The sequence below is a fragment of the Frankia sp. CpI1-P genome, from assembly GCF_001421075.1.
GTDB classification, from domain to species: Bacteria; Actinomycetota; Actinomycetes; order Frankiales; family Frankiaceae; genus Frankia; species Frankia torreyi.
Genome location: NZ_LJJX01000008.1, coordinates 57,672 through 171,260, shown reverse-complemented (window position 1 = coordinate 171,260; position 113,589 = coordinate 57,672). Strand labels below are relative to the sequence as shown.

The following is a 113,589-nucleotide window of genomic DNA, read 5'->3' as shown; positions in this document are numbered from 1 at the left end:
CGCCGATTTCTCCGGCCACGCCGATCGGCCCGACTCCGCCGGCGGAACCGGTGCCCCCGGCGGACCCGCCGGGCGTGCCGCCGGTGGCGTCGGGGGCGACCGTGGGCGCGGGGACACGGCCACCGCCCGTGGCGTCGCCGTCGACCTCGTCCCACGACGACAGCACCACGACGGGCACCAGCAGCGCGGCCAGCAGCATCAGTACCAGCGAGATGCCGTCGGCCCCGACCGAGTAGGAGATGCCGAACGTGGAGATCCAGTCGTAGGACTGGCCGAACTGGAAACCGGCCTTGTCGGGGTCGTAGGCGAAGGTCGCGAGCACGGCGAGCACCAGGACCGCGAGCGTGATGNCGAGAGTGAGCTGCTTGGCGAGCGTGGCGTGGCGCCGCGGCAGGGCAGCGACGACCACCGCTCCCGCGGCCGGGACGATGAGCAGGATCGTCAACCAGGGGACTGTGTTCACGTCAGCCCGCCCTCACCAGCAGCAGTGCGCCGACCACGAGGACGGCACCTCCCAACATCGACAGAGCGTAGGACCGAACGAAGCCGGTCTGCAGGCGGCGCATCCGCCCGGACAGCCCGCCGATGGCGGCGGCGCTGCCCCGCACGAGCCCGTCGATGCCGACGAGGTCCAGCCAGACCAGGAAGCGGGTCAGGTACTGGCCGGGACGCATGGCGACGGTCTCGTTGAACGTGTTCGCGAACAGGTCGTGCCGGGCGGCGAAGGTGACCAGGGTGACCTCGGTGTCCGGACGGGCCACGGACTCGACCGGCCGCATCTGGTAGCGCAGGTAGGCGCCGGCGAAACCGCCCGCGGTCACCACCAGGGTGAGCAGGGTGAGCACGACCGGAGAGAACGTGTGCACGCCCTCGACGCCCGTCCCGGCGACCGGTTCGAGCCAGTCCTGCAACGAGTGGCCGAGGACGAACAGGCCGCCGGCGAACACCGAGCCGACCGCCAGCACGATCATCGGCCCGGTCATCGACACCGGCGACTCGTGCGGGTGCTTGGCGGCCGGCCCCTCCGCCGACCAGCGCGGCTTGCCGTGGAAGGTCATCAGGAACAGCCGGGTCATGTAGAACGCGGTGATGCCCGCGCCCAGCAGCGCGATCGAGCCGAGCAGGTAGCCGGACGTGCCGCCCTTGTCGAACGCCGTCTCGATGATGCGGTCCTTGGTGAAGAACCCGGACAGCCCCGGAAAGCCGATGATCGCCAGGTAGCCGAGGCCGAAGGTCACCCAGGTGATCGGCATGTACCGCCACAGCCCGCCGTAGTGGCGCAGGTCCTGGTCGTCGTCCATCCCGTGGATCACCGACCCGGCGCCGAGGAACAGGCCGGCCTTGAAGAAGCCGTGGGCCAGCAGGTGCATGATGCCCAGCGCGTAGCCCGCGGGCCCCAGGCCCACGGCGAGGAACATGTAGCCGATCTGGCTGACCGTCGAGTAGGCCAGCACCTTCTTGATGTCGTCGTAGGCGCAGCCGATGACGCAGCCGATGAGGATCGTCGCGGCGCCGATGATGACGACGACGGTGCGCGCCGCCTGCGTCCCGTCGAAGATCGGCCCGGCCCGCACGATGAGGTACACCCCGGCGGTGACCATCGTCGCCGCGTGGATGAGCGCGGAGATCGGGGTGGGGCCCTCCATGGCGTCCGGCAGCCATGCCTGCAGCGGGAACTGGCCGGACTTGCCGCACGCGCCGAGCAGGAGCAGCAGCGCGATCGCGGTCAGGGTGCCGTAGCCGATGACGCCCGCGGCGGCGGCGCCGAACACGTCCGCGTAGCTGGTCGAACCCACGGTGGCGAACATGAACATGATCGCCAGGGCGAGGCCGACGTCGCCGACCCGGTTCATGTAGAAGGCCTTGTTCGCCGCGGTGGCCGCGGCCGGTCGGTCCTCCCAGAACTTGATGAGCAGGTACGACGACAGGCCGACCAGCTCCCAGCCGGCGTAGAGCGACAGGAAGTTGTTGCCCAGGACGAGCAGCAGCATCGACGCCAGGAACAGGTTCATGTAGGCGAAGAACTTCCGCCTGTTCGGGTCGTGCGCCATGTAGCCGATCGAGTAGATGTGGATCAGTGTGCCGACGCCGGTGATCAGCAGTACGAACACGATCGAGAGCTGGTCGACGAGCAGGCCGACGTCCACCCGGAAGCCGTTCACCGGGATCCAGGAGTACAGATGCTGCGACAGCGCCCGGTCGTCGCCGTCCCGGCCGAGCAGCGCGGCGAACAACACCAGGCCGAGCACGAAGCTCGCCGCCGCCGCGAGCGTGCCGATGATGTGGCCGACCCGGTCGGTGCGCCGCCCGCCGAGCAGCAGCACCGCGGCGCCGGCCAGCGGCAGCACGATGAGCAGCCAGGACAGCGAGAACACCCCGGAGGCGGCGGCGTAGTGGATCGGCTGGCCGCCGGGTTCGGTAGCGGCGAGCAGAGCCGGGGCGACCCTCATCGCGACCCCGCCACGGCGCGTCGTTGGCGATAAAGCGTCACTGCAGTCTCGTCCGTTCTTCCATGACCGCCGGGGGCGCCGCGGCCGCTGGGTCGCAGGTCAGTACTTCAGCAGGTTCACGTCGTCCACCGACGCCGAGCGACGGGTGCGGAAGATGCTGAGGATGATGGCCAGGCCGATGACGACCTCGGCGGCGGCGACGACCATGACGAAGAACGCCATGATCTGGCCGTCGAGGGTGCCGTTGATCCGGGAGAACGTGACCAGGGTCAGGTTCACGGCGTTGAGCATGAGCTCGATCGACATGAACACGACGATCGCGTTACGCCGGACGAGGACCCCGACGGTGCCGATGGTGAACAGCAGCGCCGAGAGGATCAGGTAGTTCGCGGGATTCACCGCTCGTCTCCCTTACCGGCGCCCGCCAGCGCCGAGCCGTTCACGTCGACCGGATCCGTTCCGCCCGCGGCGCCGTCCGCCGCGGCGCCGTCCGTCGGCGCCGGGGGTGTCGGCGCGCCCGGCGTGGAGCCGCCGCCCGCGCCCGGTCCGCCCGGCCGGCCCGGTCCTGCCGGCCCGCCGGATCCCCGCGGGCCGCCGGGACCCGCCGACCCCGGGCCATCGGACACTCCGGGGGCGCCTGGGGAACCCGGGGTGTCCGGGGCGTCCGCCGCCTCCCGGCCGTCGGGGAGGTCCGCGGCGCCCGGTTCGTCGGCGCCCCCGGGGATGCCGGGGATGCCGCCGATCCCGGAGGCGCGGCCGCCGCCGGGCAGCAGGCCGAGGGTGTCGGCCGAGTCGTGCCGGGCGAAGACGCCGGGTCCGGGCAGCGGGGTGACCTGGCGGCCGGGTTCGGCGAACCGGCGGCGCATCCGCTCCCGCTGGTCGACCCGGCCGCCCTCGCGCTCGCGGTGGCCGAGCACCATCGTCCCGATCGCGGCGACGACGAGCAGCGCCGAGACCGCCTCGAAGACGAAGACGTAGTTACTGAACAGCAGCCGACCGATCGCCTGGACGTTGCCGCCCTCGTTGGCCTTGTCGAGGCCCTTGGCGCTGCCGCCGTCGATGGCCGAGCCGATCGGGAAGACCAGCAGCCCGGCGAAGCCGAGCCCGAAGATCGCCGCGCCGAGCCGCTGGCCACGGATGGTCTCCACCAGCGAGTCCGAGGAGTCGACGCCGACGAGCATGAGCACGAACAGGAACAAAACCATGATCGCGCCTGCGTAGACGATGATCTGCACGAACCCGAGGAACGGCGCCTGCTGGACCAGGTAGAACACCGCGACGCAGAACAGGTTCGCCACCAGCAGCAGCGCTGCGTGCACGGCGCTGCGGACCAGCACCATCCCGACCGCGGCCAGCACCGCGATCGGCGCCAGGATCCAGAACACCGCGGCCTCGCCGGTGGAGGTGCTGGTGATCTCGCCCGCGGCGGCGAGCAGAGTCGCGTGGGTCATCGCGGCCGCTCCGACCCGGCGTCGGAACCGCCGGCGGCCGCGCGTTGCTCGTCGGTCACCTGCCAGGGCAGCGGCGCGTCGGGGTCGCGCACGTAGTAGTCGGTCTCGCTGGAGCCGAGCCGCATCGGGTGCGGCGGCGCCTCCATGCCGGCGGCCAGCGGGGCGAGGAGCTGCTCCTTGGTGAAGATCAGGTCCCGGCGGTTGTCGTCGGCGAGCTCGTAGTCGTTCGACATCGTCAGCGCCCGGGTCGGGCACGCCTCGATGCACAGCCCGCACAGGATGCAGCGCAGGTAGTTGATCTGGTAAACGCGGCCGTACCGCTCCCCCGGCGAGTAGCGCTCGGTCTCGGTGTTGTCGGCGCCCTCGACGTAGATGGCGTCGGCGGGGCAGGCCCACGCGCACAGCTCGCAGCCGACGCACTTCTCCAGCCCGTCCGGATGACGGTTGAGCTGGTGGCGGCCGTGGAACCGGGGCGCGGTCTCCTTCTTCTGCTCCGGGTACTGCTCCGTCGTCGGCTTCTTGAACATCGTCGAGAAGGTGACGCCGAAGCCCTTGTAGGGGTCGAAGAAGCCCATGACTCAGCTCTCCTGACGCGGAGGGGGGTCCGCGGGGATGACGGTGGACGACCCGTTGGCCGAGGTACCCGCGGGCACCNCCGGACGGTGGCGCGCACCGCCCGGTGGCGGGGGCGGCCACGGGATGCTTTCGAGGCTCGGCGCCTGGGCAAGCTTGCGGCGCTCGGCCTCCTCCAGCTCCCGCTGGTGCTTCGCGCCACCGGGATCGAGCAGCGCGATGATCAGCATGACGCCGATGACCACCCCGACGCCGATCAGCCACGGCGTGCGGTCGTCGACGTCCTTCTGGTAGACGCGGAAGGTCGCGATGATCAGGACCCACAGCAGGCCGACCGGGATCAGCACCTTCCAGCCGAACGCCATGAACTGGTCGTAGCGCAGCCGGGGCAGCGTCCCGCGCAGCCAGATGAAGAAGAACAGGAACAGCAGCAGCTTCAGGACGAACCAGATCAACGGCACCCAGCCGTGGTCGAGACCGGACAGGCCCGGGATCGGCGGCGGCTGCCAGCCGCCGAGGAACAGCGTGGTCGCGATCGCCGAGACGGTGACCATGTTGATGTACTCGGCGAGGAAGAAGAAGGCGAACTTGATCGAGCTGTACTCGGTGTGGAAGNCGCCGACCAGCTCACCCTCGGCCTCGGGNAGGTCGAAGGGGGTCCGGTTCGTCTCACCGACCATCGAGATGCAGTACAGGACGAACGACGGCAGCAGCGCGATGTACCAGCGCCCCGACTGGCTCTCCACGATCCCGGACGTCGACAGCGTGCCCGCGTACATGAACACCGCGACGAACGACAGGCCCATCGCCACCTCGTAGGAGATGATCTGGGCCGCCGAGCGCAGNGAGCCGAGCAGCGGGTAGNTCGACCCACTCGACCAGCCGGACAGGATCAGCCCGTAGACCCCGAGGGAGGCCGCGGCGAGCATGTAGAGCACGCTGACGGGCAGGTCCGCGAGCTGGAGCGTGGTGCGCTCGCCGAAGATCGAGACCTCCGGGCCGAACGGGATGACGGCAAAGGCGAGGAACGCCGGGACCGCCGAGAGGATCGGCGCCAGGATGAAGATCGGCTTGTCCGCGAGGGCCGGGATCAGGTCTTCCTTGAGCATCAGCTTGGCGCCGTCGGCGAGGCTTTGCAGCCAGCCCCTCGGGCCGTGCCGGTTCGGCCCGACCCGCTGCTGCATCTTCGCGACGACCTTGCGCTCGAACACGATCGAGAACAGCGTCATCAGCAACAGGAAGGCGAAGACCGCCACGCCCTTGAGCAGGATCAGCCAGAACGGGTCGTCGCCGAAGCCGGACAGGTCCGGGTCGACCGGGGCGGCGTACACGAGCGCGGCGGCGGCGTGGCTCATGGCCGGCCCCCGGCGGGCTCGTCGCCGACCGTGCGCGGCGCCGGGGCGATCGGGTCCGCGGCGGCGGATGCGGCCGGCGGTGCCGCCGGCGGTGCCGCCGGCGGCGCGGCCGTCCCCGGCGGTCCGGCCGCGGGTGGCCGGGAGCCGGCGGGCGACGTCTCGACCGTCACGGCGGTGTCGCGGGCGGCGGTGAGCTCGGCCCCCAGCGCCGTGCCGCGACGCTGGTCGACACCGAACGTGTCGGCGCCGGCGGGCCGGGGGGTGCCGCCGGCCGCGATCCGGACGACGACGCCGGCGCGGGCGGCGAGTGAGCGGCGCACGTGCGAGCCGGCCGAGTGGGTGGGCACCCAGACGACGCGGTCGGGCATGGCGGCGAGCTCGCAGGGCAGGGTGACCGACCCGCGGCCGCTGCGCACCGTCACCAGGTCCCCGGCGGCCACCCCGATCTCGGCGGCGGTCGCCGCGGACAGGCGGACCCGGGCGGGCCGGGCAGTGCCGGCGAGATACGGCTCGTCGGCGAGCAGGGCGCCGTCGTCGACGAGCTGGTGCCAGGTGGCGAGCACCGCCTCGCCCGGTCCGGGGACGCTCGCGGCCTCGGCGGGATCGGACGGTGCGGGCACCCGGGAGACGCCGGTCCCGGCCCGGCCGACGTCGCGCAGCTCGCGGGCGGCGGCGCCGGTGTCGGGCAGCCGCAGGTCGATGCCCATCTCGGCGGCGAGCAGGTGCAGCACGCGCACGTCGGGCAGCGCCGGGGTGTCCAGGGCCCGTTGGAACGGCCGCAGCCGGCCCTCCCAGTCGACGAACGAGCCGGCCTTCTCCGCCACCGGCGCGACCGGCAGCACCACGTCGGCGACCTCGGCGATGGCCGAGCGCCGCACCTCCAGCGACACGCAGAACGGCACGCGGGCCAGCGCGGCCAGCGCGGCGGCGGGGTCAGGCAGGTCCTCGGCGTCGACCCCGGCGACGAGAATCCCGTCGAGGCGGCCGGCGGCGGCCGCGGCGAGGATGCCGGCGGTGTCGCGGCCGGGCGCGCCGAGCAGCCGGCCGCCCCAGAACGCCTCGACCTCGGCGCGGGCGGCGGGGTCGGCGACCGGACGGCCACCGGGTAGCAGCGAGGGCAGCAGCCCGGCGGAGACGGCGCCGCGGTCCCCGGCGCGGCGCGGCACCCAGGCGAGCGCGGCGCCGGTGGCGTCGGCGAGGCGCAGGGCGGCGGACAGCGTTCCGGGGATCTCGCCGGCCCGCTCGCCGACGAGGATGACCGCGCCGGGCTCCCGCACCGCACGGGCGGTCGCGGCGAGCGAGTGGGTGTCGCCCGCGCCGGGGCGGGCGTCGGCAAGCGCATCGAGGACGGCCGGCTCGGCGCCGGGCTCGGTGGTGACCAGCGTCCCGGCGAGCTTGGCCAGCCCGCGGGTGACCAGCGGCGCGAGCGCGTGCACGGCGGTGGCGTGCTTGTCGGCGGCCTTACGCAGCCGCAGGAAGACGATCGGCGACTCCTCCTCCGGCTCGAAGGCGACGAGCAGCACCGCCGGCGCCGCCTCCAGGTCGGCGTAGGTCACCCCGATGCCGGTGCCGGCGACCGCGTGGCCGAGGAACTGCTCCTCCTCGGCCGAGTGCGGCCGGGCACGGAAGTCCACGTCGTTGGTGGCCAGCGCCACCCGGGTGAACTTGGCGTAGGCGTACGCGTCCTCGCGGGTCAGCCGGCCGCCGGCGAGCACGCCGACGCCGTTGCGGCCGCGGCATTCGGCCAGCCCGCGGGCGGCGTATTCCAGCGCCTCGGACCAGGTCGCCTCGACGAGTTGCCCGGTGTCGTCGTCGCGGATCAGCGGCGTGGTCAGCCGGTCGGCGGCGCGGGCGTAGGCGAACGCGAAGCGGCCCTTGTCGCAGTTCCACTCCTCGTTGACCGCCGGGTCGTCGCCGGCGAGGCGGCGCACCACCTTGCCGCGGCGGTGGTCGGTGCGCAGGCTGCATCCCGACGCGCAGTGCTCGCACGCCGTCGGCGTGGAGACCAGGTCGAACGGGCGGGCCCGGAACCGGTAGGCGGCGCTGGTGAGCGCGCCGACCGGACAGATCTGCACCGTGTTGCCGGAGAAGTAGGAGGAGAACGGCTGGCCGTCGCTGACCGCGACCTGCTCGGCGGCGCCGCGCTCGAACAGCTCGATGAACGGATCCCCGGCGATCTGCGCGGAGAACCGGGTACAGCGAGCGCACAGCACGCAGCGTTCCCGGTCGAGCAGGATCTCGGTGGAGATCGCCAGCGGCTTCGGGTAGGCCCGCTTGGCCTCCTTGAACCGGGAGACGGCGCCGCCGTTCGCCATCGACTGGTTCTGCAGCGGGCACTCACCGCCCTTGTCGCAGNTCGGGCAGTCGAGCGGGTGGTTGAGCAGCAGGAACTCGATGTTGCCTGCCTGGGCCTTGCGGGCCACCGGCGAGGTGAGCTGGGTCTTCACGACCATGTCGGCGGTGACGGTCGTCGTGCAGGAGGCGACCGGCTTGCGCTGGCCTTCCACCTCGACGATGCACTGCCGGCAGGCGCCGACGGGGTCGAGCAGCGGATGGTCGCAGAACCGCGGGATCTCGATGCCGAGCAGCTCCGCCGCCCGGATGATCAGCGTGCCCTTGGGGACGCTGACCGGCAGCCCGTCGACGGTGANGGTGACGAGATCCGCGGCGGTCGACGCGGCCGGCTGGGATGGTGCGACGGTCATGGTCAGTGCGCTCCCGCGTAGGCGCCCGGGGTGGGCGCGGCCGAGCCGTTGCCGGCCGCGGCGCTGCCCGGGGTGTCGGGGGTGTCCGGGGTGGCGTCCGGCCTCGACGTCACCGCGCTCACCGGGATGAACTCGTCCCGGAAGTACTTGATCCCCGAGACGATCGGGGAGGTGGCCCCGTCGGCCAGCGCGCAGAACGCCCGGCCGAAGATGTTGTCGCAGGCGTCGACGAGGGTGTCGACGTCGGAGGCGTCGCCCTGCCCCCGCTCCAGCCGGGACAGGATCTTCACCATCCAGCTCGTGCCCTCGCGGCACGGGGTGCACTTGCCGCACGACTCGTGGGCGTAGAACTGGGTGAGCCGGCGGACGACCCGGAGCATGTCGGTCGTCTCATCCATGATCATCAGAGCCGCGGTGCCGAGCAGCGACCCGGCCTCCTGCATGCCCTCGAAGTCGAGCGGGGCGTCGAGGTGCTCCGCGGTGAGCATCGGCGTGGACGACCCACCCGGCGTCCACGCCTTGAGCGCACGCCCGCCGCGCACCCCGCCGGCCAGGTCGAGCAGCTCGCGCAGGGTCGTGCCCATCGGGACCTCGTACTGGCCGGGCCGGGTCACGTGGCCGGACAGGCTGAAGATCTTCGGGCCCGGGGCGCGTTCCCGGCCCATCGTGCGGAACCAGTCCACCCCGTAGTTGACGATGTAGGGCACGGTCGCGATCGTCTCGACGTTGTTGACGACGGTCGGAGACGCGTACAGCCCGTGCGTCGCGGGGAACGGCGGGCGCAGCCGCGGCTGGCCACGCCGGCCCTCCAGCGAGTCGAGCAGGGCCGTCTCCTCGCCGCAGATGTAGGCGCCGGCGCCGGAGTGCACGACAAGCTCGAGGTCGAAGCCGCTACCGAGGATGTCGCGGCCGAGGTAGCCGGCGGCGTACGCCTCGGCGACCGCGGCGCGCAGCCGGCGGGCCGCGTGGATCAGCTCGCCGCGCAGGTAGACGAACGCCCGGCTGGCCCGCACCGCGTACGCCGCGATGATGATGCCCTCGACGAGCGAGTGCGGGTCGGCCTTCATCAGCGGGGCGTCCTTGCAGGTGCCGGGCTCGCCCTCGTCGGCGTTGATGACGAGGTAGTGCGGCCGGCCGTCGCCCTGCGGGATGAAGCCCCACTTCATCCCGGTGGGGAAGCCGGCGCCGCCGCGCCCGCGCAGCCCCGAGTCCTTGATGAGCTTGATGAGCTCGTCGGGGTCACCGGCGAGCGCCGTGCGCAGCGCGACGTAGCCGTCGAGCCGGCGGTAGGTCGCAAGCGTCCACGACTCCGGGGTGTTCCAGCGCCGGGTGAGGACCGGGGTGACGGGCATTGATCAGTTCCCCTTCCGCTCGGAGGAGGCGGTGGGCGCGTCGGGCTGGCCCGCACCGGTCTCGCCTGCGGTGACGAACGGTGCGGGGGCCTGGTCGGCCCGCCAGCCGGCCGCCTCGGCGAGCAGCAGGCCGGCGACCGACGGCTCGCCGACGCCGGGTCCCGCGACGCCCGCCGGGCGCTCGTCGGCGAACCCGGCGAGCTGGCGGGACGTCTCGGCGAACGAGCACAGCGGCCCGCCGCGGGTGGGGGCGGGGCGCTCGCCGGCCTGCAGGCCCTCGACGATCGCCTGCGCCGAGTCCGGGTCGACCTGGTCGTAGAACTCGTAGTTCACCGTCATCACCGGCGCGTAGTCGCAGGCGGCGAGGCACTCGGCGTGTTCGAGGGTGATCGAGCCGTCCGGGGTCGTCTCGTCGTGGCCGATCCCGAGGCGGTCGGCGACCCGGGCGAAGACCTCGTCCCCGCCGAGCAGCGCGCAGGACAGGTTCGTGCAGACCGAGACGAGGTAGTCGCCGACGGGCCGGCGCTTGTACATCGTGTAGAAGGTCGCGACCGCGCCGACCTCGGCCTGGGTGATGCCGAGCGTGTCCGCGCAGAAGGTCACCCCCTCGGTCGTCACGCAACCCTGCTCCGCCTGCACCAGGTGCAGCAGCGGCAGCAGCGCCGAGCGGGAGCGGCCGGCCGGGTAGCGGGCGATGATCTCGGCCGCGGCGGCGTGGATCTCGGGCGAGAAGGCCATCATCGATCAACTCCCCCGAGCACCGGGTCCACCGAGGCGACTCCGACGATCACGTCCGCGACCTGGCCACCCTCGGTCAGCGCCGGGACGGCCTGCAGGTTGACGAAGCTTGGGTCGCGGACGTGGACGCGGAACGGTCTCGTCCCGCCGTCGCTGACCACGTGGTAGCCGAGCTCGCCGCGGGGCGACTCGATCTGTGTGTAGACCTGGCCGGGCGGCACCCGGAAGCCCTCGGTAACCAGCTTGAAGTGGTGGATGAGGGCCTCCATCGAGGTCCCCATGATGTTCCGGATGTGCGCCAGCGAGTTGCCCATCCCGTCCGCGCCGATCGAGAGCTGCGCCGGCCAGGCGATCTTCTTGTCGGCGACCATGACCGGGCCCGGCCGCAGCCGGTCCAGGCACTGCTCGATGATCTTGAGTGACTCGCCCATCTCCTCCAGCCGCACCAGGTAGCGGGCGAAGGAGTCCGCCTCCAGGGCGGTCGGCACGTCGAACTCGTAGGTCTCGTAGCCGCAGTAGGGCATGGTCTTGCGCAGGTCCCAGGCGAGGCCCGCGGCGCGCAGCACCGGCCNGGTGACGCCCAGCGCGATGCAGCCGGCGGCGTCGAGGACGTTGACGTCGACCATCCGCGCCTTCCAGATCGGCTGGCCGGTCAGCAGCCGGTGGTACTCGCGGATGCGCTTGGGCATGTCGGCGAGGAACTCCCGGATGGCCCGCTCCGTGCCGTCCGGCAGATCCTGGGCCAGTCCGCCGGGGCGGATGAAGGCGTGGTTCATCCGCAGCCCGGTGATGAGCTCCAGCAGGTCGAGGACCTTCTCCCGCTCGCGGAACCCGAAGATCATCGCGGTGGTGGCGCCGAGCTCCATGCCGCCGGTCGCCAGCCACACCAGATGCGAGGCGATGCGCTGCAGCTCCATCACCAGCACCCGGATCANGGTGGCCCGCTCGGGGATGTCGTCGGTGATGCCGAGCAGCTTCTCCACCGACAGGCAGTACGCCGCCTCGTTGTACAACGGGGACAGGTAGTCCGCACGGGTGAGGAAGGTGACCGCCTGGGTCCAGGTCCGGTACTCGCAGCTCTTCTCGATCCCGGTGTGCAGGTAGCCGATGACGANGCGGGTCTCGATGACCGTCTCGCCCTCGATCTCCAGCACGAGGCGCAGCACGCCGTGGGTGGAGGGGTGCTGCGGCCCCATGTTGACGACGATGCGCTCGGCGTCCTGTTCCCCGGCGCCGAGGATCTCCTCCCAGTCGCCGCCGGTGACGGTGTAGACGCGGCCGGAGGCGGACTCGGTGAAACCGGCCTCGTAGGCCGAGGACCCGTCGGTGGCGTGGGCGGTGCCGTCGGTGGGCTGGGCGGTCGATGTGTGCTGGGCGGTGGATGTGTGCGGGGCCGACGTGCTGGGCGTCATAGCGAACCTCGGATGTCGCCTCGGGGATGCAGGCGGCCGGTCAGGGCCGGGTGCGGGATCACGAGTAGCTCCGGCGCTCGTCCGGCGGCGGGACCGTGGCGCCCTTGTAGTCGACCGGGATGCCGCCCAGCGGGTAGTCCTTGCGCTGCGGGTGCCCGATCCAGTCGTCCGGCATCATGATCCGGGTCAGCCCGGGGTGGCCGGTGTAGACGATGCCGAACAGGTCGTAGGCCTCCCGCTCGTGCCAGTCCGCGGTGGGCCACACCGAGGTCAGGCTCGGCAGCGTGGGGTCGGCGTCGGCGACGGAGACCTCCAGGCGCAGCCGGCGGCGGTAGGTCATCGAGGTCAGGTGGACCACCGAGTGCAACCGGCGACCGGTGATGTCGTCCGGATAGTCCACTCCGGACAGCGACGACAGCAGCTCGAAGCGCAGTCCCGGATCGTCGCGCAGAGTCTGGGCCAGCGCGGGCAGGCCCTCGCGGCGCACGTGCAGGGTCAGCTCGCCGCGGTCGACGACGGCCCGCTCGACCGCGTCGCCGAGCTGCGGAAAGACGCGTTCGAGCGCGTCGTACACCGCATCGGCGTCGGGGTCGCCGAACGGCCGCTCGCTGGCGGCCAGCACCGGGGCCGGGGCGACGAGCCCGCCGAACCCGGAGGTGTCGCCGGTGCCGCCGGAACCGAACGCGTCGTGGCGCCGTCCCGGTCGCACGCCGTTGCCGCCGCCCACCAGCTCGCCGGNGCCGCTCGCGGCCGTCCCGCTCTCGTCGAGGGCGCCGCCGTCCGCGCCCCGGCCTTCGGCGGGAGTGCCGGCGGCGGGAGTGCCGTCAGGGGGTGTCATGGGTCGCTCCTGAGTCGGCATCCCGCTGCGCGGCGCCGGTGCCTGCCGTGGCGCCGCCCGCAGCGGCCTCGCTGTCGGCGATGTCGGCGGTGCTCGGGCCGGGACCGTGGGCCCGCGACTCGTCGGCGGGCTTGGCGTCGACGGGGATCCCCTTGGCCCGCCCGAACACCGACGGCGGGACGATCGCGGCCGGCCGGCGGGTGTCGAGAACGGGTTCGACGGCGCCGCGCCCCGTCGGGACCGGCGCGCCGGCCGGGATCCGGAAGTGCTTGCGGTCGTTGACGGACAGGGTCCGGGTGTCGAGCTCACCCGCGGGCAACCCGGCGCGGGCGGTGGCCACGTCGATCGGCTTGGGGTAGGGCGACGAACCGGACTCCGTGTGCGGGGTCTTGCCGGTGACCGGCCCGGCAAGGATCTTCTCGTGCAGCTTGATGATGGCGTCCATCAGCATCTCCGGCCGCGGCGGGCAGCCGGGCAGGTACATGTCGACCGGGACGATGTGGTCGACACCCTGCACGATGGCGTAGTTGTTGAACATGCCGCCGCTGCTGGCGCAGACGCCCATCGACAGCACCCACTTGGGCTCGGGCATCTGGTCGTAGATCTGCCGCAGCACCGGCGCCATCTTCTGGCTCACCCGGCCGGCGACGATCATCAGGTCGGCCTGGCGGGGACTGGCCCGGAAGACCTCCATGCCGAACCGGGACAGGTCGTAGCGGCCGGCGCCGGTGGACATCATCTCGATCGCGCAGCAGGCCAGCCCGAAGGTCGCCGGCCACAGCGACGACCGCCGCGACCAGTTGGCGAGCTTCTCGACGCTGGCGAGGAGCACGCCACCGGGCAGCTTCTCCTCTAGTCCCATTCCAGACCTCCACGACGCCACTCGTAGGCGTACGCGACGAAGATCGTCGCCATGAACAGCGCCATCGCACCGAGGCCGAACACCGCGAGGCTGTCGAACGCGACCGCCCACGGGAACAAGAAGATGATCTCGATGTCGAAGACGATGAAAAGCATCGCGGTGTTGTAGTACTTCACCGGGAAACGCTGCGGTCCGGCCGGGGCCGGAGAGGGTTCGATCCCGCACTCGTAGGCATCGATCTTCGCGCGGTTGAACCGGCGCGGGCCGATGAGCGCACCCGCCGCGACGGAACCGACCGCGAACAGGGTCGCGATCGCCAGCAGAACGAGGATCGGCACGTAGTTCGAGAGCATGCCGAACTCCTCTCCTTCGAAAGAGTGTTGCCGGACGTTATGAGGAATGGCTTTCCGGTGAACGGATCGCAAACGGTCCGTACTCGGTGTTCGTCACGTTTCTGGCCACTTGATCACGGCGCCGGAAGCGGGGCGCCCTCATAGAGTCCCGAGCCAGATCCCCTGGCCCGGTGGTACTTCGCGGTCTCGCCGGCCGCTCCTGCCGGCTCCCCCCAGGACTTGTGACCCCAGGATCTCCGACGGCGGGCTGGTCCCACAGTCCTGTCCGCGGAGAAAGCGGTCCGGGTACGCCATGACGGCCTGCCACACTCCGCTCCGACACCGGTCCACCAGCGCCGGCGCCGCAAGGCGCGATAGACCGGCATTCCGTCGATCCGGCCCGTTCTGCTCGCCACCGGATCGACTCGGGTAACACGTCAGGCCGCGGGAGCGAGCCGGGTCATAGCATTGATCAGTCGGTCCATCGCATCCCCTCCCCGGGGGTCGGTGAGATTCGCCATGATCTTGAGGACAAAGCGCATGAGGGTCGGCCGCGGCAGCCCGTACTTCGTTCCGAGCGCCATGATGGTCGGGTTCCCGATGAGCTGGACGAAGTATCGGCCCAGGGTGTAATACCCGCCGTACTGGGCGCGGATCATCGCCGGGTAGTGTCCGAGGGCGCGTTCCCGGGCGGGCCCCTCGGCACGGGCGAGCGCCTGCACGGCGACCTCGGCCGCGTACCGGCCGGACTCCAGCGCGTAGGCGATGCCCTCGCCGTTGAACGGGTTGACCATGCCGCCGGCATCGCCGACGAGCAGCACGCCGTCGCGGTAGTGCGGGGTGCGGTTGAAGCCCATGGGCAGAGCGCTGCCGCGCACCGGGCCGACCGCGTTGTCCTCGGTGAAGCCCCACTCCGGCGGCAGCGCCGCGAGCCAGCGGCGCAGCAGGTCGGTGTAGTTGGTGTTCTGGAAGGCGTCGGTGGTGTTCAGCAGGCCGAGACCGACGTTGCTGGTGCCGTCGCCGACGCCGAAGATCCAGCCGTAGCCGGGCAGCAGGCGGCTCTCGCGCGGGCGACCCTCCCACAGCTCGAGGTGGGACTCGAGGTGGTCGTCGTGGGTGAGCGGGCTGCGGTAGTAGCGGCGGACCGCAACGCCGAGCGGCCGGTCCTCCCGGCGGCGGATGCCGAGCGCCAGCGCGATCCGGGCACTGTTGCCGTCCGCGGCGATGACGAGCGGCGCGCGGTAGGTCACCGGCTCCCGGTCGGGCCCGGTACGCGCCAGTACGNCGACGACCCGGCCGGTGCGCTCGTCGAGCAGCGGCCCGGTGACGGCCGTGCCCTCCTGCAGCCGGACGCCAGCCTTCACCGCATGCCGGGCGAGCAGGTCGTCGAAGTCCAGCCGGGGGCGGACGAGGCCGTAGTCGGGCCAGCTCGCCAGGTCCGGCCAGGGCAGTTCCATCCGCACACCGCCGCCGACGATGCGCAGCCCCTTGTTGCGCGCCCAACCGGCGGCGGGCGAGGTGTCGATGCCCATCTCGACGAGGCTGCGCACGGCACGCGGGGTCAGCCCGTCGCCACAGACCTTCTCGCGCGGGAAGGTCGTCTTCTCGACGAGGAGGACGTCGAGCCCGGTACTGGCGAGGTGGTAGGCGGCCGACGAACCACCGGGGCCGGCGCCGACCACGATGACGTCGGCGTCGGTCGTCGACCCGCCGCCCACGCCGTCAGTCCTTGTCGTCGCCATGGCCACCCATTGCTCCGGATCTGCTCGACCACCCGTCCCGGGAGNACTCCCGGACGGGACCCTCCGCTTGAGTGCTCGTGAAATTCTTCACGAGCGTCCTCGGCGAGTGTAGGCCCTACGCAGGCCAATCGCACCAACCAGGATGCGCTGAAGACCGGACGAGTCGACTTCGCGCACCCAATGACCACTGTGAGCGACCGTTTCCCGCTCCCGGCCCGCACGGACCCGCCGCGGCGTCCCGGCGCAACTTCTGGGCGAGGGTATAATGCCCACCCCTCCTCTCGCGTGACCGCTGGTCACAGGCGCGACAGCCACGCCGAGCTCTCCAGCGTGTCACACATCGCAATTCATCCACTACACGCAGCCGACGGCCGGAAACGGCCCATGGCACCTTCTCCCCGCGGGGTGGGATCACCGCCTGTGCGGGGTAGTCACCCGCTGGCCGTCCGAAACGCGGCGCTCGTCCGCGGGCGCCGGGTGCGTCGCGGCGGTGCCACCAGGACCGCGCGGGGCACGTCCGGGCCAGGCGGCGCCGCCCGAACGGGCGGTCTCGACCGGCCCAAGCGGGTGACGCCCGGCCGGAAGGGACCACCCTGACCTGGCAGCCACGACATTCTGTCCCGACCCGATCCGCCCACTTGCCCACCTGATCGCCCGCCGCATCGTCCACGCCGTGTCATCTAACCCCGAAAAGGCGCAAAGTATCCCGAATCGTCACCCATCCCACCGGATGTGCACGGGCGGGCGGGCCACCACCGGCCCGGCCCGACCCGGCCCGACCCGGCCCGACCAGAACGCCCGTCACCGACACGCCCCGGAAGACCCGCCACAACCCGGCCGACCCGACCCAGTTCCGAATCGAGAGACGCGATGACCGAAGAGACCGTCGTCCTCCCCACCGCCGACGGACCTGCCCCGGCGACGCTCGCCGAACCCGACGGTCCCGCGCGCGGCGGCGTCGTCGTCCTGCATGAGGCGTTCGGCCTCACCGAGCACGTGCGGGGACTGTGCGGCCGCTTCGCCCGGGCCGGCTGGCGGGCGATCGCGCCCGACCTGTTCCACCGCGTCGGCTCGCCGGTCTTCGACTACGACGACATCGCCTCGGCGGTCAAGGTGGTCGAGGACCTCGACGGCACGGACCTGCTGGATGACGTCGATGCCGCCCTCGCCGTGCTCGCCGAGGAGGGAACGGCGCTGGACCGTTGCGCCGTCGTCGGCTTCTGCCTGGGCGGNAGCATCGCCTTCCAGGCCGCGGTGGCCCGCCCGTTCGGTGCGGCGGTCACGTTCTACGGCGGCGGGATCCGCACCCGACGCTTCGGCGAGCCCAGCCCGCTGGAGATCGCCGGGCGGCTGCAGGCGCCGTGGCTCGGCCTGTACGGCGACCAGGATCCGAGCATCCCCTTCGAGGACGTCGAGGCGCTGCGGGCCGCGGCGGCCGAGGCCCCCGTGCCCACCGAGATCATCCGCTACCCCGAGGCCGGGCACGGCTTCCACAACGACGCCCGCCCGGCGTCCCACCATCCGGCGTCCGCCCGCGACGGCTGGTCGCGCACCCTGACCTGGTTCGACTCGCACCTGCCCGGCTGACCCGCGGCAGGCGTCGATCAGCCGGGGGCGTCGATCAGCCGGGGGCGTGGCCGCGGTGCAGGGCGACGACGCCGCCGGTGAGGTTGCGCCAGGTGACGCGGGACCAGCCGGCCTCGCGCAGCAGATCGGCGAGCTCGGCCTGGGCGGGCCACGCCCGGATCGACTCGGCCAGGTAGACGTAGGAGTCCGGGCTGCTGCTGACCGTGCGGGCGACCCTCGGCAACGCGCGCATCAGGTACTCCAGGTAGACGGTCCGCCAGGGACCCCACACCGGGCGGGAGAACTCGCAGACGACGAGGGCGCCGCCGGGCCGGGTGACCCGGCGCAGCTCGGCGAGGCAGCGCACGGTGTCTGCGACGTTGCGCAGCCCGAACGAGATCGTCGTGCGGTCGAACACGGCGTCGGGGAAGGGCAGGTGCAGCCCGTCCCCGGCGGTCAGCACCACCCGTCCCGCCGGGCTGGCGGGCGGCGGCCTCTCGGCGAGACGGCGCTGGCCGGCGCGCAGCATGCCCAGGGAGAAATCGCAGGCGACGACCTGCGCGCCGGCCTCGGCGAAGGCCCGCGAGGAGGTGGCCGTGCCGGCGGCGAGGTCGAGGACCCGCAGGCCGGGGCGCAGGTCGAGGAAGGCGGCGGTGGCACGCCGCCAGGTCCGGTCGAGGCCGCCGGAGAGCACGGCGTTGGTCAGGTCGTAGCGCCCGGCCACACCGTCGAACATCGCCGCGACCTCCTGCGGCCGCTTGTCCAGCCCGGCCCTGCCCACCGCGCCCCCTCCCGTCGTCGACCCCGATCCATACCGAACCGATCCACCCCGCACCGATCCGAACTTGCCGCGCCGCTCAGCCACCGGCCGTCGATCCTCCACCGGCCGTCGATCCGCCGCCGAGCAGCTCGCCGTCGAACCGGGCGAGGGCCGCCGGGGCCGCGGCGCGGGCCGCCTCCTCGGCTGCGTCCCAGTCGGTGGCCGCGCCGAGGCGGCGCAGCCGGTCCCGGGTCGCCTCATCACACAGCGCCCCGGCGACGCCGGCCGCATACAGGTCGCGGGCGCGGGCGCCGAGCCCGGCGGCGACGGCGTGCTCGGTGCCGAGGTCGGTGCCGAACATCGCCGGGTCGTCGGTGGCCAGTGAACAGGCCACGCCGGCCGCGTGCAATGCGGCAAGCGGATGGTCACCCAGGCGGACCACGGAGCGGGTGCGCAGGTTCGACACGGGGCAGACGTCCAGCACGATCTCCGCGTCGGCCAGGCGGCTCATCAGCGCCGGGTTCTCCACCGCGCGGATGCCGTGGCGGATCCGCCGGGCGCCGAGCGCGTCGAGCGCACCCTGGATCGACGCCGGACCGTCCGTCTCCCCCGCGTGCGGCACCGCGGCGAGCCCGGCGTCCGCGGCCAGGGCGAACGCGGGCGCGAACGGCTCCGGCGGATGGCCGATCTCCGGGCCGCCGAGCCCGAGGCCGACGACGCCGCGCTCGGCGAAGCGCGCCGCCCAGCGGGCCACCTCGGTAGCCGCCTCGACGGGCAGCACCCGGTCGATGTCCGGGGTCAGGCGCACCTCGACGCCGAACCGCTCCCGGGCCTCGATCGCCCCGTCGGCGTAGCCGTTGAAGATCTCCTCGACCCGGACGCCGCGCTGCACGCGGAACCACGGCGAGAAGATGCCCTCCACATAGACGGCGCCGTGCGCGGCCGCCTCGGCGNCGTAGTCGACGACGACCTGGCGGAAGTCGGCCTCGGTCCGCATCACGTGCGTCGTCATNATCCAGACCTGGATGAAGTGGTTGAAGTCGCGGAACCGGTACAGCTCCGCGAGGCCCTCGACCGTCCGCGACGGCAGGGCCTCCTCGTTGCGCCGGGCCATCTCCAGCAGCGTCGACGGCCGGACCGTCCCCTCCAGGTGGACGTGCAGCTCGATCTTCGGCCCGGTAGCCGCCAGGACCGCGGCCGGGGACCCGGCGGACTCGCTCATCGGGCCAATCTATGGCGTCCCGNCCGGGGCGGGTGCCTGGGGCGGGTGCCTGGGTGCGCCCCCGCGCCAAGGAAGATTGCTCAGGTGGCCGAGACGAGGGGGAGCGCGGTGGAGGAGAAGTGGGAGGCGACGCGGTCGTCGGTCGGGTCCTGGGCCGGGTCGCGGTGGACGACGAGGTGGCGGTAGAGGGTGTCGCGCTGCGCGGGGATGCGGCCGGCCGTGCGGATCAGGCTGATCAGTTCGGAGCGGTTGGTCCGGTGGCGAGCGCCCGCCGAGGAGACGACGTTCTCCTCCAGCATCACCGAGCCGAGGTCGTCGGCGCCCATGTGCAGGGTGAGCTGGCCGACCTCCTTGCCGGTCGTCAGCCACGAGCCCTGCAGGTGGGCGATGTTGTCGAAGAACAGCCGGGCGACGGCGACGAGGCGCAGGTACTCCAGCGTCGTGGCCTGGGTCCGCCCGCCGAGGTGGTTGTTCTCCGGCTGGTAGGTCCACGGGATGAACGAANGGAAGCCGCCGGTACGGTCCTGCACGTCCCGGATCATCTTCAGGTGCTCGATGCGCTCGGCGTTCGTCTCGCCGGTGCCCATCATGAAGGTCGCGGTCGATTCCAGGCCGAGGGTATGCGCCGTCTCCATCACCGACAGCCAGACATGGCCGGGCTCCTTGAGCGGGGCGATGGCGTGCCGGGGGCGCTCGGTGAGGATCTCCGCGCCGGCGCCGGCGAAGCTGTCCAGGCCCGCGTCGCGCAGCCGGGTGATGACCTCGGGGAACGTCAGGCCGGAGGTGCGGGCGATGTGCACGACCTCGCTGGCACCCAGCGAGTGCAGGGCGAGCTGCGGGTAGGCCGCCTTGATCGCGCCGAACACCTGCTCGTACCACTCGATGCCGAAGTCGGGGTTGTGGCCGCCCTGGAGCATGATCTGGGTGGCACCGAGCTCCACGGCCTCGCCGCACTTGGTGACGATGTCGTCGACGTCGCGGACCCAGCCCTCGGCGTGCTTCGGCGCCCGGTAGAACGCGCAGAACCGGCAGGCCGTCACGCAGATGTTCGTGTAGTTGATGTTACGGTCGATGATGTAGGTGGCAATGCCGTCGGGATACCGGCGGCGACGTACCGTGTCCGCCGCCGTNCCGAGCGCGTGCAGGGGTGCCTGGGTGTAGAGGAGCAGGGCCTCCTCGGGCGAGATGCGGCCGCCCCCGGCGGCCCGGTCCAGGATCGACCNGATCTCGCCGGCGCCGTCGCCCCGACCCACCGCAGACTCGCCGTCGGCATCCACAAGGCTCATGGCGCGATGGTACGACCTGGATCCCGATGCCGGACCACGTCGCGCTCAGGCCAGCACCAGGACGGTCGGGGTGAGACGGCCGGACGATCAGTAGCCGGAACGACCGCCGGTGTCGGCCGGACCGGTGCTCGGAGGGACGTCCGCGTCGTAGCCGCTGGACGACCGCTCACCGTAACCGGCACCGGACCCGCTGGACGGCCGCTCACCATAGCCGGCATCGGACCCGCTGGACGGCCGCTCACCGTAGCCCTGCTCGGAACCAGAGCCGCCAGTCCCGGACGGCCGCTCACCGTAACCGTGCTCCGCGCCGTAGCCGCCCGGGTGGCTCGGGGTCGAGCCGGTGGTCGGGCCGTCGGTGGTCGGGCCGCCGGTGGTCGGGGGGCTACCCGGAGCGTTGTGATGGCCGGGGCCGTGGGTGCGGTTGGTGAACTTCTGCTGTACCTGCTTGATCTTGGCTCGGTTCTCGGGCTTGTTGGCCNCAGCCTTGGCCTTGTCGACCATTTCTCGCGTCTTCGGGCTGTGCAGAAATTCGTTGATCTTGCTTGAGATGCTCGCCATGAGGTCGGTGTACCTATCCGGCGGTGGTTTTACGCCTGTCGGTCAGCCGTTCCGCGCTCCNTCACCCCGGACCGCCCGAGGAACCGCCCAAGGTGTCCTTGGCCTGGTTCCACAGGCTGTCCACCTGGTCGCCCACGCCGTTCTTGACCGAGGTGGCCACCTTGTCCCACAGCCGGCTGCGCTGCTCGTCGACCATGGACGCGATCTGGTCGGCCGCGGAGAGCAGGAGCAGGACGACCAGAACGAACAGGATCGTCCGCTTGAAGGGGATCCGCAGCCGGAACCGTCGGCGCGGGCGTCGCGGCGCCGGGGGGTCATGGTGTTCCGGCGCCCGGTCGCGGGGGCGCTCGGCGACCGGGCGCGGCGCCGGTTGCGGGCGCGCGGCATCGCCGCGGTCGGCCGCCCGTCGCCCCTCGGCGCGCCGCCCCTCGGGACGGTCCGGTGCATACGGCTGGGCCTGCGGGTATGGCTGGGCCTGCGGATACGGCTGGGCCCGCTGGTTGGGCTGGGCCTGGGGATAGGGCTGGGCCTGGGGGTAGGGCTGGGCGGGGTAGGGCTGGGCCGGCGGGTGGGGCCGGGCCTGCGGATACGGCTGTGGCTGCTGCTGAGGCGGCGGGTACGGGCGGCCCGCCTGGCGAGGTGCCGCAGACGGGGGTGGTGCCGCCGGCGGGTAGGGCGACGGGGGCGAGCGGCGGTCGTCCGCCGGCGGCGCCGGCTCGGCGCGGCGGTCGCGGGCTGCCGGTCCGGGTGCGGCGGCCGGGGCGGGAGGCTGCTCATCTTCGTACTGGACGAATCCCGCGCGCCGCCGCCGGCGGCCCGGCACCCCCTGACCGTCGGCAGCGCCACCGAAGCCGGCGCCACCACCACCACCAAAGCCGGCGCCCTCGAAACCAGCGTCGCCGGCGCGGCCCGCCTCCTCGGCGGCCCCGCCGCGGGCGCGCGGGGCGCGATCCTCGACGCCGAGACCGGCCAACGCCGGTGGCGGCACGGGCGGCCCGGCCGGCGGCGGAAGGTCGGCCGGCTCATCCCATCTGGGTTCCCTCGCCGACGGGGCGTCGCCTTCCCACCAGCCGTGCTGCTCGCCGGCGCCGGCGACGCGGGTCCGCGCCGGCCTGGCGGCGTCGGCGCGCCGGGCGCCGGGCGCCGGGGGGTCGACGTCCGGTCCGGTCGAGCCGTCGGCGGCCACCGAGTCGTCATAGCGCCTGGTCCGGAAGGCGTCCGCGCCCGCTGCGGCCCCAGCGGCCCCAGCGGCCCCAGCCGCGGCCGCGGCGGCGCTGCGGCCTCGCGGCCAGGTGCCGTCGAGGACGGCGGTGGCCGCGACCCGGGTGTCCCCGCCGGGCGGCGCCTCCTCCCCGAGCAGGGTCAGCAGCAGCCGTTCGGTCGACGGGCGGTCCCGCGGGTCGCGAGCGAGCGCGGAGCGGACGACGGGTTGGAGCTGCGCCGGCACGTCCCGCAGGTCGGGCCGACCCGTCTGGATCTTCTCCGACATCTCCAGGTAGGTGCCCTGCCCGTAGGGGTGAGCNCCGACGGCGGCGTAGGCGATGAGCAGGCCCCAGGCGAAGACGTCGACCGCCGGGCCGATCGTCGAGCCCTCCATCTGCTCGGGGGCCATCCAGCCGACCGAGCCGAGGACGAGGCCGGTCTGGGTCCGTCCCTGCGCCGCGTCGAGGGCCCGGGCGATCCCGAAGTCGATGACCCGGGGGCCGGAGAACGACAGCATGACGTTGCTCGGCTTGAGGTCACGGTGGACGATGCCGGCCTTGTGGATCGCGGTCAGCGCGCTGGCCACACCGATCGCCACGCCCTGCAGGGTCGACATCGGCAGCGGCCCGGACCGGGTGACGACGTCATCGAGGCGAACGCCGTCGATGTACTCCGTGACCAGGTAGGGGCGGCGGGCGGCGGGATCGGCGTCGAGGACCTGCGCGGTGCAGAACGGGGCGACCCGGCGCGCCGCGGCGACCTCGTCCCGGAACCGGTCGCGGAACTCGGGGTCGGCGGCCAGGTCCGAGCGGATCACCTTGATCGCGACGAGGGCTCCGGCGGTGTCGCGGGCGAGGTACACCGTGCCCATGCCGCCCGAGCCGAGCCGGCGCACGACCCGGTAGGCGCCGATGACGGTGGGGTCGTCCGGGTGCAGTGCCTCACCCCGGGTGCCGTCCGGCGCGTCCCGGCCCGTCGATCGATCCGCCACCGCTCTCCCGCCCGTGTCCGCTGTAGTGCCCACCGCCGCTCGGTGCGGCCCGGCGACTGCGGGTGCCTGTTACCTCACGCTAGCCCTCGCCGGACGCCACACGGGGAGCGCTGTCCGCCATCCGACGGCCGCGACGGTGCGCCGTTCCCCCCGGAACGTCCTGGAATACTGCCTGAACAGCCGGCACGAGCGACAACGAACCGGGCAACGGCGAAACGATACAAGCGCAACGCCGCCTCCCGTTGACCGGGACCGCGCTTCGCCCGGCGATCCGGGCGCATCGCCCGGCACTGCCGGCGCCCGGCGTCGCGGCACCGGCCGGTCAGGGACGCCCACCAGCGGAGATGACGGCGTGCCAGCCGGATCTCCGGCAGGATGAGGCGAAGGAACGTCCAGTGGCACCGACCGGACACTCCAGTCCGACCGGTCGGGTCGCGGGCCGCGAGGTGCGGGGAGCTGCTCATGGTCACGCAGTCGGTCGAGGCGAACGACGGCACCGCCGTCCGCCCGGAGGCCGCCGCGGGCGGCGACGTCGACACCAGCGTGGACATGCTGATCGTCGGCGCCGGCCCCGCGGGGCTCTACGGCGCCTACTACGCGGGTTTCCGGGGCATGTCGGTCGCGCTGATGGACTCGTTGCCCGAGGCAGGCGGCCAGGTCACCGCGATGTACCCGGAGAAGGTGATCTACGACGTGGCCGGCTTCCCGGCCATCCGCGGCCGCGAGCTGGTCGACGCCCTCGTCACCCAGGCGGCCCAGTTCGACCCGACCTACCTGCTCGACCAGCAGGCCGCCGAGCTCGCCCACGAACCGGAGGCGGTCGTGGTGACCAGCAGCCAGGGCCACCGGGTCCGCGCCAGAGTAGTCGTGATCACCGGCGGGCTCGGCACGTTCACCCCGCGGCCGCTGCCGACCGGGACCGGCCATCTCGGCCGCGGCCTGGCCTACTTCGTGCCGAAGCTGGACGCCTACGCCGACCAGGACGTTGTCGTGGTCGGCGGCGGGGACAGCGCCTTCGACTGGGCGCTCGCCCTGGAGCCGATCGCCCGCTCGGTCACGCTGGTGCACCGCCGCGACCGGTTCCGCGCGCACGCGGCGACGATCGAGCGGGTCGAGGCGTCGAGCGTGGAGATCCTCACCTTCTCCGAGGTCGCCGCCATCCACGGGGAGGACCGGATCGAGAAGGTCGAGCTGGTGCAGACCCGCACCGGAGACCGGCACGTCCGCCCGGCGCAGGCNGTGGTCGCCGCGCTNGGCTTCACCGCCGACCTCGGGCCGCTGACCCGCTGGGGGCTCACCATGGCCCGGCGCCACATCGCGGTCGACTCGACGATGTTCACCGGCGTCGACCGGGTCTTCGCGGCCGGGGACATCACCGAGTACCCCGGCAAGGTCCGCCTGATCGCCACCGGTTTCGGCGAGGTCGCGACCGCCGTCAACAACGCCGCGCCGGTCGTCGACCCCGCGGCGAAGGTGTTCCCGGGGCACAGCTCCGGCGACAGCACCGCCTGACCACATGACCGCCCGACCGGAATGACCGTCTGACCGGACGACCGCCCGACCGGAATGACCGCCTGGCCGTCTGACCGGACGGCCAGCGGCCGCGATCGGGCATCTGGCGCACACTGGTGGCATGCGCGGTCTTCTGGTTATCGGCCACGGTTCACGGCGGGACGAGGCGAACGCCACCGTCCGCGAGCTGGCCCGCCGCCTGGCGACCGAACCTCGCCAGGACGGCGACGGCTGCGCGGGTCGCCCGCCGTCCGCGCCGGCAGCGCCGCGGCCGTGGGGGGCCGTCGAGGCGGCGTACCTCGAGGTCAGCCGGCCCGACATCGGCGAGGGCTATGCCAGGCTCGCGGACGCGGGGTGCACCGAGATCGTCGTCTATCCGTTCTTCCTCTTCGGCGGCAACCACACCCGCCGCGACCTCCCCGCGGCACTGGAGGAGGCACGCGGACGGCACCCGACGACCCGCTGGATCCTCTCCGAGCCCCTCGGCCTGCATGCCTGCGTCGTCGAGGCGGTGCGGGCACGGCTCGACGACACGTTGCGCGACCTGGTCGCCGCAGCCGAGCACCCCACCGGCTGACGGACCGGCCCCACGTCCGGCGATCATGGCGCCCCCTCAGGAACCGCGCCCTGCGTCGCAGCCCCTCGCAGGGAGGCGGTACGCCTGAGAACGGTGCCGCCGACGACGGCAGGCGGCGGCCGCCGGGGTGACGATCAGAAGGCCGCGGCGGCGCGGCTGGCGGCGACGAAGTCCGCGACGGCGGCGGCAAGCGGGCGCACCCCCGGCTCGGCCGGCACGATGTCCACCCGGATGCCGGCGGCCTCGCAGGCCTGGGCGCTGCGTCGGCCCATCGCGGCGACGAGCAGGTCCGGGGGCAGCGGCCCGTACAGCTCGGCGGTGCTGCGGGCAGCCGTCGAGGAGGCGAACGCCGCGACGTCGAAGTCGCCGTGCCGCAACTCGTCGGCGATCCGCGGATCGGGATCAGCGGTCACGTCGGTCAGCAGCGGCACCCGCCGCGGCGTCCACGGGCCGTCGGCCGGCAGGTCGGCGGCGCCGACGACGAGCACCTCCGGCACCGGGGCCGGCCGGCGGCCCGCCGTCCCCTGCCCGGCACCCACCGCTGCCCCGGCACCCACCGCACCCTCTGCACGGGCAGCACGGGCGGCCCGGCCGGCATCTCCCGCGCCTGCGGCGAGGTCGTCGAGCGTGGTGGCGGCCAGGCCCAGTGCGTCGAGGGCGGCGGTGACGTCGGGGCGGGCGGCCACCAGGGTCAGCCCGGCCAGCGCGCGCACGTCGGTGCCCGCCCGGCGCAGCAGGGCGACCACCGCGGCGACCTCGTCCGGGTCGGCGAGGACGAGGCCCGCGGCCCCGGGCAGCGCCGCCAGCAGAGCCGCACCGGCGTCGTCGAGCGGGGCGGGGCGGGCCACGACCGTCTCGACCGCGTCCGCGCCGAGCTGTCGCAGCCGGCGGGCCAGCAGGCCCGGGCGGGGCCGGGTGCGGGCGACCAGGACGCGCACGCCCGCGAGCGGCGCCGCACCGGCGGCCGGGGCGTCGTTGCGGGCGGCGACCTCGCCCACCACGATCACTGCCGGTGACCGCACGCCCGCGGCGATCGCGTCGATGGCCAGAGCGTCGAGCGTGGTGCGCAGGACCCGCTGGGCGGGGGTGGCGCCACGCTCGATCACCGCGACCGGGGTGGCCTCCGGGCGGCCACCGGCGAGGAGGGCGTCGGCGATGTCCATGAGCCGCGCCACCCCCATGAGGATGACGATCGTCGCCCGGGAGGCGGCGAGTCCCGCCCAGTCGACGGTCGAGTCGGGGTGGCCGGGTGGCAGATGACCGGAGACGACGGCGAGTTCCTGCGCCAGGTCGCGGTGGGTGACCGGGATGCCGGCGAGCGCCGGCACGGCCAGCGCCGAGGTGATGCCGGGGACGACGGTGCAGGCCACGCCCGCCTCCGCGCAGGCCTGGGCTTCCTCACCGCCCCGGCCGAGGACGTAGGGGTCGCCGCCCTTGAGCCGCACGACCCGGGCGCCGGCCCGGGCCCGGTCGACGAGGACCGCGTTGATCTCCTCCTGGGCCCAGGAGCGGGCGGTCGGACTCTTGCCTACATGGATGATCTCCGCGTCGGGCGGCGCGGCGTCGAGCAGGACGGCCGCGGCGAGCCGGTCGACCACGACCACGTCGGCGGTCGTGAGCAGCTCACGACCACGCACAGTCAACAGCCCGGGATCGCCCGGACCAGCCCCGACCAGCCAGACCTCACCCGCGATTCGCCCGTCCATCACGGCGTGCACCGTACCTGTTCGTCCTTGTCCGACGAGCGCTCACGCGGGCGGCGCCACAGCGCGGCCGAGTCGGCGGCCGGGTCGGCGGCCGGTCAGTGGATGCCGCACTCCGTCTTGTTCGTGCCGGCCCAGCGGCCCGCGCGGCCGGCGCCCCGCCGGGTGCACGGCCAGCAGCCGACGGAGTCGTAGCCGTCGGAGAGCAGCGGGTTGACGATGACCTCGTGCTCGGCGACGTACCGGTCGACGTCGGCGTCGGTCCAGGCGGCCAGCGGATGGATCTTCACCTTGCCGCGGCGCGCGTCCCAGTCGACGACCTTCAGGTTCGCCCGGCCGGCGGACTCGGCGCGCCGCGACCCGGCGGCCCAGGCGTCGTAGGGCGCCAGCGCCCGGTCCAGCGGCACCACCTTGCGCATCCGGCAGCACAGGTCGGGGTCGGTCTGGTAAAGGTCCTGGCCGTAGACGGCGTCCTGGCCGACGACGGTGAGCTGCGGGCGGACGCTGATCAGCGGCAGGTCGTAGGTCGCGGCCACCGCGTCGCGGGTGCCGACCGTCTCGGCGAAGTGGTACCCGGTGTCGATGAAGACCACGGGCACGTCGGACCGGATCCGGGCGAGCATGTCGACCAGGATCGCCTCGGCCATGGACGCGGCGACCACCAGCTTCGTGCCGAACTCCTCGGCCGCCCAGCCGAGGATCTCCTCGGCCGGCGCGCCTTCGAGCTCGTCCCCGGCCCGCAACGCCCGGGATTGCAACGTGGCACCCATCAGCTCGTCTCCTCGTCGTCGCGCGCGGCGCCTCGCCGTGCCGTCTGGTCCCCCGTTGCGCCGCGCCTGCCCGCCGGCGTGGCACCGACCGGGCCCGCAGCGACCGCGAGGGCCGTCAGGCTCAGTCGGAAGGCTCGCCGGCAGGCCCGGCACGCCCAGTGCCCGTGCCCGGAGCCGGCGCCGTCCGGCGCCGGCTCCGGGACGATGTCCTCCTCGCCGCAGTACGGGCAGTAGAAGGGCACCGCCCGATCACTGCCGGCCATCGGCACCCCCGGCCGCCGGCCCTGCATCGGCACCGGCACCGGCACCGGCCGAGGAACCCACGGCGCCGACCGCGGCCAGCGACGCCTCGTCGGCCCGCTCCGCCCAGTCGGCAAAACTCTCCCCGTCGGCGCGCTCGCGCCGGTAGGTCTCCAGCAGGCCGACGACGTAGTCGAGCAGCCCGTCGGCGGTGACCTTGAGGCCGCGCGACTTGCGGCCCAGTCGCGACCGGGTGCCCAGGTGGCCGCCGAGGTGCACCTGGAAGCCCTCGACCATCTCACCGGCGTCGTCGGGGACCAGCGAGCCCTTCAGCCCGATGTCGGCGACCTGGAAGCGGGCGCAGGCGTTCGGGCAGCCGTTGACGTTGATCCCGATCGGCTCGTCGAAGTCGGGCAGGCGGCGCTCCAGCTCCTCGATGAGGTCGCGGGCGTTGCCCTTGGTCTCGACGATGGCCAGCTTGCAGAACTCGATCCCGGTGCAGGCCATCGTGCCGCGGCGGAACACGCTCGGCCGGACGACCAGATCCAGCGCCGCGAGCTCGGCCTCCAACGGCGCCACGGCCTCGTCGGCCACGTCGAGGATGACCAGCTTCTGGGTCGTCGTCGCGCGGATGCGGCCCTGTCCGAACCGGTCGGCGAGATCCGCCACAGCGCGCAGGATCGTCCCGGACACCCGCCCCGCGCGCGGGGCGAAGCCCACCGCGTTGCGCCCGTCGCGCTGGCGGTGCACGCCGATGTGGTCGCGGCCCTCGTTGCGCGGGGGCGCCGGCGGCGGCCCGTCCGGCAGCGCGGCCGTCAGGTACTCCTTCTCCAGCGTGGTGCGCACCCATTCGGCGCCCATGTCCGCGACGAGGAACTTCAGCCGGGCTCGGGTGCGCAGGCGCCGGTAGCCGTAGTCGCGGAACAGCGAGGCGACGCCGTGCCAGACCTCGGCAACCCGCGCCGGCGGCACGAACGTCCCCAGCCGCACGCCGAGCTTCGGGTTCGTCGACAGGCCGCCGCCGACCCACAGGTCGTAGCCCGCGCCGAGCTCCGGATGGACGACGCCGACGAACGCGATGTCGTTGATCTCGTGCAGCGTGCAGTGGTCCGCGCAACCGGAGATCGCGCTTTTGAACTTACGGGGCAGGTTCGCCAGCGTCGGGTCGCCGACGAAGCGCTCGACCACCTCGTCGATAGCGGCCGACCCGTCGATGACCTCGTCGCCGTCGACGCCCGCCAGCGGGCAGCCGAGGATGACCCGCGGGGTGTCGCCGCACGCCTCGGCGGTCGTCATCCCGGCGCCCTCGAGGGCACCCCAGATGGCGGGCACGTCCTCGATGCGGATCCAGTGGAGCTGGATGTTCTGCCGGTCGGTGACGTCGGCGACGTCCCGGCCATACCGGGTGGAGATGTCCGCGATGACCCGAAGCTGGTCGGCCGTCATCCGCCCGCCGTCGAGCCGGATCCGCTGCATGAAGTAGGAGTCGTCGAGCTCCTCCGGTTCGAGGACCGCCGTGCGGCCGCCGGAGATTCCCGGCCGGCGTTGCGTGTACAGGCCCCACCAGCGGAACCGGCCACGCAGGTCCTGGGGGTCGATCCCGTCGAAGCCGGTGTGCGGGTAGAGGTTGAGGATGCGGTCGCGCACCTCCAGCCCGCCTTGGTCCTTCTTCATGCGCTCGTTGGCGTTGAGCGGCTCGGAGTATCCCAACGCCCACTGGCCCGCTCCCTTGGGGCGGGACGGGCGCGCGGGACGGGCAGGGCGGGCAGGAGAAGTCATGAGATCTCTCGATGCGCGGGGAAACGCGACGCCGGCAGAGTGGCGCCGCGAACGGGAACGTCAGCGGGAGCGGCGACAGCCGGCGCTGGAGACCCGCAGCAGGTCGACGTGCAGGCGCGCGACGAGCATCGGCTCAATCACGAGGCACGCGGCCGCGGGGGACGACGCGAACCCGCGCCGGGGCGAGACGCGGACCAGATCCGTCGCTCGCTCAGCCGGCGCCCCGAGGGTGAGGGCACGCGTAACCACGGCCCCATGTTTCCACAGAAGTGACGCCGATGGGCGCGTTGTGGGTCCCAGGACCACGCCACCAGCGAGTATCACCCCGCGAACCGGGCCAAATCGGGCCAGTACCGGTGGCCTTCCCCGGCCCTCCGACACCGCCACCACAACTCTACCGCACCGATGGAGAAAATGAACAACGCAGTCCACGCCGGAGATCGGTGATGCGAGGCTCAGCCGGTGCGCCGGGCGGCGCAGAGGCGGCGGAGCTGATCGACCAGCGGGCCGGTGGCCAGGCCCTTTTCCAGTAGGGCGTCCGCGCCCAGAGCGAGCACGCGATCGAGCAGCGCGTCCTCGGAGAAGCCGGTGAAGATGACCACGGTGGCGTGCGGCGCGACCCGCCGGATCCGCGGCAGTGCGCCGAGGCCGTCGAGCACCGGCATCGCGAGATCGAGCAGCACAAGGTCCGGCGCCGTGCGCACGACCTCGTCGATGGCCTCCGCCCCGTTGGCGGCGGCGCCGACGACCACGAAGTCGGGTTCGGTGCCCAGTAGTAGGCAGAGCAGCTCACGCACGCCGTCCGCGTCGTCCACGACGACCACTCGGCGCGGGGCGACTGTGGGCGGCGGCTCGGCCGCGCCCGGGCCCGCGCCGTCACCGGGGGCGGGGTCCCCGGGCCGCTCGCCATCCGGGATCGCGGCCCACGTGACCGGGCGGCTGGCCTGCACACCCGGGCCGCAGCCAGCATCCCGGCCGGGCTCGGGGCTGCGAGCCGTCCCGGAAGAGCCCCGAGCCGGGGCGACAACGTCGTCCCGGCCGAGCCCGACGGTGTCGGCGTCCACCGAACGNCCGGTATCCACCATTCTTTTGTACGCGCCCCACCCGACCCCGCGCATCGTCATTCAGGATGGTTTCCGGGGATGACCCATGTCGGTCATCCCAGCGATACCCACAGACCGTGGCGAAGTGCCGCACGCCCGGCGTGACAGTGATAGCCCGCGTTGCGGGAATAGGCCGCCGGAGACGATCTCTCGATGATTCCGCGGCTTTCCGCCCGGACTTCCTCAGCAACACTCCCGTTTCCCAACAAGAGCCCAAGAATACAGGCATAATGTCTCGACGGGTCCGCCACGCCCGTCCGGNCCTCCTAACGTATTGCATCCGATCACACGCCTGGAGCGACACCGTCCGGCAGAAAATCCCAACTTATGACGGAGAGTAATCATCGCAAGCGTTCGCGTATGGGACTTTTGGCCTCTAGTCTACTAGGGTGCACCATGGAGTAGCCTGATCACTACCGGTGAATTCCTGCCGGCTCTCGGGGGGGGGCACGAGAGGCGGCGCACGACGACTGGCCTCCCTCGGTGGGAGGCGACCTCTGCCACGCGGAAGGACGTCAACAGATGCGGCAACGGAGCCGAGGCCGGCAGGGCGCGGCGACCGCTGAAGACCTGCTCCCCGTGGAGGTCCGGCGGCGGCGCTGTGAACGCGTTCTCTCCCGGGACGAGCTCGCCCGACGCACCGGCTACAGCCGCCAGTACATCTCCCAGTTGGAGCAGCCCAGTCGTGGGATTCCTTCGCGCCCCGTGATCGCGGCCGTCGACGCGGCGCTGGAGGCCGGGGGCGCCCTGGTCGACCTGCGCGAGGCGGCCGTGGCCGCGCGAGCCGAGCGCCTGCGTCGCCGGCCCGACCCGGAGCGGGAGTCCCGCCGCCGGGTGTCGGACCTGCTCGACCACCGCCGGTCGGACCGCGAGCTCGACTACCTCGATCGGCTGGTTGCCGACCTCATCGCCAAGGCCGACCGGCTCGACCCGCAGGACGTCACCGCCCGGGTACTCGACCAGCAGAGCGTGGTCGACAACCTGCTATGCACCCCGCTGCTGCCGCATCAGCAGTTCCGGCTGTTCATGCTCGCCGGCCACCTGGCCGGCCTGCTCGCCATCTCGCTGCTCGACGTCGACGAGCTCGCGGGCGCGAGCACCTGCTGCCTGGAGGCGGCGGTGTTCACCGAACTCACCGGGCACGAGGGGCTGCGGGCCTGGACCCTCGCCGTCAACGGGCTCATCGACGCCGCCGCCCGGCGGGAGTGCGCCGCCGACGCCGGCCAGGCGCCGGACGCCGCCGCGCCGGATGCGACTGTCGACGGCGGGGTCGGCGACGGCGGGCGCGGCGACGGCGGGCTCGGCGGGCCGACCGTCACCCCGCTGCACAGGCGGCCGGGGGCTGCCGGCCGCACCCCGGCGATGCCCACTCCCCCGCCGAGCGCCGCCCCGCCGGCCAGGTTGGATCCCGTGGAGGGGCCGGCGTCGCCAGTCGGGTCGGGCGCGTCGGCGGAGGCGTTCACCCCGGCCGGGTCCGGCGCGCAACCGGAGGATTCGGCTGCCTTCGAACCCGCCCTGCCCGGTGGAGACGGCGGCGAATCACTCGACGAAATGCTGATCGCGCCCGGCGGGCGGGCCACGCCGCCCCGGCTGATCGCGCTGGTGAAGGGGCGCATCGCCCGCTTCGCGACCGCGAACACCCACCGGGCCGTCCCACCGTCCGGTATCTCCCACGCGTTCCGCCCGCCGGTCTGACCCCGGGCTGACCCCGGGCTGAGCTGTCCCGCGCCCGGTCCAACGCCGTCAGATCGGGCGGATCAGACCTCGGCGAAGGTCATCGCCCGCAGCGGGGGGACGTCGCCGCGGCGCGCGGCCTTGTCCGCGAAGGCGCNGATGCCCGCCTGCTGCCGTTCACCCAGCCGGAAGTCGAGGGTGGTGAAGTAGCGGGCCAGCGTCGCCGGGTCGAACACCTCGAAACGGGCCGCCCGCGTCGCTACCTGGTCAACATCGCGCAGCGCGAGGTCCAGCCCGGACCGGAACGCGTCGTGGACCTCCTTCACCGTCCCGGGATGCCGCTGCGCGAACGATTTTCGGGCCGCCCACACCGCGAAGACCATCGGCAGCCCGCTCCACTCCCGCCAGGCCGCACCCAGGTCGATCAGGCCCAGGGGATGGCCCTCGCCGCCGCGTTCGGCATCGTAGGTCGCGCGCAGCGCCACGTCTCCGATGATCACCGCGGCGTCGGCCTCCCGCAGCATCGACGGCAGGTCGGGCGGCATCGTGACGTACGTCGGCCGCAGTCCGTGGCGTTCCTCCAGCAGCATCCGGGCCAACAGCACGCTGGTCCGCGACGTCGAGCCGAGCGCAACGGTGCGGACCTCGGCAAGCGGCACCGCCGTGCTCAGNACGACGGACAGCACCGGCCCGTCGGAGCCGACCGCGAGATCGGGCAGGACGACGAGATCCTCCGCGTGCCGGAGGTACTCGACCAGGCTGATCGGGCCGATGTCCAGGTCGCCCGCCACGAGGGCCTCGTTGAGGCGATCGGGGGTGTCCTTGGTCAGCTCGATGTCGAGCAGCGCACCGGAGTGAACCAGCCCCCAGTACAGCGGCAGGCAGTTCAGGAACTGGATGTGCCCGACCCGCGGCCGGGCTTCGGTGCCCGCCGGCCCGGTCAACGCCGGCCGCCGTGACGGTTCTCCATCACGGCGAGGACCGCGCGACGCTGTCGCAGCGCCAACGGATAGCTCATCAGTCCACTGACGACCAATGCCAGCACAAATGCGAGAANCCCGCCCGCCCCGAGCAGCAGGACGACGGCGAGCACCACCCCGAAGAGCACCGCGCGGAGCGCGAAATACCGCAGGTTGATGCCGAGCAGGCCGCGATCCTTCGCCGCCGGGGCCCCCGGCGGCGCGGCCGCGACCCCCGGCGGCGCGGCCGCGGGCCGCCTCGGGCGCACGGTGGGGCGCTTGCGCAGTTCCATCAGGACCTCCGCTTCTTCGTCGGCACCCAGCCGAGCCGGCGCAGCACGGTCGGGAAGAACCCCAGCCCGAGGAAGACGACGAGCAGGCCGAGCAGGCTCGCGCCGCCGATCGGCAGACCGGCCCAGTCGANCAGCACGTAGACCGCCACGCCCGGGACCAGGATCACCAGGAAGGCGAGCACGAAGATTGAGCCGATTCCTGGCGCGCCGGGCGGTCGGACCGGCGGGCGGGGGGNGGAGGTGGCGTTCGCCGCCGGGGTGCCCGCGGGCGCGGGCTGGCCCGCCGCGCGGTCCTGCGTCGGCTCGTCCTCGCTGACCATCGAATCCCGCCTCAGGCGTCGATGGAGGTCGGGATCTCGCGGCGGGCCGGATCGGGACCGTCGTAGGCGCGGATCTCCCGGTAACGGGTGTCCCGCTCGACCGGCCGGAAGCCGGCGTCCCGAATGATCGCCAGCAGGTCCTCGCGCGTCATCGTGTTCGGAGTACCGAAGCGGTCCGCGTCATGAGTGATCTTGTACTCGACGACCGATCCGTCCAGGTCGTCGGCGCCGAAGTTCAGCGCGAGCTGCGCCGTGGTCAGCCCGTGCATCACCCAGAAGCACTTGACGTGGTCGATGTTGTCGAACAGCAGCCGGGAGACGGCGAACGTCTTCAGCGCCTCCGCGCCGGTCGCCATCGGCTGGTTCATCAGCCGGTTGCGCGGGTCACCGGCGGCGTCGTGCTGGAAGCGCAGCGGGATGAACACCGCGAAGCCGCCCGTCTCGTCCTGCAGCTCCCGCAGCCGCAGCACGTGATCCACCCGGTGGCGCGGCTCCTCGATGTGCCCGTAGAGCATGGTGCAGGGAGTACGCAGGCCCTTGGCATGGGCGAGGCGATGGATGCGCGACCAGTCCTCCCAGTGGGTGTCGTGGCCGACGATGTGCTGCCGGATCTCCCAGTCGAAGATCTCCGCGCCGCCGCCGGTCAGCGACTCCAGCCCCGCGTCGATGAGCTCGTCGAGGATCTCGTCGGCGGGCAGTCCGCTGATCTTCTCGAACCAGTGGATCTCGGTGGCGGTGAACGCCTTGAGCGCGACGCCGGGCAGCGCCTTGCGCAGCTCCCGCAACGAGCGGGGGTAGTAGCGCCACGGCAGCGTCGGGTGCAGGCCGTTGACGATGTGCAGCTCGGTGATGCCGGCCGGCTCCATCTCCTTCGCGAGCCGGACGGCCTCCTCGATCCGCATCGTGTAGGCGTCGGCCTCGCCGGGCTTGCGCTGGAACGAGCAGTAGGCGCAGGACGCCGAGCAGACGTTGGTCAGGTTCAGGTGCCGGTTGACGTTGAAGAAGGTCCGGTCGCCGTTCTTCCTGGTCCGGACCTCGTGGGCGAGGCCGCCGAGCCAGGCGAGATCGTCACTGGCATACAGCGCCTCCCCGTCGGCGCGGCTCAGCCGCTCGCCGGCGGAAACCTTGGCCTCGATCTCCCGTTTGAGCCCAGCATCCATGCCATCCAGACTAGCCCGCAACGCCGTCAGACCCACCCGAGCCGGCCGGGCTGACCCGTCACAACCGCCGGGCCCGTGGGGGTCGGTCAGGCGTCCCGGCCCTTGCCGGCACCCGGCGACGGCGGCCCGGCCGCGTCCCGGCCCGCGGCGGCACGCTGCGCCGCCCGCCGCTGCATGCGTCCCAACGGCCAGGTCAGCAGGCCGGCGACCGCGAACCCGATCAGCACCGCGAGCAGCAGGTTCACCCCGACCACCGCGAGCACGACCGTGATCACCACCAGGGCGGCCAGCCGGATCAGGAAGTACGGCAACTGCACCCGTAGGTCCACATCCTGCATCGGGGGCCGCTGTCGACGCCCGGCCCGGCCCGCGTCGCCGGCCTGTCCGCCGCCCGCCGAACGACCGCCGCCCGCTGGCCGGTCGGGGCCGCCCGTCCCGGCCGCCTTCGATCGGCCGGAACCGCGTCCCCGCCCCTTCGCCGCCCCGCGCCCGTTCGTCGCCATGTCGCCCTCGATCCGCCGAGCTCCGCGCCCCGCCGGGGCGGTGGCTGTGATCCACCCCCCGGCCCTGGGCCGTCGCCGCCCACTCTGCCCGCCCAGGCCCCGCCCCTGCCAGAGGGATCCCGGAACTACCCGGTCGAGAACGAACCGCCGCCAGCCTGATGTGGTCGCGGGTGGCCCTTCGGCCGGCCGACCCGGCTGCGTCAGGCGCCGGCGAGACCGAGTTGGTGCCGTAGCGCCGCCTCGTCGGCGAGGGCCCAGTGCTCGACGACCTTCCCGTCTCGCACCCTGACCATGTCCAGGCCGGTTACCTNGTAGCGACGGCCGGAGCCCGGGTGGGTGCCACGGAGCGTGTAACGGTTGACCGACGTGTCCCCGGTCGAGACGTTCTGCTCGATCCTCGCGGAGACGTTCTGGAACCCCTCGTTCATGCGCTCCCACTTCCTTCGCCAGGCGGCGATGCCGTGGTGGTCGCCCTCCCGGCCCCCTCGGTGGTCGATCACGTCCGGGTCGATCAGTGTCAGTGCGTCGTCGAGTCGGCCGGCGAGAACCTCGCCGTACTTCTCGACGACGCGACGGTGGACGTCAGCCGCATTCGACATGCTGCGCTCCTCGAATACCGTGGCACTGGACGTACACAAGCGGGGAACTCCCCGATTATCTCGCGGTCGACAACATAACCGGGGAACTCCCTGGTTAACAAGGGGGATCATGGCGCTCCCGGACTCGGCAGGTCCGCCGCAGGCCGAGCGGCACCTGCGGGCGGACGCCCGACGCAACTACGAGCGGCTGCTCACCGCCGCCGCCGCGGTCTTCCGCGAGCAGGGCGTCGACGCCGCCCTCGACGAGGTCGCGCGGCAGGCCGGAGTGGGCAACGCGACCATGTATCGCCACTTCCCGACCCGGCAGGACCTGATCGTCGCCGTCTACTCCGACGAGGTGGACGCGCTCTGCGCACGCGGCGAAAGTCTGCTGTCGGACCAGCGGGCCGACGACGCGCTCTTCATGTGGCTGCACGACCTCGTCAGGTTCGTCGGGGACAAACGTGAGCTCGCGCTGGCGCTCGGCGCCGACGTCGACAGCGCGAGCCGGTCGGGACTGTTCAACCGGTGGCATTCGGCGATGTACCGGACGGTCACGGCCCTGGTCGTCCAGGAACAGCAGCGAGGCACCCTCCGGGACGATGTCGACGGGTGGGATCTCCTGGTCCTGGTCAACGGGATCGCGCTCGGTGGCGTCGGCCCTGAGCGGGTCGGAGCCCTGTTGGACCTCGTCCGACGCGGAGCGGCCCCCGGTCCGGCAACCGGCACGACCGGGACGTGACGCCGGGCCACGCGGCCCGCGTGCCCTCGGTCACCCCGTCCGGTGACCGGCCTGGTCGGATCGTCGGGCCTGGCCGAGTTCGCCGGTCCAGCGCCGGAACAGGGCGTGGTCGACGCCGGCCGCGTCGAGTATCCGGCCGGCGACGAAGTCGACGAGGTCGGCGGCGGTGCGCGCGCCGGCGTAGAAGCCGGGACTGGCCGCGGCGACCACCGCCCCGGCGTCGTGCAGGGTGAGCATGTGGCGCAGCGTCGCGCCCGTGTACGGCATCTCCCGCGGGACGACGACGAGGCGCCGGCCCTCCTTGAGGGTCACGTCGGCGGATCGCTGCAGCAGATCCTTGGACAGGCCGAGGGCGATCCCGGCCAGGCACGCGGTGCTCGCCGGGACGACGATCATGCCGCGAGTCCGGTACGAGCCACTGCTCGTCGGGGCGGCGAGGTTGCCGGGCGCGTGCACCGCCACGAGCGTCTCCACGGCGGCGGCCGATTCGGGAGCGGATGCGCCGAGAGGGGCGGACAGCCAGCGTTCCAGCGGTTGCTGCCAGGCGGCGTCGTGCCAGGCGATGCCGGTCTCGTCGAGCAGGGTCAGCCGCGCCGCCCGGGACAGCACCAGATCGACCGGTAGCCCGGCGGTGAGCAGGCCGCGCAGCACGGCGGCTGCGTACGGCGTCCCGCTGGCGCCGCTCACGCCCACCACCCAGGGAACCCGATCGCTCCCGGCGCCGGCGTGCGGGTCGTGCGTCACGGTGACGGGCCTCACAGCGGGGCTCAGGCGGACAGGCCGCGGCTGATCAGGTCGGCGACGGCGAAGGCGAACAGGGCGATGCCGACGAAGCCGTTCGCGGTGAGGAAGGCGCGGTTGACCCGGGAGAGGTCCTTCGGCGAGACGATCGCGTGCTCGTAGCTGAACGCCGCCGCCGTGACCGCGAGGCCGGCCCACCACCAGGCGCCGTTGTTCTCCATCAGCCCGTAGGCGACGAACAGCGCGAAGGTGACGACGTGGGTGACGGTGGAGCCGAGGAGGGCGCCGCGGACCCCGAAGCGCGCCGGCACGGACCGCACCCCGATGCGGCGGTCGACCTCGGCGTCCTGGCAGGCGTAGATGAGGTCGAAGCCGCCGATCCAGGAGCCCACCGCGAGACCGAGCACGACCNCCGCCCACGACCAGTGGCCGGTCACCGCGATCCAGGCGCCGATCGGCGCGACGGCCTGCGCGATGCCGAGCACGGCGTGCGGGAAGTCGGTGAAGCGCTTGGCGTACGGGTAGATCACCAGGGGCGCCACCGCGATCGGGGCGAGCGCGAGGCACAGCCAGGACAGCGTGGCGGCGGCGGCGAGGAAGACGCCGAGGGCGACGACGGAGCCGACCACGGCGGTGCGCACCGACACGGCGCCGGTGACGAGCTCCCGGCCCGCGGTGCGCGGGTTGCGGGCGTCGATGGCGCGGTCGATGATCCGGTTCGCGGCCATCGCGAAGGTCCGCGCGGCGACCATGGCGACCGTGACGAGCGCGAGAGCGGTCCAGTGCACCGACCCGGACGCGGCAAACGAGGCTGCCAGGGCGGCNATGTAGGCGAACGGCAGCGCGAAGACCGAGTGCTCGATGGCGACGAGCCGCAGGAACGCCCGCACGTGCCCGATCGCCTGCTCCTGGCCGCCGCCGGCACCTCCGCCGGGCCTGGCGGTGCCACCCGACGCGCCCGGCAGAAACGCTGCGTCACTCACCGCGAGCACCCACCCACTGCCTCTTCTGCTTGCCTGGAGGCATGGGCGTCCGATGTATCCCTCTGGATGGGCGAGGAGAGGTGGTCACAGGCCGTACTCCTTCCAGCGGCGGGTCACCTGGGCGCGGACCGCTTCGTCCATGACGATCTCCTCGGGCCAGCCGCCCTCGCGGCGATAGCCCTCGGTCGGCAGCTTGCGCGTCGCGTCCACCCCGACCTTGCCGCCCCAGAACTGCTCGTAGGAGGCGTGGTCGAGGTGGTCCACGGGGCCGATCGTGGTGATCAGGTCGTGGGCGTAGTCGACGTTGCCAAACGCCCGCCAGGCCACCTCGGCGTAGTCGTGGACGTCACAGTCGGCGTCGACCACCACGATCAGCTTCGACAGCGACAGCAGCCCGGCGCCCCAGACCGCGTTCATCACCTTCTGCGCATGCTTGGGGAAGCGCTTGTCGATGGAGACGATGCAGCAGTTGTGGAAGACGCCGGCCTCGGGCAGGTCGTAGTCGACGATCTCGGGGATCATCATCTTGATCAGGGGGCGGAAGATGCGTTCGGTGGCCTTGCCCATCGGCCCGTCCTCCTGCGGCGGGCGGCCGACGACGATCGTCTGGAAGACCGGGTCGCGCTGCATCGTCATCACGTCGACGTGCAGCGCCGGGAACGGCTCGACCGGCGTGTAGAAGCCGGTGTGGTCGCCGAAGGGGCCCTCCGGGAGCCGCGCGCCCGGCTCCAGCCAGCCCTCCAGCACGATCTGGGCATTCGCCGGCACCCGCAGCGGCACGGACAGGCAGTCGACCATCTCCACCCGTTCGCCGCGCAGATAACCGGCGAACAGGTACTCGTCGATGTCGGCGGGCAGCGGCGCGGAGGCGGCGTAGGTCACCGCCGGGTCGCAGCCGAACGCGATCGCCACGGGCAGCCGCTCCCCGCGCCGCTCGGCGACGGCGTGGTGGGCGTTGGAGTCCTTGTGGATCTGCCAGTGCATGCCGACGGTGCGCGCATCGTGGCGCTGCAGCCGGTACATCCCGAGGTTGCGCGCCCCGGTCTCCGGGTGGCGGGTGTGGGTGAGACCGAGGTTGAGGAAGGCGCCGCCGTCGTTCGGCCAGGCGTGCACCCCGGGCAGCCGGAACAGGTCGACGTCCGGTCCCTTGAGCACGACGTCCTGGCACGGCGCGGTGCGGACCCGCCGGGGCGGGATGGACGTGAGCGAGGCAGCCTTGCCCAGCGCGTCGCGCAGCCCGGACAGGCCGGTCGGCAGCTCCGGGCGCAGCAGCGCGGCGAGCCGGTCGCCGATCTCATCGAGGCGGTCGACCCCGAGCGCGGCGGCCATCCGGGCCTCGGTGCCGAACAGGTTGATGGCCAGCGGCATGTCGGCGCCGCGGGGGGACTCGAACAGCAGCGCCGGCCCCCGCTCCCGAACCACCCGCGTCACGATCTCGGTGACCTCCAGGTGGGGGTCGACGGGCACGGAGATCCGTCGCAGGTCCTTCCGCCGTTCGAGGTGAGCGAGGAACGCGCGTAGATCCGCCCAGGCCATGCCTCCATCCTGGCAGCCGACGCGGCCGGCCGTCCGACCTCCCACCATCCGTCACGACGGAAACCCGGGGAGTCACGACGCGCCGCCGTGACGGTGAGCGGGCGGACGCCGGCGGCGGCCGATGGCGGACCGGCCGGACGCGGGCCGGGGCCGGAGGGCACACTAGGGATACACGGGCCGGCCATCACCGCGACATGTGCGCTCTCCGGGGAGGGCACCGCACGCTCGTCTGCCCCTTTCGGCGATGCCGCGCAGGGCCGGGACTACACACCCGCCGACCGATGTTCATACCCCATATGTCGAGCCGGATGTAATCGATCAAGGAGAGCGGAAGGAGCGACCAGCCTGTGCTGGGCCTCGCGCTGAGTTTCGTGGTCATCGGTATCTGGGCGTACATGATCGCCGACGTGTTCGGGACCCCGTCGGATGAGGNACGCAGTATGTCCAAACCAATCTGGATTATGGTTGTGATTCTCTTCGTCTTGCTCGGTTCCGCCGCGTGGTACTTCTTCGGTCGCCCCCGGGCGAACGGGCTCGGAGCGCGGCCGCCGCGGCGCGCGGTCTCGGACCACCCGGCCTTCGGCCAGCGTTCGACCTGGGACGTCGACCGCCGCGAGGGGGGCCTGGGACGGCCCGGTTCGCGGATGGGTACCCGGCGCCCGGCCGTGCGGCCCAAGGGTCCGGACGACGACCCGGAGTTCCTCCGCGAGCTCGCGGACCGCATTCGCGGCGGCGACGCGGAGCCCCCGTCCGCCCGCGGCTGACACCGTCCCCAACCCCCACCGCCGAGCCGAGCAGCACCGAGCCGCACCGAGCCGCGCCTCGCTCTCTCCGAGCCGCGCCTCGCTCGCTCGCTCGCTCCGAGCCATACCGGCCGGCCATGGTCAGGCTGAACCCGACCCCACAGCGATCAAGATCATCGCGGGGTGGAGTCTCACGCCACCACGAGGGACGATCCTTGCCCTTTCAGGGGGATGAATCGGACGCGGAGCCCTCCAGAAGGGCAAGGAAGGTCGGCCGCGCGCGCTGCGCTTCAGAGAACGGTTCACGCGGAGCGGACCGACGGACGTACGTGACGCGGTTGCGCGCTCGGCGTGGATCCATCCGCGTCCGTGCCCCTGATCACGGCCCGGAGACGCGCAGGGCCCCGGGGCCAAGGCGGGCGGCCCGGGGCCCCGAGGTCCGGCGGACTGCCGCCGGGTCAGACGCCCGCGTAGGAGTGCAGACCGGTGATGACGAGGTTCACCAGGTAGTAGTCCACGAACAGCGCGGTGAACGCGACCAGGGAGATGGCGGCGGCCCGCCGGCCCCGCCAGCCAGCGGTCGCCCGCGCGTGCAGGTAGGCCGCGTAGCAGACCCAGGTNATGAACGACCAGGTCTCCTTGGGGTCCCAGCCCCAGTACCGGCCCCAGGCCGCCTCGGCCCAGATCGCCCCGGCGATGATCGCGAAGGTCCAGATCGGGAACGCGAACGCGATGACCCGGTAGGACAGGGTGTCGAGAGCCGCGGACGACGGCAGGCGCATCACGATGCCGCCGCGGCTCTGCATCGCGCGGCTGGCGTCGGCCCGGCCGGCCGCCACCTCGGCGAGCCGGTTCTCCCAGCGCTCCTTGACCAGGAACAGCACCGTGGTCACCGCGGAGATCAGGAACACCCCGCTGGAGACGATCGCGCCGACCACATGGATCTTCAGCCAGTACGAGTTGAGCGCGGGCACCAGGGGTCCGGGCGCGACGTAGAGCACCGTGCCGGCGAAGCCGAGGTAGAGCACCACCGGCACCATGACGAAGACGCCCAGCCAACGGACCTGCTGCCGGGTCATCAGGGCGAGGAACGTCGTGACCGCGATCAGACAGATCATCGACGAGTACTCGTACATGTTGCCCCAGGGCACCCGGTCCGCCGCGATGCCACGGGTGACGACTGAACCCAGGTGCAGCGCCCAGCCCACCACCGTGAGCAGCACGGCGATCCGCCCGATCCACCGGGCACGGGCGGGCACCTCGACGTCGCCGTCGTTGCCGGCGACCAGGGTGTGAGCGGCGGTGTCCCGCTGGCGCACCGCCTCGATCTCGCGGGCGCGCGCCGCCGCGAGCGCGGCCGCGGCGGGATCGTCCGGGTCGATCTCCACGCCGGAGCCGGCCTCCGCGGGGGCTCCGGCCCCGACCAGCACGGCCGGCCGGTCGGCCGCGCGGGCGGCGGGAACCTCGGCCGCCAGCTCCGCGGCACCGCGGCGCGCGCCCAGGCGGCTGAACGCGAACTCGGCCGCGTAGCCGAGCATGGCCGCGGCGTAGACCGCCATGCCGCTGCCAAACAGATGATCGGAGAGGCTGGCTACGCCCTCGTTGACCGCCATCAGTGCTCCCGTTCGCTGGCGTTCGACGCGGCGCCACCGGCTGCGGTGCCGCGCGATTCCGTAGTGCTCGGCGCCGCGGCGCCGCCTGGCGCCGCGGGCTCGCCCGGCGGCGGTGCCGCCGCCTCGGGCCGCGGCGCCGCCTCCCGCCCGCCGGCCGGGCCGGTCGCCTCGCGGACGAGGGTGGTGAGCTGACCGAGTTCGACGGCGAAGCCGTCCCCGTGCGACCGGGACAGGCCGCCGATCTCGACGACCGAACCGCCCTCGGGTGCCGGGCTAGCCCGGACCCACAGGCGGCGGCGGTGCACCCGCAGGCTGGCGATCAGCCCGGCGATGATGAGCACCGCGAAGATCAGCGCCTCCCGCTTGAACGGGTCGGACTTCACCTGGAAGGTGGCGAACTCCGCGACGCTGTCGGCCTCCAGGCTCAGCCCGCCGGGCAGCCCGCTCAGGGTCCGTTGCCGAGGGTTGTTCAGGGCGAGCACCTGCGCGTTGCGTGCGGTTCCGGCCGGACCGTTCAGGGTGAGCTGGCGCATGTCCTGGGTGTCGACCGTGTACACGTTCTGCGGCACGCCCTCGTCGAGGTGAAGGTTGCCGACGAAACCGGTGATCGTCAGGCCGGGTGCGCGGGCCGCCGGGAAGGTCGAGACGTAGCCCTGGGTCGGGTCGAGGTGGGTCGTCGGCGTGAACACGCCGCTGAAGGCGAGCTGCTGGGGCTCCTTGCGGACGCCGAGCGGCGCCAGGCCCGTGTCGGGAATCTTGACCGTGCAGGTCGAGGTGAACATCCCGTCCCGTNGGGTGCAGGGCACGTTGCCCTGCCAGACCGTCCGGCCCTTGGCGTCCCGCAGGACGAAGTGCGGGGCGTACCCGTGCCCGATGAGGTAGACCTTGGCGTTGCCGAGGACCAGCGGATGGTTCACCCGGATCGTCGCCTGCCGGGTCGGTGCGTCCAGGTCGGGCGAGTAGGCGACGTCGGCGCGGAAGTCCGACGGCTCGCCGTTCGGCTCGTAGGCGGCCGCGAACCGGTTCAGCGTCAGCGAGAACGGACGCAGCTTCGCGGTGTCGACGAGCTTGCCGCCACTGAACTGGTCGTAGGAGATGATCGTGTTGGCCATGCTGTCCCCGGTGACGACCAGCGTGGTCCCCTGGTAGCCGAACCAGGAGCCGAAACCGACCGCGGCCAGCAGCCCGACCAGGGCGACGTGGAAGACAAGGTTGCCCGTCTCGCGCAGGTAGCCCTTCTCGGCCGCGACGGAGTGGTCCGGCGAGCCGTCCGGCCGCTGGGTCCCGGCGGGGGCGACGCTGGCGCGGAACCGGCGCCGGCGCAGTGCCGCGCGAGCGGCGGCCGTCGCATCGGCCGGGGCCAGCGGGCTGGTCCACGAGCTGCCACCCGGCAGCCGGCCGGGCCGCGCCGGTGCCTTCGGCGGAGCGGTGAACAGTGCCCTGGCGTGCCAGCGGATGCGCGACGACAGGCAGCCGATCAACGAGATGAACAGCAGCAGGTAGATCGCCGCGAACCAGGGGGCGGCGAAGACGTCGAAGCCGGAGAGCTTGTCGAGCAGGGGCCCGAGGGTCTGGTGCTTCGACAGGTACTGATCGACCCGCATCGGGTTGATGTTGCGCTGCGGCAGCAGCGACCCCGGCACGGCGGCCAGAGCGAGCAGGAACAGCAGCACCAACGCGGTGCGCATGCTGGTGAGCTGCCGCCAGGAGCGAACGGCGAGCGCCAGCGCCGGATGCCGCCCGGCCCGGGTCCCGCCGGACGCCGACGCGTACTGTCCCGCGGCACCGCCGGCCCTACCGGCCGCGGATCGGCGAGCTCCCCCGGCAGAGGTCGGGTCGGCGCCGAGTCCGGCAGCTCCGTCAGCCCCGTCGCGCCCGTCGGACCCGGCTGGCGCGAACACGTCCGGCGCGACGGCCACGCGGGCGTCGGCGTGCCCCTCGGGCAGCCGGCGTCCGCTCGAGGAATCCGGGGCGAACCCGACGGCCTCCTCGTCGATGAGGCCCGCCGGATCGATGAGGCCCGCCGGATCGATGGAGCCCGCCGGATCGGCCGCGTCCGGGTCGCCGGGGCTCGGCTTCGGCGCGAGGTCGGTGGCCGCACCGGCAGGCTCGTGGGGACGGGTGGAAGAGGTCACAGCGGCGTCTCCGAGAAGCCGGGGGCATAGGGCCGCAGGTTGCCGATCAGGTCGGCCCACTCCCCGGTGAGTTGGAGCACCCCGACCGCGACGAGCAGCACGCCACCGGTCAGGGTCAGGGCGCGGGTGTGTCGCCGTAGCAGGTGCAGGGCGCCGACGGCCCGCCGGAAGGCGAGNCCGACGGCGAGGAACGGCAGCCCGAGTCCCAGGCAGTACACGGCGGAGAGGAACGCGCCCCGGCCGGCCGTCGCACTCGTCACCGCCAGCCCCTGCACTGCCGCCAGCGTGGGACCGAGGCAGGGGCTCCAGCCGATGCCGAACAGCACCCCGAGCACCGGCGCGCCGAGCAGGCCGGGGCGCGGCAGCCGGTGGAAGCGCCACTCGCGGTTCGCCCAGGACATCCGGGAGAACAGCCCGGCGAAGGCCAGGCCCATGACGATGGTGAACGCCCCCAGGAGCTGGCTCATCCCGACCTGATGGCGGACCAGCCACTGACCGAGTCCACCGAAGGCCGCGCCGAAGGAGACGAACACCGAGGTGAACCCGAGCACGAACAGCCCGGTGCCGGCGGCGACCCGCCCGCCGACGCGCAGCCGGCCCAGCCGCGGCCCGAGACCGGCGAACCGCCCGCCGCGGCCGCCGTCCCCGGTCTGCGCTGCCGTCGATCCGGCGGCCGGGACGGCAGCATTCCCGCCGGGGACGGACCATCCGGCCGCACCGGCCGGTGCCGGTGCCGGCGGCGCGGCAACAGCGACGGCCAGGACCGGCTCGGACGCCGCAGCGCGATCGGCCGACCCTGACGGTGGACGGGCGGGGCGACGCTCACGGTCCTGGAGCTCCTCGCCGGACAGGCCGGTGATGAAGCTGAGGTAGCCGGGAACGAGGGGCAGCACGCACGGTGACAGGAAGGACAGCAGCCCGGCCGCCGCCGCGACCGGGGCGGCGAGCAGCACGGGCCCGTCCGTGACGAGCCCGACCACGCTCACCGCGGGTCCCCCAGCCCGCTCGGCCGCCGCCCGCTCACGCCTCGGCCTGCAACCGGGTCAGCACGGGCTTGAGATCGTCCTCGGGCACGACCGGGCCGGTGAAGCGGGCCGCGATGCGCCCGTTCGCGTCGAGCACGAAGGTCGACGGCAACCCCGGGGCGACCGGCCAGCCCGCGGCGAGCGTGCCCAGCCGGTCGACGACGCTCGGGTACGGCACGCCGTTGTCGCGCACGAAGGCCTTGGNGCCCGACGGATCCTTCTCGTTGACGCCGAGGAACGCCACCGTCGGGTTTGCCTTGGAAAGCTGCACCAGGCCGGGCGTCTCCGCCCGGCAGGGGGCGCACCACGAGGCCCAGAAGTTGACCACGACGATCTTCCCCCGCAGGGACGCGACGTCGAACGCGGCTCCGTCNAGGTTCTTGCCGGCGAGCTCGGGCGCCTCGTGCCGGTTCCCGGCCGGGACGAAGTCCTTGCCGGCGGACTGCTGGACGAAGTTGAAGCCTCCGCCGCCGGTCGCGTCGACCGTTCCTCCCCCGCCGGAACAGGCCGCCACCAACCCCGCCACCGCGAGCACCACCGCGGCGAGCCCGACCCGCCTGATCCGCGTCCGCTGCCGGCGCGACCCCGCGGCCCGGTCATGGACAACGCCTGCCACCGGCGTGTCCGACCTGTCACCCGACGCGGACCGCCGTCCCATCTCCGCCACGCGAACCAGTATGTGCCCTGCCCCTTCCCGGCCCGGAACCCGTCTACGACCAACTGTAGAACTCAACTCAGCGTAGGCGGCGAGGCCGGCGGACGCGCGTGGAGTTCGACACGGCAGACACCACTGGGCTCGGCGGCTACCAGGTGGGTACCATCCCGCCGTCGACCCGGAGGTCCGCGCCGGTGATGTTCCCGCTGCGATCCCCGGCGAGCAGGACGACGGCGGCAGCGACCTCCTCCGGCGTGCTGAACCGGCCGGTCACGGAGCTGCCGGCCGCGGCGTCGACGACGCTCGCGGGGTCCGCGCCGGTGGCTCGCGAGACGGTGGCGGCGACACCGTCGGACCCCAGCCACAGGTCGGTGGCGACCGGGCCGGGACTGACCGTGTTGATTCGCACGCCCCGACCACCGACCTCCCGGGCCAGCGACTTGCAGAAGTTCGCCAGCGCGGCCTTCGCCGCGCAGTAGTCGATGACCGCCGGATCGGCGAGGACCGAGTTCACGGAGCTGATCGTGACGATGGAACCGCTGCCGGCGGCGAGCATCAGTGGCAGCGCCGCCCGGGTCGCCCGCACCGCGGCGAGCAGGTTCAGGTTGAGCGTTCCCAGCCACATCTCGTCGGTGACCGAGCCGAACCCGCCGGGCCGGGCGGGCGCGGAACCGACGTTGTTGACCAGGATGTCGACCCGCTCGCCGGCCCACTCGACGAGCGCGGCCGGACCGTGGGGGGTGGCCAGGTCCACCAGGTGCACCCGCACCGCGCCGGTGGCCGCCAGCTCGTCGAGCTCGGGCGAGCTGCGACGGGCTCCGGCCACCACCGTGGCGCCCTCGGCGACCAGCGCCCGAACCACCGCCAGGCCGATGCCCCGGCTCGCCCCCGTGACGACGGCGATCCGCTCGAGCAGTCCCATGTCCATTCCGAACCTCCATTGTCGGCAGCGCCGTACGGCCGTCGGCCGTAACCGTCCCTCATCCACGCGGCCGGTAGCACCGGACCGCGAGACGGACGGTCACGGCGGCGTGCTGCCGCGGCCAGGCCGCCTCGGCCCGATGGCGCAGGTCCTCGGCCGTGCGGTGGTGGCCGGTCGGGCCCATCAGGGCCAGGTCGACGGCCTCGTCGGGGGACAGCACGAGCGGAATGTCCAGGCGTTCGACAGCGGCCGGAGCGAACCGGTCGGCGGTCCGCTCGTCGAGTCGATCGCCCTTGTCCGGCTGCATCCCGACCAGCCCGAGCGGGCCCCGCAGCTCGGCGAGATGGCCCGGTTCGGGGGTGACGACGATGAGCAACCCGTCCGGCCGGAGCACCCTGCGCATCTCGGCCGGGTTGCGCGGGGCGAAGACGTCGAGGAGCACGTCGACGCAGCCGTCGGCGACCGGCCACGGGCCGGCGGCGTCGAAAGCGACCGCTCCGATCCGGGGGTGGGCCCGCGCGGCCCGGCGCAGCGCGTACTTCGACACGTCGACCGCGACCCCGGCTGCCCCGGCGGGCAGCGCGGCGAGCACTCCGGCCAGGTGGTGGCCGGTGCCGGCCCCGATCTCGAGCACCACCGGCCCCGAACCGGCCGGCCCCGAACCGGCCGGCGGGGCGGGGTGGGCTGTCGTGCTCGCGTCCCGGCTCGGGGCCTGAGCCGTCCCGACGGCGGGCGGTCCGGCGGCGGCGAGCTCGGCCAGCCGGGTGGTGAGCGGCCGGTAGTGCCCCGCCCCGAGGAAGGACTCCCGCGCCGCGACCATGGCGGCCGTGTCGCCGGCGATCCGGCGGGTGTGGCCGGTGCGCAGGTTCACGTAGCCGCCGCGCCCGAGGTCGAAGCCGTGCCCGGCGGCGCAGCGCAGGGAGCCGCCGTCCCGCTGCAGCGCACCGGCGCACACCGGGCAGCGCAGCACCGACAGCACCGCCCCGACCCCGACATCACTGTCACCGCCACTGCCGCCACTGCCGCCACCGACGCCGACGCCGACGCCACCGCCGACGGCAGGTTCGGGCGGCGGTGCCGACGGACGCGACGGGGTTCGGCGGGTCAGGCGCCGACCGATCCGGGCAGGTTCGCGGTCGGGCCGTTCGGTTCGGCGTACTCGACCCCGACGAGCTCTCGCCCGCGGTAGACCGCGGTGGTGACGCTGGCCAGGCCGCACTGGCGCCGGTCGGGACGGTGCCACAGGTGCACCCCCTCCAGCGCTCGCCGGGCGGTCCACACCGGGAGCTGGTGGCTGACCAGCACGACGTGCCGCCCGGGGTGGACGTCGCGCCACTCGGCGACGGCAGCGAGCATCCGCTCGGCGATCTCGGTGTACGGCTCGCCCCACGACGGCCGGAACGGGTTGGCCAGCAGCCGCCACAGGTGCGGGTAGCGCAGAACCGCGGGGCCCGCCTCGAACGGTTTGCCCTCGAAGGCGTTGCGGCTCTCGATCAGCCTCGGGTCGACCTCGATGGGCAGTCCGTGGGCGGCGGCGATGGGAGTGGCCGTCTGCTGCGCGCGGTCCAGGGGGCTCGCGACCACGGCGGCGATGTCCAGCCCGGCGAGGAACTCCGCCGTCACCTTGGCCTGGCGGTGGCCCGTCTCGGACAGCCCGAATCCGGGCAGCCGGCCGTAGAGGACCTTCTCCGGGTTGAAGACCTCCCCGTGGCGGACCAGGTNCACCCTCGTCAGTGGGTGCTGCCCCGGCTCGCCGTCCACCGGCTCCTGGGTCGGGCCCGTCATGACCGGCCCCCGCTCGTCGCGGGCACGGGCGCCGGTTCGGGCACGGCGGCGGCGGCACGGGCGGCGGCGGGCGCGGCGGCGGCGATGCGCTCCATCGTGGCGTCGTCGTGGGCAGCCGAGACGAACCACGCCTCGAACGCCGACGGCGGCAGGTAGATCCCCGCGTCGAGCATGCTGTGGAAGAACGCGGCGTAGCGGGCGGCGTTCTGTGCCTGGGCGCCGGCGTAGTCGACGACGGCCGCGGCGTCGGTGAAGAAGAAGCTGAACAGTGAGCCGGCGCTGCTGGGCAGGTGGGCGACGCCCTCCTCGGTGAGCGCCGTCGAGACGATGCCGGCGACGTCGGCGGCGCGGGCGTCGACGGTGGCGTAGACGTCGTCGGTGCAGGCCCGCAGGGTGGCCAGCCCCGCCGCGACGGCAATCGGATTCCCCGACAGGGTGCCGGCCTGGTAGACGGGGCCGGCGGGGGCGAGCCGCGCCATCACGTCGGCGCGGCCGCCGAACGCCGCCGCGGGCAGGCCCCCGCCCATCACCTTGCCGAAGGTGAACAGGTCCGGCGACCAGTCCTCGATGGCGCCCTCGATGCCCCACCAGCCGGCCCGGGAGATCCGGAAGCCGGTCATCACCTCGTCGAGGATGAGCAGCGCGCCGTGGACGTCGCACAGCCGGCGCAGGCCGGCGTTGAAGCCGGGCAGCGGCGGGACCACGCCCATGTTGGCCGCGGCGGCCTCCGTGATGACCGCGGCGATCGTGTCGCCGCGCTCGGCGAAGACGGCCTCGACCAGGGCAAGGTCGTTGTAGGGCAGGACGATGGTGTCGGCGGTCGCGGCGCCGGTCACGCCGGGGGTGTCGGGCAGCCCGAGGGTGGCCACCCCGGAGCCGGCGGCGGCGAGCAGGGCGTCGACGTGCCCGTGGTAGCAGCCGGCGAACTTGATGATCGTGGACCGGCCGGTGAAGCCCCGGGCCAGCCGCACGGCGCTCATCGTCGCCTCCGTGCCGGAGTTGACCAGCCGCACCTTCTCGACCGGGCCGACCCGCTCCACGATCAGCTCGGCGAGCTCCACCTCGCCCGGCGTCGGCGTGCCGAAGCTGGTGCCGGCGGACACCGCCCGGGACACCGCCTCGACGACGGCGGGATGGGCATGGCCGAGGATCATCGGCCCCCAGGAGCAGACCAGGTCGACGTAGGTACGCCCGTCCGCGTCCGTCAGATACGGACCGTCGCCGGACACCATGAAGCGAGGGGTGCCGCCGACGGCCCGGAAGGCGCGGACCGGGGAGTTGACCCCACCGGGAACGACACGCTCGGCGCGCCGGAACAGCTCTTCGGAGGCCGGCGCGGCAGAGGGAACCACCATGCCCCCGATCCTCGCAGGTCCACTCGGCCACCCGCGCCTCGCGTGGCCAGCGGCACGCCCGCGACCGCCCGTCGGCGCTCCGTCGGGCGCCGCAGCCGCGCCCGCGGCCCAGCACCCGGGTGGAGCGCCGCCGGTGGACGGGGGTCTGCCCCGGCCGCCCACCGGCGGCGGACTGTGCGCCAGGACCCCGGCCGGCCGGCAACGCGGATCGCGCCCGGCAGCAGCTCCGAGGCCACCGTCCGTGACCGCCGTCGTGGGTGGTTCGACAAGGATGCCGGGCCCGCGGCGGTGGCGGAGGGGATGGCGACGTTGTCCTGATAGTGCCCGGTGCAACGGCCACGCGCCCGATCCCGAACTACTGATCGATAGGCGAGCCTGGCCTAGCCGGGGGTCCCCCGACGGGTGGTTCGCCGCGGCAGTGGACTTTCCCGCCGACTCACCCCGCGGCTGGCCCGTTCGGGCGTNAGCACTCTCACGCCACCGGCACGTTTCATCGGGCATGCCTGCTCCCCGGCTGGATCGCCGCAGCCGCCCGGTACAACCCGGTGGACTGGGCGGTCACCGCCGCCCGGGAGGCGATCAGCGCCGACCCGGACGGGACGGCCGCCGGCCGGCGGCGCCCCCGCCACCGGGCCACGCCGGCCTCGTTGAGACGGCGTGCGCAGTGTCATCGATCGTCGCTGATCTTCACAGCCGCCGGACGCGCAGCACGCAGGTCAACATCGGCAGGGTGAACTCACCGCGGGCGGTCTCCGGTCGGCTCGCGAGGAAAACGCGGATCCGCCCCAGCGTGGCCTCGCGTTCCTGTTCCGGCATGACCAGCATCCCCGCCCTCGTCGCGAGTGTCGCGACGAGGGAGTCGGCGGTACGACGCTGCCCGTGCCGGAACTCGGCCTGCTCCGGCGAGCCGAACCGGGCGGCCATCCCAGTCCTGGGAAGGTGCAGGTCGGCCGTCTCAGCGCGCCAACTGGTGGGCGTGTCCCGCGGGCCGATGGCCGCGCTCCCGCTGACCTGCGCGAGCCCGGCAACCCAACGGCATCGACGGACGCGTCCGGCAGCGGTATCGCCTCGGCGCTACCTGGCAGGGCACGGACAACCGGCAGTGCGCGGCGCAGCTCGGTCAGCATCGCCGGGTCGGGCTCGACCGCGATGACCTCGGCGCCCAGCGCGAGCAGCGTGGCGGTGAGCTTGCCGGTTCCAGCGCCGAGGTCGAGCACGCGCGGACCGGGCGCGCGCTCGAGCGCCCACCGCACCGCGGCCTGGGCGTAGTCCGGGCGGTGCTCGGCGTACGCGACCGCCGCGGTGCCGAACGACGAGCTGAGAAGTAGCCGGTNATCCTGGCCCACGCGATCATCCTATCGGTGCTGCCGCCGGTCAGAGGTCGGCATGCGCTGCCTCGGCCTCGACCGAGGTGTCGTGCCGTTCGCCGCGGGGCAGCAGGAGCAGGGCGACCGCACCGGCGACCGCCATCAGGGCCACCGGGAGCAGCAGGGTGTGGCGGAAGGCCGCGACCACGCCGCCGGCCGCGGTGGCGGGGATGTCGCCGGAGAGGTCGGCGCCCTGGTCCAGGCCGGCCAGGCTCGCCAGGTTCGACGCGAGCAGCACCGACGTCAGCGCGGTGCCGACGGAGACGGCGACCTGGTTGGTGATGTTCAGCAGGGTGNTGCCGGCGGCGGTGTCCCGGTCGGGCAGGTGACGCATCGCCGTCGTGATCGTGGGCATGATCGTCGCACCGGTCCCGATTCCGGTCACCGCCATCGAGGCCAGCAGACGCCAGTACGGCGTGTTCGCGTCGAGCTGGAGCAGGGTGGTCAGCAGTCCGGCGGTCGCGATCACGATGCCCGCCCCGACGACCCGCGCCGGTGGAACACGATCGATCAGCCGGCTCGCGACCTGCAACGACACCCCGGTGGTCAGCGCCTGCGGGATGGCCAGCAGTCCGGCGGCCGCCGGGCTCTGCCCCCGGACGAGCTGCCAGTACAGCGGCACGATGAACATCGAGCCGNAGTAGGCCGCGGCGAACAGGCCCAGCGTGCCGGCCCCGGAGGCGACGGCCCGCCGGCCCAGCAGGCGCACCTCGACCAGCGGGCGCCGCGTGCGCAGCCGCACCGCCCGCAGCACGAACACCACGCACAGCCCCAGCCCGAGCAGCGCCGGGACCAGCACGGCCGCCGAGACGAGGGTGCCACGCCGGCCGCTTTCCGCCANCCCGTACACGACGGCGGCCAGCCCCGGCCCGATCAGCGCGAGCCCCGGCACGTCGAGCCGCTCGCGGACACCCTCGGGCGCGTCGCGCGGCAGCAGCCACAACGCCAGCGGAATGGCGACCAGCGCGATCGGCACGTTGATCAGGAAGATCCACCGCCAGGAGTACTCGACGAGCCACCCGCCGAGCGTCGGCCCGGCGAGCGGGCCGACGAGCACGGGCAGCCCCAGAACGCCCATCGTGCGGCCCCGGACCTCCGGCCGGGCGCTGCGCATCGCGATCGTCATCGCGATCGGGTTGACCAGCCCACCGCCGATCCCCTGCAGCACCCGGAAGGCGACGAGCGAGCCGATGTTCGGGGCCAGCCCCGCCAGCAGCGAACCCAGCCCGAACAGGCCCAGCGCGGCGACGTAGACGCGGCGGGTGCCCAGGCGCGCGGCGAGCCACGCGGTCGTCGGCACCACGACCGCGAGCGCCAGGGTGTAGCCGGTGGTGACCCACTGGATCACCGCCAGCGGGGCGTGCAGGTCGCGGGAGAGGCTGCGGATCGCGACATTGGTGATGGTCACGTCGAGCACGACCATCAGCCCGCCGAGCACCAGCACGGCAAGCGTGAGCCGGGTCTGCCGGTCGATTCCGGCCGACGGGCCGGGAGCCGCCGGCCCGGCGACCGGTCGTCCTGTGGCCCCGCGGACGGGGTCCGATCCCGGTTCGGAGCCGTGGGGCCGGAGGTTCGGCGGGTCGGGATGGTCGAGGGCTGTCGGGGGCGAAGTGCCTGCCATCACGGTCCTCCTCGGCCAAGGCTGCCCGGCGGAATCTCCACCGCACCCCGGCCGGCCAACAGTCTCGAACCTGAAGTCGACATGAGGTCAAGGCCACCGCGCGATCCCCCTACGACTGGTCCTGACCCGGCGCACAAGCGGCCGGGCCATAGGACAATCGCGTGGTTACCCGTCGGTGCCGTCCCGCGCGACCGGACCGTGGCGCACAGCCGGCACCGACGTTCGGGGCTCGACCAGCTCAGGTGGCCCAAGGCCGCCGGAGGAGGGAGGCGGCGATGGCCGTCCACCAGTGCGGAGTCGACGGGTTACCGGTCAGCTACACCGATATCGGTAGCGGCCCGGTGCTCCTGTTCGTCCACGGCGTCTACGTGACCGGTGCCCTGTGGAAGGACCTCGTCGCCCTGCTCGGCGACCGGTACCGCTGCATCGTCCCGACCTGGCCGCTCGGCGCGCACGAGCCGGTGGGCGACGCGGACCTGAGCGCCGCGGCTACCGCCCGTCGGATCCTCCATCTGATCGAGCTTCTCGATCTGGACGACGTCACGGTCGTCGCCAACGACACCGGCGGCGGGCTGGTCCTCACCGCCCTGGGGGACGACTCGTTGGACCTGGCCCGCATCGGCGGCCTCGTCCTGACCAACTGCGACAGCTATGAGCACTTCCCACCGGGGTCGTTCCGGCACATCGCCCGACTGTGCCGGGNCAGCCGCCGGCTCGGGGCCGTCGTACTGAGCACGCTCGCCAGCGGGCCCGGCCGCGCCTTCTTCATGAAGGCGGTCTGCGTGACGGCTGTGCCCCGCCCCCGGCAGGACGAGATCTTCGGGCCGTTCGCGACGAACGCCAGCACCAGGCACGAGGCGGTGCGGGTGACGGCATCCCTGGATCCCGCCCTGACCATGCGGGCGGCTCCCGCGATCGAGCGGTTCTCCCGCCCCGTCGTGCTGGCCTGGGGCACCGACGACAAGCTCTTCCCGCTCGACCACGCCCGCCGGCTCGCGCAGGCGTTCCCGAACGCCCGGCTAGTCGAGATCTCCGACAGCTCCACTTTTGTCATGCTCGACGCTCCCGACCGGTTGGCCAGGATCGTGGCCGAGGCCGTCGACGCCCGCCTGGAGGCCGGCACCGATCCCGGTCTGCCGGCCGAGGCGGCGCTGCGCACCGACCAGCCGCGCTCGGCCCGGGTGCACGACTAGGACCTGGACGGCAAGAACAACTCCCAGACCGGCCGGTCAGCTTTCTGTACGCGCATCGGGCCGGTCACGGGCTCAGCCGCGCCTGTCCGCAGCCGGTCTCGCCCGAGAGCTCGTCGCGGACGCCCGGCAGACTGTCGAGGGGGCCGGGGCCGGCGGTCCTGTGGACGAGCGACACCAGGCTGGCCTGGTGGAATCGGTAGTAGTCGAGGGTCAGCGTATACGCGCCGGATGAGGTGCTCGGCCCCGTCTCGGTGACGATTGCCGCCGCGGGGACGGCGGCGGGGCGGCACGCCCACGCCGCGACGAATCCGGTTGATCCACCATAGGCAAGCGCGGCCTGTTGCCCGGCCCGGGTGACCAGGTGCAGGTGACCGTCGAAGTATCGGAAGACGGCCGCGGTCTGGATGGACGCNCCCTGGTCGGTCTGGACGAACACCTCGGCGTGGCCATCGNGGTCGGCGTCGGCCGCCCCGAGGACGTGGATGTCGACGAACGTCGGGTCACCGGCCCGAAAGCGGACTGCATCGTCGCCCCCTCCGGTGTAGCGGGCGTGGAGCGTCCCCGGCTGGGTGATGGTCAGGGTGTCAGGTCGACCGTCACCGTCGACATCGCCGTTCAGGGCGACTGCTGGCCGGACCGGCGTTGTGCTCGTAGTCGGCGTGCGGGTCGCGGTCGGCGTGCGGGTCGCGGTCGCGCCTGTCGTCGGTGTGTCGGCAGTGGCGGTCGTCACCGCGGAGGTGCCCGTGGTGGCGGCCCCGCCAGGTGCCGAGAGATCCGAAGCTCGGTCATCGGAGCAGGAGGCGAATAGGAGTGTCCCGGCGAGTATGGCGAAACCGGGAAGGAGGCGACTACGGAGCACGACTTTCCTCCAGCCACATGCCGTTACCTACGCAAAGATGGCAATGAACCCACGCCCCCGCCAAGGAAGCCCGTGCCAGCCAGGTGAATGACAGCGGCGACCTGCACCACCGTCAGGCGAGACGCACAGGAAAAATCTACTGCGCACCTCGTGGCGCATTACCTCACTGTCGCATGACGGACAGGTTCGAACCGTCCCGGGCTGTTTGGAGATCTGACTTTACCCGACGCGGATAACCGAACTCGTGCCTGCGGTCGACGTCGCGGCCCACGGCACGCGGACTAATGTCGGCCGGCCGCATCACTCCTCGCTCCCGTGCTGGCCNTGCCCCGTCTGCACGGCCTGGACCCGGACCCGGACCCGGGTAGGTACCGTGGCTCCTTCGGAGATCCGCCCCTGCGCCCGGTACCGTCTTGGGCGGGCACCGGCGCAGGACGAGGGGACGGGGGCGAGACGTGCGGGTCGCGGTCTTCTCGTCGAAGGACTACGACCGCCGGTTCCTGAGCAGCGTCCGGACCGGTGACCTCGAGCTGAATTTCATCGAACACCGGTTGACCGAACAGACCGCGGGTCTGGCACAGGGACATGCTGCGGTCTGCGTGTTCGTCGAGGACGAGGTGTCNGCCGGCGTGCTGACCAGGCTCGCCGCGGACGGCATCCGGCTGGTGGTGCTGCGCTCGGCTGGGCATGACAATGTCGACCTCGCCTGCGCTCGTTCGCTCGGCATCGTGGTGGCCCACGTGCCGGCCTACAGCCCGTACGCCGTCGCCGAGCATGCAGTCGCCCTGATCCTCGCGCTGAACCGCCACGTGTGCCGGGCCTACAACCGGGTGCGTGAGTACAACTTCGCTCTCACCGGCCTNCTCGGTTTCGACCTCCACGGACGCACCGTCGGCGTGATCGGCACCGGGGCGATCGGCACCGTCTTTGCGCGGATCATGACGGGATTCGGATGCCGGGTGATCGCGCACGACGTCAGGCCCAACTCGGAATGTGAACGGCTCGGGGTCAGGTATGTCGAACTGGACCAGATTTTCGCCGAATCCGACATCATATCGCTNCACTGCCCGTTGACTCCCGCCACGCACCACCTCGTCGATGCCGATGCGCTGGCCCGGATGAAGCGCGGTGTGATGCTGGTAAACACCAGCCGCGGCGGCCTGCTGAACACCGCCGCCGTCATCTNTGCTCTCAAGAACGGGCTGATCGGCTATCTCGGGATCGATGTCTATGAGGAGGAGAACGCCCTCTTCTTCGAGGACCGGTCGGAACGGGGAGCGTTCGACGACGACCTGTTCGCGCGGCTACTGACGTTCCCGAACGTTCTGGTGACCGGGCACCAGGGTTTCTTCACCGCCGATGCACTGACGCGGATCGGCGAGGTCACGATCGCCAATCTCCTGGGTTTCGAACGAGGCGACGGCCCGCAGTTCCCAGTCACGACCAGCGACTGAAGCCGGGCCGGGCCGGGCGACCGGACTGATGGCCCCCCGCGGCCAGGCCGACGGAGGCTGCGACGCCGGCCCCACCGGCGAGGGACTGACCGACGCCGAGGTCAGCGCTTACGCCGGCGTCGCCGGCAAGCCGTAGGCGGGCGGTGCCGCTCCCGGCGGCCGTCACGGGGGCGGGCGGGTAGGATCTCCCTGTGTCGACGGCACGTGTCACCGCCGAGGCGGCGAGCCCCCGGATGATGCTGATGTCCATGCCATCCGGCCTTTTCCGCGCGTCCTGACAGACCACCGATGAGGCCCCGACGGAGCCTCATCTGCGAGGTTGCGCACCGGGGCGGGAGGATCCGAAACCGATGGGTCGCTACTTCGTGACGACGGCCATCCCGTACGTCAACGGCAAGCCGCACGTGGGGCACGCGCTGGAGCTGGTCGAGACCGACGCGTTCGCCCGGCACCTGCGGGCACGCGGTGACGAGGTCCGGTGCCAGACCGGCACCGACGACAACGCGCTGAAGAACGTCCAGGGCGCCGAGGCCGAGGGCATCACGCCCGCGGAATACGTCGAGCGGGTGGCCACCCGGTTCAGCTCCCTGCGCGAGCCGCTGAGCCTCTCCTTCGACGACTTCATCAAAACCAGCTCCGACCCGCGACACCGGCCCGGCGTGGAGAAGCTCTGGGCGGCCTGCGCCGAGCGCGGCGACTTCTACCGCAAGAGCTACGCGGGCCTGTACTGCGTCGGCTGCGAGCTGTTCTACGCCCCCGACGAGCTGGTCGACGGCCGCTGCCCGGAGCACGGGACCGTGCCGGACCTGGTCGAGGAGAGCAACTGGTTCTTCCGGCTCAGCCGCTACCAGGATCAGTTGCACGAGCTCATCTCCAGCGACCGGCTGCGCATCGAGCCGGCCACCCGCAAGCGCGAGGTGCTGTCGTTCATCGAGGCCGGGCTGGAGGACTTCAGCGCATCCCGGAGCATGACCCGGGCGCGTGGCTGGGGCATTCCGGTGCCCGGCGATCCCGACCAGGTCATCTACGTCTGGTTCGACGCCCTCGGCAACTACATCACCGCGCCCGGGTACGGCACCGACGACGCCACCTTCCAGCACTGGTGGNACGACAGCGACGCCCGCGTCNACGTCATCGGCAAGGGCATCATCCGGTTCCACGCCGTCTACTGGCCGGCGATGCTGCTCTCCGCCGGCGTGCGCCTGCCCGACACCATCTTCGTGCACGAGTACCTCACCGCGGACGGCATGAAGATTTCCAAGTCGGCCGGGAACGCGGAGGACCCGGCGGACATCGTCGCCGCCTACAACACCGATGCGCTGCGCTGGTGGATGCTGCGCGACGTCGCCCGCAGCGGCGACACCGACTACACCACCGAGCGGCTGCTCACCCGGGCCAACGAGGACCTCGCGAACAACATCGGCAACCTGGTCAACCGGACCGTGTCGATGGTGAAGCGTTACCGGGACGGGGTGATCCCGCCCGTCGCGGCGGACAACCCGGGGGCCGCGGCGCTGCGGGCGGCCCGGGAGCAGGCGCCGGCGACGATCGACGCGGCGTTCACCGCGTTCGACTTCCGCCGCGCCGCCGAGGCCATCACGACGATCGGCAACGAGGGCAACCGCTACGTCGAGGCCGCCCGCCCCTGGGACCTCGCCAAGGCCGAGCGCAAACAGGACGCGCCTCCGGCCGCCCTCGACGCCGTGCTCGCCGAACTGGTCGCCACCTGCCGCGAGCTCGCCGCGCACCTCACCCCGTTCCTGCCCGACGCGGCGCCGCGCATCGCCGCCCAGTGCGGCGACGGCGGCCCCCGCGTCGCCGATCCCGCCCCGGTGTTCCCTCGGCTGGAGGCCGCCCCGGCCTAGGATCGTGCCGCGACCGCGGGGGCCGGCCGCGTGGATGGCGTCGCCACGGGGCCGGCCGCCGGCAGCGGGGCGAACCGGCGCAGCCGCAGGCTGTTCGTCACGACGAACACCGAGCTGAACGCCATCGCCGCGCCGGCGATCATCGGGTTGAGCAGGCCGGCCGCGGCCAGCGGGAGCGCCGCCACGTTGTAGGCGAACGCCCAGAACAGGTTCCCCCGGATCGTGCGCAGGGTGGCCCGGGACAGCCGGATCGCGTCGGCCACCAGCCGCGGGTCGGCGTTGACCAGGGTCAGGTCGGACGCCTCGATCGCCGCGTCGGTTCCGCCGCCCATCGCCAGCCCGAGATCGGCCTGGGCGAGTGCGGCGGCGTCGTTCACCCCGTCGCCGACCATGGCCACGACCCGGCCCTCGTCCTGCAACCGGCGGACCGTCGCCACCTTCTCCTCCGGCAGGACCTCGGCGATGACGTCCTCGGGCGCGATCCCGACCTCGGCGGCGACCGCGCGGGCCACGGCCTGCGCGTCCCCGGTCAGCAGAACCGGATGCAGACCGAGCCGACGCAGGGCGGCGACGGCCTCGGCGGCGGTGGGCTTGACCGTGTCGGCGACGCTGATCAGCCCGCGCGCGGCGCCGTCCCAGCCGACGACGATCGCCGTGCGCCCGGCGTCGAGCTCCCGGGCCAAGGCGCCCGCGAGCTCGGTCGGCAGCTCGGCGAACAGGCGGGCCCGGCCGACGACGACCGACCGGCCCTCGACGGTGCCGCGCACGCCGAGCCCGGCGTCGTTGGCGAAGTCCGTCACCGGCGGCAGCGACCCGCCGCCCGCCGCCCGGGCGGCGTCGGCGACGGCCCGGGCGATGGGGTGCTCGCTGGCGTCCTCGGCCGCCCCGGCGAGGCGCAGCACGTCGGCGGCGCTCTCCCCCGGCGCCGGGTGGACGGCGGCGGTCCGCATCCGGCCGGTGGTCACCGTGCCGGTCTTGTCGAGCAGCACGGTCTGCACCCGCCGCGTCGATTCGAGCACCTCCGGGCCACGGATGAGGATGCCGAGCTGCGCACCCCGCCCCGTGCCGACGAGCAGGGCCGTCGGGGTGGCCAGACCCAGCGCGCACGGGCAGGCGACGATCAGGACNGCGACCGCGGCGGTGAACGCGTCCGTCGCCGGCTGCCCGGTGGCGAGCCAGACGCCCAGGGTGATCAACGCGGCCGTGATCACAGTCGGGACGAAGACCGCCGAGATCCGGTCGGCCAGCCGCTGGACGCGCGCCTTGCCGCTCTGGGCCTGCTCGACGAGCCGCGCGATGCGGGCGAGCTGCGTGTCGGCCCCGACCCGGGTCGCCTGCACGACCAGGCGACCGCCCGCGTTCACGGTCGCACCGACCACCGGATCCCCCGGCCCGACCTCCGCCGGCACCGACTCGCCGGTGACCATGCTCGCGTCGACCGCGGAGACCCCCTCGAGCACGACCCCGTCGGNCGCGATCTTCTCGCCGGGGCGGACGACGAACTCGTCGCCGAGGCGCAGCTCGTCGACCGGGATCCGCGTTTCGACCGTCAGGCCCCCGGGCCCCGACACCGGACGGCGCACCGTCACGTCCTTCGCCCCGAGGTGCAGCAGGGCCCGCAGCGCCGCACCGGAGCGGCGCCGGGCACGCAGCTCGAGGAACCGCCCGGTGAGCAGGAACACCGTGACCCCGGCGGCCACCTCCAGGTAGATCGCGGTGGCGCCGCCGCCGGCGTGGGACATCCCGCTACCGCCGTACGACATCCCAGCCCCGGCGGTGCCGGTGCCGACGTCGGACAGGCCGCCGGTGAGCGAGAACGAGTGCCGCATTCCCGGGTCACCGGCCCCGCCGAAGATCAACGCGTAGAGCGACCACCCGAAAGCCGCGAGCGTGCCGAGGGAGACCAGGGTGTCCATGGTGGCCGCACCGTGCCGGGCGCCTCGGGCCGCCGCGGCGTGGAAGGGTCGGCCGCCCCAGAGGACGACCGGTGTCGCCAGCGCCAGGCTGACCCACTGCCAGTAGTCGAACTGCCAGGCGGGCACCATCGCGAGCACGAGCACCGGCAGCGCCAGCACCGCCGAGACGGTCAGGCGCCGACGCATCGCCCGCAGGCCCGCGTCCCGCGACTCCGCCTCATCGCCGACGGCGCCGGCGGCGTTCACCTCAGCGCCGTGGGCGCCGGCGGCGCCCACCCCACCGCCAGCGGCGCCCGCCGCACCGCCCGACCCGCGGATGGTCGAGCCGCTCGTCGCGGCGGCGGGCAGACTCGCCGTGTAGCCGGCGGCCTGCACGGCCCCGATCAGCTCGTCGACCGTCACCGGGCCGGCCGCACCGACCGGTGCCGGCCGGGCGAGGGTGATGGTCGCCTTCTCCGTGGCGTAGTTCACCGAGGCGCTCACGCCGTCGATCCGGTTGAGCTTGCGCTCCACCCGTGCCGCGCAGGACGAGCAGGTCATGCCGCCGATCGCGAGCTCGACCCGGACCGGCTCGCCGGCCTCGACCCCGACGTTGGTCACGCGCTTCCCCTCCCCCGGTCCGCCCNGCGACGCACTGCCCGTGGACTCGTCAGGCCCGGCCGACCAGTTCGAAACCGGCCTCGGCCACGGCCTCGCGGACCGCGCCGTCCGCCAGCGCCCCGTCGCTCACGACCGTGACCTGACCACCCGCGAGATCCACCGCGACGCTGGACACCTCGGGTAGCCGCTCCAGCTCCTCGGTGACCGAGCGGGCGCAGTGCTCGCAGGTCATCCCGGTCACGGTGTAGGCGGTCGCGGTCATCGCGGTCCTCGTCTCCTCAGCCACTGTCCACAGGCCGGGCGGGTCCGCCCGGCAGCCCGAAGATACCCCTCCCCCGTATGGCACACAACTACCCCCAGGGGGTATCTGCGAGACGGCGACGGAAGTCACGGGAGCAGACCTGGACGCGAACCCGCAACCCCTGGCCGAGAGGCTCCGCCCCGCCCCTGCCTCCCGAGCGCCCCCGCCCGCCGACCGCGGCAAGAACCGCCCCGGCCCACGCCGCCCGGTGACGCCCCTGACCAGCCATCGAGCGCCGGCCGCGCCTAGCGGGGTGATCCCCCGGACGGGGATGACCGCCCGGTGGCCTGGGCGAACGCCGGCGGTGCGCGGCCCGGCGACCCGCGGCTCGCGCCGGCCACCCGCCGCGGGCCGGTCGAGTCGCTTGCCCGGCGCCACCATCGACGCACGCCGGACAAGCCTCACATCGACGCGCCGCCGCTCGGCGCCCGGCACCATCCGGCCGCCCGCGCCCTCACCAGCCCGATCGTCGAGCACCCCGCAATCCCGGAGCCCTCGACGGGCGATTGATCTTTCCGGGCAGCAGGCGGAAGGCCGCCGCTGGGGGCTGGGCTGTGGACGGGTGCGGGGGGAGGGGGTCAGCGGGGAGCGGCCAGGCCGCGGGCGACCTCGACGGCCCAGTAGGTGAGGATGATGTCGGCGCCGGCGCGGGAGATCGCGGTCAGCGTCTCGGCGATCGCCCGGTCCCGGTCGATCCATCCCGCGGCGGCGGCGGCCTCGACCATCGCGTACTCNCCGGACACCTGGTAGGCGGCGACGGGCACATCCACGGTGTCCGCGACCGCGNGCAGCACGTCCAGGTAGGCCAGCGCCGGCTTGACCATCACGGCGTCGGCGCCCTCGGCGAGGTCCAGCGCCACCTCGCGCAGCGCCTCGGCCACCGAGCGCGCCGGATCCTGCTGGTAGCCGGTGCGGTCACCGAACTGGGGAGCGCACTCGGCCGCCTCGCGGAACGGACCGTAGAACGCCGAGGCGTACTTCGCCGAGTAGGCGAGGATCGGCAGGTCGGTGAAGCCCTCGGCGTCCAGCGCCGCCCGGATCGCGCCGACCTGGCCGTCCATCATCCCGCTCGNCGCGACGACCTCGGCGCCGGCGCGGGCCTGCGCCACGGCGATCGAGGCGTAACGCGCCAGGGTGGCGTCGTTGTCCACCTCGCCGGCATCGGTCAACAGTCCGCAGTGGCCATGGTCGGTGCACTCGTCCAGGCACAGGTCGGTCATCAGCACGATGTCCCCGCCGACCTCGGCGACCAGGTCGGCCAGCGCGAGCTGGACGATCCCGGCGGGGTCGTCGGCGGCCGAGCCGCGGGCGTCCTTCGCCGCCGGCACGCCGAACAGGATCAGCCCGCCGACCCCGGCCTCGACCGCCTCGACGGCGGCCTTGAGCAACGACGAGCGGGTGTGCTGAACGACGCCGGGCATCGAGGTCAGGGGAACCGGCTGGTCCACGCCCTCCTTGACGAACATCGGCAGGACCAGGTCCGCCGGGTGCAGCCGTACGTTCGACACCAGCCGGCGCAGGGCGGGCGAGCGGCGCAGCCGACGGGGGCGCACCGCCGGAAACCCGGCCGGCCCCGAACCGCCCGACCCCGGGTTCCCCGGACCGGGGATTCCCGCTCCCGCGCTGCCGGCGCCCCGCGCTCCCGCTATCCCGCTCATCAGCCCCGCACCTCTCGACGACGGCCGGCCCACGCCGACGCTACCCGCCCTGCCGCTGCGGCCCTCCCACCTGTCCACAGGGGCACCTGGGACGCATAACCCTGTGGACAAAGGCCAGGAAGATGCCGGCCTACCGCCGCGAGCCGCGGCGCGGCTTGGGCAGGCGGGCCGCCAGCGGACCGATCTTGCCCAGCTCCTCACGATGCTCGGCGGCGAACTCGGCGAGCGCCCCGACCAGGGCCGGGATGGACGCCTCCGGCGCCTGCACGTCGACGCGCAGCCCGAGTTCCTGGGCGGTCGCCGCGGTGGCGGGGCCGATGACGGCGATCACCGTGGTCTCGTGCGGCTTGCCGGCGATGCCGACGAGGTTGCGCACGGTGGACGAGGAGGTGAACACGACGGCGTCGACCCTGCCCCCCTTGAGCGCCTCGCGGATCGGGGCGGGCGGCGGGGCGGCCCGGACCGTGCGGTAGGCGGTCACGTCGTCGACCTGCCAGCCGCGGTCCTTCAGGCCGGCGACCAGCGTCTCGGTGGCGATGTCGGCCCGCGGCAGCAGCACCCGGTCGAGCAGGTCGAGCGACTCGTCGTACTCCGGCCAGTCCTCCAGCAGGCCCTCGCTGGACTGCTGCCCGGAGGGGACGAGGTCGGGACGGATCCCGAAGGCGCGCAGGGCCTCGGCGGTTGCCTCGCCGATCGCCGCCACCTTGACCCCGGCGAAGGCGCGGGCGTCCAGGCTGCGCTCCTCGACCTTCTCCTGCACCGCACGCACGGCGTTGACGGAGGTGAAGGCGACCCACTGGTAGCGCCCGGAGACCAGGCCGGTGATCGCGCGTTCCATCGGGGCGGCGGTCCGCGGCGGCTCGACGGCGATCGTCGGCACCTCAAGCGGGCTCGCGCCGTGCGAGCGCAGCAGGTCGGACAGCGTCGCCGCCTGCTCCTTGGTCCGCGGCACCAGCACCGTCCAGCCGAACAGTGCCCGGGTCTCCCACCAGGACAGCTTCGTCCGGGTGGCGACGACGGCACCGACGGAGAGGACGACCTGGGTGATGGGTGCGGGGGCGGCGGTCAGCAACGGCGCGACGTCCGCCTCGACCCGGTCGAGGGTCGAGGTGACGGTGCGCTGGTCGGTGGTGGTGCCGTCGACGGTCACCGCGATCGGGGTGTCACCGGGCCGGCCGTGCTCCACCAGGGCCGCCGCGACCTTGCCGACCTCGGTCGGCGCCGCGGTGACCACGAGCGTGCCGGGCGTCTGGGCGAGCGCGGCCCAGTCGACGTCGCCGGGCGAGGGAACCGGCGCGCCGAACCCACCGAACCCGCCGGGGCTGCCCAGCCCCAGCGGCGACCCGAAGCCGGCGCCCAGCCCGCCACCGAGGCCGCCGCCGAGCCCGGTCATCGGACGAGCGCCGAGCCGGCCGGCGCCGAAGGGCGGGCCGGTCAGCGGGCCGACGGGTTCGCCCGCACCGAACGGCGAGGGCGCCGGGAGCGTCCCCGACGAGGAGAAGACACCCGACGTGCTGGCGAAGGTGATCGGCGAGCCGGGCGCGACGCCGGCGTAGGTGGCCACCGCGGCGCCCGTGAGGACTCCGGGCACGACCCGATAGGGGATCTTGGCCTTCGCGAGCGCCTGGGCGTCGGCGGCACCGATGCGGGTCAGCCACGGGTCCGACGCGTAGAGCCGGACGACCCTGTCCCCGGCGCGGGCCCGGCTGACCACCGCGGCGGTCNCCGCCTCGGCGTCGCGGACCGGCTTGGACGCCTCCAGGTCCCCGATGCGCAGCACCTCGGCGGAGAGGTTCTCCACGACGGCGGGTGCGACGTCGGGGTCGGCGACGACGAGGTCGGCCGACGAGAGGGTCTCGACCGCGAGGACGGTCAGCAGGCCCGGGTCACGGGGGCCGGCACCCACGAGTGCGACCGGGGAGACAGGCTTCTTCGTGCGTCGGGTGGCCATGCTCAGCGAATTCCCATCAGCGAGTGTGCTCCNGCGGACAGCAGGTCGTCCGCGAGGCGCTGCCCGAGCGCCTCCGGGTCGACGGCGGACCCGGTCACGTCACGCCGGAGGACGGTGCTGCCATCCGGCGCGGCGACGACCGCCCGCAGGCGCAGTCGACCCGCGGGGGACGCATCGCCGGCCGGTGCCACAGTGCCGACGGCCGCCGCCGGCGCAGGCTCTGCCACTGCCAAAGCGCCGACCGGGGCGGTACATCCAGCCTCGATCCCAGCGAGAAACGCGCGTTCCGCTCTGACCGCGACGGACGACGATGCGTCATCGAGCACAAACCGTAGCAGCTCGGCAAGGCCACCATCGACGGGCTGACCATGATCTGACCGCGTTTGGCCACCGTTCCGTCCCAGATCCGGACCCCGGCCCCGTCCGTCGCGCTCGTCATCCCCGCCCGCAGCGTCTCCGACACCCCCAGCATCCCCGCCCGCGGCCACCAGCGCGCGGGCCGGTCCGGCCAGCCTGAGCCCGGCCGCTGCGGCGCACTCGACCGCCAGCGCACCCTGGCCGGGCGCCGGCAGCATGACCTCGGGGTCGAGAATCTCCGTGACGGCGTCCAGGCGGTCCAGTCGCGCCAGTCCCGCGTACGCGAGGACGACGGCGTCGACCTCGCCGTCGATGGCCTTCTTCAGCCGGGTGTCGACGTTGCCGCGGATCGCGACCACGTCGAACCCGAGTCCGAGGGCCCGCAACTGGGCGGCGCGGCGCGGCGCGCCGGTCGCGACCCGGGTGCCCGGTCCGAGCTCGGCGAGCCCCCGCCCGCTGGGCGAGACGAGCACGTCCCGGGTGTCCTCCCGGGTCGGAACGGCGGCGAGCACGAGGCCGGGCGGGGTGGCCGTCGGCAGGTCCTTCAGGGAGTGCACGGCGAGGTCGATCTCGCCGGCCAGCAGGGCGTCGCGCAACGCGCTGACGAACACGCCGGTCCCGCCGATCTGGCTTATCTCCGCGGACGACCGGTCACCTACGGTTACGATCGGGACGAGGTCGACCGCGCAGCCCACCCTCTCCCGCAACTGCGCGGCGATCATGCCGGACTGGGCCAGGGCCAGCGCGGAGCGGCGCGTCCCCAGCCGTAGCCGGCGACCCGCAAACCGGGCGCGCAGCGTCGCGCCCCGGGCCGTCGCATCGGTCTCGGTACTGGTCGGCTCCATCGCCGTCACGAACGCTCCACAAGATCAAGGTCAGGCGCGGACACCACGGCGGGCACCTCGCGCGGAAGATCGAAAAGTTCCCGCAGGGCCTCGGCGTAGGAATCGCCCCCGGGCGCCCCGGCGAGCTGCTGCACCCGCACGGTCGGGGCGTGCAGCAGCTTGTCGACGACGCGGCGGACCGCGCCCTCCACCAGTTCCCACTCTCGATCGTCGAGGTCGGGCAGGCGGGAGTGCAACCGGGCAAGCTCGCCGTGCACGACGGAGTCGGCGTGTGCCCGCAGGGCGACCACGGTCGGCGCGACCCGGCCCGCGCGGCGGCGGTCGAGGAAGCCCGCGACCTCGGTGGAGACCAGGGCGCGGACCGCCTCCACGTCGTGCGCCACCTGGGCGCCGTCGAGCGCGACCCGCAGCGTCTCCAGGTCGATCAGGCTCACCCCGGGCAGGACGCGCACGCCCGGGTCGATGTCGTGCGGCAGGGCCAGGTCGAGGAACACCAGCGGTCGCCCGCCCCGCCCGGGCAGCGTGGCGGCGACGAGGTCGTGCTCGACGACGAGACCGGTGGCGCCGGTCGAGGAGATCACCAGGTCGGCCATGAGGATCTCGTGCGGGAGGTCGGCCAGGCCGACGGCCCGGCCGTCGTGCATCTCGGCGACCCGGGCCGCCCGGGCCGGGGTCCGGTTCGCGATCACGATCTCCGCGGCGCCGGCCCGGCGGGCGGTCTGCGCGGCCAGCGATCCGACCGCGCCGGCGCCGATGAGCAGCACCCGGGCGCCCGCCAGCGGCGGCGGCTCGGCCACGGGCGCCGCGAGCATCGCGGCGCCCCCGAGCTCGCCTGCGGACCCGCCCGGTGGCGCGACCGGCACGGCCGGCACCTCGCTGAGGATCCCCAGGCTGGAGGCGGCCAGCCGGATGCCCACCGCGACGATCGAGGCGCCGNCGGCGTCGATCGACGTCTCGGAGTGGGCCCGCTTGCCGACCCGCAGCGCCGCCTGGAACAGCCCGGACAGCGCGCTGCCCGCGACCCCGGCCGACTGCCCGGCCCGGAACGCGCCGCGCACCTGCCCGAGGATCTGCGACTCGCCGACGAGCATCGAGTCCAACCCACAGACCACTGAGAACAGGTGGNCGACCGCGCGGGCGTCGTGGTGGACATACAGATGTCCGGCCAGATCACCGAGATCGATCCCGCAGATCCGGCTGAGCTGGTCGGAGATGTCGGCCACACCGCCGTGGAAGGTCTCGACGTCGGCGTAGATCTCGGTCCGGTTGCAGGTCGAGAGCACGACCGCCTCGGTGACGTGCGCCGCGGCGGCGAGATCGTGCAGGACCTTCGGGGTGTCATCGCCGGACACCGACGCCTGCTCGAGCAGGGAGGTCGGGGCAGTCCGATGGTTGAGGCCCACCACCAGCAGGCTCACGACACCCCNCCCCCCGCCAGACCCTGTGCGAACCCCCCGGCCAAGCCCCGCCGGCGGTCGCCGGCGAGCAGTGCGTCCGCGCCCGGCGGGGTGCCGCGGGTCGGCGGGGACGGCTCACCGACGTGGGCCCGGTGCGGTGCCGGCTGCCCGGCCCGGCTCTCCCGGACCGGCCCGACCTGACGAACCGCCTGCGCCGGCCGCGTCTGTCCGGCTTGACGAGTCACCCGCACGACCTCATCCGTCTCGGTCCTCACCCTGTCTGTTCGAGGCGTCAACTCGTCCGTGCTCGCCCCGTCCGCGCCCACCGCGAGGGACGTCTCACCGCCGCGCCCCGGGACCTCACCGGCAGGCACCTCACCGGCCGGCACCTCACCGGCCGAGCGCCCATCCGCCGCGGGCCCGACGCTGGGAAGCCCCGGCGGTGCCTGGCGGGCCCGGTCGGGCCACGCGCTGTGCGGCGACGCCCCGTCGGGGCCCACCGCGACGCCGGGGCCGGCGAGCGTCGGCCCACCGGGCGACCCCTCGCGGGGCGCGGATGGACGCTTCCGTGCCTCATGGAACGAAAGGATCTGAAGTTCCACGGCGAGGTCGACCTTACGCACGTCTACCCCTTCCGGCACCGACAGCACCGTGGGGGCGAAGTTGAGAATGCTCGTGACCCCCGCGGCGACCAGTCGGTCACACACCTGTTGCGCCGCGGCGGCCGGAGTGCAGATCACGCCGATCGTGACCGTACACTCGGCGATGACCCGCTCCAGCTCGTCAACGGGACGGACGATCACCGCGCCGACCCGTTCGCCGACCCGGTCCGGATCCGCGTCGACCAAAGCCACGATACGGAAGCCGCGGGCGTGGAACCCGCCGTAGCCGGCGAGCGCATGACCGAGGTTGCCGACACCGACGAGCACCACCGAGCGGTCCTCGGTGAGGCCGAGCTTCGCGGCGATGCAGTCAAGCAGGACGTCGACCTCGTAACCGACGCCCCGCGTCCCGTAGGAACCGAGGTGAGACAGGTCCTTACGGACCTTCGCCGGGGTGACACCGGCAGCGGCGGCCAGGGTGTCCGAAGACACAGTGTGAACCCCGCCCTCCGCGAGCGTGGTCAGTACCCGGAGGTAGAGGGGCAGCCGGGCGACCGTGGCCTCCGGCACCACGGAGCGGCCGGAATGCGGTTCACTGCGGGCTCGTCGCCGGATCACCGCTGGGCGACGCCGGGGCTGGCTCATCCGCGGCTCCGATCTGTGGGCGCGCGTCGCCGCCCGGAGCTGTGCGCCCGAATCCGTGGCCCCGCCGACCCTCCGCATGCGGTTGCCGGCGCCACAAGTCGGCTGTCGACGGGCAGTGTACGACTTCGTGAAGGGATTCACGAAGTGCCGGGGAGAGCCCAACCAGCGGATCAGCGACCCCCGCCGGAACGCAACGACCACCGGCGTCCGGCCAGCGCCCGCCGCAGCCGGTCCTCCTCTACCCGCCAGTAACCGTGCTCTCGGCCATCGACCAGGATGACCGGCACCCGGTCGCCGTACTCGTCGGCCAACCGCGGATCGGCATCGACATCCGCCTCGCGCCACCCGACCCCCTCCTGCTCCGCCACCCGCGCGATCGCGGCCCGCGCGGTGTCGCACAGATGACAGCCCACCCGGGTGAGCAGGGTGATCCGAGCGCTCTCGCCGCCGGGCTCTGCCGGTCCCGACCCGTCGTCGTCCATAACCCGATGGTAAGTCCGCCACGCGGCGCCTTCCGGTGGTCGCGACGATGGTCGGGACGGGCACGGCCCCGATCTACGACTGCCGCACGTTCGTCTTGCGGCTACACTCAGCTACCTGCGCCCTCACGTGCACCGGGCCTGCCGGCCCGTCCTGTCGCGACTGCATCCTCCGGAGCCGGGCTGTGACCGACTGCACGCTCGCCGACCTCGCCGCCGGCCTCGCCGCGGTGCGGCGCGGTCCGGGCGCGTGGACGCGGCCGCCGGCCCCCCTGCTGCCCACCCGCGCGCAGATCCGCACCACCCTGAGCCGGTTCGGGCTGGGGATCGCGGCCGTGACCGCGCCCCTGCCGGCGGCCGGGCCGATCACCAAGACGCCGCCCCCAGCAGGTGGGGCGGCCCCGGCGACGACGACGGCGCCCGCGCACCCAAACGCTGGTGCCGATGCCGTCCGGGTGGGCCCCGCGGCACGACGCGGCCGGACTGCCGCCGGGGAGCTCGGGGCAGGCTCCCCCGCCCAGGGCCGCGGCACGGCCGCTCCTGACGGACCGACGGAGTCGGAGCGGGCCGCACTCGTCGCGCGGGCCCGCCAGGGCGACACCGAGGCCTTCGGCCTGCTCTACGACCACTACGCCGAGCTGGTATTCCGATACGCGCTATACCGGCTGGGCGGCGACCCGGCAGCGGCCGAGGACATCGTCAGCGAGACGTTCCTGCGGGCGTTGCGGACCATCGGCGCGTTCCGCTGGCAGGGCCGCGACATCGGGGCATGGTTCGTCACCATCGCCCGCAACCTGCTGATCGACCAGGCCCGCTCGGCGCGACGCCGGTTCGAGATCCCCACCGCGGACATCCTCGCGGCGGCGGACGAGCGGGCCACCGCGCTCGCCGTGCCCGGCCCGGAGGAGTCGATCGTCGCCGTGTTGACCCACCGCGAGCTGTTGGACGCGGTCCGCCGGCTGCGCCCGGACCAGCAGGAGTGCATCGCACTGCGCTTCCTGGAGGGCCTCTCGGTCCGGGAGACGGCACTCGCGATGGGCCGCACCGAGGGTGCCGTGCGGGCCCTGCAGCTACGCGCCATCCGCGCCCTCGCCCGCAGCCTGCCCGCGGCAGGGCCGGCCTGACCGGCCCGGGCCACCGGCGCAGGCGGCGACGGATCTTCGGATTACCTGTGGACCACGGCACCTTTCTTGTCCCACCGGCACTTTTGCGCTGCCGGATCTGAACCGCCTGCAGCCACCGAGCGGGGTCGGGCCGTAGTCTGGCGGCGTGCCGACGAACCGAGGTGTGGAATCTGACGCGCCGAGGTGCTGACGACGAGTGGGCGGTGGGCCTGTCACCGCCCGGGCCGAGCGTCACCGTCCGGGCCGAGCCCCTCGCTCCACCGCGAACTGCATGGAGATGACTGATGAGGGTGCGACGCAGGGGTGTGGCCGAGACCAGGCAGGCGGCCGAGGCGGCCGCCATCGCCGCGTTGAAGGTCGCGGCCGAAGAGGTTCCCCGGCCCCCGCTCGACGAGTCCGCCGCCGCGTTCTTCGACGTGGACAACACGATGATGGCCGGCGCCTCGATCTTCTACTTCGCCCGTGGCCTCGCCGCGCGGGACTTCTTCGACTCGCGTGACCTGCTCCGGTTCGGTTGGCAGCACGTCACGTACCGGCTGCGCGGCCACGAGAACCCGGACGGGATGCGCGACGCCCGGGAGACGGCGCTGGCGTTCGTGGCCGGGCGCTCGGTCGCCGAGATCGTCCGCTACGGCGAGGAGATCTACGACGAGCGGATGNCCGAACAGATCTACTCCNGCGCGCACGCCCTGGCCCAGCAGCACCTGGACGCCGGCCAACGGGTGTGGCTGGTCACCGCGACGCCCGTGGAGTTGGNCTCGGTCATCGCCCGGCGCCTCAGCCTGACCGGCGCGCTCGGCACGGTCAGCGAGGTCACCGACGGCACCTACACGGGCCACCTGGTCGGCGGGCTGCTCCACGGCCAGGCCAAGGCCGAGGCGGTGCAGGCGCTCGCCGAACGGGAGGGTCTGGACCTGTCCCGCTGCTGGGCCTACTCCGACTCGATCAACGATCTGCCGATGCTCTCGCTGGTCGGCCACCCGGTGGCGATCAACCCGGATCCCGACCTGAAGACGGTCGCTCGGGAGCGGGAATGGCCGATCAAGGACTTCCGCACCGCCCGGAAGGCGGTCAAGATCGGTATTCCGGCCGCGGCCGGCGCCGGCGCGCTGGCCGGCGGCGTCGCCGCCGGGATGGCGCTGCGCCGCCGGGTGGCCAGCGTCTGATCGCCGCGGCACGCCGCGGTCGGCCTGTCCGGCCGCGGCGTCGCCCGGCTCAGAAGAACACCGACCGACGCTGCATCAGCAGGCTGTACAGCGTGTGCTGGATGGTCTCGCGGATGCGGTCGGTGAGCTCGAAGACGAGCATCGGATCGTCGGCCGCCTCCGCCGGGTAGGAATCGGTCGGCACAGGCTCCCCGAACTCGATGATCCACTTCGACGGCAGCGGGATCAGGCCCAGCAGGCCCAGCCACGGGAAGGTGGGCGTGATCGGCAGGTAGGGCAGGCCGAGCAGGCGGGCGAGCGACTTCACGTTGCCGATCATCGGGTAGATCTCCTCGGCGCCGACGACCGTGCACGGGATGATCGGTACCCCGGTCCGCAGCGCGGCGGAGACGAAGCCACCCCGACCGAAGCGCTGCAGCGTGTAGCGCTCGCTGAACGGCTTGCCCACGCCTTTGAAGCCCTCCGGCCAGACCCCCACCAGGTGCCCCGCGGTCAGCAGCCGCTCCGCGTCCGCCTGGCAGGCCAGCGTGTTGCCGATCTTGCGGGCCAACGGGGCGAGGAACGGCACGGCGAACACCAGGTCCGCCGCGAGCATCCGCAGGTTGCGGTGGGCCGGATGGTGGTCGAGGATCGCCATCGCCATCATCAGCGCGTCCATCGGCAGGGTGCCGGAATGGTTGGCTACCACCAGCGCTCCGCCGACGTCGGGAACGTTCTCCAGCCCGCGCGTCTCGATTCGGAAGTAGTCGCGGTAGACGGGGCGCAGCAGCGGTGCGATCACGTGCTCGGTGAGGTCGGGATCGAACCCGTGCTCATCGATGACATAGTCGCCGGTGATGCGCCGGCGCAGGAAGGCCAGCACGCCGGCCAGGGCCGTCTCCAGGTCACCGGCCTCGGCGGACCCGGCGCCCTCGGACCCGGCGCCCTCGGACCCGGCGCCCTCGGACCCGGCGGTCTCGAACCCGGCGGTCTCGGACCCGGCGCCCTCGAACCCGGCGGTCTTGGTGTCGTGCCCCGCGCCCGCGATACCCATCCGCCCGGTGGCCGCCACCCGACCGGCTCGCCTGCCGCGGCCGGGCGCGGCCGGGACGCTCCCCGCGGCGCCGTGCTCGGTGCCGCTCCCGGCCCCACCGTCCAAGCCGCTGCGCTCGCCCGGCCTCGCGGTGGCGCCCGGTGCGGAGCTGGTCCGGTCGACGGCGGTGCGGCCCGCGGCGGGGCGGCCGGTGCCGTCACGGCCGGCGGCGGGGTCGGCGGCGGCGGAGTCGGCGTCGGCAGGGTCGGCGTCGGCGGCGGCGGGCCCTGGGCGGCTGGTCGGCCGCTTCGCCCGCGACGGGCGGGCACCGTTGAGCGGGCGCACACCCGGGTCGGCCGGACGCCGGGGAGCCGGCTCTCCGGCATCCGCGGCGGCCGGATCGAGGCTGCCCGCAGCGCCGCGGGTGCCGGCCTCGGACGCCGCTGGGACCGCGTCTGCCGGCGGGGCGGCCGCGGCGGATCCGCCGGGCCGCGTGGGACGGGCCGCCGGCGTGCGGACGGCAGGTCGCGGGCGGGCACGGCGGGCCGGCCGGACGCCGTCCGCCGCGCCCGCCCGCTCCTCGCTGTTCAGCGGGATGATCTGCGCGTCCTCCCGGGATTCGTCACGGTCCGCCATGCGCTCCGCCTTCCCCCGTCCGCCGCCGTGGACGGCCGCTCCCACCCGTCGGACGCGTCACCGCGAGCCCACCAGCCGGCGCCGGTCCAGCGAGCCGAGCACACCGTGCTCGATGCGGGACACCAGCTCGTGGTCGATGGTGAAGCGCAGATCGCGATACCGGACGAAGTTGTCGAAAGTCTCCACGGTCGAGTATCGGGGCCGGTAGCCGAAGACCGTCTTCAGCCTGGCCGTGTCGACCGCGCGCCCGTGGGCGAGCAGGTCGAGTTGCTCGGCGGAGAAGTCGACGAGTCGTAGCCGGCGCGCCACGCCGCCGAGCGCGCCGATCGCCGGGAAGGGCACCGGCAGGAAGGGGCGGCCCGCCCGGCGGATCGCCTGGGAGAGCAGCAGCACCCCGTCGCCGGCGACGTTGAACGTGCCCGCATGGTCGCCACGGGTCGCGCGCAGGAGGACGGCGAGGGCGTCGTCGGAGTGCAGTAGCTGGATGCGGGGGTCGAAGCCGAGCACCGTCGGCACCACCGGCAGGTCCAGATAACGGGCAAGCGGGCTGTCCACCTGCGGGCCGAGGATGTTGGTGAAGCGCAGCACGGTGACCGCGATGTCGGGACGGCGCCGGCTGAACCCGCGGACGTAGCCCTCGACCTCGACGGCGTCCTTCGCGTAGCCGCCGGTGGGCAGGGATCGCGGCTCGGTGTCCTCGGTGAACAGCGCCGGGTCGCGCGGGGAGGACCCGTAGATGGACGTCGTCGACTTCACGACCAGCCGGCTGACACTCCTCGCCTTCTGGCAGGCGGCGAGGAGCTNCATCGTGCCAATCACGTTGATCTCTTTCATCGCGGCCCGGCCGCCCGCTCCCAGCGGGGTCGCGATGACGTTGAGATGCAGCACCGTGTCAACCTCCGCGGTGGAGATGACCTTGGCGATCAACGGGTGCCGGATGTCGGCTCGGACAAACCGGGTGCGGCCGAGATCCACGTCGGGCGCCGCCGTGTCGACACCGACCACGGCCTCGATGGTGGGATCCGCGGCGAAGGCCATCGCCACCTGGGCGCCCAGCGGCCGCGCGACACCGGTAACCAGCACCCGGCGTGGTCTCATAGCAGTCTCCCCGCAGCACCCGCAGGTGTCCCTCCGGCGCCGGGGCCGCACGGGCCGGCCGGATTGACCCGTCGGCCACCGCCGATCGCCGGTGGCCGTACCCGGTCGGGGACGATGCACGCGACCCCGCCGCGGTCATCCTACGCCCACACTTCCCACCCTCACTGCACAGCGTGAGATTATTCGGCGCGCCAACTACAGTCAGTGAACATCGTCAGGCGGGCAGCGGCAGATCCTGGACGATGCGGAACGCGGAGGGGTCCCGGGGAAGCTGCGCGATCACGACCGCGTCCTGGCGGCGCAACCGCAGCGCGTCCGACGCTCGGCCGCAGTTCACCGCGATCATCACGCGGCGCAGGGCGTCCTCGCACACGGTGACCCCACCCCGCGGCACCTCGCCGTAGGTGTGCGTGAAGGTCAGCCGCATGAGCCGGTTGCCGGCCCGGACCTCGACCGGATCGCCGAGCAGGATGCCGGCGGCTTCCAGGTCGATGCGGGTCACGTTGAGCGAGAGGTTGCCGAAATGGTCGATGGACACGACCTCGCCGTGGACGTGATCGTCGTCGACGCTGCACGCGCGCGGTCGGAACCGGGTGAGCGAGGCGGCGTCGAGCCGCGGACCGACATCCGTCAGGTCCAGGCCCGTCGCGAGCCGTGCCGCGACCGGCGCGTAGACGTCCCGCCCGCGAAACACCGCGGTGGGCAGCGGCAGCCACAGCTCCCGGTTGGCGATCTCGTGGACGTCCACGATCCCGCCGAGGGCCTCCCAGGCCAGGGACGCCACTCCGTTGTCCGGGCACACGAACACAGAGCCGTCGGCGGTGCGGACCGCGACCCCGCGGGTGTAACCGTCGGCGTCGAGGCGTTCGACGACGACGAGATGGATCCCGGCTGGCAGGTAGCCGACCGCCCCGGCGAGCGTGATCGCCGCGTGCCCCACGTCCTGGGGCGCGATCGAGTGGCACACGTCGAGAACGCGCGCGGACGGGGCGTGCCGCGCGATCACGCCGTGGCACACCCCGACGCAGGCGTCGTCGACGCCGTAGTCGGACAGAAAGTTGATCCACGATCCCGTCATGCCGTCCCCCTGCCTGCGGACCGGCCGCACTGCCGCCCCAGCGGAGCAAGCCTGCCACAGAGTCATGGCTTAAGCACGCAGAGCGACACGGCTAGGCTCNTGTAAGCACGGGAGCCGTACGCCATGCACGGGATGGAACGTCGGAAAGACGCCGATGACGGGGAACGTGGGCCCAGCCGACCATCCGCCGGCCGCCGGCTTGTCCCCCCGCCGGCCCTGGGCCGGGAACCTACTTCTTGTTGCGACGCTGAACGCGCGTGCGCTTCAGCAGCTTGCGGTGCTTCTTCTTGGCCATCCGCTTGCGACGCTTCTTGATGACTGAGCCCACGTACCCGACCGATCTATGTTGAGGAAGTTACCGGGCGAGCCTACCCGCCGCGGGGACCAACCACGTCGCGCCCGGTGTCCCGACTACGAACGGCCCAGTTCCCGGGAGCGGTCACCAGCGGCCTCCAACGCGTCCATCAGCGCCGCGCGCACCCCCCGCCGGTCCATCTCCCGCAACGCCGCGACGGTCGTTCCCGCGGGGGAGGTGACCGCCTCCCGCAGCAGCGCCGGATGCTCGCCGCTCTCGCGCAGCATCCGGGCCGAGCCCAGCGCCGTCTGGGTGACGAGTTCCGTGGCCAGCGGGCGCGGCAGGCCGAGCAACACTCCCGCCTCGACCATCGCGTCGACCAGATAGAAGAAGTACGCAGGCCCGCTGCCAGACAGCGCCGTGACCGCGTCGAGCTGGGACTCCGCGACCTGGGTGACCCGCCCGACCGGCTCGAGCAGCGCCTGCGCGGCGGCGAGATGCTCCGGCGCGGCGTTGCGGCCGCCGCAGATCGCCGACATCGCCTCCCCGACGAGCAGCGGGGTGTTCGTCATGACCCGGATGACCGGCGGCGACGATGGCAGCCGCTGCTCGATCGCCGCCGTGGTGACCCCGGCCGCGAGCGACACGACCAGCGTGCCGGCCGAGACCTCCGGGGCGATCTCGGTCAGCAACGCGGCGACGTCCTGCGGCTTGACCACGATGAGCAGCACGTCGGCCTTGGCTGCGGCGACCGCCGGCGGGTGCACCTCGACGCCGTGGCGGGCCGCGATCTCGGCGGCCCGGCCCGAGTCCCGCTCGGCCACGACGACGTCCCCGGCCGCGTGCCCGGAGCCCAACAGACCGGACAGCACCGCCTCGCCCAGCCGTCCCGCCCCCATGACCGCAACGATCATGACCGTCCTTCCCTTCCGTCCGCTTCGACCTGGAGGGTACGGCCCGATCGGGCGATCCGGGGAACGCGGGTCGCCCCGGATCTGGGGTGCCCGGATCCGGGGTGCCCGGATCAGCGGCCGCCGCCGGGCGCACCGCCGTGGCCGGACCACCGGTCGTACCCGCCGTGGCGCCCGCCCTCGTCGCCCCGGTGACGACCATCGGTCGTACCGCGTCCGGTATCGGGGCCCACGGCCGGCGGCCAGCCGCCACCCGCCCCGCGGTCGTACCCGCCGCCGTCGGCATAGCCGCTCCGGTCCGGACCAGGCCCGCGGTAGGTGAGCGGGTCACGCGCCGGGTGGGAGTCGTACTCCTGCACCCAGGGCCGCTCGCCCGCGTCGACCCCCGGCTCCCGTCCCGGCCCGAAGTTCGGCTCCTCAAGGTAGGCATGGTCCACGTAGGCGGGCCCGACCGGCGGCGGGGTCGGGCCGGTCAGCGGGTCACCGCCCAGACCGCTGTAACCGCCGGCGCCCCGGTGACCCGCCGGAGCGCCGTAGCTCGCCGGAGCGCCGTAACCCCCCGAAGCGCCGTAACCCCCTGAAGCGCCATANCCCCCTGAAGCGCCGTAACCGTCGGGATCCTGGTGATTCCCGACGCTGCGGTAACCGCGCTGACTGCTGTAACCGCCAACGCCGCCGAGGCTGCCGTAGTCGGTCTGACCNCTGTAGCCAGCCGAATCGGGATAGCCAACCGGACCGGAGTGGGCGGCGGACGCGGAGTGGGCGGCCGGACCGGTGTGCGGTGGCCGGGTCCGGTCGGCCGGCGTGGTCGCGTAGCCGGCGCGGGGGCGCGCGTACCCCTCATCGATCCATACGTCAGCATCGTCGTCGGTGTCCGGCTCCACGATGCCCGGCGATCCCCCCACGCGCGGATCGGTGCTCGGGCGGCCGCCCGAGTCCCGGTCGTAGAAGCCGGGCAGTTGCTGCTCGCCCCAGCCTCGGCCGGCACGATCCTGGCCAGCACGATCCTGGCCCCCGTCGGGCCACCGCGGGTCGGTCCGCGGGTCGCTCGCGTAGGCACCGTCGCCATCCCGGCCGTCGCTGTAGGCATCCGAGCTGTAGGCGGCCGAGCTGTAGGCGGCCGGGCGGTGGGCGCGGTCGTCATCGCCAGCGGTGGGACGCCCGCCATCCCGATCCGGGTGCCGACGGCGGACACCGGGCTCGGTGCCCGCGGCACGCCCGACAGGCTGCGGGTATCGCCGGTCGTCCGCAGCCGGTTCGCCGCGGCCCAGGCGGTCGCTGCCGTACCCCGCCTCGACGTACCCGGAGTCCACGGGCGGGGCGTCGACGAGGCCGGGGTACGCGTACCGGGCATCGCCGCGCCTGTTTCCACCGGTGCGGTGGTCGGCGGCGGCTCGGCCAGCGTTGCCCGGGAGTTCCAGCCGGGCGGTGTCCTCGCCGCGGCCGGTGTCCTCGAACCGCCGGTCTTCCTCGAGCCGCCGGTCTTCCTCGAGCCGGCCAGCCCCCTCGAGTCGGCCGGCCGACTCGGGCGCTGGGCGGCTGGCGGAGCTCTTCGGCGACGCCGGTCCGCGAGGGGTGTCCGCCCACGTGGGGCGGGCCCGCTGCGCGGGCTTCTCGACGAACCGGTTCGAGAAGTAGGCGATGAACGTGCTGGCGGCGGCGGCGCACACCACCGAGGGCCACAGCCCGATCCGGGGCACGAGCTGACCGTTGGCCGCCGAGATGACCGGGTAGTGCCACAGGTAGATGCTGAAGGTGATCTTTCCGAGGAAGGCCATCCGTGGGCTGCCGAGCAGGCGAACCCAGGCGGTGTCCCGGCGCAGGTCGGCGCTGAGGATGACGATCGCGCCGAGCAGGGCGCTCGGGATGTAGGCCGCATGATCGAGCCAGTTGGCGTCGTGGGTGTCCTTGTTCGGCCCGAGGAAGGCGAAGAGGATCAGTCCGATCCCGGCGAGGAGGCCGAGGTCGGCGATGCGCCGCCCCACCGTCCAGCGCTCGATGGCGGCCGAGGTGACCGGCGTGACCTTGCTTCCCGGCTGCTGAGAGTGCCGGCGGCGGCGTCCGCCCGTGGCCGGATCGGCGACCGGCTCCTCCTCGGCCAGGGCACGCAGCCGGGCGTCGCGCCAGACGGCGAGCAGGCAGCCGATCAGCAGCGGGGCGACGTGGGTGTCGAGCGCCAGGTACACCCGCGAGTGCGGCGCGCCGCCGCTGGCGAGGGTGTACGTCCACACCGCGCACACCGCGATCATCGCGAGCAGTATTTTGATCAGGTGCGGCCGCAGCCGCGCGGACCGGGAGACGAGCAGGAACAGCCCCGGCCACAGCAGGTAGAACTGCTCCTCCAGCGACAGCGACCAGACGTGGGCCAGCCAGCGACCGCCCGCCGCCGGGTGCACGACCTTGTACCAGTTGTTGACGTTGAAGAACGCGGACAGCGCGCTGCCGATGTAGTCGTCCCGGAAGGGGACGTCGTTCCATTTGAACGCCACCGTGACGGCGAGCCCGACGAGCAGGTAGACCCACATCGCGGGCATGAGGCGGTAGGCACGCCGGACCAGGAATCGGCCCAGGGAGATCGTCCCGGTCCGGCTGCGCTCAGCCAGCAGCAGCGCGGTGATGAGAAATCCACTGAGGACGAAGAAGACGTCGACCGCCACGTTGCTGGCATGGATCGCGCCNATGTGTCCGGCAAGGATGATGTAGATGCAGACGACCCGCAGCCCGTCGAGGGCCGGGTTGTAGGCGAACTTCGCGGCGGCGTCCGCGGACGAGGCTCCGGCCTGCCGGGCCGGCGCTGACGATCGCGGCGGCGGTGGGGCGCCGCGCCGCGGGCCGGCGCCGTCATGCGTTCCGCCGCGCTCGCGCCCGGCCCGCGCCGCCCGCGCACGCGGGGGCGAAGCGCGCGGATCCCCCGTTCGAGGGTTCCCCCTACGTTGATCCCCCGAATGCGGATCCCGCGCATGCAGATCCCCCGTGCGCAGATCCGCCGTATGCAGATCTCCCGCACCCTGATCCCCCGTGCGCAGATCCATCGCTCCGGTCTGCCAGGAGGTCATCGGGCCGGTAGCCGCCGCCCAGGAGTCCGCCGCTCCAGCCCGTTCCGGACCACGCCGCATGATGACCGTCGCCTCCTCTAGCGGAACGCCGGCGGTCGGCGTCCGACTCAGGGGTGACCTGTGGCGCCGGGACGGGCCGGACACGGCGCTGCGGTCCGTGCACCGATCCGCCCATCACGGTCAGACCAGCATGAGGTACCTGCAACACCGCTCTTCGCCAACAAAGTTGGACACCACCCCCGCGAACGCCNCAAGACTAACGGACCGGTAAATCCGGAGGAAGTCGGGTACTCAGTCTTGAAAGCGACATGACGGCTTCCTGTACCCACAGTACTCGATTCATTACATATAGGGCATGGAAGACGGCGGGGCGTCACCGACCGGTTCGGGAATGCGCATCGAGCCGGCGGCGGGCCGGCGCGGGCGGCTCAGCCCTCCGGCATCCGCGCAATCACCAGCAGGGTGCGAAAGGGCTCGACGACGACACCGTCGGGAAAGGCCCGAAGCATGGTCCGACGCTCGGCGTCGAGAAAGTCGTCGAGGCGATCACCGATTGCCGCGACGTACGACTTGGAGCGCAGCCACGTGAGGTACTCGTCCATTCCGATGCGCCGGTGCCAGCGCCCGGTGAGGGTGACGACCTCACTGAAGTGACCGGTCCAGCGCAGCTCGTCGGCGAACGGGCGGGCGCGGTATTCGCGCCGATAGCCGGGGCTCATCCGTTCCAGCCGTTCCTGCTGGCGCTGCCACCAGCGGAACTCCGCCGCGTCGACGTCGTTCCACCAGACGGCGATCGCGCCGCCCGGGCGCAGCACCCGCGCGGCCTCCGCCGCGGCGACCGGCACGTCCACCCAGTGCCAGGCCTGCGCGTAGCAGACCAGGTCGGCAATCCCCGCCCGCAGCGGCAACGCCTCCCCGTCACCCCGGACGGCGGGCAGGCCGGGGCTGCGGTCGAGTAACCGGGCGAGCATGCTCGGACCGGGCTCCACCGCGACGACGCGCGCGCCGCGGGCGAGAAGCAGCCGGGTGGCGATCCCGGTGCCGGCGCCCACGTCGATGACATCCGTCCCCGCCAGCGGACGGCCCAGAATCCTTTCGATGTCGCCGAAGACATGCTCGGGATAGCTCGGCCGGGCGGCAGCATAGGCCTCCGCCAGCGGGTCGAACAACGAGCCGGTCGGGGTCCGTCCTCGGGACATGCCACTATGGTGGCGACTAACCGCCGACGTGTCAGCCGTAGGTGTGATGAAGTCCTGCGGCGGACGGCGCGGCGAAGTGCAGCCGGGTGAACGCGAGCGCCTCGGCCAGGTCGGCCTCCCGCTGGGCGCGCGACTCGGCGCGTCGCGTGTTGATCTCGACGACGATCGTCCCGTCGAAACTGCCGGTAGCCAGCAGCTCGAGCAGTTCGGCGCAGGGCTGCGTGCCACGGCCGGGGACAAGGTGCTCGTCCTTGGCCGACCCGAGACCGTCGGCCATGTGCACGTGGACCAGCCGCTCACCGAGGACGCCGGCCAGCGCGATCGGGTCCGAGCGCGACACGCTCGTGTGCGACAGATCGAGGGTGACGTGGGCGTAGTCGTCCTCGACCGGCGACCAGTCCGGCGCGTACGCGGACACCTCCCGGCCGCGGGCGCGCAGCGGGAACATGTTCTCCACCGCGAACCGCACGTCGGTCTCCCCGGCCATCCGCTCGATGCCCGTCACGAACTCCCGGGCATAGTCCCGCTGCCAGCGGAACGGCGGGTGGACGACGACCGTCGGAGCGCCGAGCGTCTCGGCGACGGTGCGCGCCCGCACCAGCTTCGCCCACGGGTCGGTGCCCCAGACCCGCTGGGTGAGCAGCAGGCACGGCGCGTGGATCGCCAGGATCGGGATGCCGTGGTAATCGACCAGCCGGCGCAGCGCCTCCGGGTCCTGGCTGACCGGGTCCGTCCAGACCATGATCTCGACACCGTCGTAGCCCAGCCGCGCGGCCATCTCGAAGGCGGACGCCGTGGACTCCGGGTAGGTCGAGGCGGTGGACAGCGCAACCCGCGCGCTGGGCGGGGTGGGTGCGGGGACAGGGGCGCCGCGCGGCAGGACGACCGCGGACCGGGGGGCTCGGGCGACCGCGGGCCGGGGGGGCCGGGCGGCCGCGGGCGCGGCCGCGACGGGAGCGGCCCGCTCCGGCGGCACCTGGGCGGGGGCCATCGCGACCGGCGGCACCGGCCACGCATCCTCATGCGACGCCTGCAAACCATCTCCCTGCCGTACGGACCGGGCACCGGTCTGCTCGACCGTTCCCCTCCTCCAGGCTAGGCCATCGTCGCGAACCCGCTCGCTCCGATGTCCGCCGGACGAGGGTGCGTAGCCCCACATCGCCTGCGACAACGGCAACATCCCGTTATCGTGCCGCTACAGCGCTTCACCCGCAACCGGACATCTACCTCTATCCGCTGCCCCGTCCGCCTCCCTGAGGCCGGGCTACCTTGCCCTTTTGGGGGACGAACCGGATACTGCTCCCCCGAAGGGCAAGGAAGGAAGTGGGAGGCAGGCAGGCCGAGGGCCGAGGGCCGGCAGGCGGCTCAGGCCGAGGTGAGCCAGTCGAGGCGACGCAGGATGACGCCCTCCCTCAGCGCCCAGGGACAGATCTCCACCTCGTCGATGCTGAACAGGTCGAGTGCCTCGGCGGCGACGACGGCGCCGGCGACGAGCTGCCCCGCCCGCGACGCGGAGACGCCCGGCAGTCCGACCCGCTCCTCGACCGGCATGCGGGACAGCCTCGCCACGACCTCGGTGAGATCGTCGCGGCGCAGCACCCGGCGGGTGTACGGCCCGCGGCTGTAGGGCTCGGCGCCGGCGATGCGCGCCAGCGAGCGGAACGTCTTCGACGTGGCCACCGCCCGGGTGTGCTCGCCGAGGTGGTAGATCGTGCCGACGACCGGCGCGATCTGCGCCCGCACGTAGCGCCGCAACTCGGCGAGCTCAGCCCGCTTGGGCGGGTCGTTGTCGGCCAGCCAGTCCCGGCTGAGCCGGCTGGCGCCCAACGGCAGCGAGGCGACCACCTCCGGGTCCTCGTGCATGCCGGCGCCGATCTCCAGGGAGCCGCCACCGATGTCCAGGGCCAGCAGCCGCCCGGCGCTCCAGCCGAACCAGCGCCGCACGGCGAGGAAGGTGAGCCTGGCCTCCTCCTCGCCCGGCAGGACCCCGATCGCGATCCCGGTCGCCCCCTTGACCCGGTCCAGCACCTGCTCGCCGTTGGTCGCGTCGCGCAGGGCCGAGGTCGCGAAGGCGGCGAGGTCGTGCACCCCGAGGGCGTCCGCCTGCTGGCGNATGTCCAGCACGCAGGCGGTCAGATCACGCTCGCCGTCGGGCCCGAGCGATCCGTCGGCGTCGAGCAGCTCGACCAGCCGCAGCGGAGCCCGCACGCTGGCCGCCGGCTGCGGCTGCCCACCTCGATGGGCATCCACGACCAGCAGATGGACGGTGTTCGATCCGATGTCGATCACACCGAGCCGCATCGGACCGGGATGGGGGCCCACCGGCAGCGGGCTCACGTCGACCGCGGGCCGCGCGGGCACGGACGGAGGCGGGCCGCCGACCACCGCCACGGCCGCGCCGACCGGCCCGACCAGCCCGATCGGCCCGACCTCGGCGGCGTCCCGGGCCTCGACGTCCTGCCGGCCACGGGCCGCCTCGCGGTCTCCCGCGGAGTCCTGACTCTGCGCGGCAGGCTCGGCGCGAGAGGTCGTACGGCTGGCCCCGAGCGGGAACCACCCTGTCGGACGCACGCCACCGAGCACCTGAACACCGCCCCCCTCCAGCCGCGACCTACCTGATCACGGCTCGAACTTGTAGCCCAGGCCCCGCACGGTCACCAGGTGCCGCGGATTCCCGGGTTCGCGCTCAATCTTCGTCCGCAGCCTCTTGACATGTACGTCCAGGGTCTTCGTGTCACCCACGTAGTCCGAGCCCCACACCCGGTCGATCAACTGACCCCGCGTGAGTACCCGCCCGGCGTTGCGTAGGAACATCTCGAGGAGTTCGAACTCCTTGAGCGGGAGGGTGACCGTGCTGCCGTCGACCGTGACGACGTGCCGTTCGACGTCCATCCGGACCGGTCCGGCCTCCAGCGTGGCCTCCGCGACCTCCTCCGTCTCCGACCGGCGGCGCAGCACGGCCCGGATCCGGGCGACGAGCTCGCGGGCCGAGAACGGCTTGGTGACGTAGTCGTCCGCGCCGAGCTCCAGGCCGAGCACCTTGTCGATCTCGCTGTCCCGCGCGGTCAACATGATGATCGGCACGCTGGACCGGGTCCGCAGCGTGCGGCACACCTCGGTGCCGGACAGGCCGGGCAGCATGAGATCGAGCAGGACGAGATCGGCACCGCGCCGGTCGAACTCGGCCAGCGCGCTGGGGCCGTCGGNGACGACCCCCACCTCGAAGCCCTCCCGTTCCAGCATGAAGGACAACGCATCGGAGAAGGACTCCTCGTCCTCGACCACGAGCAGCCGCGTCACCTGTTCGCTCCCCCTGTCACATCGGACGGACCGGCAGACCCGGACCGCTTCCTGTTCCCGGCGGGGCGGGGCGCCGCCCCGCCGGCCTTGCTCCCGCCACCGCCGCCACCCGCACCGCCCGCATCCCCCGCATCGGCACCGGCGATGATGTCGGGATGACCACCCGTCGCGCCCTCCGCGTCGGGGGTCTTGGATCGGGTTGTCGCCGCAGCGCGGCGGTCCTCGAAGGTGAACGACGGCGCCGGACCGGTGAACAGCGGCAGCCGCAGGGTGAACGTGGACCCCGCACCCTCCGCGCTCCACACGGTCACCGACCCACCGTGATTGGTGGCGATGTGCTTGACGATCGCGAGGCCGAGCCCCGTCCCGCCCGTCGCCCGGGAGCGGGCCGGGTCCGCGCGGTAGAACCGCTCGAAGACCCGCTCGAGATCCTTCTCCGCGATCCCGATGCCCTCGTCGGCGACCGAGATCTCCACGGTCGTCCCGCTGCGGCGCACGCCGAGCACCACCCGGGTGCCGCGCGGCGAGTAGCTGATCGCGTTGTCCAGGAGGTTCGCCACCGCGGTGACGAGCTGGTTCTCGTCGCCGAGCACCTGCAGCTCGCCGTCGCCGATCACCGCGATGGAGATCGCCTGCGCCTGGGCGACGAGCCGGGTGCGGTCGACCGCCTCGGCGAGCAGCGCCGCCGTCGGCAGCGGCCGCAGGTCGGGCAGCGGTTCGGCGCCCTGCAGCCGGGACAGGTCGATGATCTCCTGCACCAGCCGGGCGAGCCGGGCCGACTCGTGCGTCATCCGGGAGGCGAACCGACGCACGGCCACCGGGTCCTCGCTGGCCGCGGCGACCGCCTCGGCGAGGACGTGCAGCGCGCCGACCGGCGTCTTGAGCTCGTGGCTGACGTTGGCGACGAAGTCCCGCCGCACCGCCTCGACCCGGCGCGACTCCGTGATGTCATCCAAAATGACGGCGACATGACCGGACGAGTCCAGCAGGCGGGCCCGCGCGCGGACGNCCACGCCCTCCTGGTCGGGCCGGGGTCGGGTCAGCGGCGGCTCGGGTACCGGGGGCAGGTCGATCTGGCGCTCCCGGGCGCTGCCCGCCCCCCGGGTCGCCCGCACCAGCTCGGCCAGCTCCGCCACCGCGAGCTCATCGGAGTCGACCACGCCCATCCGCCTCGCGACCGTGTTGACCAGGACGACCCGGTCGCTGGCGTCCAGGACGATCAGGCCGGTCGGCAGGCCGGAGATGACCCGGCGGACCAGCTTCGCGGGCAGCATCGTCCCACCGTCCGCGCCCCCGTCGGGGCCGGTTGGCGGGGCGCTGCTGCCGGGTACCACCGTCATCGTCCATCCATCGTGTCGGGCCGCCCGGTGGGCGGGGGCGGCTCGGTGTGGTGTGCACCGGTTGTCACGGCATCCGCCGACCTGTCACCCACTCGCCGCATGCTAGGTGCCTACATGCCGCCCGGGCATCGCTCTGCAAGCCTCCACCGCCGATGGTCGCCAGTTGTTCATCGGACCTATCGTCGATGTTCACCGGACCGCGAGGGGTGCGCATCATCGTCGAGGTTCGGCGCGACACAGCGCCGTCATCGCGATCGCGGCGATTCGTCCCATAGTTCGGTTAGTTCGGTTCAAGCCCCATCCCGACAGCCGCCCAGCACCCCACAGCCGCCCCCCCGGCCCACTAGCGAACAGGAGGAGCCGTCCGTGCGGGACGCCTTCACCGATGAACTCGAAAGCATCAACCAGTCCCTGATCGAGATGACCAACCTGGTCGCCTCGGCCATGGCCCGGGCGACGACCGCCCTCCTCGACGCCGACCTCCAGCTCGCCGAGAACGTCATCAGCGGGGACGAGACGGTCGACCTGTTGCGCAACGAGATCGAGGAACGCGCGTTCGACGTCATGGCGCGCCAGGCTCCGGTCGCCACCGACCTGCGGATGATGGTCACCACCCTGCGGATCGTCGCCGACCTGGAGCGGATGGGCGACCTGGCGCTGCACGTGGCGAAGGTGGCGCGCCGCCGGTACCCGGGCCGGGCGATCCCGCCGGAGCTGCGCGCGACCATGCTGGAGATGGGCCAGGTCGCCCAGCGCATCGTCGCGAAGGCCGGCTCGGTGATCGCCAGCCGGGACACCGAGCTCGCCAAGCAGCTCGAGGCGGACGACGACGCGATGGACGGGCTGCACCGCGCCCTGTTCCGAGTGCTGATCGAGAAGCCCTGGCCGCACGGCATGGAGGCGGCGATCGACATCACCCTCTGCGGCCGCTACTACGAGCGGTACGCCGACCACGCGGTCTCCGTGGCCCGCCGGGTGATCTACCTGGTCACCGGGGAGATCGCCGCGTCCTGACCGGCGCCCGGTCCGGCGACTTCCCCGGGACGACGCGCCAGGCCCGCGCGGGTGCCGCGGGCCTGGAGACTGACCGCCGTTACTTCTTCCCCTGGGCGGCGACGGCGGCCGCGGCACTCGCGGCCGCATCCGGGTCGAGGTACCCCGAGTTCAGCACGCCCAGGTTGTCGTCGAGCTCGTACCGCAGGGGGATGCCGGTCGGGATGTTGAGCCCGGCGATGTCGGTGTCGCTGATGTGATCGAGGTGCTTGACCAGGGCCCGCAGCGAGTTGCCGTGCGCGGCGACCAGGACCGTGCGGCCGGCCCGCAGGTCCGGCACGATCGCGTCGTACCAGTAGGGCAGCATGCGGGCGACGACGTCGGCGAGGCACTCGGTGCGCGGGATGAGGTCGGGGGCGAGGTCGGCGTAGCGCTCGTCCACCCCGCTGACCTGCTCCGGACCGATCTCCGGCGGCGGCGTGTCGTACGAACGGCGCCAGAGCTGGAACTGCTCCTCGCCGAACTTCTCCAGCGTCTCGGCCTTGTTCAGACCCTGCAGGCCGCCGTAGTGCCGTTCGTTCAGCCGCCAGCTCCGGCGGACCGGTACCCAGGTCCGCCCGGCGGCGTCCAGCGCCAGCCAGGCGGTGCGGATCGCCCTGGTCAGCAGGGACGTGTGCACGACGTCCGGCAGGACACCGGCCTCGGCCAGCAGCTCACCGCCGCGGGTGGCCTCCTTCAGGCCCTTCTCGGACAGGTCGACGTCCACCCAGCCGGTGAACAGGTTCTCGCGGTTCCAGTTGCTCTCACCGTGGCGGAGCAGGACGAGGGTCGTCATACCCGAGATCCTGCCTGTTCGCCCGGGCCCTCGGCCAGCATTGCCGGTTCCCGCCGCCGGCCGGCCGGATCGCCGCCGGTCGCGGCCGGGGCCGGACGACGCCGACGCCCCACCGAAGGGGCCGGGCACCCGGGTCAGGAACACGCCACTCGGGTCGGGAACACGCCACTCGGGTCGGAAATGAACGACCCCCGGGCGCTCCGCCGCCGCTGGAAGCGGTGGCGGGCCGTCGGGACTTGTCGACGGCGCCCGGGGGTCGGGTGATCTGCCTGGTACTCGCCGGTGCCGGTGCCCGTGGGGCCACCCGGCTAGAGGTGAGGACCACGAGACCGGCTAGCGGACAGTCACCTCACGAGTCCTATGAGCATACAAAGTTTGGACCACCTCCTCTCTCGTGTACCGCAGACGCTACGCGGCCGGGCGGCCACCTCGCAACGCCTTTTCCGCACGCGTCGATGGGACCCTCCCGACACTCCGTTCGGGAACACGGCAAGCCGCCGCCTGCCGCCGCCGCTCCGCGGAGCGACGGAGCGACGGAGCGACGGCTGAGACACCGGTGATACCGGCCCGCCGGAATACCCTGGTCAGGCTGCACATCGAGCGATTGCGCCGGCCCAGCCGGGCCGTGGACGGCGGCCCGGGGCTGCGGGGGGCGACCTAGACTCGACGGTATGACCGCTGGGTCCACCCCGAGCACCACAGCCACCCGATCCCCGCTGCTCGACCTGCCCGGCGCGGTGCCGGCTGCCGGCGACGACGCGGCCGTCGCCGCCCACTACGGCGATCCGCTGCGCGAGCAGCGCGCGCTGCGGGACGGCGCCGCCCTCGTCGACCGGTCGCACCGCGAGGTCGTCCGCATCGGCGGCCCGGACCGGCTGTCCTGGCTGCACAGCATCACCTCCCAGCACCTGTCCGGGCTGGGCGCGCTGCGCGGCAGCGAGGCGCTGGTGCTGTCCCCGCAGGGCCACGTCGAACACCATCTCGTCCTCGCCGACGACGGCACGGCCACCTGGGTGGACGTGGAACCCGGCACGGCCGCCGGGCTGCTGCGTTACCTGGAGTCGATGCGTTTCCTGCTCCGGGTGGAGCCGGCGGACGTCGGCGCGCAGACGGCGGTGCTCAGCGTGGTCGGGCCGGCCGCGGTACCCACCGTCACCGCGGCCCTCGGCGGCGCCGACCTGGACCTGCCCGAGCCGCTCGCCCTCGAGCCCACCGGCGCGCCGGTCACCGGCCCCTACCCGGTGGCCCGAGCCGCAGACGGCACGCTGGTGCGCCGGATGGCGTACGGCGTCGATCTGCTCGTCGACCGGGCGGCGCTCGCGGCGACGACGCAACGGCTGCTCGCGGCCGGCGCGGTGCCCGCCGGGTTGTCCGCCTTCGACGCCATGCGGATCGCCGCCCGCCGACCGCGGCTGGGCCGGGAGACCGACCATCGCACGATCCCGCACGAGGTGGGCTGGCTCGCCGACGCGGTGCACCTGGACAAGGGGTGCTACCGCGGCCAGGAGACGGTGGCCCGGGTGCACAATCTGGGNCGTCCGCCGCGCCGGCTCGTCCTGCTCCACCTCGACGGCGTGGTGGCCGCCCCGGGTTCGGCGGTGACGGCCGACGGGCGTGAGGTCGGCTTCGTCGGCACCTCCGAGATGCACGAGGAGCTCGGCCCCATCGCCCTGGCGATCGTGAAGCGCTCGGTGCCGGCGGGCGCCGCCCTCGTCGTCACCGACCCCGACGGCGCCCCCGTCGCCGCCGCGATCGACCCGGACGACGATGACGGCAACGCGGCGGCCACGCCGAAGCGCCCGGCGGGCCGGCTGCTGCGCTCTTCCTGACGGTCCCGAGGGGTCCGCTCAAAAGGTGCGGGAAAGGGCCTGGTCGAGTTCGTGCGCCTCCGGGTCGGAGCTGTGCCGGCGCAACCGGCGCCGCAGCTCGTCGGCCCGGCGGGCGTTGCGCTTGGAGCGCGTCGCCTCCAGCATCGGCATCGCCTCCCGGGTCAGCGCGCAGCCGTGCTCGACATTGCCCAGGTCGACCTGGACGACGGCCCGGCGCAGCAAGTAGGTTGCCCTGTCCCGGGCCCGCGAGGTCGGCAGGATCGTCAGGGATCTCTCCAGCCACCGGTCTGCCTGCGCAAGGTGGCCAAGATCGATATAGCAACTGCCGATCTGGGCCTGGTACTCGCCCTCGTCGAAATAGTCGGCCCAGGCCGGATCCTCGGGCCGGGCGGCGTCCATCGCCTCCTCCGAACGGGCCAGCGCCTCCGCGCACGCGCTGGCCTCGCCGAGCGCGGCGTGGGCGCGGGCGCGACGCATGTGCAGCATGGCGCCGACCCGGCCGCTGGCCCCCCCGATACTAGTCACGGCGGCCTCCGCGAGATCCACCGCCTCCCGTGGGCGGGCGAAGTCGACGCACTGCAACGACATGTTCTTCAGCACGTTCGCGCCGAGCATCCGGTCGCCACCGGCGTGCGCGGAGTGCAGTGCGGTGATCCAGTAGCGCTGGGCGGCGGTCTGGAAGCCGGCGTCGAAGGAGACCCAGCCGGCGAACCGGGCGAGCTCGGCTGCGACCACATGCAGGTGGCGGCCGACCTGCTCGGTGTAGGACCCGCGGACCAGCAGGTCCGCCACCACCCCGAGCTCCGCGTCGACCAGGCGCCGGACGCTCTCGCCGCCGAGGCGCTCGTCCATCACCCGCAGGCCGGGGATGTTGTGTTCGATCCGGTTCACGATCTGATCGTCGACCCGTCCGCCGTTCAGCGCGGCGGACAGCCGGCTGGGCTCCAGGCCGAGCCACTGCGTCGCGAGCTCCGCGACACCGACCCCGGTGATCGTCAGGAAACCACGCCGGTCGGAGAGGGCGTCCTCGACGACGTCCATGATCGACGTGATGCCACCGGCCGGCGTCCACGGGTACTCGGTGCGCACGGCGTCGCCGGTCGGCAGCCAGGCCGGCCACGGATGCGACTCCAGCCGGTCGTTCGGGACGCCGAGCTCGGCGGCGAGGGCGAGCTGGGAGACCCGGTCCGGGACGACGCCGCGGTGCTCCCAGCGCCAGACCTTCTGGCGCTCGGCCGCCATGTTCGCCACCCCGAGGTCACGGGCGCGACGGGCCACCACACGGGCCAGTCGCTGGTAGGACCAACCACGCTGCGCGCGGACGAATGCGAGCGGATGAGTGCAGGCGTGCGCGTTATCCGTCAGCATCGACGATCTCCTCGAGTTGGAACTCCTGGGTTAATTCTGTGAGCGCCCACTGACGCTATGTCGCGACATCTTGGTGTCCATAGTGATGACCCCGGTGCGATGCGTGCACAGAGGTCACGGCCGGACCACTGGCGGCCGCGATTGCACGGATGTCGCCGGAACTGCCNGGGTATCCGGACGTAATGTCCGGTTCTCGAACGATGCGGTCCGGCGGCCATGACCTCGGGCGTCTTCCGACCGATATGCGCACGGAAACCGCTAGCGGCACATCCCGGTCATGTGCGTCTTGCCCGATAATTACCACACGCACCATCCGAGGGTGGGTCCCGGTTGGACACCGTCCGCGCGGCGGACGTTTGACGTACAGCAAAGCATAGACGGACGCCCACCGTCACCTATTCTCTAAACCGCCGTGACTTCGCCCCAGAATCCGGATTAATCACCCTCGAATTGACCGAGGATGGCGAATTGCGGCGCGGGCCACGGCCGCCGGCCTGGGACCGTGCCCCGAGGGCTGGTCGGAGAATTCGCGACCTGACGGGTTCGCGACCTGACGGGTTCGCGACCTGACGGGTTCGCGACCTGACGGGTTCGCGACCTGACGTCGCGGTCAGGAGTGGTCGAGGCGGTCGCCGCTGGGCGCGAAGAAGGTGAGCGCCGATGTCGGAGCCCGGAGCACCACGGGGGCACCGGGGGTCAGGACGAGGGCGGCGTTCACGCGGACGGCGAGCACGCCGGCGCCCGTGCGGACGTGGACGGTCCGCTCCGCCCCGAGCCGCTCGGAGACGACGACCTCGCCCGACAGCCGCAGCTCAGCGGAACCGCCCGCCCCGCCCGCCCCGCCGAAGCGGCCGGGTTGCCCAGGGACGTCGACAACGTCGACAATGTCGACAACGTCGAGGGCGTCGAGGGCGTCGAGGGTGAAGTGCTCGGGCCGGACTCCGAAAGCCGCCGCGCCCGCGGGCGCCGGCACGTCGAAGCCGTCGGCGCGCAGGCGGCCGCCATGCCAGTGGCCGTCCCAGACGTTCATCGGCGGGCTGCCGACGAAGGCGGCGACGAAGCGGGTGGCGGGCCGGTCGTAGATCTCGTCGGGGGTGCCGATCTGCTGCAGGCGGCCCTCGCCGAGGACAGCGACGCGATCCCCCACGGCCATCGCCTCAGCCTGGTCATGGGTGACGAACAGCGCGGTGGTGCCCAGGCTGCGCAGCAGGCCGACGATCTCGACCCGCAGTTCGACCCGGAGCTGGGCGTCGAGGCCGGACATGGGCTCGTCGAGGAGGATGACGCGCGCCCGGGTGGCCAGCGCCCGGCCGATCGCGACCCGTTGGCGCTGGCCACCGGACATCTGCGCGGGGCGGCGGCCGGCGAGGTCGGCGATGCCGAGCATGGCGAGCGTTTCCCGGGCCCGCGCCACGGCGGCCGACCTCGACAGGCCGCGGCCGTGGCGCAGCGCGAGCGTCAGGTTGTCCAGGGCGGACTTGTGCGGGTAGAGCGCGAAGTGCTGGAAGACCATGGAGACATCCCGGCGGTGCGGCGGGAGGCCGAGCTGGCTGGTCCCGTCGAAGCGCAGGTCGCCGGTGGTCGGCTCGTCCAGCCCGGCGCAGATCCGCAGCAGCGTCGACTTCCCCGAGCCGGACGGCCCGAGCAGCGCGACGATCTCCCCGGGCGCGACCGTGAGCGAGACCTCGTGCAGCGCGTGCACGGAGCCGAACGAGCGGCTGATGCGGTCGAACTCGATCGGTACGCCGGTAACCATCCCGAGCGGGGGAACGGGCCGGGCGGGCGCCGGGGCGCTCACCGGGTCAGCTCCACGGCCTCGGCCTGCGCCGCGGCGAGCGTCTTCGCCGGGTCCTCGCCCTTGAAGATGCGCACCACCTGGTCGGACAGCGCGGTCGGCAGCTCGGCGCCGCGGGCCCCGCCCCACACCGGCGCCTTGACCAGCGAACCGGTGAGCGCGAGGAACGGCTTGAGCTGCGGGTAGGTGTCGTAGAACGAGCCGAGCTGGCTGGTGGCCTGGGTATCGACCGGGATGTAGCTGAGCGCCTCGGTGCTCGCCTCGACGACATCCGGGGACAGCAGGGAGACGACCAGCTCGGTCGCCATCTCCCGCTGGCACCGGTCGGTGGCCAGGACGGTCAGCGCGTTCCCGCCGGCGATCGGGTGCTGGCTACCGCCGGGCAGGGTCGGGAACGGGATGGCACCGGCCCGGAAGCCCTTCGCCCCCTGCCCGGCGATGAACTTCAGCCCGCCGGNGACGGAGGCGACTGACACGACCGTCATCGCGGTCTGCTGACGGATGCCGAAGCGAAGCAGTCCCCCCTGGGTCGGGTCGNCGGACTGCGGGCCGTAGGTGCCGACCTTCGCCAGGAAGGCCGCGGCCTCGCGCGCCGCCGGGGTGGTCAACGCCGGGCGGCCGGCCGCGTCCTGGATCGGGGTGCCCTTGGAACTGGCCAGCGTGTTGAGGATCCACTGCCCGAACTGCTGGCCGGTCGACAGGTCGATCGGCTGGACGTTCTGCCCGGAGGCCTTGATCTTGTCCGCGGCGGCGAGCACCCCGGCGGTGGTGGTGAGGGTGGCGGGGTCGACGCCNGCCTTGGTCAGGACGTCGAGGTTGTAGACCAGGGCGAGCGAGGAGACCTGCTGCGGGATCCCGATCTGCTTGCCGCCGACGGTGCCGAGGCCGAGCAGGCGCTGGTCGTAGGAGGCGCGCAGCAGCCGCGGGGAGAGCTCCTGGGCGCCGAGCTCGCGAGCGAAGACCGGCAGCAGGTCGAAGCCTGCGACCGCGACGTCGACGGACCGGCCCGCCGACCGGTCGGCGCTGATCTGCTGGACGAGCGCGNTGTAGTCGGGAGCGGTGGTGTTCAGGTCCACGGTGAGGCCGGGATGGGCCTTCTCCATGTACGCCTTACCGGACTTCGCCACGTCGTTGAGGGTGCCGACCGCGGCCATCCGCAGGGTCTTCACCTTGGCGGCGCATTCCGGGGACGCCGTCGCGCCGGCCACGTTGTCGACGCCGGCGGCGGCGGAACGCGCGGTCGGACGCAGGCTTTCGGCCGGGTTCGCCGGGCCGGAGTCACCGCCTCCGCCGCATGCCGTCAACGTGAGCATGGTGACCGCCACGGTCAGGGGCAGCAGGCGGCGGATGCGGATCACGCGATGTTCCTCTCAGGCACCGGCGCCCGTGCCGGTGATCCCGGCGGCGAGGCGGCGTTGGGCGACGACGAAGACGGCCAGTGACGGCAGACTGATGATCAGCGCCGCGGCGGCGAGCTCGGCGAAATCGGGGATGATCGCCGAGGAGTCCGTCATCAGGCGGGCGAGGGCGAGCGGCGGGGTGGCGATGCCGGGTGACCGGGCGACCAGCAGCGGCCACAGGTACTCGTTGTAGGAGAGCAGGAAGCTGAACACGGACACCGAGGCGATCGCCGGCGCAGCGAGNGGCACGATGATCGAGCGTAGCGTCCGCCAGGTGCCCAACCCGTCCATCCGCGCGGCGTCGAGGACCGAGGCGGGAATGGTGCTCATGTACTGGCGGAGCATGAAAATCATGCCGGCGTGGGTCATGAACGGCAGCACCAGGCCGACGCGGGTGTCGGCGAAGCCCAGCGCGGAGATCGTCACGTAGTTCGGCACGGCGGTGACCTGAGCGGGCACCAACAGCGTGACCAGCACCACGGCGAACAGGGCGGTACGACCGCGGAAGCGCAGGCAGGCGAAGGCGTAGGCGGCGGGGACGGCCGTGGCGAGCTGGAGCGCGAGGATCGCGAGGCTGACCGCGATCCCCGTGAGCAGCGCGGGTCCGAGGTCGCCGGCGTGCCAGGCCTGGTTGAACGAGTGGAACTGCACACGCGACGGGATGGGGTTGGAGTCCAGCGCGAGGGCGGTCTGCGAAGGTCCGATCGCGGTCCGCAGCATCCAGACGAACGGCAGGACCGCGACCACGATTCCGACGGTGAGCAGGGCGAGGCGCGCGAGGGTCGCGGCGCCCGGCAGCCGACGGCGCGGGCGCGCCGCGCGGGCCGCCGTCGGCGAGGGGGCGGCCGGGCCGCGGCGACCAGCCGGCGCGGGCGGGCCGGCCGGCGTGGGTGGGCGGGATGCGCCGATCGGGGCGTCGCTGTTGGTCCCGGCGCTCACGCGGCGGCCTCCCGGGCCCGCCGGATACGCCGCCCGAGCAGCGCTCCGCCGGCGCCGAGCGCCACGATGACGGCGAGCAGCAACAGAGCGATCATCGAGGCATATCCGATGCGGAACGATCCGGTGAAACCGACCTCGTAAATGTAGTAAATGATGGTGGTGCTCGAGTTCAGGGGGCCGCCCTTGGTGAGGACGGCGACCGTCTCGAAGGTCTGCAGCGTCAGGATCGTCACGAAGACGCCCAGGAAGACCGTGGTGGGCGCCAGCAGCGGCAGGGTGATGTGGCGCAGTCGGGCGAACCCGCGGATGCCGTCGACGTCGGCCGCCTCATAGACCGAACGCGGAATGGCGGTCAGGCCGGCCAGGTAGACGATGAACACGAAGCTGGTCAACCGCCAGCCGCCGACGAGGGCGACCACCGGCAGAGCGGTCGAGGTGTCGCCGAGCCAGTCGACCGGCGCCACCCCGAACAGCCCGACCACCGTGTTCGCGAACCCGTCGGGACTGCTGTCGAACATGTACGCGAACACCACCGCCATCGCGACGATGTTCGCGCTGACCGGCAGGAACAACGCGAAGCGCACCAGGGCGCGGCCGTGGGCCACCCGCTCCGCGGCCAGCGCCAGCGCCAGCCCGATCGCAACGGCGGGGATGACCGTGATGAGGCAGTAGACGAGGGTGTTGCGCACGGCCCCGCCGAGGTCGGAGTCGGAGAAGGCGGTGCGGGCGTTCGCCGTGCCCACCCAGCCGAAATGCGGGCCGGTCAGCGTCTTGTCGGTCCCCGCGATGAAGGCCGAGACCAGGGCGGGCCCGAGGACGAACACGCCCAGCCCGACGAAGGCGGGCGCCAACAACGCACCGACTCGCCAGCCCACCCGGCCGCCACCCACCCCGGTCATCCACCTGCCCCGGTCATCCACGCACCGCGCATCCTCCATGCACCGCACTCATCACGGTTACGCATCTTGGCCCCACCCATGGCGGGATGCCTAGACCGGGGTCGGACCACCAAATGAACAACCGGTGCCTTCCTGTGACCCTCCGGCCTGTGACCCTCCGGCCTGTGACCCTCCGGGCGGCGAGCCGCCGGCCGGAGCCGCGGACGGCCGGCCGGCGGGCGTGTGGACCGATGCCACCAGCGGGCATCGGCGGTCCGCGGGCCGGATCCCGGCGCGCCGCGCCGGTGCGGGCACCGATTCATGGTGTCCGGATACGTGGCGGCCGTCCCCTCCGCGGCCGACGCCTGCAAGAATGACAGGAAACGTCAGTCGATCTTCGGGAACACGATGAGTGACCGCAGCGAATCCGGCCAAGCGTCCCCCTGGGGGCGCGTCGCCGACGACGGCACCGTCTTCGTTCGCACGGCGAGCGGTGAGCGCGCCGTCGGATCGTGGCGGGCCGGAAGTCCCAGCGAGGGCCTGGCCCACTTCGAGCGCCGTTACGACGATCTGAGTGCCGAGGTCGTGCTGNTGGAACGGCGGCTGACCCTCAGCGGGGTCGATCCGGGCGGGATCGCCGGCAGCGCCCGCCGGCTGCTCGACTCCCTCGACTCCGCCGCCGTCGTCGGTGATCTCGATGCCCTGCGCGCCCGGCTCGAGACCGTCCTCGCGGGCACCGAGGAACGGCGCACCGTGCTCGCCGCCGAGCGGGCCGAGCGGACCGCCCGGATCGCCGCAGCCAAGGAGGAGCTGGTCGCCGAGGCCGAAAGGCTCGGCCGCAGCTCGGAGTGGAAGACCGCCGGCGAGCGGTTCCGCACCCTCGCCGAGGAGTTTCGGGCCGTCGGCTCCCTCGACAAGCGCACCGACTCGGCGCTGTGGCGGCGCATCACCGGAGCCCGCGAGGAGTTCACCCGCCGGCGCACCGCGCACTTCGCCGCCCTGGACACCCAGCGGGCCCGTTCACGGGAGCGGAAGGAGGCGATCATCGCCGAGGCGGAGGCGCTGGTCGACTCCTCCGACTGGGTCGGCACGACCGCCCGCTACCGGGCCCTGCTCGCCGACTGGAAGGCGGCGGGGCGGGCGGCCAAGGACGTCGACGACGCGCTGTGGAGCCGGTTCCGCGAGGTGCAGGACGTCTTCTTCAGCCGGCGCAACGCCGCGAACGCCGAGCGGGACGCGGAGCTGCGGGACAACCAGGTCCAGAAGGAGAAGCTGCTGGCCGAGGCGACCGCGCTCGACCCGGCAGACACCGAGCGCTCGCTGCGGCGCCTGCGCGAGCTGCAGGACCGGTGGGACGAGATCGGCCGGGTTCCCCGCGAATCGGCCGGCACGCTCGAACGCCAGATGGCGGCGATCGGCGACAAGCTGCGCGAGGCCGCGGACGCCCGGTGGGCGCAACGTTCCATCGCCGCCTCGCCCTTCGTGACCAGGCTGCGAGAGTCCGTCGCCAAGCTGGAGGTCAAACTCGCCCGCGCCCAGGCCGCCGGGCGCACCAAGGAGATCGCCGAGACCGAGGCTGCGCTGGCCACCCAGCGCGCGTGGCTGGCCCAGGCCGAGAACTGACCGCCCCGGACCATCCCAGGCCTGAGGCGGTCGCGGCGGTCGCGGGCGATCGCCGCCCGTCCACCGATCGCCCGCCCGGGCCGGCGGATATCCGGCGCCCTCCGGACGGAGCGCCCCCAAGGTGCTAACTCGCGCGCTTGCCAGAGTTAGCACTCGGACGTATCGTCGATCGTGTTGACGTTGCGTTGTGCCGGGCTCCCNGTCCCGGTGGCCGAGCGCCGATCACCGTCGGCGGCGTCCTCGGTGCGGGGTGCCCGCAGCGGTCGGGCACGGCCCGACCCGTCCGTCGAAGGAGGCGTGTGACCCGGTGGCGGCCCTGAATGTGCGCGATCTCGGCGATTTCATCCGGGATCAGCGGCGCGCCGCGCAGATCTCCCTTCGTCAACTCGCCAAGCAGGCGGGGGTGAGCAACCCTTACCTCAGCCAGATCGAGCGAGGTCTGCGCCGACCGTCCGCGGAGATTCTCCAGCAGATCGCCAAGGCACTGCGCATCTCCGCCGAGGTGCTCTNCGTCCAGGCCGGAATTCTGGAGGAACGGCACGGCGGCGAGGACGTCATGGCGGCGATCCTCGCGGACGATTCCCTTTCCGAGCGGCAGAAGCAGGTGGTGCTCGACATCTACGAGGCGTTCTGCACGGAGAACGCCGTCGCCGCCCGAGCCGGCGCGGCGGCCGGCGGCCCCGCCGTGGGCGGCACCGGCGTGGATGACGGCACCGGTGCGGATGACGGCACCGGCGTGGGTGCGAGTGCCGGCGGCGAAGCGGGCGGCGCGGCCGTTGCAGGCGGCGACACCGCCGGCGGTGCGCGGGTGACCGCGGCGGCGAAGACCCGCCCCGCGGGTACCGCCCGCCGGCGGCCCACCAGTCGTCGCGCCGCTGCCGAGGCGGCGCAGGACGCTCCGGGCGCGGCGGTGCCGGCCGACGACGCGGCGGCGCAACCCGTCGCCCCGGAAGCGCCGAAGCGCCGTAGCCCCAAGCGGGCGACGACGGCCACCCGCGGCGGCTCGGAGGGGACCCGGCGGACCAGGTCGGCCGGCGGCACCTCGCCGACCGCAGCCACCGCCCGCTCCCGTCGCCGCACCACCGCCCCGCCAGATGCCCCCGGCTCCGACACCACCCCCGGCTCCGACACCACTCCCGGTCCCGACACCACCACTGGTCCCGACGCCCGCACCGGCTCGGCCACCACCAGCGGCTCGAACGGCACCACCGGTTCGAACGCCACCCCGAGGCCGGGCACGGCTGGGTCCGCCGGCGGGGCCGGCGCCTGACCTGCCCCTGGGCGTCCGCCCCGCAGCCGGAGGGGAGCGCCACACCGGCACCGGTCTGCCCGGCCGCGACCAGACCGGCTGATCCGGCGCCACGACACCACGACACCACGACGCCACGTCGACCGCACCGCCCTGACCCGACAGCCGCCACCGGAGCGCACCCGGAGCGACGGCCGAAACCCCAGGAATCATCTACACGACAACAACAGATCCTCGACCCGAGGGAGACACCATGCCAACCACGCGCACGACATCCCGCACCGCGAGCCGCCCGGCCAACCGGTCCGCCGCCCGCCCCAGCGCCCGCGCCACCGCCCAGACCCGCGGCGACGAGGCCGAGGTGAAGGCCGAGATCAGGGTTCCGCTGGCGGAGGTCCGCAAGCCGATCTACGCCTCGGTGGGGGCCGCCGACCTCGCCGTCGCGAAGCTGCTCGCCCTGCCCACGACGACGAGCAGCGAGGTGCGCCGGCTCTCCGACCGGGTCGGGTCGCTGCCCGTGCAGGCCGCCCGGGTCCCCACCCAGGTGGGAACCGCGGTTCGCGCGCTGCCGGCCACCGTGACCTCCCAGATCTCGGACCTGCAGGACCGCGCCACCCAGCTCTACAACACCTTCGCGTCGCGCGGGGAACGCCGGGTGGCGAGCATCCGGCGCAGCCCGTCCACCGCGGAGGCCGAGCACCGCACGAGGACCGCGGTCAGCCAGACCCGCGCGGCGCGCACGTCGACCCGCCGGGCGGCAGAGGCGGTCGGCCGCGCGGTGGTCGACGCCGCTCCAGAGAAGTAACGCAGAGTAAACCAGCACGCATCGGATCCACTATGGACGATCACCGGTGTGCACAGGTCGACCGCCGCCCGCGGACCTGGTGTCCGCGGGCGGCACTCCGATGTGTTGTATTGAGTACATGCGCTATCGCCCGCTGGGATCGTCCGGACTGCTCGTGTCAGTCGTCGGTCTGGGATGCAACAATTTCGGCTCACGCGTCGACCTGGCCGGCACCCGCGCGGTCGTCGATGCCGCGCTCGACGCCGGGATCACTTTCTTCGACACCGCCGACACCTACGGGAACAAGGGTGGTTCGGAGACTCTGCTCGGGCACGTTCTGCGGGGCCGCCGTGATGACGTCGTTCTTGCCACGAAATTCGGCAGCGACATGGGCGGCATGTACGGCCAGGACTTCAGCGCCCGGGCATCGCGGCGGTACATCCGCAAGGCCGTCGAGGGTTCCCTGAGCCGGCTGCAGACGGACTACATCGACCTGTACCAGCTCCACAAGCTGGATGCCTTCACCCCGATCGAGGAGACTCTCGAGGCGCTCGACGAGATCCTCAAGGAGGGCAAGGTCCGCTACATCGGCGCCTGCAACCTCGACGCCTGGCAGGTCGCGGACGCCGAGTGGACCGCGCGGGCCTCCGGCGCCACCCGGTTCATCTCCGCCCAGAACCATTACAGCCTGCTCGAGCGCGGCGTCGAGGCGGAACTGGTGCCGGCCACGCTGAAGTACGGCATCGGCGTCATCCCCTACTTCCCGCTTGCAAACGGGCTACTCACCGGCAAGTACCAGCGCGACGAGGCGCCGGCGCCCGGGACCCGGCTCGCCGGGCGGCAGGACGAGCTGACCGACGAGGTCTTCGACCGCGTCGACGTGCTGGAGACCTTCGCTCGGGAGCGGGACCGTTCCCTGCTCGACGTGGCGATCGGCGGACTGGCCGCGCAGCCCGGCGTCGCCTCGGTCATCGCCGGCGCGACGAGCGCGGTCCAGGTTCGGGCGAACGCCGCGGCCGGCCAGTGGCAGCCCCGCCCGGACGACCTCGCGGTGCTCGACAAGATCGCGCCGACTCGCCGCCCCGCCGGTTCCTGACGCCCGAGACTGCGGCGGGCGGCCACCGCGCCCGCCGCGACCGGCCCGCAGGTGGCGGCGGCCGTCGGCCCGGCCAGGTCAAGCCGCCGTCGGCGCGGCCTGGCCCGGTTGCGGGGGCCGTCAGGCGGGCACGGGCCGGCGGCCCAGGGCCCGGACCAGCCGGCGTTGCCGCTCCGGGGGCAGGGTCGTCATGATGACGACCGGATGGTAGGGGCGCAGCACGTCAGTGACCTCGTCGGCCGCCGAGCGGCGCACCAGGGCGAAGATTGCGGCTCGTCCCGGCTGCAGGTACCCGGCGATGCGCCGGACCAGATCATCGTCCACGCCCGGCCCGCTGAGCCGGCTGGCGAGCGCCCCGGCGCCCGCCCCGATGCCGAGGCCGACGAACGGGGCGAGGAACACCGTTCCGATCACCCCTCCGCACAGGGCCCCGCCGAGAGCGGCGGTCCGGGCCGGGTTGGCCACGCGGCGGATCGTGACGTGGCCGCGCTCATCCCGCCAGACCAACGTGCCGTCGGCCAGGTCAAGCCGCTTGTCCCGGCGTAGTCGGCGGCCGAGTGACCAGGCCTGCCGCGCCTGCTCCACGCTGTCGAACCCGAGAACCACGAGCTGCTCCGCCATCGCCGCCGTCCCTTCCAGCCTTCCGGCTTCCTCTCCTGTCCTGAGCCCGGCCCGCTGCGAGACCGGACATCCTCCATCGGATCGCAGTCCCCGTCCACCCGCAAACGCGCCACTCCGTGCGGGCCCCTCCGATCCCTTGCCGGGCGGATCCAGCGATGCTCCCATGGCGTGCCCTCCCCCACGGGAGGGCACCCGGAGGGGAGGGCACGCCGTCGCGCCCGGCGGCCACCGGCACGATTCCGCCGGGGGACGGGCATACCGGGTTCCGCGTCGGGGAGACTCGGCCGCATGGTGCACGTGACCCTGCAGCAGGGCGACATCACGCTCGTCGAGGCCGACGCGATCGTCAACGCCGCCAACAGCGGACTGCTCGGCGGTGGGGGCGTCGACGGCGCGATCCACGCCGCCGGCGGCCCGGAGATCCGTGCCGCCTGCGAGCGGCTGCGCGCGACCTGTCTGCCGCGGGGGCTGCCGACCGGTGAGGCGGTGGCAACGCCGGCGGGCCGGCTGGCCGCCCGGCACGTCATCCACGTCGTCGGCCCGGTATACGACCCGGCCGAGGACCGCTCCGCGCTGCTGCGGTCCGCCTACACGCGGGCGCTGGCGGTCGCCGACGAGCTCGGCGCGGCCAGTGTCGCCTTTCCCGCCGTCAGCGCCGGGGTGTACGGCTGGCCGTTGGACGACGCCGCCCGCCTGGCGGTGACCGCCGTCCTCACGGCCGACACCCGGGTCGCGCAGGCGCGCTTCGTGCTGTTCGACGATCGGGCGTACCGCGCGTTCAGCGCGGCGCTGGCGGCGGCCAGTCGACGGTGAGCTCGCCCAGCCGCCAGCGCCGGGCGTCTCCGCGCACCGGCCAGCCCTGCGCCCGTAGCTCGCCCGCTGCGGCGATCCAGCGCTGCCGGGGCGAGAACACCGCCCGTGGCGCGGCCCGTTCCCAGGCCCGATCGAGCGCCGTAAGCAGGCGGTGGACGTCGTGACCGGGCACGTTGTGTTCGATCAGCGCCTTGGGTAGCCGCTCGGCGAGCTCGGAGGGGCGGCCGAGGCTCGGCAGGTGGGCCGAGAGCGTCAGGGTCGGCCGGGCGGCGACCCGCCCGGCGGCGAGCCAGCCGGGCGGGCTCCCCGGGGCCGGCAGGCAGAACCAGCAGGCCCGCCGGCCGATCTCGTCGCAGGTCCCCTCGACGAGCAGGCCGCCGGGGGCCAGCCGCGCCGTCATCGTCGCCCAGGCGTCGGCGACGGCCGGTTCGGGGTACTGACGTAGCACGTTCAGGGCGCGGACCACGACGGGACGCGTCGCCGCGGGTGGCAGCTCGAACCCGCCGCGGGCGAAGGTCAGGCCGGGCGGCCGGGCGGCACCGGCCGCGGCTGCCACTCGCTGCGAGTCGAGTTCGAGGCCGACGACGCGCACCCGCGGGCAGGCCGTCCGCAGCCGCCGGTGGAGTTCGACGGTGGTGACCGGCGAGGCGCCGAAGCCGAGATCGACGACAAGCGGGTCCGCGCTGCCCCGCAGCAGGGGGCCGGCGGCGTCGAGCAGCCAGCGGTCGACCCGCCGCAGCCGGTTCGGCGCCGTGGTACCCCGGGTGGGTACCCCGAGGGCGCGGGCCCGGCCGGCCGCGAGGCGCGGGGCGCGGCTGGGATTCGACACCCGACCAGCCTCGCAGATCGGCCGTTCCGGTCGGGTCGGGCACCCGGCCCGACCGCCGACGTCGTCGCCTCCCGGCGCCGCAGCGGTGACCCGGACCGCGGTCGACCGCCCGGTCGGGCCGGCGCCCGGGGCGCGTCGCCGCGTCTGTTTCCTTACAGCTTTGTGACCGCCGGCCCGGCGGCCTCGCCGCGTGCACCCCTGTGACCTGCAATAACAGCGTCTTTTGCCACCTGTCGCGGGCGGCGGGGCGGGGGGGCGACCAGTTGACCGGACAACGGGGCGGGTAGAACGGTGGTTGTCGTGTCGGTCCTGTGCAGGGTTGGTCGTGCCGGGCAGGCGACCCAGACGGATGGATGCGGAGGTGCCCGGTGCGGTTGATCAGGAGCAGTGCCGCGGCCCGCGCCGAGCCAGACCGGGGCGCCCGGCCCCGGCGCGTGGCGATGCTGTCCATGCACACCTCGCCGATGGAGCAGCCGGGCACGGGGGACGCCGGCGGGCTGAACGTCTACGTGGTGGAGCTCTCGCGGCAGCTCGCGGCGCTCGGCGTCGAGGTCGAGGTGTTCACCCGAGCGGTGAGCAGCAAGCTGCCGACCTCGGCGGAGCTGGCCCCGGGTGTGACGGTGCGTCACGTCGACGCCGGGCCGTTCGAGGAGGTCCACCGCGAGGACCTGCCGGCCTGNCTGTGCGCGTTCACCGCGGACGTGCTGCGCGCGGAGGCGGGGCACGAGCCGGGCTACTTCGACGTCATCCATTCGCACTACTGGCTGTCCGGCCAGGTCGCCCTCGCGGTCGCCCGGCGATGGGGCGTGCCGTTCGTGCACACCTCCCACACCCTGGCGAAGATCAAGAACGGCGCGCTGGCCGTCGGGGACCGCCCCGAGCCGCCCGGCCGGCTGCTGGGCGAGCAGGAGGTCATCGCCGGCTCCACCCGGCTGATCGCCTCCACCGCGGACGAGCGCGGCCATCTCATCGACCTCTACGGCGCCGCCCCCGACCGGGTCGACGTCGTCGCGCCGGGCGTCGACCTGGAGATCTTCCGGCCGGGCGACGCGGCGCAGTCGCGGGCGCGCCTCGGCCTCGACCCGGACGGCGACCTGCTGCTGTTCGTCGGCCGGATCCAGCCGCTCAAGGCGCCGGACCTGCTGCTGCACGCCGCCGCCGAGCTGCTGCGCCGCGATCCGACCCGCCGTTCGAGGCTGACCGTCGCCGTCGTCGGCGGCCCCAGCGGCTCGGGGCTGGAGCAGCCGGACGCCCTGGTCAAACTCGCCGCGGACCTGGGGATCTCCGATCTCGTCCGGTTCCAGCCGCCGGCACCACAGCACGAGCTGGCCCACTGGTACCGGGCCGCCACCGCCGTGGTGGTCCCCANTCACAGCGAGAGCTTCGGCCTCGTCGCGTTGGAGGCCCAGGCCTGCGGCACGCCGGTGGTCGCCGCCGCGGTCGGCGGCCTGCGCACCGCCGTCGCCGACGGGGTCTCCGGCCTGCTCGTCGCCGGCCGTGACCCGGCCCGCTACGCCGACACGCTGGACCGGCTGCTGCGCCAGCCACACTGGCGCAGCCGCCTGTCCGCCGGCGCGGTCGGCCGGGCGGCCGGCTTCGGCTGGTCGGCCACCGCCCGCGGGGTGCTGCGCAGCTACCGGCACGCGCTGAGCCCCGCCGCCGTCGCGGTGTGAACCGTCGAGCCGGGTGGGAGGATCTCCACCTGATCCGGATCCGGNATCGTCACAGTTGCAAGCGGGGAGGTCTGGAGCCATGACGGCACCCATCGACACGGCGGAGCGCGAGCGACTCGACGGCCTGATCGCCGACACCCTGGCCGACCTCGACCTCGCCTACGAGCGNATCGCCGCGGGCTCGTACCTGGTCACCCTGGAGGGCGAGCACAAGCTGCGCACGATGACCTGGCTCGTCGTGCAGGACCACACCCTGCTGGTCGAGGCGTTCTTCATGCGCGCCCCGGCGGAGAACGCAGCGGGCACCTACGCCTTCCTGCTCGGCCGCAACGCGAAGACCTACGGCGTGCACTTCTCCATCGACCGGGTCGGCGACATCTTCCTGACCGGGCAGATCCCGCTGCTCGCGGTCACGGCGGAGGAGATCGACCGGATCCTCGGCTGCGTCGGCACCTACGCCGACGACAACTTCGACCCGGCGATCGCCCTCGGATTCGCCACGGCGATCGAGCGGGAGAAGGCGTGGCGGGCCAAGCTCGCCGCCGACGCCGGCAACGCCGCGAAGCCCGGCTGACCGGCTGACCGATCCGGCTGACCGATCCGGCTGAGCGGTCAGTCCGTGACGCGGTGCAGGCGCGCCGACAGGTGCGACTGCAACGGCTTGCCCTCGGCCTCCATGTCGATCGCGTAGGCCAGGTCTCCACCCTCGACGATCCCGTAGAGCCGCACCGAGNGGGTGACGTCGCGGGCGGTCGCCGTGCGGATCAGCACGTTGTGGTCGAGGTCGACGCGGGTTCCCGCCACCGTGCCGACGTAGATCTCCGCGATGCCGAACGGGTGCGCCAGCGTCACCTCGACGACCGTCCCGCCGTCCTCGCCGGGCTGGACGCGCCAGAAGCCGGTCTCGGTGGCCAGCGGGCTGCCGGGCTCCCGGCCGTCGCGCGGCTCGTCCGCCCACCAGGTGTGGGAGACGTAGCCCAGCGCCGGGCGGCCGTCGGCGGCGAAGGTGATCTCCTGGCCGTAGTGAAAGCCCTCGAGGTCCTCGTAGCCGCCCACGCCCTCGCCGCGCCAGGTGCCGACGAGGAAGGCCAGCGGCAGCAGGCTGGGATGCAGATCGGCGGGCCCGGTCCCCCCGGTCCCGGTCGTGGACCGCGGCCGCCCGGCGGCCGACCGGCCCCGGGCGCTCAGCGCTGCCCCTCGTACAGCTTGTAGACCACGTAGCCGGAGAACCAGGCGATCAGGACGGACATCGCCACCAGGAGCCCGGTGAAGAAGTAGTGCAGCACGCTGCGCAGCCTAACCCCGCGCCGGGCGGCCAGGGTCGGGCGGTCGGGGGGCGGGCTGCGCGACGGCACGCCGGCGATCGCCGGGGATGGGGCAGACTGGGTCGATGACCCGTCCCCTCGTCGTCAAGGTCACCGCTGGGATGGACGCGCCGGAGCGCTGCTCACAGGCGTTCACGGTAGCGGCCGTCGCCGTCGCCGCCGGGGCGGACGTCTCGGTCTGGCTCACCGGCGAATCCGCCTGGTTCGCGCTGCCCGGGCGGGCGGCGGAGTTCGAGCTGCCGCATGCCGCGCCGCTGCCGGACCTTCTCGCCGGCATCCTCGCCGGCGGCCGGGTCACCGTGTGCACCCAGTGCGCCGCCCGGCGCTCGTTCGGCCCGGACGACGTCATCCCCGGCATCCGCATCGCCGGCGCGGCCGCGTTCGTCGACGAGGTGCTCGCCGACNGGGTCCAGGCGCTCGTCTACTAAGGCCGACAAGCCGTTACAGAAGGCCGGGAAGCCGTTGCAGAAGCCACCGCAGGCGCAACAACAGACCACGAACAGGACACGCCGAAACGCACATCGTCGGCCATCNCATGCGCTTTCATGATCGCATGATGGCAGACTCCGACATACTCTTCGCGGTGGTCCTGTTCGCGGCCGCCGGGCAGCGCACCGTCCGCCGGATCATCGCACCGTTCCCCGACCGGGGCTCCGCGGTCGCGTTCGCCCGCGACAACGGCCTGCGCTGCTTCTCGGTGGGCCCGATGCACTTCGCGGTGCCGACGACGGTGCCGCCCGGCGCGGACCTGCCGGGCGGTCCCCGCCCGCTGCTGCCCACCGCCGTCCACGCGGGCACGGAGCGCGGCGACTCCGCAGCCTAGTGCTACAGCCGCACCACTCATCCGCCGGGATCCGTAGCCAGGGACCTACTCTGCATCAGGAAGAAGGGGACAGCGGAAACTGCCCGCTGTCCCCTCCACCGCTCTACCGCGTCAACCGCGCCGTCTCCAGCGACGACCGTCAGGCCGCGACCTCGACCTGCGTGTCGACCGGCTCGCCCTGGCGGGCGACGACCTTCTGCTCGCCGCTCGCGCCGGNCACGAGCGCCCGCACGGTCCACTGCCCCGGCCGCGCGAAGAAGCGGAACTGGCCGGTCGCGGACAGCGGAACCTCGGCGGTGAAGTCGCCACCCTCGTCGAGCAGCCGGGCGTAGCCGGTCGAGACCGGCTCGCCACCCTGCACCACGACGCCCTGGATCACGGTCTCCTTGGCCACGTCAATTCCCTCCACCGACGGTCCACCGCGGGTCGCGCCGCACATGTCTCACGCACCCTTCTCGATCGGCACGCCCACCAGCGAGCCGTACTCGGTCCACGACCCGTCATAGTTCTTCACGTTCGGCAGGTCGAGCAACTCGTGCAGGGCGAACCAGGTGTGCGCCGAACGCTCGCCGATGCGGCAGTAGGCGATGATGTCCTGCGAGAGATCGACGCCGGCCTCGCCGTAGAGCTTGGTCAGCTCGTCGTTGCTCCGGAAGGTGCCGTCCTCGTTCGCGGTCTTCGCCCAGGGGATGTTCTTTGCGGTGGGAATATGACCGGCCCGCTGGGACTGCTCCTGCGGCAGGTGCGCCGGCGCGAGCAGCTTGCCGGAGAACTCGTCGGGGGAACGGACGTCGACGAGCGCCTTCTCGCCGATCGCGGCGACGACCTCCTCGCGGAACGCGCGGATGTCGGTGCGCGCCTCCTTGGCGGTGTAGGTCGTCGCCGGCCGCGGGGTGACCTCGGCGGTCAGTTCACGGCCGTCGAGCTCCCACTTCTTGCGGCCGCCGTCGAGCAGCCGGACATCCGCGTGACCGTACAGGCTGAGGTACCAGTAGGCGTAGGCCGCGAACCAGTTGTTGTTGCCGCCGTAGAGGACGACGGTGTCACCGTTCGCGATACCCTTGCTGGACAGCAGCTTCTCGAACTGCTCCTTGTTGACGAAGTCCCGGATGACCGGGTCCTGCAGCTCGGACTTCCAGTCAAGCCGCACGGCACCCGGAATGTGCCCCTTGTCGTAGGCGGAGACGTCCTCGTCGACCTCGACCAGAACAACCTTGGGGTCGTCACGGTTCGCCTCGACCCACGCGGCGTCGACCAATGCCTTCTCGCGGCTCATGCGCGCGCTCCTCTTACGGNGATGGAACGGAAGAACAGATACAGCTGGCACCCGAGACAGAATTCGAACGCCGCGTTGAGGAAGGCCGCTATGAAGGCGGCCGCGGCGGCGACGAAACCGAGGACGGTGATGCCCGAGAGGAACCCCGCGACCCCCACGGCGCCGAAGATCGCACCGACGAGCTGGGCGAACCGGGGCGGAGCAGCGTCCTCGGTCGTCGCGGGCGGCCCCAGCCGCGGCCGGATCAACGCCCGGAACAGCAGGCCGTAAGGGGCGTACCGCACGCCGGCCACCGCCCCCACGGCGAACACCACGGTCTGCGCGAGCAACAGCCATCCGCTGCCCGTCACCAGCACCACGGCGAGCACGACCGAGGTGACGGCGGCGGTGAACCGCAGGCCACGAGGATCNACCACGAGACTTTCTCCTGACTGCCGGCTCGAGCTACCCGGTCGGATGCGGAGCGACGCGTCGGGGAAACCGATCACATCAGGGGCGTCAACCCGCGATCAGGAAAGACGACACAGGCAGCTACCCACGCGGCACAGGTCGACCGCGCGGCGCTTCACGAGCTGCGTCCGGAACATGGTTCGTGCCACGGTAGCAGCGAAAGTCACGTCTGTGTTAACTCGCTGGCGGCGGTTCCGAAGAATCACCATCTGCCCGTTTAGTCCCATCCGCGGGGACGATCTGCGCCAGGGTCGCGAACACCGCCTGCCGCGTCGGAGGTGCGCCGCTGGCCCGCCTGACCTCACGGCCGGAGGCGTCGACGATGAGCACCGTGGGCGTCCGCCGGACGGCAAGCCGGCGGACGAGATCGAGGTGCGCCTCGGCGTCCACCTCGACGTGGCGCACCCCGGGCACCAGCGCGGCGACCCCGGCCAGCACCTGTCGCGTCGACCGGCACGGCGCGCAGAACGCCGTGGAGAACTGCAGCAGCGTCGCCCGCTCCCCCAGCGCCTCGCCGAGGGCGGCGAGCTCCGCCCGCAGCCCACCGTCAGGATCCGCCGCCGCCCGGGAGGAGCCGTCGGCTCCGAACGATTCAGCCACGGCCACGACCGGCCCGCCGCCCGCGGCGACCGGCCGCTCTCGGGACGGGCGGAACCGCCCGTCCCGCACGCGCATCACCGTACCCAGCGCCACCGCCACCACGACGGCCCCAACCAGTACCCAGACTCCCGTCACAGCTCCTACAGCATCCCGGCGGCACCCGCTCTTCCCGGGCCGGCACCCCTTCCCGGGCCGTCGCCCCGTTCCGGGCCGGAGACCCTCCCCAGGCTGGCACCATCTGGCGCGTCAGCGGCCCGCGGTGGCGGCGTCGGCGTCGAGCACGACGCCGCGACCGCCGGCGGCGAAGGCGATGCGATCGCCCGCGACCGTCGCCGAGGTCAGCCGCATGTTGAACGGCAGACCGGCGACCGGCACGTGCACCGTGAGNAGCTCGGTGGCGGCCTGGCGCAGCGCGGGCGGCAGGATCGCGCCGACCGATGCGGCCAGCTCGCGGGGGGTGAACGTGACCGCGGCGGGCTGGACCCCGATGTCCGCCGTCCCGGACACGGGGTAGGCGGTCCCCAGGACCTGCACCGATCCCGCGACCCGGATCGCCTGCCCGTCCGGGGTGACGGTGATGGCCGAGCCCTGGCTGCGCAGGTAGGCGTTGACGTCGGCGAACGTCAGCTCCACCCGGGCGGCGAGCCGGTCCACCGGTATCCGCCGCACGTCGCCGCGGACGACGTCGGCGAGGGGGACCCGCACACCCGCGAGGTCCGCGTGCACCCGGTCCACGCGGACGTCCTGCTCGACGCGACCGCGCACGTCCACCCGCACGTCCCGGTAGCTCCCGGCGACGACCTGGGTGAGGAACGGGAAACCGCCGAGCGACACCGTGGGACGCGACGGCAGGTGCTCGGCCCGCTGCGCCTGCGTGGCGATCTGGCCGGCGACGACCCGCGCGGCGACCCGATCCACGACGACGAGCACGATCAGCAGGACGACCACGACCACGGCCGTGATGCGCAGGCCTCGGCCGCTCATCCGGGCAGGTGCCGTCCGACCAGGTAGACCAGCGGCGCCGCGCACGCCAGCGGCAGGATCGCGGCGAGCAGGACATCCGCCGCCACCCGACCCGCCGCCGCGTCCACCTCGTCTGCGGACGAGCCGGCCTCGCGGGCGCGGGCGAGCACCAGATCGACCAGCGCGGCGACGGCGGCTCCCGACGCGGCCGTCGCGAGCGCGGCGTTCAGCGTCAGGTCGTCGGGTCCCAGCGCACCGAGGATCGCGCCCGCCGCCACCGCGACCGCCACACCCAGCAGATCGGCCGGCACCGTCGCCAGGCCGGTCCAGCCGAGCAGCNGAGCGGCCACGACGGCGCTGCCCGCACCCAGCAGACCGGCGATCACCAGCAGATCGGCCGGATGATGTGCGCCGTGCCCCGCCCGCAGCGCGAGGTACCCCGCGAACAGGGCGACGAGGATGATCCCGCTCAGCGCGGTGGCCAGTTCGGCGCTCACCCGGGCCGCGGGAGCCGGCGGCGCGACGGTGTCCGGACGGCCCGCCGGGTCCGCCTCGCCGCCGGCGCGCCCCGCGGCCGGGGCGCGCAGCGTCAGGGCCCGTCGCAGACCAAGCTGGTAGAGCACCACGACCGCGACAGCGACCCCGATGACACCGGCGACGGAACCGTAGGCGTGCCGGTCGGAGACCAGCAGGACGACGTCGGCGAGCACCGCCCCCGCCGCGACCAGCGGGATCGTGCCCGGGGAGGCACGCAGCGCGCGGCCCCAGGCCCACGCGAACGCGACCTGCTCGACGGCCAGGACGGCCGCCAGCACCCACGTGGCCAGCGCCGCCGCGCCGACGGCCAGGCCCATCGCGACCAGCGCGGCGAGGGGCGCGCCGAGCAGCACCCGCCGGGGCGGGGCGACGACCGGTAGGGCCGTCTGTCCCGACAGCACGCCGCGGGACAGCCCGGGTTCGCCAGCGCTCACGCCGACATGCTGCCATGCCCCGCCCGCGGGCCTGGCGCCGCACCGGCCGCGGGCCAGGTCACGCGGGCGGCGGGCGGCGGCGGCGCCGGTGCTCAACCGCCGGCGAACGGCGGCAGGGCCTCCACGACCGCCCCGTCGCGCAGGACGACCCCGGCCGGGTCGCGCCGACCCACGGGCTGGTCGTCCACCAGGTACGAGCAGCGCCGCAACAGCGCGGGCAGGTCACCCCCGTGGCGGGCCGCGACGGTCGTGAACAGCGCCGCCAACGTGTCCGCCTCGATCGTCTCCTCGCGCACCCCTGCCACGTCGCGGGCGGCGGCCCAGTACCGGACGGTGACCCGCGCGGCCGGCACGCCCGGCGCACCCGGCGTGGGCGGCCTTGGGTCGGGGGCCGCCGTCACCGGCTCTGCACCACCGCGCCGCCGCGGTGCGCCGAGGCGGCCGTCTCCCCCGGCCCGCCGGGGCCGGCTGTCGCCAGGCTCGCCAGGCTCGTGCCGATGCGGTCGAGCAGGCCCGGAGAGAGCCCGGCCTCGGCATGGCCGAACTCGGGTACCAGCCACATCTGGGCCGACTCTCCGGCGGCCGCCGCGAGCGCGCGCGGATGCTCCAGGGTGAAATACCGGTCACGATGCCCGTGAACGATCAGTAAAGGCATCGGCGCAATGGTGCCGACGATCTCGACCGGAGCGGCGGGAATTGGCACGAAAGCGCGGGGGTCGATACGGACTCGTAACGCACCTCGTGCCACCATCCGGCCAGTGGCATGCTCGGCGAGCCAGTGGATCCGCCGCATCGGCGCGGTGTCGCGGACGAACCATCTGCTGGTGGCGCTCACACTGACAACCGCATCCGGGGGATGACGCAGGCGCAGTTCGTGACTCAGNGTACCGTTTTTGGACAATCCGGCATGACGGAGGACCGCCGCCCCGCCCATCGACCATCCCATGGTGATAACGCGCTGGTAGCCGAGCCGGCGAGCCTCGCCGACGCCGGCATCGACGTCGAAGATCTCACGATCACCAAACGTACATGATCCACTGGAACGACCATGCCCCCGCAGGTCCATGACCAGCACTCCGGCATATTTTCGTAACCCGGCTGCCACATGCCGTAACGCTGGATGCGCCATCGAACAGGAGAAGCCATGAGCGATCACAACCGCCAGGTCCCGCGACTCTCCGTGCACAACCCCGCTTCTTTGNTCATGGTTCGTGGCCAGAATCTCAGAATCAGCGGTAGGCAGTAGCCCGTAGACGGTAGGAGCCGAGTAGGACACTCCGCTATCCTCCCCACATACCGGCCTTCGTTTCATGCCCATGACGGTCGTGAGACGCCCAGGGCCGGGCATCGAGTTACTCACCGGGTCGACGCTGCCCCACCACACACCACCTGGAGGAGTCGTCTTGAGCGTCGTCCTTTTGCTCACCAACGCCCCCGGTCCCTCCGCCGAGTCGTTTCCGTCCCTTGGTCTGCTCACCCACACGGTACGGGTCGCCCCGCTGGAGGCGAGTGCTCTGTTGGACGCTCCGCCCGTGGACGTGATCGTGGTGGACGGACGTCGGGAACTCGTCATTGCTCGCGGCCTGTGCCGGCTNCTGCGCACGACCGGTCTCACGACGCCGCTGCTGGCGCTGGTGACCGAGGGCGGGCTGGCCGCGGTGTCCGCGGACTGGGGGGTTGACGACGTCGTCCTCGACTCCGCTGGTCCCGCGGAGGTCGAGGCCCGGTTGCGACTGGCCATCGGTCGGGTCGCTGCCGCCGGTGGCACGGCCGAGGCTGGTGTCATCCGGTCCGGCGACCTGTCGGTCGACGAGACCACCTACTCGGCCAAGCTGCGGGGNCGCCCCCTCGAGCTCACCTTCAAGGAGTTCGAGCTGCTCAAGTACCTGGCGCAGCACCCCGGCCGGGTCTTCACCCGGGCGCAGTTGCTCCAGGAGGTGTGGGGCTACGACTACTACGGCGGCACCCGGACCGTGGACGTCCACGTCCGCCGGCTGCGGGCGAAACTCGGCCCCGAGCACGAGGCGATGATCGGCACGGTGCGGCACGTCGGCTACAAGTTCGTGGCGCCGCCGATCGCGCCCCTGCCGGAGAACGCCTCCGGCCCGGCCGCCCGCGTCGACCGGGACGACGCCCGCACCCCCGAGCGGGTCTAGCAGCGACGGGCGGCGCCGATCGTCGAGCGACGCGTCCGGCCTGACGATGCCGGGTGGAAGATGTCCACGTCTCCCGCCCTGCATCGTCGAGTCGGAGCGACGGATCANGGGACAGCCGTGGCCGAGGGCCCCTACGGTCGTACGGTGACCGCCTCCCTGATCTGGCAGCCGAC

83 protein-coding genes and 83 pseudogenes (2 of these 166 running past the window's edge) are annotated in these 113,589 nt (G+C 73.1%); 41 read left to right on the top strand and 125 right to left on the bottom strand.

All coding sequences use genetic code 11. The features are described from left to right. The 24 genes and pseudogenes from FF86_RS43105 to FF86_RS43035 form a co-directional block, all read right to left on the bottom strand. A pseudogene (locus FF86_RS43105) lies at positions 1–350 on the bottom strand (NADH-quinone oxidoreductase subunit M); its annotated part reaches 164 nt to the left of the window's first position; the annotation flags it as partial. A gap of 1 nt (position 351) precedes the next feature. Further along, positions 352–463: hypothetical protein (locus tag FF86_RS43100; RefSeq protein ID WP_242418384.1), on the bottom strand; the 112-nt coding region annotated here is incomplete at its 3' end. A 1-nt stretch (position 464) separates the two neighbouring features. After that, the gene (gene nuoL / locus FF86_RS07985; protein WP_044885130.1) at positions 465–2,450 is read right to left on the bottom strand and encodes an NADH-quinone oxidoreductase subunit L; all 1,986 of its coding nucleotides are present in this window, start codon (positions 2,448–2,450) and stop codon (positions 465–467) included. Positions 2,451–2,549: 99 nt separating this feature from the next. Further along, positions 2,550–2,849: an NADH-quinone oxidoreductase subunit NuoK gene (gene nuoK, locus FF86_RS07980; protein WP_044885129.1), complete on the bottom strand. Its 300-nt coding sequence runs from the start codon at positions 2,847–2,849 to the stop codon at positions 2,550–2,552. Further along, entirely contained in the window at positions 2,846–3,901 is a 1,056-nt protein-coding gene (locus tag FF86_RS07975) for an NADH-quinone oxidoreductase subunit J (RefSeq protein ID WP_044885128.1), read from the bottom strand. The genes nuoK and FF86_RS07975 overlap by 4 nt, the downstream gene beginning before the upstream one ends. After that, on the bottom strand, positions 3,898–4,476 hold the full coding sequence (nuoI, locus tag FF86_RS07970; protein ID WP_044885127.1) for an NADH-quinone oxidoreductase subunit NuoI: 579 nt from the start codon (positions 4,474–4,476) through the stop codon (positions 3,898–3,900). Before nuoI ends, FF86_RS07975 begins: the two co-directional genes overlap by 4 nt. 80 nt (positions 4,477–4,556) lie before the next feature. Beyond that, positions 4,557–5,089: pseudogene (locus FF86_RS43095) on the bottom strand (NADH-quinone oxidoreductase subunit H); the annotation flags it as partial. A 30-nt stretch (positions 5,090–5,119) separates the two neighbouring features. Continuing rightward, positions 5,120–5,319, bottom strand: a pseudogene (locus FF86_RS43085) (NADH-quinone oxidoreductase subunit H); the annotation flags it as partial. A gap of 20 nt (positions 5,320–5,339) precedes the next feature. Further along, positions 5,340–5,829 (bottom strand): NADH-quinone oxidoreductase subunit H (locus FF86_RS43075; RefSeq protein WP_242418371.1); only part of this gene is annotated, 490 nt, incomplete at its 3' end. After that, positions 5,826–8,184, bottom strand: a pseudogene (locus FF86_RS07960) (NADH-quinone oxidoreductase subunit G); the annotation flags it as partial. The pseudogene FF86_RS07960 and the gene FF86_RS43075, both read right to left, overlap by 4 nt. Before the next feature lies 1 nt (position 8,185). Next, positions 8,186–8,479, bottom strand: a pseudogene (locus FF86_RS43070) (2Fe-2S iron-sulfur cluster-binding protein); the annotation flags it as partial. Between the two features lies 1 nt (position 8,480). Continuing rightward, positions 8,481–8,534, bottom strand: a 54-nt coding sequence (locus tag FF86_RS62020; protein WP_255355736.1) for a hypothetical protein, incomplete at its 3' end; no start/stop codon positions are given. 2 nt (positions 8,535–8,536) lie between these two features. Further along, on the bottom strand, positions 8,537–9,886 hold the full coding sequence (gene nuoF, locus FF86_RS07955) for an NADH-quinone oxidoreductase subunit NuoF (RefSeq protein ID WP_044885124.1): 1,350 nt from the start codon (positions 9,884–9,886) through the stop codon (positions 8,537–8,539). 3 nt (positions 9,887–9,889) lie between these two features. Beyond that, complete coding sequence (gene nuoE / locus FF86_RS07950) at positions 9,890–10,627, bottom strand: NADH-quinone oxidoreductase subunit NuoE (protein WP_370657180.1); 738 nt, start codon at positions 10,625–10,627, stop codon at positions 9,890–9,892. After that, a pseudogene (locus FF86_RS43065) lies at positions 10,624–11,195 on the bottom strand (NADH dehydrogenase subunit D); the annotation flags it as partial. The pseudogene FF86_RS43065 and the gene nuoE, both read right to left, overlap by 4 nt. 1 nt (position 11,196) lies before the next feature. Further along, positions 11,197–11,558: pseudogene (locus FF86_RS43060) on the bottom strand (NADH dehydrogenase subunit D); the annotation flags it as partial. Position 11,559: 1 nt separating this feature from the next. Beyond that, positions 11,560–11,738: pseudogene (locus tag FF86_RS43055) on the bottom strand (NADH dehydrogenase subunit D); the annotation flags it as partial. Between the two features lies 1 nt (position 11,739). Continuing rightward, positions 11,740–12,036 (bottom strand): annotated as a pseudogene (locus FF86_RS43050) (NADH dehydrogenase subunit D); the annotation flags it as partial. 58 nt (positions 12,037–12,094) lie between these two features. Beyond that, positions 12,095–12,766 (bottom strand): NADH-quinone oxidoreductase subunit C, encoded by a 672-nt coding sequence (locus tag FF86_RS07940; RefSeq protein ID WP_044885159.1) that lies wholly within the window; start codon positions 12,764–12,766, stop codon positions 12,095–12,097. Between the two features lie 9 nt (positions 12,767–12,775). Further along, positions 12,776–12,937: pseudogene (locus tag FF86_RS65640) on the bottom strand (RNA polymerase sigma factor SigF); the annotation flags it as partial. Beyond that, the gene (locus FF86_RS65635) at positions 12,861–13,736 is read right to left on the bottom strand and encodes an NADH-quinone oxidoreductase subunit B family protein (RefSeq protein WP_044885121.1); all 876 of its coding nucleotides are present in this window, start codon (positions 13,734–13,736) and stop codon (positions 12,861–12,863) included. The gene FF86_RS65635 and the pseudogene FF86_RS65640, both read right to left, overlap by 77 nt. Further along, positions 13,727–14,089, bottom strand: a complete 363-nt coding sequence (locus FF86_RS07930) for an NADH-quinone oxidoreductase subunit A (protein WP_044885120.1) — start codon at positions 14,087–14,089, stop codon at positions 13,727–13,729. The genes FF86_RS65635 and FF86_RS07930 overlap by 10 nt, the downstream gene beginning before the upstream one ends. Before the next feature lie 416 nt (positions 14,090–14,505). Then, positions 14,506–15,352: pseudogene (locus tag FF86_RS43040) on the bottom strand (FAD-dependent oxidoreductase); the annotation flags it as partial. Position 15,353: 1 nt separating this feature from the next. Then, positions 15,354–15,810: FAD-dependent oxidoreductase (locus FF86_RS43035; protein WP_242418370.1), on the bottom strand; the 457-nt coding region annotated here is incomplete at its 3' end. Between the two features lie 870 nt (positions 15,811–16,680). Between FF86_RS43035 and FF86_RS43030 the strand changes: the two are divergent. Both FF86_RS43030 and FF86_RS43025 read left to right on the top strand, forming a co-directional pair. Then, a pseudogene (locus FF86_RS43030) lies at positions 16,681–17,042 on the top strand (dienelactone hydrolase family protein); the annotation flags it as partial. Between the two features lies 1 nt (position 17,043). Then, positions 17,044–17,397 (top strand): dienelactone hydrolase family protein (locus FF86_RS43025; RefSeq protein ID WP_242418369.1); only part of this gene is annotated, 354 nt, incomplete at its 5' end. 34 nt (positions 17,398–17,431) lie between these two features. On the opposite strand, the gene FF86_RS07915 is transcribed toward FF86_RS43025, so the two are convergent. The 8 genes and pseudogenes from FF86_RS07915 to FF86_RS43000 all read right to left on the bottom strand — a co-directional run. After that, complete coding sequence (locus FF86_RS07915; RefSeq protein WP_044885117.1) at positions 17,432–18,157, bottom strand: demethylmenaquinone methyltransferase; 726 nt, start codon at positions 18,155–18,157, stop codon at positions 17,432–17,434. 76 nt (positions 18,158–18,233) lie between these two features. Then, positions 18,234–19,089, bottom strand: a pseudogene (locus FF86_RS07910) (adenosine deaminase); the annotation flags it as partial. 1 nt (position 19,090) lies between these two features. Next, positions 19,091–19,148 (bottom strand): annotated as a pseudogene (locus FF86_RS43020) (hypothetical protein); the annotation flags it as partial. Between the two features lies 1 nt (position 19,149). After that, a pseudogene (locus FF86_RS43015) lies at positions 19,150–19,358 on the bottom strand (adenosine deaminase); the annotation flags it as partial. A gap of 80 nt (positions 19,359–19,438) precedes the next feature. Then, positions 19,439–19,862, bottom strand: a pseudogene (locus FF86_RS43010) (dehypoxanthine futalosine cyclase); the annotation flags it as partial. A gap of 1 nt (position 19,863) precedes the next feature. Beyond that, positions 19,864–20,488 (bottom strand): annotated as a pseudogene (locus FF86_RS43005) (radical SAM protein); the annotation flags it as partial. 775 nt (positions 20,489–21,263) lie between these two features. Next, a pseudogene (locus FF86_RS07895) lies at positions 21,264–22,724 on the bottom strand (serine/threonine protein kinase); the annotation flags it as partial. A gap of 1 nt (position 22,725) precedes the next feature. Then, the coding region (locus tag FF86_RS43000) for a serine/threonine-protein kinase (protein ID WP_396229804.1) at positions 22,726–23,396 on the bottom strand (671 nt) is incomplete at its 3' end. 549 nt (positions 23,397–23,945) lie between these two features. On the opposite strand from FF86_RS43000, the pseudogene FF86_RS07890 reads away from it, so the two are divergent. The 3 genes and pseudogenes from FF86_RS07890 to FF86_RS07885 form a co-directional block, all read left to right on the top strand. Continuing rightward, positions 23,946–24,634 (top strand): annotated as a pseudogene (locus tag FF86_RS07890) (NAD(P)/FAD-dependent oxidoreductase); the annotation flags it as partial. 16 nt (positions 24,635–24,650) lie between these two features. Further along, positions 24,651–24,908: pseudogene (locus FF86_RS42990) on the top strand (ferredoxin--NADP(+) reductase); the annotation flags it as partial. A gap of 121 nt (positions 24,909–25,029) precedes the next feature. Continuing rightward, positions 25,030–25,485, top strand: a complete 456-nt coding sequence (locus FF86_RS07885; RefSeq protein ID WP_044885112.1) for a sirohydrochlorin chelatase — start codon at positions 25,030–25,032, stop codon at positions 25,483–25,485. 134 nt (positions 25,486–25,619) lie between these two features. On the opposite strand, the gene cobA is transcribed toward FF86_RS07885, so the two are convergent. The 6 genes from cobA to FF86_RS31125 all read right to left on the bottom strand — a co-directional run bounded on the left by cobA (position 25,620) and on the right by FF86_RS31125 (position 30,792). Continuing rightward, complete coding sequence (gene cobA, locus FF86_RS07880) at positions 25,620–27,191, bottom strand: uroporphyrinogen-III C-methyltransferase (protein ID WP_044885111.1); 1,572 nt, start codon at positions 27,189–27,191, stop codon at positions 25,620–25,622. A 95-nt stretch (positions 27,192–27,286) separates the two neighbouring features. Next, on the bottom strand, positions 27,287–27,958 hold the full coding sequence (locus tag FF86_RS07875; RefSeq protein WP_044885110.1) for a phosphoadenylyl-sulfate reductase: 672 nt from the start codon (positions 27,956–27,958) through the stop codon (positions 27,287–27,289). Then, positions 27,958–28,221 (bottom strand): hypothetical protein, encoded by a 264-nt coding sequence (locus FF86_RS07870; protein ID WP_044885157.1) that lies wholly within the window; start codon positions 28,219–28,221, stop codon positions 27,958–27,960. The genes FF86_RS07875 and FF86_RS07870 overlap by 1 nt, the downstream gene beginning before the upstream one ends. Further along, on the bottom strand, positions 28,208–29,977 hold the full coding sequence (locus FF86_RS07865; RefSeq protein WP_044885109.1) for a nitrite/sulfite reductase: 1,770 nt from the start codon (positions 29,975–29,977) through the stop codon (positions 28,208–28,210). The genes FF86_RS07870 and FF86_RS07865 overlap by 14 nt, the downstream gene beginning before the upstream one ends. A 60-nt stretch (positions 29,978–30,037) precedes the next feature. Beyond that, positions 30,038–30,226, bottom strand: coding sequence for a putative leader peptide (locus tag FF86_RS07860; protein WP_044885108.1), 189 nt, complete (start codon positions 30,224–30,226; stop codon positions 30,038–30,040). Positions 30,227–30,432: 206 nt separating this feature from the next. After that, positions 30,433–30,792: a response regulator transcription factor gene (locus tag FF86_RS31125; protein ID WP_255355735.1), complete on the bottom strand. Its 360-nt coding sequence runs from the start codon at positions 30,790–30,792 to the stop codon at positions 30,433–30,435. 810 nt (positions 30,793–31,602) lie between these two features. Between FF86_RS31125 and FF86_RS07850 the strand changes: the two genes are divergently transcribed. Beyond that, a complete protein-coding gene (locus FF86_RS07850; RefSeq protein WP_044885106.1) occupies positions 31,603–32,775 on the top strand; it encodes a helix-turn-helix transcriptional regulator in 1,173 nt (390 codons plus the stop codon). A 137-nt stretch (positions 32,776–32,912) separates the two neighbouring features. Here FF86_RS07850 and FF86_RS42985 read toward each other — a convergent pair. From FF86_RS42985 to FF86_RS07820, 7 genes and pseudogenes are all read right to left on the bottom strand, one after another. Continuing rightward, positions 32,913–33,425 (bottom strand): annotated as a pseudogene (locus FF86_RS42985) (menaquinone biosynthetic enzyme MqnA/MqnD family protein); the annotation flags it as partial. Between the two features lies 1 nt (position 33,426). Then, positions 33,427–33,698, bottom strand: a 272-nt coding sequence (locus tag FF86_RS42980; protein ID WP_304438106.1) for an MqnA/MqnD/SBP family protein, incomplete at its 3' end; no start/stop codon positions are given. 113 nt (positions 33,699–33,811) lie between these two features. Next, positions 33,812–34,006, bottom strand: a pseudogene (locus tag FF86_RS42975) (hypothetical protein); the annotation flags it as partial. Positions 34,007–34,337: 331 nt separating this feature from the next. Next, positions 34,338–35,486 carry an aminofutalosine synthase MqnE gene (gene mqnE, locus FF86_RS07830; RefSeq protein ID WP_044885102.1) on the bottom strand — a complete coding sequence of 383 codons (1,149 nt, stop codon included), beginning with the start codon at positions 35,484–35,486 and terminating at the stop codon, positions 34,338–34,340. Between the two features lie 86 nt (positions 35,487–35,572). After that, on the bottom strand, positions 35,573–35,989 hold the full coding sequence (locus FF86_RS07825) for a hypothetical protein (protein ID WP_044885101.1): 417 nt from the start codon (positions 35,987–35,989) through the stop codon (positions 35,573–35,575). A 200-nt stretch (positions 35,990–36,189) separates the two neighbouring features. Further along, positions 36,190–36,299: pseudogene (locus tag FF86_RS42970) on the bottom strand (ester cyclase); the annotation flags it as partial. 1 nt (position 36,300) lies between these two features. Beyond that, a partial coding sequence (locus FF86_RS07820) for a nuclear transport factor 2 family protein (protein WP_242418368.1) occupies positions 36,301–36,588 on the bottom strand: 288 nt, incomplete at its 3' end. A 109-nt stretch (positions 36,589–36,697) separates the two neighbouring features. Here FF86_RS07820 and FF86_RS07815 point away from each other — a divergent pair. After that, complete coding sequence (locus FF86_RS07815) at positions 36,698–37,309, top strand: TetR/AcrR family transcriptional regulator (RefSeq protein WP_044885099.1); 612 nt, start codon at positions 36,698–36,700, stop codon at positions 37,307–37,309. Between the two features lie 30 nt (positions 37,310–37,339). On the opposite strand, the gene FF86_RS07810 is transcribed toward FF86_RS07815, so the two are convergent. The 5 genes and pseudogenes from FF86_RS07810 to FF86_RS07800 all read right to left on the bottom strand — a co-directional run bounded on the left by FF86_RS07810 (position 37,340) and on the right by FF86_RS07800 (position 40,569). After that, positions 37,340–38,005 carry a UbiX family flavin prenyltransferase gene (locus tag FF86_RS07810; RefSeq protein WP_082121855.1) on the bottom strand — a complete coding sequence of 222 codons (666 nt, stop codon included), beginning with the start codon at positions 38,003–38,005 and terminating at the stop codon, positions 37,340–37,342. A 71-nt stretch (positions 38,006–38,076) separates the two neighbouring features. After that, positions 38,077–38,461: pseudogene (locus tag FF86_RS42965) on the bottom strand (UbiA family prenyltransferase); the annotation flags it as partial. A gap of 1 nt (position 38,462) precedes the next feature. After that, a pseudogene (locus FF86_RS42960) lies at positions 38,463–38,874 on the bottom strand (UbiA family prenyltransferase); the annotation flags it as partial. 1 nt (position 38,875) lies between these two features. Further along, positions 38,876–39,033: pseudogene (ubiA, locus tag FF86_RS42955) on the bottom strand (4-hydroxybenzoate octaprenyltransferase); the annotation flags it as partial. An 84-nt stretch (positions 39,034–39,117) separates the two neighbouring features. Further along, positions 39,118–40,569 carry a menaquinone biosynthesis decarboxylase gene (locus FF86_RS07800; RefSeq protein WP_044885098.1) on the bottom strand — a complete coding sequence of 484 codons (1,452 nt, stop codon included), beginning with the start codon at positions 40,567–40,569 and terminating at the stop codon, positions 39,118–39,120. A gap of 433 nt (positions 40,570–41,002) precedes the next feature. On the opposite strand from FF86_RS07800, the gene FF86_RS07795 reads away from it, so the two are divergent. Then, on the top strand, positions 41,003–41,333 hold a 331-nt coding region (locus tag FF86_RS07795), incomplete at its 5' end, for a PLD nuclease N-terminal domain-containing protein (protein WP_242418366.1). 437 nt (positions 41,334–41,770) lie between these two features. Here the strand turns inward: FF86_RS07795 and ccsA (FF86_RS42950) are convergent. The 19 genes and pseudogenes from ccsA (FF86_RS42950) to FF86_RS42890 all read right to left on the bottom strand — a co-directional run. Next, positions 41,771–41,932 (bottom strand): annotated as a pseudogene (gene ccsA / locus FF86_RS42950) (cytochrome c biogenesis protein CcsA); the annotation flags it as partial. A gap of 1 nt (position 41,933) precedes the next feature. Beyond that, positions 41,934–42,925 (bottom strand): cytochrome c biogenesis protein CcsA (gene ccsA, locus FF86_RS07790; protein ID WP_242418365.1); only part of this gene is annotated, 992 nt, incomplete at its 3' end. Further along, positions 42,925–43,717 (bottom strand): annotated as a pseudogene (locus FF86_RS42945) (cytochrome c biogenesis protein ResB); the annotation flags it as partial. The pseudogene FF86_RS42945 and the gene ccsA (FF86_RS07790), both read right to left, overlap by 1 nt. 1 nt (position 43,718) lies before the next feature. Then, the coding region (locus tag FF86_RS42940) for a cytochrome c biogenesis protein ResB (protein ID WP_242418364.1) at positions 43,719–45,060 on the bottom strand (1,342 nt) is incomplete at its 3' end. Continuing rightward, a pseudogene (locus FF86_RS42935) lies at positions 45,057–45,236 on the bottom strand (cytochrome c biogenesis protein CcdA); the annotation flags it as partial. The pseudogene FF86_RS42935 and the gene FF86_RS42940, both read right to left, overlap by 4 nt. A 1-nt stretch (position 45,237) precedes the next feature. Beyond that, positions 45,238–46,046, bottom strand: an 809-nt coding sequence (locus tag FF86_RS07780; protein WP_304438105.1) for a cytochrome c biogenesis CcdA family protein, incomplete at its 3' end; no start/stop codon positions are given. Positions 46,047–46,080: 34 nt separating this feature from the next. Next, positions 46,081–46,289: pseudogene (locus FF86_RS42930) on the bottom strand (TlpA family protein disulfide reductase); the annotation flags it as partial. 1 nt (position 46,290) lies between these two features. After that, a pseudogene (locus FF86_RS42925) lies at positions 46,291–46,458 on the bottom strand (TlpA family protein disulfide reductase); the annotation flags it as partial. 1 nt (position 46,459) lies between these two features. Continuing rightward, positions 46,460–46,743, bottom strand: a pseudogene (locus FF86_RS42920) (hypothetical protein); the annotation flags it as partial. A 145-nt stretch (positions 46,744–46,888) separates the two neighbouring features. Further along, positions 46,889–47,668: an SDR family oxidoreductase gene (locus tag FF86_RS07770; RefSeq protein ID WP_044885093.1), complete on the bottom strand. Its 780-nt coding sequence runs from the start codon at positions 47,666–47,668 to the stop codon at positions 46,889–46,891. 52 nt (positions 47,669–47,720) lie between these two features. Next, positions 47,721–48,641 carry a putative RNA methyltransferase gene (locus FF86_RS07765; RefSeq protein WP_063870351.1) on the bottom strand — a complete coding sequence of 307 codons (921 nt, stop codon included), beginning with the start codon at positions 48,639–48,641 and terminating at the stop codon, positions 47,721–47,723. 125 nt (positions 48,642–48,766) lie between these two features. After that, positions 48,767–49,383, bottom strand: a pseudogene (locus FF86_RS07760) (histidine phosphatase family protein); the annotation flags it as partial. A 60-nt stretch (positions 49,384–49,443) separates the two neighbouring features. After that, positions 49,444–50,802, bottom strand: coding sequence for a glutamate-1-semialdehyde 2,1-aminomutase (gene hemL / locus FF86_RS07755; protein WP_044885091.1), 1,359 nt, complete (start codon positions 50,800–50,802; stop codon positions 49,444–49,446). 490 nt (positions 50,803–51,292) lie between these two features. After that, positions 51,293–51,439 (bottom strand): hypothetical protein, encoded by a 147-nt coding sequence (locus FF86_RS34160; protein WP_157866935.1) that lies wholly within the window; start codon positions 51,437–51,439, stop codon positions 51,293–51,295. Between the two features lie 50 nt (positions 51,440–51,489). Beyond that, positions 51,490–52,135 (bottom strand): annotated as a pseudogene (locus FF86_RS65630) (class I SAM-dependent methyltransferase); the annotation flags it as partial. Between the two features lie 41 nt (positions 52,136–52,176). Next, positions 52,177–52,465 (bottom strand): annotated as a pseudogene (locus tag FF86_RS42905) (MFS transporter); the annotation flags it as partial. Position 52,466: 1 nt separating this feature from the next. Then, positions 52,467–52,807: pseudogene (locus tag FF86_RS42900) on the bottom strand (MFS transporter); the annotation flags it as partial. Between the two features lies 1 nt (position 52,808). Beyond that, positions 52,809–53,009: pseudogene (locus FF86_RS42895) on the bottom strand (MFS transporter); the annotation flags it as partial. 1 nt (position 53,010) lies between these two features. Further along, on the bottom strand, positions 53,011–53,790 hold a 780-nt coding region (locus FF86_RS42890; protein ID WP_242418363.1), incomplete at its 3' end, for an MFS transporter. A 275-nt stretch (positions 53,791–54,065) separates the two neighbouring features. On the opposite strand from FF86_RS42890, the pseudogene FF86_RS42885 reads away from it, so the two are divergent. From FF86_RS42885 to FF86_RS42840, 9 genes and pseudogenes are all read left to right on the top strand, one after another. Further along, positions 54,066–54,492, top strand: a pseudogene (locus FF86_RS42885) (alpha/beta fold hydrolase); the annotation flags it as partial. Positions 54,493–54,518: 26 nt separating this feature from the next. Further along, entirely contained in the window at positions 54,519–54,983 is a 465-nt protein-coding gene (locus FF86_RS42880; RefSeq protein WP_242418380.1) for an alpha/beta fold hydrolase, read from the top strand. Positions 54,984–56,297: 1,314 nt separating this feature from the next. Further along, positions 56,298–56,464 (top strand): annotated as a pseudogene (locus tag FF86_RS42875) (2-hydroxyacid dehydrogenase); the annotation flags it as partial. A gap of 1 nt (position 56,465) precedes the next feature. After that, positions 56,466–56,704: pseudogene (locus FF86_RS42870) on the top strand (2-hydroxyacid dehydrogenase); the annotation flags it as partial. Between the two features lies 1 nt (position 56,705). Continuing rightward, positions 56,706–56,902, top strand: a pseudogene (locus FF86_RS42865) (NAD(P)-dependent oxidoreductase); the annotation flags it as partial. A 1-nt stretch (position 56,903) separates the two neighbouring features. Further along, positions 56,904–57,027, top strand: a pseudogene (locus FF86_RS42860) (NAD(P)-dependent oxidoreductase); the annotation flags it as partial. A gap of 1 nt (position 57,028) precedes the next feature. Further along, positions 57,029–57,296, top strand: a pseudogene (locus FF86_RS42855) (2-hydroxyacid dehydrogenase); the annotation flags it as partial. 350 nt (positions 57,297–57,646) lie between these two features. Then, a pseudogene (locus tag FF86_RS42850) lies at positions 57,647–58,402 on the top strand (methionine--tRNA ligase); the annotation flags it as partial. 22 nt (positions 58,403–58,424) lie between these two features. Continuing rightward, positions 58,425–59,161, top strand: a 737-nt coding sequence (locus FF86_RS42840) for a class I tRNA ligase family protein (RefSeq protein WP_242418362.1), incomplete at its 5' end; no start/stop codon positions are given. On the opposite strand, the pseudogene FF86_RS42835 reads toward FF86_RS42840, so the two are convergent. The 4 genes and pseudogenes from FF86_RS42835 to FF86_RS07715 form a co-directional block, all read right to left on the bottom strand. Then, positions 59,158–60,288: pseudogene (locus FF86_RS42835) on the bottom strand (heavy metal translocating P-type ATPase); the annotation flags it as partial. The gene FF86_RS42840 and the pseudogene FF86_RS42835 sit on opposite strands and share 4 nt — an antisense overlap. 1 nt (position 60,289) lies before the next feature. Beyond that, positions 60,290–60,632: pseudogene (locus FF86_RS42830) on the bottom strand (heavy metal translocating P-type ATPase); the annotation flags it as partial. A gap of 1 nt (position 60,633) precedes the next feature. Next, positions 60,634–61,677 (bottom strand): cation transporter (locus tag FF86_RS42825; protein WP_242418361.1); only part of this gene is annotated, 1,044 nt, incomplete at its 3' end. A gap of 49 nt (positions 61,678–61,726) precedes the next feature. Next, positions 61,727–61,939, bottom strand: coding sequence for a heavy-metal-associated domain-containing protein (locus FF86_RS07715; RefSeq protein ID WP_044885086.1), 213 nt, complete (start codon positions 61,937–61,939; stop codon positions 61,727–61,729). A 321-nt stretch (positions 61,940–62,260) separates the two neighbouring features. Between FF86_RS07715 and FF86_RS07710 the strand changes: the two genes are divergently transcribed. Continuing rightward, positions 62,261–62,488 carry a hypothetical protein gene (locus FF86_RS07710; RefSeq protein WP_044885085.1) on the top strand — a complete coding sequence of 76 codons (228 nt, stop codon included), beginning with the start codon at positions 62,261–62,263 and terminating at the stop codon, positions 62,486–62,488. Between the two features lie 68 nt (positions 62,489–62,556). Here FF86_RS07710 and FF86_RS42820 read toward each other — a convergent pair. From FF86_RS42820 to FF86_RS07680, 12 genes and pseudogenes are all read right to left on the bottom strand, one after another. Beyond that, positions 62,557–62,712: pseudogene (locus FF86_RS42820) on the bottom strand (porphobilinogen synthase); the annotation flags it as partial. Position 62,713: 1 nt separating this feature from the next. Then, a pseudogene (locus FF86_RS42815) lies at positions 62,714–62,764 on the bottom strand (hypothetical protein); the annotation flags it as partial. 1 nt (position 62,765) lies between these two features. Further along, positions 62,766–63,050 (bottom strand): annotated as a pseudogene (locus FF86_RS42810) (porphobilinogen synthase); the annotation flags it as partial. A 1-nt stretch (position 63,051) separates the two neighbouring features. After that, positions 63,052–63,636 (bottom strand): annotated as a pseudogene (locus FF86_RS42805) (porphobilinogen synthase); the annotation flags it as partial. Positions 63,637–63,766: 130 nt separating this feature from the next. Next, positions 63,767–65,360: pseudogene (locus FF86_RS07700) on the bottom strand (uroporphyrinogen-III synthase); the annotation flags it as partial. Position 65,361: 1 nt separating this feature from the next. Beyond that, the coding region (locus FF86_RS42800; protein WP_242418360.1) for an SAM-dependent methyltransferase at positions 65,362–65,587 on the bottom strand (226 nt) is incomplete at its 3' end. 33 nt (positions 65,588–65,620) lie between these two features. Beyond that, the coding region (gene hemC, locus FF86_RS07695) for a hydroxymethylbilane synthase (protein ID WP_396229809.1) at positions 65,621–66,789 on the bottom strand (1,169 nt) is incomplete at its 3' end. Between the two features lie 5 nt (positions 66,790–66,794). Next, positions 66,795–67,725, bottom strand: a pseudogene (locus tag FF86_RS07690) (glutamyl-tRNA reductase); the annotation flags it as partial. A gap of 1 nt (position 67,726) precedes the next feature. Continuing rightward, positions 67,727–67,914, bottom strand: a pseudogene (locus FF86_RS42795) (glutamyl-tRNA reductase); the annotation flags it as partial. A gap of 1 nt (position 67,915) precedes the next feature. Beyond that, positions 67,916–68,207, bottom strand: a pseudogene (locus FF86_RS42790) (glutamyl-tRNA reductase); the annotation flags it as partial. 392 nt (positions 68,208–68,599) lie between these two features. After that, a pseudogene (locus tag FF86_RS07685) lies at positions 68,600–69,433 on the bottom strand (redox-sensing transcriptional repressor Rex); the annotation flags it as partial. A gap of 170 nt (positions 69,434–69,603) precedes the next feature. Beyond that, positions 69,604–69,915: a glutaredoxin family protein gene (locus FF86_RS07680; RefSeq protein WP_044885079.1), complete on the bottom strand. Its 312-nt coding sequence runs from the start codon at positions 69,913–69,915 to the stop codon at positions 69,604–69,606. 182 nt (positions 69,916–70,097) lie between these two features. On the opposite strand from FF86_RS07680, the gene FF86_RS07675 reads away from it, so the two are divergent. The 4 genes and pseudogenes from FF86_RS07675 to FF86_RS42770 form a co-directional block, all read left to right on the top strand. Next, positions 70,098–71,036: a sigma-70 family RNA polymerase sigma factor gene (locus tag FF86_RS07675; protein ID WP_044885149.1), complete on the top strand. Its 939-nt coding sequence runs from the start codon at positions 70,098–70,100 to the stop codon at positions 71,034–71,036. Between the two features lie 284 nt (positions 71,037–71,320). Then, positions 71,321–71,695, top strand: a pseudogene (locus tag FF86_RS42785) (haloacid dehalogenase-like hydrolase); the annotation flags it as partial. Between the two features lie 19 nt (positions 71,696–71,714). Then, a pseudogene (locus FF86_RS42775) lies at positions 71,715–71,792 on the top strand (hypothetical protein); the annotation flags it as partial. Between the two features lies 1 nt (position 71,793). After that, positions 71,794–72,202: HAD family phosphatase (locus FF86_RS42770; protein ID WP_242418357.1), on the top strand; the 409-nt coding region annotated here is incomplete at its 5' end. Between the two features lie 49 nt (positions 72,203–72,251). Here the strand turns inward: FF86_RS42770 and FF86_RS63610 are convergent. The 14 genes and pseudogenes from FF86_RS63610 to FF86_RS07620 form a co-directional block, all read right to left on the bottom strand. After that, positions 72,252–73,850: a lysophospholipid acyltransferase family protein gene (locus tag FF86_RS63610; RefSeq protein WP_082121849.1), complete on the bottom strand. Its 1,599-nt coding sequence runs from the start codon at positions 73,848–73,850 to the stop codon at positions 72,252–72,254. Positions 73,851–73,907: 57 nt separating this feature from the next. Continuing rightward, positions 73,908–74,653 (bottom strand): annotated as a pseudogene (locus FF86_RS07660) (NAD-dependent epimerase/dehydratase family protein); the annotation flags it as partial. A 1-nt stretch (position 74,654) separates the two neighbouring features. Beyond that, on the bottom strand, positions 74,655–74,948 hold a 294-nt coding region (locus FF86_RS42760; protein ID WP_396229803.1), incomplete at its 3' end, for an NAD-dependent epimerase/dehydratase family protein. A gap of 214 nt (positions 74,949–75,162) precedes the next feature. Continuing rightward, the gene (locus tag FF86_RS07655) at positions 75,163–76,026 is read right to left on the bottom strand and encodes an S-adenosyl-l-methionine hydroxide adenosyltransferase family protein (RefSeq protein ID WP_044885076.1); all 864 of its coding nucleotides are present in this window, start codon (positions 76,024–76,026) and stop codon (positions 75,163–75,165) included. Between the two features lie 229 nt (positions 76,027–76,255). Then, a complete protein-coding gene (locus FF86_RS31680; protein ID WP_003948845.1) occupies positions 76,256–76,354 on the bottom strand; it encodes a 30S ribosomal protein bS22 in 99 nt (32 codons plus the stop codon). Positions 76,355–76,437: 83 nt separating this feature from the next. After that, positions 76,438–77,235, bottom strand: a complete 798-nt coding sequence (gene proC, locus FF86_RS07650) for a pyrroline-5-carboxylate reductase (protein ID WP_044885075.1) — start codon at positions 77,233–77,235, stop codon at positions 76,438–76,440. Positions 77,236–77,934: 699 nt separating this feature from the next. Continuing rightward, a pseudogene (locus tag FF86_RS07645) lies at positions 77,935–79,910 on the bottom strand (acyltransferase family protein); the annotation flags it as partial. A gap of 806 nt (positions 79,911–80,716) precedes the next feature. Continuing rightward, positions 80,717–81,487: a class I SAM-dependent methyltransferase gene (locus FF86_RS07640; protein ID WP_044885073.1), complete on the bottom strand. Its 771-nt coding sequence runs from the start codon at positions 81,485–81,487 to the stop codon at positions 80,717–80,719. Positions 81,488–81,518: 31 nt separating this feature from the next. Beyond that, a complete protein-coding gene (locus tag FF86_RS07635) occupies positions 81,519–82,493 on the bottom strand; it encodes a sugar phosphate isomerase/epimerase (RefSeq protein ID WP_236705519.1) in 975 nt (324 codons plus the stop codon). Positions 82,494–82,852: 359 nt separating this feature from the next. Further along, a pseudogene (locus tag FF86_RS42755) lies at positions 82,853–83,599 on the bottom strand (Ppx/GppA family phosphatase); the annotation flags it as partial. 1 nt (position 83,600) lies between these two features. Further along, positions 83,601–84,070 (bottom strand): annotated as a pseudogene (locus FF86_RS42750) (Ppx/GppA family phosphatase); the annotation flags it as partial. 36 nt (positions 84,071–84,106) lie between these two features. Next, a pseudogene (locus FF86_RS07625) lies at positions 84,107–84,693 on the bottom strand (winged helix-turn-helix domain-containing protein); the annotation flags it as partial. A 1-nt stretch (position 84,694) separates the two neighbouring features. Beyond that, a pseudogene (locus FF86_RS42745) lies at positions 84,695–84,778 on the bottom strand (DNA-binding response regulator); the annotation flags it as partial. A gap of 5 nt (positions 84,779–84,783) precedes the next feature. Continuing rightward, a pseudogene (locus tag FF86_RS07620) lies at positions 84,784–85,795 on the bottom strand (sensor histidine kinase); the annotation flags it as partial. Positions 85,796–86,493: 698 nt separating this feature from the next. On the opposite strand from FF86_RS07620, the gene phoU reads away from it, so the two are divergent. Beyond that, the gene (gene phoU / locus FF86_RS07615) at positions 86,494–87,141 is read left to right on the top strand and encodes a phosphate signaling complex protein PhoU (RefSeq protein ID WP_055406487.1); all 648 of its coding nucleotides are present in this window, start codon (positions 86,494–86,496) and stop codon (positions 87,139–87,141) included. Between the two features lie 79 nt (positions 87,142–87,220). On the opposite strand, the gene FF86_RS07610 is transcribed toward phoU, so the two are convergent. Next, positions 87,221–87,955 (bottom strand): phosphoglyceromutase, encoded by a 735-nt coding sequence (locus FF86_RS07610; RefSeq protein WP_044885069.1) that lies wholly within the window; start codon positions 87,953–87,955, stop codon positions 87,221–87,223. Positions 87,956–88,626: 671 nt separating this feature from the next. Between FF86_RS07610 and FF86_RS07605 the strand changes: the two are divergent. Continuing rightward, positions 88,627–89,489: pseudogene (locus FF86_RS07605) on the top strand (YgfZ/GcvT domain-containing protein); the annotation flags it as partial. Position 89,490: 1 nt separating this feature from the next. After that, positions 89,491–89,784, top strand: a pseudogene (locus FF86_RS42735) (folate-binding protein); the annotation flags it as partial. Between the two features lie 18 nt (positions 89,785–89,802). On the opposite strand, the gene FF86_RS07600 reads toward FF86_RS42735, so the two are convergent. The 10 genes and pseudogenes from FF86_RS07600 to FF86_RS07580 all read right to left on the bottom strand — a co-directional run bounded on the left by FF86_RS07600 (position 89,803) and on the right by FF86_RS07580 (position 96,185). Continuing rightward, entirely contained in the window at positions 89,803–91,152 is a 1,350-nt protein-coding gene (locus FF86_RS07600; protein ID WP_044885067.1) for a hypothetical protein, read from the bottom strand. Positions 91,153–91,762: 610 nt separating this feature from the next. Further along, positions 91,763–92,950 (bottom strand): ABC transporter ATP-binding protein, encoded by a 1,188-nt coding sequence (locus FF86_RS07595; RefSeq protein WP_082121847.1) that lies wholly within the window; start codon positions 92,948–92,950, stop codon positions 91,763–91,765. After that, a pseudogene (locus FF86_RS42730) lies at positions 92,947–93,404 on the bottom strand (ABC transporter substrate-binding protein); the annotation flags it as partial. The gene FF86_RS07595 and the pseudogene FF86_RS42730, both read right to left, overlap by 4 nt. Position 93,405: 1 nt before the next feature. Beyond that, positions 93,406–93,484 (bottom strand): annotated as a pseudogene (locus FF86_RS42725) (hypothetical protein); the annotation flags it as partial. Position 93,485: 1 nt separating this feature from the next. Beyond that, positions 93,486–93,741: pseudogene (locus tag FF86_RS42720) on the bottom strand (ABC transporter substrate-binding protein); the annotation flags it as partial. Between the two features lies 1 nt (position 93,742). Next, positions 93,743–93,991 (bottom strand): annotated as a pseudogene (locus tag FF86_RS42715) (ABC transporter substrate-binding protein); the annotation flags it as partial. Between the two features lies 1 nt (position 93,992). Beyond that, a pseudogene (locus FF86_RS42710) lies at positions 93,993–94,305 on the bottom strand (ABC transporter substrate-binding protein); the annotation flags it as partial. A 12-nt stretch (positions 94,306–94,317) separates the two neighbouring features. Further along, positions 94,318–94,590: pseudogene (locus tag FF86_RS42705) on the bottom strand (carbohydrate ABC transporter permease); the annotation flags it as partial. 1 nt (position 94,591) lies between these two features. Beyond that, the coding region (locus FF86_RS07585; protein WP_242418356.1) for a carbohydrate ABC transporter permease at positions 94,592–95,286 on the bottom strand (695 nt) is incomplete at its 3' end. Next, on the bottom strand, positions 95,283–96,185 hold the full coding sequence (locus FF86_RS07580; RefSeq protein WP_044885064.1) for a carbohydrate ABC transporter permease: 903 nt from the start codon (positions 96,183–96,185) through the stop codon (positions 95,283–95,285). The genes FF86_RS07580 and FF86_RS07585, both read right to left, overlap by 4 nt. Before the next feature lie 387 nt (positions 96,186–96,572). Between FF86_RS07580 and FF86_RS42700 the strand changes: the two are divergent. The 5 genes and pseudogenes from FF86_RS42700 to FF86_RS07560 form a co-directional block, all read left to right on the top strand. Beyond that, positions 96,573–96,755: pseudogene (locus tag FF86_RS42700) on the top strand (DUF349 domain-containing protein); the annotation flags it as partial. Position 96,756: 1 nt separating this feature from the next. Continuing rightward, on the top strand, positions 96,757–97,787 hold a 1,031-nt coding region (locus tag FF86_RS07575; RefSeq protein ID WP_242418355.1), incomplete at its 5' end, for a DUF349 domain-containing protein. 307 nt (positions 97,788–98,094) lie between these two features. Continuing rightward, positions 98,095–98,296: pseudogene (locus FF86_RS42695) on the top strand (helix-turn-helix domain-containing protein); the annotation flags it as partial. A gap of 993 nt (positions 98,297–99,289) precedes the next feature. After that, positions 99,290–99,841 (top strand): hypothetical protein, encoded by a 552-nt coding sequence (locus FF86_RS07565; protein ID WP_044885061.1) that lies wholly within the window; start codon positions 99,290–99,292, stop codon positions 99,839–99,841. A 118-nt stretch (positions 99,842–99,959) separates the two neighbouring features. Then, positions 99,960–100,916: an aldo/keto reductase gene (locus FF86_RS07560; protein ID WP_082121846.1), complete on the top strand. Its 957-nt coding sequence runs from the start codon at positions 99,960–99,962 to the stop codon at positions 100,914–100,916. A 120-nt stretch (positions 100,917–101,036) separates the two neighbouring features. Here the strand turns inward: FF86_RS07560 and FF86_RS07555 are convergent, their stop codons facing one another. After that, the gene (locus FF86_RS07555; RefSeq protein ID WP_055406490.1) at positions 101,037–101,537 is read right to left on the bottom strand and encodes a DUF1269 domain-containing protein; all 501 of its coding nucleotides are present in this window, start codon (positions 101,535–101,537) and stop codon (positions 101,037–101,039) included. Between the two features lie 288 nt (positions 101,538–101,825). Between FF86_RS07555 and FF86_RS07550 the strand changes: the two genes are divergently transcribed. After that, positions 101,826–102,350: an O-acetyl-ADP-ribose deacetylase gene (locus FF86_RS07550; RefSeq protein ID WP_044885059.1), complete on the top strand. Its 525-nt coding sequence runs from the start codon at positions 101,826–101,828 to the stop codon at positions 102,348–102,350. Here FF86_RS07550 and FF86_RS07545 read toward each other — a convergent pair. Beyond that, the gene (locus FF86_RS07545) at positions 102,316–103,179 is read right to left on the bottom strand and encodes a hypothetical protein (protein WP_044885058.1); all 864 of its coding nucleotides are present in this window, start codon (positions 103,177–103,179) and stop codon (positions 102,316–102,318) included. The two genes, FF86_RS07550 and FF86_RS07545, sit on opposite strands and share 35 nt — an antisense overlap. A gap of 353 nt (positions 103,180–103,532) precedes the next feature. On the opposite strand from FF86_RS07545, the pseudogene FF86_RS42690 reads away from it, so the two are divergent. From FF86_RS42690 to FF86_RS07535, 5 genes and pseudogenes are all read left to right on the top strand, one after another. Then, a pseudogene (locus FF86_RS42690) lies at positions 103,533–103,858 on the top strand (glycosyltransferase); the annotation flags it as partial. 1 nt (position 103,859) lies between these two features. Beyond that, positions 103,860–104,547, top strand: a pseudogene (locus tag FF86_RS42685) (glycosyltransferase); the annotation flags it as partial. A gap of 1 nt (position 104,548) precedes the next feature. Further along, positions 104,549–104,852: glycosyltransferase (locus FF86_RS42680; protein WP_242418354.1), on the top strand; the 304-nt coding region annotated here is incomplete at its 5' end. A 79-nt stretch (positions 104,853–104,931) separates the two neighbouring features. After that, a pseudogene (locus tag FF86_RS42675) lies at positions 104,932–105,020 on the top strand (YbjN domain-containing protein); the annotation flags it as partial. A 1-nt stretch (position 105,021) separates the two neighbouring features. Continuing rightward, positions 105,022–105,426 (top strand): YbjN domain-containing protein (locus FF86_RS07535; protein ID WP_242418353.1); only part of this gene is annotated, 405 nt, incomplete at its 5' end. Between the two features lie 38 nt (positions 105,427–105,464). Here the strand turns inward: FF86_RS07535 and FF86_RS42670 are convergent. The 3 genes and pseudogenes from FF86_RS42670 to FF86_RS34155 form a co-directional block, all read right to left on the bottom strand. Next, a pseudogene (locus FF86_RS42670) lies at positions 105,465–105,585 on the bottom strand (heme-binding beta-barrel domain-containing protein); the annotation flags it as partial. A 1-nt stretch (position 105,586) separates the two neighbouring features. After that, on the bottom strand, positions 105,587–106,040 hold a 454-nt coding region (locus FF86_RS07530; protein ID WP_242418378.1), incomplete at its 3' end, for an FABP family protein. Then, the gene (locus FF86_RS34155) at positions 106,037–106,207 is read right to left on the bottom strand and encodes a hypothetical protein (protein ID WP_157866934.1); all 171 of its coding nucleotides are present in this window, start codon (positions 106,205–106,207) and stop codon (positions 106,037–106,039) included. The genes FF86_RS34155 and FF86_RS07530, both read right to left, overlap by 4 nt. 35 nt (positions 106,208–106,242) lie before the next feature. On the opposite strand from FF86_RS34155, the pseudogene FF86_RS07525 reads away from it, so the two are divergent. Then, positions 106,243–106,581, top strand: a pseudogene (locus FF86_RS07525) (DsrE family protein); the annotation flags it as partial. A 636-nt stretch (positions 106,582–107,217) separates the two neighbouring features. Here FF86_RS07525 and FF86_RS42665 read toward each other — a convergent pair. From FF86_RS42665 to FF86_RS42650, 10 genes and pseudogenes are all read right to left on the bottom strand, one after another. Continuing rightward, on the bottom strand, positions 107,218–107,439 hold a 222-nt coding region (locus tag FF86_RS42665), incomplete at its 3' end, for a DUF1416 domain-containing protein (RefSeq protein ID WP_255355732.1). Between the two features lie 3 nt (positions 107,440–107,442). Next, complete coding sequence (locus tag FF86_RS07510; protein ID WP_044885051.1) at positions 107,443–108,276, bottom strand: sulfurtransferase; 834 nt, start codon at positions 108,274–108,276, stop codon at positions 107,443–107,445. Positions 108,277–108,296: 20 nt separating this feature from the next. After that, positions 108,297–108,686, bottom strand: a pseudogene (locus FF86_RS07505) (DUF4395 domain-containing protein); the annotation flags it as partial. A gap of 99 nt (positions 108,687–108,785) precedes the next feature. Continuing rightward, complete coding sequence (locus FF86_RS65625) at positions 108,786–108,863, bottom strand: putative leader peptide (RefSeq protein WP_374216036.1); 78 nt, start codon at positions 108,861–108,863, stop codon at positions 108,786–108,788. A 37-nt stretch (positions 108,864–108,900) separates the two neighbouring features. After that, complete coding sequence (locus FF86_RS07500) at positions 108,901–109,461, bottom strand: thioredoxin family protein (RefSeq protein ID WP_044885049.1); 561 nt, start codon at positions 109,459–109,461, stop codon at positions 108,901–108,903. Between the two features lie 111 nt (positions 109,462–109,572). Continuing rightward, positions 109,573–109,713: pseudogene (locus FF86_RS42660) on the bottom strand (DUF2993 domain-containing protein); the annotation flags it as partial. A gap of 1 nt (position 109,714) precedes the next feature. Continuing rightward, positions 109,715–110,310: DUF2993 domain-containing protein (locus FF86_RS07495; RefSeq protein ID WP_242418351.1), on the bottom strand; the 596-nt coding region annotated here is incomplete at its 3' end. A 1,042-nt stretch (positions 110,311–111,352) separates the two neighbouring features. Continuing rightward, positions 111,353–111,661 carry a MoaD/ThiS family protein gene (locus FF86_RS07485; protein ID WP_220386576.1) on the bottom strand — a complete coding sequence of 103 codons (309 nt, stop codon included), beginning with the start codon at positions 111,659–111,661 and terminating at the stop codon, positions 111,353–111,355. After that, positions 111,658–112,143: an alpha/beta hydrolase gene (locus FF86_RS42655; protein ID WP_313954309.1), complete on the bottom strand. Its 486-nt coding sequence runs from the start codon at positions 112,141–112,143 to the stop codon at positions 111,658–111,660. Before FF86_RS42655 ends, FF86_RS07485 begins: the two co-directional genes overlap by 4 nt. Before the next feature lies 1 nt (position 112,144). Next, a partial coding sequence (locus FF86_RS42650; protein WP_242418377.1) for an alpha/beta fold hydrolase occupies positions 112,145–112,389 on the bottom strand: 245 nt, incomplete at its 3' end. 274 nt (positions 112,390–112,663) lie between these two features. Here FF86_RS42650 and FF86_RS64015 point away from each other — a divergent pair. From FF86_RS64015 to mshD, 4 genes and pseudogenes are all read left to right on the top strand, one after another. Continuing rightward, positions 112,664–112,854 (top strand): annotated as a pseudogene (locus FF86_RS64015) (DNA-binding response regulator); the annotation flags it as partial. A gap of 1 nt (position 112,855) precedes the next feature. Next, positions 112,856–113,100 (top strand): annotated as a pseudogene (locus FF86_RS64010) (DNA-binding response regulator); the annotation flags it as partial. A gap of 1 nt (position 113,101) precedes the next feature. Further along, a partial coding sequence (locus FF86_RS42635; RefSeq protein WP_242418350.1) for a winged helix-turn-helix domain-containing protein occupies positions 113,102–113,416 on the top strand: 315 nt, incomplete at its 5' end. Between the two features lie 117 nt (positions 113,417–113,533). Beyond that, on the top strand, positions 113,534–113,589 hold the 5' portion of the coding sequence (gene mshD / locus FF86_RS07470; protein ID WP_044887016.1) for a mycothiol synthase. It continues 946 nt past the right edge of the window; 56 of the gene's 1,002 nt are visible here — the first part of the coding sequence; the start codon lies at positions 113,534–113,536; the stop codon falls past the right edge of the window.

Bases quoted from the DNA above. Each gene is read 5' to 3' on its own strand.
- FF86_RS07510 (WP_044885051.1), bottom strand. From the start codon at position 108,276: ATGAGCCGCGAGAAGGCATTGGTCGACGCCGCGTGGGTCGAGGCGAAC.
- FF86_RS07550 (WP_044885059.1), top strand. From the start codon at position 101,826: ATGGTGCACGTGACCCTGCAGCAGGGCGACATCACGCTCGTCGAGGCC.
- FF86_RS65625 (WP_374216036.1), bottom strand. From the start codon at position 108,863: ATGTTCCGGACGCAGCTCGTGAAGCGCCGCGCGGTCGACCTGTGCCGC.
- FF86_RS07640 (WP_044885073.1), bottom strand. From the start codon at position 81,487: ATGTCCCGAGGACGGACCCCGACCGGCTCGTTGTTCGACCCGCTGGCG.
- FF86_RS07975 (WP_044885128.1), bottom strand. From the start codon at position 3,901: ATGACCCACGCGACTCTGCTCGCCGCCGCGGGCGAGATCACCAGCACC.
- FF86_RS07565 (WP_044885061.1), top strand. From the start codon at position 99,290: ATGCCAACCACGCGCACGACATCCCGCACCGCGAGCCGCCCGGCCAAC.
- FF86_RS07715 (WP_044885086.1), bottom strand. From the start codon at position 61,939: ATGACCGCGACCGCCTACACCGTGACCGGGATGACCTGCGAGCACTGC.
- proC (WP_044885075.1), bottom strand. From the start codon at position 77,235: ATGATCGTTGCGGTCATGGGGGCGGGACGGCTGGGCGAGGCGGTGCTG.
- FF86_RS07770 (WP_044885093.1), bottom strand. From the start codon at position 47,668: ATGGACATGGGACTGCTCGAGCGGATCGCCGTCGTCACGGGGGCGAGC.
- FF86_RS07825 (WP_044885101.1), bottom strand. From the start codon at position 35,989: ATGGCGACGAACGGGCGCGGGGCGGCGAAGGGGCGGGGACGCGGTTCC.
- FF86_RS07870 (WP_044885157.1), bottom strand. From the start codon at position 28,221: ATGGCCGGCAGTGATCGGGCGGTGCCCTTCTACTGCCCGTACTGCGGC.
- FF86_RS07885 (WP_044885112.1), top strand. From the start codon at position 25,030: ATGCGCGGTCTTCTGGTTATCGGCCACGGTTCACGGCGGGACGAGGCG.
- nuoE (WP_370657180.1), bottom strand. From the start codon at position 10,627: ATGATGGCCTTCTCGCCCGAGATCCACGCCGCCGCGGCCGAGATCATC.
- FF86_RS07655 (WP_044885076.1), bottom strand. From the start codon at position 76,026: ATGACGGGATCGTGGATCAACTTTCTGTCCGACTACGGCGTCGACGAC.
- FF86_RS07560 (WP_082121846.1), top strand. From the start codon at position 99,960: ATGCGCTATCGCCCGCTGGGATCGTCCGGACTGCTCGTGTCAGTCGTC.
- FF86_RS07800 (WP_044885098.1), bottom strand. From the start codon at position 40,569: ATGGCCTGGGCGGATCTACGCGCGTTCCTCGCTCACCTCGAACGGCGG.
- FF86_RS07930 (WP_044885120.1), bottom strand. From the start codon at position 14,089: ATGCTCTCGAACTACGTGCCGATCCTCGTTCTGCTGGCGATCGCGACC.
- cobA (WP_044885111.1), bottom strand. From the start codon at position 27,191: ATGGACGGGCGAATCGCGGGTGAGGTCTGGCTGGTCGGGGCTGGTCCG.
- FF86_RS07815 (WP_044885099.1), top strand. From the start codon at position 36,698: ATGGCGCTCCCGGACTCGGCAGGTCCGCCGCAGGCCGAGCGGCACCTG.
- mqnE (WP_044885102.1), bottom strand. From the start codon at position 35,486: ATGGATGCTGGGCTCAAACGGGAGATCGAGGCCAAGGTTTCCGCCGGC.
- FF86_RS07680 (WP_044885079.1), bottom strand. From the start codon at position 69,915: ATGGACGACGACGGGTCGGGACCGGCAGAGCCCGGCGGCGAGAGCGCT.
- FF86_RS07555 (WP_055406490.1), bottom strand. From the start codon at position 101,537: ATGGCGGAGCAGCTCGTGGTTCTCGGGTTCGACAGCGTGGAGCAGGCG.
- FF86_RS07865 (WP_044885109.1), bottom strand. From the start codon at position 29,977: ATGACTTCTCCTGCCCGCCCTGCCCGTCCCGCGCGCCCGTCCCGCCCC.
- hemL (WP_044885091.1), bottom strand. From the start codon at position 50,802: ATGGTGGTTCCCTCTGCCGCGCCGGCCTCCGAAGAGCTGTTCCGGCGC.
- nuoI (WP_044885127.1), bottom strand. From the start codon at position 4,476: ATGGGCTTCTTCGACCCCTACAAGGGCTTCGGCGTCACCTTCTCGACG.
- FF86_RS63610 (WP_082121849.1), bottom strand. From the start codon at position 73,850: ATGGCGGACCGTGACGAATCCCGGGAGGACGCGCAGATCATCCCGCTG.
- FF86_RS65635 (WP_044885121.1), bottom strand. From the start codon at position 13,736: ATGGGACTAGAGGAGAAGCTGCCCGGTGGCGTGCTCCTCGCCAGCGTC.
- FF86_RS07600 (WP_044885067.1), bottom strand. From the start codon at position 91,152: ATGCTGACGGATAACGCGCACGCCTGCACTCATCCGCTCGCATTCGTC.
- FF86_RS07580 (WP_044885064.1), bottom strand. From the start codon at position 96,185: ATGACCGGGGTGGGTGGCGGCCGGGTGGGCTGGCGAGTCGGTGCGTTG.
- FF86_RS07610 (WP_044885069.1), bottom strand. From the start codon at position 87,955: ATGACGACCCTCGTCCTGCTCCGCCACGGTGAGAGCAACTGGAACCGC.
- FF86_RS07850 (WP_044885106.1), top strand. From the start codon at position 31,603: ATGCGGCAACGGAGCCGAGGCCGGCAGGGCGCGGCGACCGCTGAAGAC.
- nuoF (WP_044885124.1), bottom strand. From the start codon at position 9,886: ATGCCCGTCACCCCGGTCCTCACCCGGCGCTGGAACACCCCGGAGTCG.
- nuoL (WP_044885130.1), bottom strand. From the start codon at position 2,450: ATGAGGGTCGCCCCGGCTCTGCTCGCCGCTACCGAACCCGGCGGCCAG.
- FF86_RS07875 (WP_044885110.1), bottom strand. From the start codon at position 27,958: ATGGGTGCCACGTTGCAATCCCGGGCGTTGCGGGCCGGGGACGAGCTC.